This is a genomic window from Neobacillus cucumis (assembly GCF_023715505.1).
This window is the reverse complement of record NZ_JAMBOH010000003.1, coordinates 173,015-288,357: the sequence shown is the minus strand read 5'-3', so window position 1 is coordinate 288,357 and position 115,343 is coordinate 173,015. Positions and strand designations below refer to the sequence as shown.

The following is a 115,343-nucleotide window of genomic DNA, read 5'->3' as shown; positions in this document are numbered from 1 at the left end:
AATGGTGTCCCCGCTAAATAGGAAGAAGTCTGGATTTAAAGCAGACATTGCCTTGAAAGATTTATATGGCGGAATCTCTCCCTGGCCGCCAGTATCTCCACCCCAAACCATTGTCATTGGCTTTAAGCTGTTTTCCTCCGGTGCAGTCTTAAAGGATCCGGTTACCATATACTTACTGGAAAGTGCATGAGCACGATAATAATATTTTGTATCGGCTTTTAATCCCTTGACCTCTACATTTACTGTGAAATCGTCCTCTTCAGCAGCATGACTTGTTTTTACAATTGTATGATTTTTAAAATTGCTGTCAGTTGAAATTTCAAATTGAACTCCTGCTTCTCCATTTGTACGAGCCCATAAAATGGCTGAAGAATTGGTTACATCACCACTTGCCACTCCATGTGAAATAAATGGCTTTTTCAGTAAATCGTCCAACAGGTCAGGATTATTTGTGAATTCTCCATCGACACCAAGAGAGAGCATGGATACCAAATCGTCCTCAGAATTGACAGTCCAAGGATGAACGAGTAGTTTATTTTGATGTGCTGCCTCCATGAGTTTCGGAACTACTAGCTCCTTACTAGGACCTACGCCGGAAGCGTAATCGGAGATTCGCTTCATCTCCTGGTATACATCTTTTCCTGCCAACATTTTTCCATCATAAAGCTGAATTAGCTTAACATTAGGGGCGAGCGCTTTTAACTTTCGAAGGCTATCCTCGCTAAATGATTCAAGAAAAAGCTTTTCATCATCCAAGGCATTGGTTTTTTTTAAGATTTCGATTACTTGCTCTTCCATACCGGGGTATACGTTTGGTGCTTTTGTTTCCATGTAAAGACCGACTTTTCCATTTCCGTGTTTTTTTACATATTCAATTGCTTCCTTAAGGGTTGGAACCTTTTGCCCTATGTATTCTTGTTTAGCTTTGTCTGGATAAGCTTTATTAAACCATGACCCTGCATCGAGGCGTTTGATTTCATCAAGTGTAAAATCCTTTACCCGCCATGGTGCCCGGTCTGGATAAAGTTCCTTTGCATTGGTTGTTCTCGCCAATGTTTCATCATGCATAGCGATTAACTGGCCATCTTTTGTCATTTGTAAATCAAATTCCACATAATCCGCCTTCATCGTCATTGCTTGCTTATAGGCTGTAAGTGTATGTTCTGGACCGTAAGCAGATGCCCCGCGATGAGCAATAACGGCAACATCAGAATTAATCGGGCGTAATGTAGATTGTCCATTGTCAGTAGCTGTACTTTCAATTGGGTGAGCAAATACTGCTAAAGGAGCTGCAGAAGTTACCGAAAGTGACAAACAAGCAAGGCTGGCGATCAAACCTTTTTTCATTTCATATTCATCTCCTATAAGTTTATGTATTTCAAACATAAAACTATAGGAGAATTGTAAAGTGGGAATTACTAGAATATTAATCTTCTGTAAAAGGAGCATAAACAGTACCTTTTACCCATCAAACCGGCTTGTCAACAGCTTTACGTAGAAGATTGTTTATTTATTACAAGTTGATATTCATGAATGATCAATAGTGTTTGAAAAGGCTATAACAGCATCTTTAGAAAAAAACTATTGAATAATTTTTTGTTTCTTGCTACAATAAATTTCGTTGTCAAAGAAAAATAGTTTGTTTGACAAGTAATCTTAGCTATGATATAGTTACTAAGGTAAATTGAATACTTATTTTTGGGAAAAGAAGAAGCACCCGCTTCTCACCTGATTGACGCTAGTTAAGCAGTTGGCAGGTTTTACGTGAACTTTTTGTTTATTACTTATGTTCTGTAAAGTGTGGGTGTATTCATCCGCACTTTTTTGTTTGTTTACTTAAGAAATAGCACTTTTAAAGTAATTCATGCCTGTCAATCAAATTAGGGTGTCAAACAATAAGGTGATCTTATTCTTGTACCCAGACGTTGTATTCTTGATAAAACCTTGGAGGTGGCTAATTATTAGCAAAGACATGTTGTTAAATGAGGGCATCCGTGCTCGTGAAGTTCGTTTAATTGACCAGAATGGCGAACAATTGGGGATTAAAACCAAGTTCGAAGCATTGGAAATTGCCGGAAGAGTAAATCTTGATTTGGTACTTGTTGCACCAAATGCAAAGCCTCCGGTAGCCCGGATTATGGACTATGGCAAATTCAAATTCGAGAATCAAAAGAAAGAAAAAGAAGCTCGTAAGAATCAAAAGATTATTACTACTAAAGAAGTTCGTCTAAGCCCAACCATTGATGAACATGACTTTAATACAAAGCTTCGTAATGCCATTAAGTTTTTGGAAAAAGGCGACAAAGTAAAAGCGTCAATCCGTTTCAAAGGCCGGGCGATTACCCATAAAGAAATCGGTCAACGTGTGTTAGACCGTTTTTCCGAAGCGTGCAAGGAAGTTGCAACGATCGAATCACATCCTAAAATGGATGGACGAAGCATGTTCCTAGTTTTAGCACCTAAAAACGATAAGTAATATAGGGAGGACTATTACAATGCCAAAAATGAAAACTCACCGCGGCGCTGCAAAGCGTTTCAAGAAAACTGGTTCTGGTCAACTTAAGCGTGACCATGCTTATACAAGCCATTTATTCGCTAACAAATCAACAAAAGCTAAGCGTAAGCTTCGCAAAGCAGGTCTTGTTTCAAAAGGCGATTTCAAACGCATTCGTCATTTACTAACTTACGTAAAATAATTATAAGTGATCGATTTATTATAGGAGGGAAATTCCATGCCACGTGTAAAAGGCGGTACTGTTACCCGCAAACGTCGTAAAAGAGTTCTTAAATTAGCCAAAGGTTATTACGGTTCAAAACATACATTATATAAAGTTGCTAACCAACAGGTTATGAAATCATTACAATATGCTTTCCGTGACCGTCGTCAGGTTAAGCGTGATTTCCGCAAACTTTGGATTACTCGTATCAATGCAGCAGCTCGTATCAACGGTCTTTCTTACAGCCGTTTAATGCATGGCTTAAAGCTTGCTGGTATCGAAGTTAACCGCAAAATGCTTTCTGAACTTGCAATTAGCGATGCAAACGCATTTGCTGAATTAGCAAACGTTGCTAAGCAACAAAATAACAAATAAAGCGGAAGCGACCGTTAAGTGACGTATGGACTGGTGCCAAGCCGACTGAGATAAAGGAAACACGAAGAGCGTAAGCTTTTTCGTGTTGACTTATCGCAAGGAGGAGAGGTCCAGTATACTAGTCGCTGGGAGCTGGAGCTAGAAAGTGATCAAAGTTCAAAGAACTTATACTTTCTTATAACTTAAAGCCATTCTCATCATGAGGATGGCTTTTTCTATAAAAGGGGAAAATGGAATGAAACTATTCTTTATTGCTGTGATTATCATGAACTTAGTCGGGCTTCTGATTATGGGGGAGGATAAAAAGCGAGCCAAAAACCATCAATACAGAATTAGCGAGAGGACGCTCTGGTTTGTGGCGATCTTTGGCGGGGCGATTGGGGCAACAGCAGGAATGCAAGCTTTCCGCCATAAAACAAAACATACATCTTTTAAACTTGGCTTTCCAATTCTTGCAATCCTAGAGTTTATTATCTTCTTAAAAATACTCATCTAGAAACGGCATCATACACGACTAGTCTGTAGAAATTCATTCACAGGACTTTTCCAATGTATTTTTGCATTTGGATATTTTTCGAGTACTTTTTCAGTTAAATAAACGAAGTCATCTTTGCTAAGTCCTTTTAATGCTGCGGTATGATCGGGCCAAATCAAGATTGATATAACATCAAAGCTATCATCCTTTACACCCATATATTTTTCGCCAACAAACACTACGCCTTGATAGGTTACAAAAAAGTTTTTTCTGATATCTTCATCATCAAGAAATAAAAAACGTTTATGTTTACGTGCTGAATCAAGTTTTCGGGACGAATTGAATAATGATTTAATACTCAAGTAAAAGATGTATAAAAGTAAGAACAACAATATGAAACGCAGCAACCAGATCATGGCAATGCCCCCTGTAACGAACCTATTTTTACTTGTAATACGATTTGAGTAGAAAGAAGTTTCACCTATTTATCGTTTTAATATAATTTTCTAAAGAAGGAGTGCTGGTCATGGAATTAAAGAAACTTTTTCAAATGCAAAGAGCATTGGATTCCCATATTGAAGAAAAGCACGAGCTTGAAAATGAGGATTTGTTTGATAAGAAGGTACTTGCATTATTAGTCGAGATTGGTGAATTAGCGAATGAAACACGATGCTTTAAGTTTTGGAGTGTGAAACCCTCGTCACCCAAAGACGTGGTATTAGAAGAGTTTGTTGATGGGGTTCACTTTATCTTGTCACTGGGCCTTGAGTGCGGTTTTGATCAAAAATCAATCGCTATAAATGATCAGGATTCAGCAAGAAGTGTGACTGAGCAGTTTCTCCATGTCTATGAATCCATTAATCATTTTCAAAAAAATAAGGCTTTTGATGATTATGTAGAATTAGTGGAGTCATATCTAAAGTTGTCGTCACTATTAGGATTTACGAATGAGGATATAGAAAAGGCATATTTTGCGAAAAACGAAGTAAATTATCAAAGACAACAAAATAATTACTAGCGGAAAATTTGTAGCGGATCGAATTCGTTTTGTATAATTAAGGTTGTACATACCTATTAAGGGGGTTTAAGCATGGCGAAACTAGACGAAACATTAACAATGTTAAAGGACTTAACAGATGCCAAAGGTATTCCCGGCAATGAGCGTGAAGTGCGCGAAGTAATGAAAAAATACATAGCTCCATATGCCGATGAAATCTCTTCTGATGGACTTGGCAGTTTAATCGCCAAAAAGGTTGGGAAAGAGGGCGGCCCAAAAATAATGGTAGCCGGCCATTTGGATGAAGTAGGCTTTATGATCACACAAATCGACGACAAAGGCTTCCTTCGTTTTCAAACAGTAGGCGGCTGGTGGGGACAGGTTATGCTGGCTCAACGTGTCACAATTGTGACGAGAAAAGGTGATGTGACAGGTATTATTGGTTCTAAGCCGCCGCATGTTTTATCTGCTGAAGCTCGTAAAAAAACAATTGAAATTAAAGATATGTTTATTGATATCGGTGCCTCAAGCCGGGAAGAAGCTTCAGAATGGGGCGTCCGTCCGGGAGATATGGTTGTGCCATACTTCGAATTTACCGTCATGAATAACGAAAAAATGTTATTAGCAAAAGCATGGGATAACCGAATTGGCTGTGCGATTGCCATTGATGTATTAAGGCAATTACAAGGGGTAGATCATCCAAACGTTGTCTATGGTGTCGGGAATGTCCAAGAAGAGGTCGGATTACGCGGTGCGAAGACTGCAACTTATAAAATTCAACCGGATATCGGTTTTGCTGTTGACGTAGGTATTGCTGGTGATACTCCTGGAATCTCTGAACGAGAAGCGATGAGCAAAATGGGTAAAGGACCGCAAGTCGTGGTTTATGATGCTTCTATGGTGGCACATAAAGGCCTGCGTGACTTTGTCACGGATACAGCGGATGAGTTGAATATTCCGTATCAGTTCGAATCCATTCCTGGCGGCGGTACGGATGCTGGTTCGATTCACTTGACGCATAATGGTGTACCAGCGCTTGCGATCACGATTGCGACTCGTTATATCCACTCACATGCAGCAATGCTTCATCGTGATGATTACGAAAATGCGGTTAAATTGATTGTTGAGGTCATTAAACGTCTAGACCGTGAGACGGTTGATAAGATTACCTTTGAATAAATACAATATTAGTAGTCCCTCGGTTAGTCTTAGCCGAGGGATTTTTAAAACAAAAAAAGGCCGCCAAATTGGCAGCCTGTAAATTACTTTACGCCTTTTTCAAGGGTTTCAAGCATTTCTTTCTTCTCATCTTCTGATGAATTTTGCCAAATCACTTCAAATAATACCCCAAGTCCTGGAAGCATCTTTTCTTCGCCACTTTGAATCGCATCAACAATGGTATCTTCTAATTGATCTTGAGTATTACCAGAAACGTTGTGAAGAATCGCATTTCTTAGGTTTAAGTTCATTTTAATACCCTCCTTTTGTTAACCTTCATTCAATATTATGATTTCTAGGTTTTGGTTTTATTATGTAATGTATTTAGGATATAATGAGAAAATCATATGAGCATTTAAAAGGAGACCTGTTTTGAAATATATAGAATCTGTCAATAATCCTAAGGTAAAACAATGGAAAAAACTACTGACAAAAAAAGAACGCGATAAGAGTGGTACTTTTATAGTGGAAGGCTTTCATTTGGTTGAGGAAGCATTAAAGCAAGGCGAACAAGTTTTAGAAATCATTGTTTCGGATAATGTAGGACTGCCGCCGCGCTGGGATGTTGGATCTACACCAGTTACATCGGTTACGGAAGAAATCTCTAACTCATTATCTGAAACGGAAGCACCTCAAGGGATTTATGCTGTTTGCCGCCAATCCAATCAAGAGGTTCAGGATGCCAAAACGCTGTTGCTAATTGATGCGGTTCAGGACCCAGGCAATCTGGGTACAATGATCCGTACCGCCGATGCGGCCGGGATTGATGCGGTTGTGGTGGGACGCGGCAGTGTTGATATCTATAACTCGAAGGTCTTAAGGTCGGCACAGGGAAGCCATTTTCATCTGCCAATCATTCGAGGAGACCTTCATGAATGGATTGACAAGCTACATGATAAAAATATACCGGTATATGGTACAGCGCTTGAAGGGGCATCAGCCTATACGGATATTACTAGCGGTGCTTCGTTTGCCCTTATCGTTGGAAACGAGGGTAATGGTGTCGCCAAAGATCTACTTTCAAGTACAACCGCCAACCTATATATCCCGATCTTCGGAAAAAGTGAATCATTAAATGTTGCGGTTGCGACAGGAATTTTGCTCTATTATTTAAAAAAATAGGCGGAATACGTTTGACCTTTAGCTGAAAAACGTTATATAATAATGAACAATTGAAAAAAGTTAAAAACGATGACGGAGAAAAGTACCTAGTTATCGACCATTTAGGGAGAAAGTGCCGTGACTGCAAGCACTTTTATGGTTCTAGATTAGAGAAGTTCACCTCCTGAGTTGGCATCGGGACCATTTTTTAAAAATGTAAAGATGCATCGGCACAGGCCGTTATTCGAATGAAGCGAACACAATGTTTTTTTACATAACGTGTGTTTACAAGGGTGGTACCGCGAATTAACAAACCTCGTCCCTTTCCAGGGATGGGGTTTTTTTGTTTTTTTATGACTACCTAAAGTGACCAATTACCATTAAGGAGGAATAGATGATATGCAAGAACGATTAAAGGAATTGCAGGAAGAGGCTCTTCAAAAAGTCGAGCAGTCTGCCAGCCTAAAAGAATTAAATGACATCCGCGTTGCTTACCTAGGTAAAAAGGGACCTATTACAGAAGTACTGCGCGGAATGGGGAAGCTTTCAGCTGAAGAACGTCCAGTCATGGGGGCACTTGTAAATGAAGTGCGTGAAATCATTGCCGCTAAAATCGAAGCCAAACAAAAAGGGTTAGAAGAAGCTGCCGTTTTAGAAAAATTAGCATCTGAAAGCATTGATGTGACACTTCCAGGAAGTCCAGTCAGGGTTGGAAACCACCATCCGTTGACAAGAATTATTGAAGAAATTGAAGACCTATTTATCGGCATGGGCTATCAAGTAGCCGAAGGTCCTGAAGTAGAGCAAGATTATTATAATTTCGAAGCTCTTAATTTACCTAAAGGCCACCCGGCCCGTGATATGCAGGACTCCTTTTATATTACAGAAGAAATCCTTCTTCGCACCCATACATCACCAGTCCAAGCACGGACTATGGAAAAGCATGAAGGCAAAGGACCCATTAAAATTATCTGCCCTGGTAAGGTATATCGCCGCGATAATGATGATGCGACACACTCCCATCAATTCATGCAAATTGAAGGCCTAGTGGTCGGCGAGAACATCCGCATGAGTGACTTAAAAGGAACATTAGAGGTTTTTGCGAAGAAAATGTTTGGTGAAGATCGTGAAATTCGACTCAGACCAAGTTTCTTCCCCTTCACAGAGCCTTCTGTTGAGATGGATATTTCTTGTAAAATTTGTGGCGGCCATGGCTGTAATGTATGTAAGAAAACAGGCTGGATTGAGATTTTAGGTGCAGGGATGGTTCATCCGAACGTTCTTGAAATGGCCGGTTACGATTCTAAAAAGTACACTGGATTCGCATTTGGTATGGGACCTGAGCGAATTGCGATGTTGAAATACGGGGTCGATGATATCCGTCATTTCTATACCAACGATGTACGATTCTTAAAACAGTTTTCAAAACATGAGTAAATTCTAAATGCTGAAGTGCTTTGAACAGGGGCGATATAGGGAATATTGTCGATTGAAAATCGACTTAGTCTCCCTTAATGCGTACAGAAAGTGTAAGCTTTCTGTAGCCAAGCATAAGACGAGCCGACAGGAAGGTTGTTTTTTAACCGTCCTGTCCAATTGACTTAGACCAATGAGCCCATAGGCGCTGAAGCTGGATAATAAGGAGGAGTCGGAGACATGTTCGTATCATATAAATGGCTGCAGGATTATATTGATTTAACAGGTGTAACAGCAGCTGAACTAGCAGAAAAAATTACAAAAAGCGGTATTGAAGTAGAAGGTGTAGAGGTCCTTAATGAAGGCATTAAAGGTGTGGTTATCGGCCATGTCCTAGAACGTGAACAGCATCCAAATGCTGATAAATTAAGCAAATGTCTGGTAGATATCGGAGCAGAACAGCCCGTCCAGATTATTTGCGGTGCACCGAATGTGGCACAAGGCCAAAAGGTGGCAGTTGCTACAGTGGGTGCCGTACTTCCTGGTAATTTTAAAATAAAAAAAGCGAAGCTTCGCGGCGAAGAGTCAAATGGAATGATTTGCTCTCTTACAGAGCTTGGTATGGAAGGGAAAATTGTTCCGAAAGAATATTCAGAGGGCATCTTTGTTTTTCCGGCAGAGACGGAAGTTGGCGTTGATGCGTTAGCGCAGCTTAATCGTGACGATGAAGTGTTAGAGTTAAGTTTAACCCCTAACCGTGCGGACTGCCTAAGCATGCTAGGTGTTGCCTATGAAGTGGCGGCTATCTTAGGAAGAGAAGTTAAGTTTCCTGAAACAGATCTTGAGGCAATGAATGAAAAAGCAGCAGATTATGTAAAAATCAATGTTGAGGCAAAAGAGGATAACCCACTTTACGTGGCTAAAATTATTAAAAATGTAAAAATTGGACCTTCTCCACTGTGGATGCAAACACGTTTAATGAATGCTGGAATTCGACCGCACAATAATGTAGTTGATATTACAAACTATATTTTATTAGAATATGGCCAGCCATTACATGCATTTGATTATGACCGTTTAGGATCAAAGGAAATCCTTGTCCGCCGTGCAGTAGATGGTGAAAAGTTTATAACCCTGGATGATGTGGAACGCACGTTAACTGCTGACCACCTTGTTATTACAAATGGAACCGAGCCAGTCGCTTTAGCCGGGGTAATGGGCGGCGCTAATTCAGAGGTTACTTCAGATACCTCTACTGTTCTTTTAGAAGCAGCTTATTTCAATGGTCAGACGGTCCGTAAAGCATCAAAAGATCATGGTTTAAGAAGCGAAGCTAGTGCTCGTTTCGAAAAAGGTGTGGATCCAAACCGTGTTCGTGCTGCTGGTGAGCGTGCTGCCTACTTAATGGCGAAATATGCTGGCGGTGAAGTGCTGGAAGGTACATCAGAGGTCGATACACTAACGGTGGAACCTGCAGTTGTTTCCATTACACTAGAAAAAATTAATCGTGTCCTAGGCACAGATCTTCAAATGAACGAAGTAAAAGAAATCTTTGATCGTTTGCAATTCCCTGTTAGTATCGAGCAAGATACGATTACCGTTACGGCGCCGACACGCCGCGGGGATATTAAAATTGAAGAGGATTTATTGGAAGAGGTTGCCCGTCTTTACGGCTATGACGATATTCCAAAAACATTGCCAATTGGTTCGACAACTCCAGGCAAATTGTCCACTTACCAGAAGAAACGCCGTGTAGTTCGTCAGTATCTTGAGGGAGCAGGGCTGTATCAAGCTGTAACCTATTCCTTAACGAGTGAGGAAAAAGCTGCTCAATATGCTCTGGAAAAACGCAACCCAATTCGTTTAGCGATGCCAATGAGTGAAGAACGCAGCGTGCTTCGTTTAAGTATCATGCCACAATTACTCGAAGTATTAAAATACAATAGTGCCCGTCAAAACGACAGCCTAGCAGTGTATGAAACAGGTGCTGTATTCTTATCAAATGGGGAAGAAACACTTCCGGTTGAAAACGAGCATTTAGCAGGGGCTGTGACAGGTCTGTGGCACAGTCATTCATGGCAGGGTGAGAAGAAGGCAGTTGACTTCTATGTGGTGAAAGGTATTTTAGAAGGAATGTTTGCAAAGCTTGGCCTTGAAGATCGAATTGAATATGTTCAGGCTCAAGTAGAAGGCATGCACCCTGGCCGTACTGCAGAAATCAAGTTGGACGGTGTAAGCATTGGTTTCGTTGGCCAAGTACATCCAACCGTTCAAAAAGAATTGGATTTAAAAGATACCTATGTATTCGAACTTTCATTACAATCAGTTCTTCAAGAAGAAACAGCACCATTACAATACAACAGCATCCCACGCTTCCCAACGATCACAAGAGACATTGCCCTTGTGGTAAACAGAGAAACGGTGTCAGGCACCTTAAAAGAGATTATTTTATCTACAGGTGCACCGCTCCTACAGGAAGCTATGGTGTTTGATTTGTATGAGGGTGAAAGAATGGAAGAAGGCAAGAAGTCGATTGCTTTCTCATTAAAGTATTTAGATCCTGAACGTACATTAACGGACGAAGAGGTTACAAAGGTCCATGAACGTGTGCTGGAAGCCTTAAAAGAAAAGGCTGGAGCTGTGCTTAGAGGATAAATCAAAAGGGCTAGTTCGAAGGGTTAACTCTAACCGATTCGAGCTAGCTTTTTTATTTGCAAGGGAACTTTGGTTTTCACCGATAAAAATGGTAAAACCGCTGATATAAAAAAGTTTTACAAATTTTGCTAAGATTCTACAGGATTTTTGGTGCTTCGGTTAGAATTTATTATAAAAACGAAAGGAGTGAACATTTTTGCTTATAAAAGAGAGGAAAATTCCCCTTATTATTCTTATTTTAGAGGCACTTTGTCGACGTCTTCCCCTGAATTATCCTGATTATCAGGAGATAAAAGAGGAGCTTGGAAGGAGGCGTGCTGGTTACCAAGGTGAAGTAGCGTTTGACTATTATCTTAGATACTTACCAAATGATCAATATATGATCCTACACGATTTAAACCTTCCTGATGGGGAATACAACTGTCAAAACGATACCATCTTAATAACTCAAGAATATGCCTTAATTATTGAAGTGAAAAATATGGCTGGTAAGCTAATATTTGATACCGAAAACGAACAATTTATTCAGATTAATAATGAAAAAGAAAAAGGCTACACATATCCAATTTCCCAAGCTGAAAGACACCAAGAATATTTAAGGAAACTTTTAGCAGCCCATAAATTCCCCCCAATTCCTATTGAATACATAGTAGTAATCAGCAATAAGAATGCTACAAATGTCGTCACAGGAAAAAATGCTCACAAAGTAAAGCCTCGTGTATGTAAAGCAGACGTGTTTCTAAATAAAATCCGATTCTTTGAAAATCAATTTTCTAAACCTGTCCTCGATACTAAGGATCTTCGTAAGTTATGCCGCCTTCTTATGAAAATAAATACAGTTCCTACAAACTATGTTTTACGAAAATATAAAATAAATAAATCTGATTTATTTACCGGTGTATTCTGTCCTTATTGCAATAAATTCCATCTCGAACGAAAAAATTCAAAATGGTTCTGTCCAACCTGTAATACTTATTCAAAAGACGCTCACATAAATGCTCTAATCGACTATTTTTTATTAATAGATTCAAAAATAACTAATGAACAATTTCGGGATTTTTGTCATATAACATCACCTTATACCGTAAAAAGATTCTTACAATCGGCAAACATTATTTCGTCCGGTGCTAATAAGGGAAGGTCATATACTCCAAAGACCATCCCTTGGTAAAATTGCTCTTTCGCTGATAAACATGCGAAAACCGCCGATATATAAACAAAAACCGCTGATATATTATCGAAAACCGCCGATAAAAATATTTAACCACAAATTTTTCTAACAAATCATAAAAAAGAAGGTTGTCTAAGCCCAGTGATGGCTTAAACAACCCTTTTTATTAGATCTTTTCATAAATTTCATCATAAACCTCAGCCAACGCCACATCCAAATCCGTTAATCCCCCAGCATTCCAAGAAGTAAGCCTGAGAGTCACTAATTTATAATCAATGGCAATAAAAGGATGATGATTTTTTTCTTCTGACAGCTCAGCTATTTTAGTAACAAATGCAACCCCACTCATAAACTCACGAAAACGATATTTTTTTACAATGAATTTACCGTCTAATTTCCATCCTGGTAATGCAGCTAAAGCTTGATCAATTTCCGATAAACTTAGTCTTTTCGCCACGCATACCCCTCCCATTGCCATTTACTATTACTCTATTCTACGACCCTGACCATAACGACTTAGTTCCGTTTTTTATTTACAATGGCGATTGCCTTATCGGTGTTGGCAAAATGAAGTTTTACGAAGGAAGGAAGGCACTCTCGCCCTTTACTCATTATCAGCTTGGCCGCCGCTACATCCACCTGTGCCCCGGCACCTTTTGGAATTTTAAAACCCGCCGCCTCACTAAGCTTATCAATATATTGAATAAACGCATACCGTGCCAAAATACTAGCTGCAGCAACCGCTAAATGAATTCCTTCTGCTTTTGTACTAAAATAAACATCCTGTTTAGCAATCGCCTTCTGCCCTTTTAAATGCTGAAAATAAGTACTAGGCTGGACAAATTGGTCAATTAAAATCGCCTCCGGTTTTGCAGGTGATATCTTCTCCAACACTTTTAAAATGGCCTGATTATGAAGCAATGCCTTCATTTTACCTTGGGACATCCCCGAACCTTGCACCTGATTATATTTTTCATTCTTCAGAGTCATCAAGCTAAAGGGAACTACATCCTTAATAACCTTAGCAATTGATATGATTTTTTCATCATTCAAATCCTTTGAATCGCGTACACCTAATCCTTTTAATAACGGAATATCTTCTTTTCTGACATAGGCTGCTACCACTGTAATCGGACCGAAAAAGTCACCCGTGCCCACTTCGTCTGAACCGATGGCCGACATCCCGCCAATACCTGCAGGAAGGTCGCCTTTTGCCACAGACTTTACCTTAGCAGCAGAAGTTTTTTTATTTGAAGCACCCGCAGCACTGCTTCCCCATTTCCTGGCCTCTGATTCACTATCATTGCCTTGAAACAAGACTTTCCCGGACTTATAGGCCGTAATCATGCAGGAGGGGGTTTTTGCAGCAAACACACTTCCAGGAATATTTTTATCCAAAAGCTGCTTTGCGTAATAGTTTTTCAATTCATTAATCTTCGACATCTCTAAATTAAGAACAACATTTCCCACTAAGACACCACATTTCAATAAATTTTCTTGCTATGTTTAAAAAAAACAGGCTGAATCCAAGACCTATTTCATTTTCGATTTGTTTGACTTTTCGACTTATGTACGTTCGTGTTATAGTATAGAGTAGGATTCTGGAATGGAGGCTTTACGTTGTCAAATTTACAAAAACATAAAACAACCGTTGCTATATACGGCCAGCAATACGTCATAATGGGTACGGAAAGTCCAAGTCATGTACGACTTGTGGCATCGTTAGTTGACGACAAAATGCGCGAAATTAGTTATAAGAATCCAACCTTAGACGTAAATAAACTAGCTGTTCTGACTGCGGTAAATGCAGTCAATGATTATATTAAATTAAAAGATCAGTTAGAGCGGCTGCAAGCAGAACTACAAAAAGAAAAGGACTAAAAAAATATGTTAGGTTTAGCCATTATCATTTTTCTCATTATCGGATTCTTTGTTGGACTTAAAAGGGGGTTTATCCTTCAGCTTGTTCACCTAATAGGTTTTATTATTGCATATGTGGCCGCCACTTCCTACTATGAAGAACTTTCAACAAAACTCATTTTATGGATTCCCTATCCAAACTTTGGTGATGCCACAGGTTTGAAAATATTAACAGATTCAAATGATATGCAGAGTGCTTTTTATCGGGCGATTGCCTTTGTAATAATCTTTTTTGCTGTAAAAATATTGTTTCAAATCATCGGCTCTATGCTCGATTTCATTGCCCATTTGCCGGTCTTAAAACAGCTGAATGTATTCGCTGGGGGCATATTAGGCTTTTGTGAAGTCTATCTACTTATCTTTATTTTATTATATATTGGAGCCTTAATTCCAATCGGATTTATTCAGGATGCACTCGATCACTCCTCATTGGCGAAAGCAATTGTGAATCACACCCCTATCCTTTCACAGCAAATTAAAAGCTTGTGGATTGAATATACAACTGCTTGAACTTCTCTGTAGCAGAGGAGTTTTTCTATTCATGCCATAAACTAAGATAAAATGAAAATGCTAAACAGAGGGCAGGTGTTTATGATGGAAGTTAATAAAAAAGAAGTAATTCGGTTATTAGAAACCATTGCGATTTATATGGAATTAAAAGGTGAAAACCCATTTAAAGTTTCCGCCTTTCGGAAAGCGGCAAATGCGCTAGAAACAGATGAACGTGTTTTAACGGAAATTGAAGACTTTACCAGCATTGCTGGGATTGGCAAAGGGACTGCCGCTGTAATAGATGAATACATAAAAGAAGGAACATCTACAGTCTTAAAGGAGTTAAAGGAAGAAGTTCCAGCTGGTTTAATCCCTTTGCTGCAACTCCCAGGTCTTGGCGGAAAGAAGATAGCCAAGCTCAATAAGGAGCTGGGAATTGTGGATGTTGTGAGTTTAAAAGAAGCTTGTCAAACTGGCCAGGTGCAGGCCCTTGCCGGATTTGGCAAGAAAACAGAAGAGAAGATTTTAAGTGCGATTGCCAATGTGGGAACAAGGCCTGAGCGGCTTTCGCTGGCGTACATGCTTCCAATTGCCGATCAAATTGAAGCTAAACTTGCAGAAATGCCGGATATCATTCGTTTTTCTAGAGCGGGAAGCTTAAGAAGAATGAGAGAAACGATAAAAGATCTTGATTTCATCATTTCGACAAACCAACCAGAAATGGTCCGCGAGCACCTGTTGGATCTGCCGCGAATAAAGGAAGTCATTGGTGCAGGGGATACAAAGGTATCCATTGTCTTGGATCTGGATTATGATGTCTCGGTTGATTTCCGCCTCGTCAAGCCAGAGGAATTCATTACAACGCTGCATCATTTTACAGGTTCAAAGGATCATAATGTCCGGATGCGTCAGCTTGCCAAAGAACGCGGTGAAAAAATAAGTGAATACGGGGTTGAAAATGTAGAAACAGGGGAGATTCTTACTTTTTCATCAGAAGAAGAATTTTTCAAACATTTTGATCTGCCATTTATTCCGCCGGAAATTCGCGAGGACGGAAAAGAAGTAGAGCAATTCTCGGCGTCTCAAGAATTGATTGAGCTTGCAGATATTAAAGGTGATTTGCATATGCATACCACCTGGAGTGACGGAGCTCACTCGATTGAGGAAATGGTAGAAGCCTGCCGGGCTAGAGGCTACCAATACTTAGCCATTACAGACCACTCGCAGTACCTAAAAGTAGCAAACGGTCTGACACGTGAAAGATTGCTAAGGCAGAAAGAAGAAATTAAGAAATTAAATCAAAAATACGATGATATTCTGATCCTATCGGGTGTAGAGATGGATATTTTACCCGATGGGACATTAGACTATGATGATGAGTTATTAGCAGAAATGGATTTTGTGATTGCCTCCATTCATTCGGCATTTTCCCAGCCAAGGGAAAAAATTATGGAACGGTTAAAGACGGCATTGGAAAATGCTCACGTCAATTTAATTGCCCATCCGACTGGCAGAAAAATTGGCCGCCGGGAAGGCTATGATGTCGATGTTGATTTATTAATCCAATTGGCTAAAGAGACCAATACTGCATTAGAATTAAATGCAAACCCTAACAGGCTTGATTTAGCAGCAGAATATTTACGAAAAGCCCAAGAGAACGGCGTAAAAATTCTCATTAATACCGATGCCCATCAATTGGATACATTAAAGCATATGGAAATTGGCGTTTCAGCCGCCAAAAAAGGCTGGATTAAAAAGTCTACAGTGATTAATGCATTAGATAAATATGACCTACTTGAATTTATACATCAACGATAAGAAAAGCGGAAGCGCCTGTTCAGCGGCGTATGGCCTGGAGTGCTCCAACTGAGATAAAGGAAAACCGAAAAGCGGAAGCGCCTTGACCAGGGGCGAAAGGCATAAGATGAGCCGGCGACAAGGCTGATTTTTAGCCTTTTTGACGGATTGGCTTATGACCCCGAGCCCCTAGGCGCTGGAGCTAGACAACACGAAGAGCGCTAGCGATTCGATGTTGACTTATCGTAAGGCGGAGCGCGAAGGACACTAGCCGCTAGGCGCTGGAGCTGGACAAACTTAAGAAGGGGGGAAACTCCGTGCACGAGAGAGCCTTAAAGGTTTTGGAATTTACAAAAGTAAGAGAACAGCTAGTTGAACATGCCTCTTCCTCACTTGGGAGAGATAAAATAAAAAATTTAGTCCCATCGACGGATTTTGATGAAGTGGTAAGGCTTCAAGCAGAGACGGATGAAGCAGCAACCGTCATTCGTATTAAAGGAAATGTACCGTTAGCAGGAATTCATGATATTCGTGCCCATATTAAACGTTCTGTAATCGGCGGCGTTTTGAGCCCGCATGAACTAATTCAAATTGCCAGCACCATTCATGCGAGCCGCCAAATGAAGCGATTTATCGAGGAGTTAGCTGCAGACAGAACAGAACTGCCAATCTTAGTAGAACAAGTCGCAAATATCACTCCGCTCACGAACTTGGAGCAGGATATTAAAATTGCGATCGATGAGAGTGGAGAAGTCCTGGATGGTGCTAGTGATTTGCTGCGATCGTTAAGGCATCAGCTTCGGTCAAATGAATCGAGAATTCGTGAACGGTTAGAGAGTATGATCCGTTCCTCAAACGCAGCTAAAATGTTATCCGATGCGATTGTGACCATTCGAAATGACCGTTTTGTTATCCCGGTAAAGCAAGAGTATCGCGGCCATTATGGCGGGATTATTCATGATCAAAGTTCATCAGGACAAACGCTATTTATTGAACCGCAGGTTATTGTCCAATTAAATAATCAACTCCAAGATATTCGTGTCAAGGAACAGCTTGAAATTGAAAGAATCTTAACAGAGCTGTCCGCAAAAACAGCCGAATACGAAGGTGAACTCAAGGTAATTGTCGATATTTTAGCTAATTTAGATTTTGTGTTTGCAAAAGCGAAATATGGTAAAAAAATAAAGGCTTCCATGCCAATTATGAATGATGAAGGAAGAATTGCTTTATATAAAGCCCGTCACCCGCTCATTCCGATTGATGAAGTGGTAGCCAATGATATTATGCTCGGAAAAGAGTACACAACCATTGTGATAACGGGTCCCAATACCGGGGGTAAAACGGTCACCTTAAAGACGCTTGGCCTATGCTCGTTAATGGCACAGGCAGGCCTTCAGGTACCGGCCTTGGACGGCTCGGAACTAGCCGTTTTTGATTCAGTCTATGCCGATATTGGTGATGAGCAGTCGATTGAACAAAGCTTAAGTACCTTTTCGTCCCACATGGTTAATATTGTCGATATTTTAAACCGGGTCGATTTTAACAGCCTAGTCTTATTTGATGAGCTAGGGGCGGGAACCGATCCACAGGAAGGTGCTGCCTTGGCGATCTCGATTTTAGACGAGGTCCACAAGCGCGGGGCAAGGGTGATTGCAACGACCCACTATCCGGAATTAAAGGCGTATGGTTATAATCGCGAGGGTGTATTAAATGCAAGTGTAGAATTTGATGTTGAGACATTGAGCCCGACCTATAAACTATTATTGGGAGTACCCGGCCGGAGTAACGCCTTTGAAATTTCGAAACGGCTTGGTTTAAATGAAAGGGTCATTGAAACAGCCCGCTCACATGTAAGTGAAGACACGAATCAAATTGATAAAATGATCGCCTCTCTTGAGGAAAGCAAACGCCAAGCTGAGCGTGAACAAGAAGAAGCACGCGACTTTTTAAAACAAGCGGAAAAGCTTCATCAAGATTTACAATCGCAAATGATCGAGTTTTATGATAAAAAAGATACAATGCTGGAAAAAGCAGCGGAAAAGGCCGCTGATATTGTGGATGAGGCGAAACAAGAGGCAGAGAAGGTTATCCGTGATTTACGAAAAATGAGAACAGAGAAACATGCGGAAATAAAAGAACATGAACTTATTGATGCTAAAAAGCGGCTTGAACAGGCAGCACCGGAAATCAAGAAATCCGCGAAATTAACAAACACCAAATCTAAAAAACACACCTTCATGCCTGGGGATGAGGTGAAGGTCTTGACCTTTGACCAAAAAGGAACCCTGCTGGACCGTGTATCAAACAATGAATGGCAGGTTCAAATTGGTATTTTGAAGATGAAGGTTAAAGAAAAGGATATGGAGTACTTAAGTACACCAAAACAAGTGGAAACCAGACCAATGGCGTTCGTAAAAGGCCGAGATACTCTAGTTAAACTGGAATTAGATCTCCGCGGGGAAAGGTATGAGGATGCCCTTCTAAAAGTAGAAAAATATATTGATGATGCCCTTCTGGCAAGTTATCCGCGTGTATCAATCATCCATGGAAAAGGTACGGGGGCCTTAAGACAAGGTGTACAAGAATATTTACGAAACCACCGTTCCGTTAAGAAAATCCGCTTTGGAGAAGCCGGAGAAGGCGGTTCAGGGGTAACCATCGTCGAATTTAAATAATATACCCGGGGAGAAACGTAATGGACCAGTTTTGGGAGAATAGATATATTCAGATAGCTGCATATTACAGTGTTGTGATTTTATGTATGGTTGTCTTTTTAGCTGTGTTTGAAGTGGTAACCAGGTATAAAAATTGGGAAGAAATCAAAAAAGGAAACCTGGCAGTGGCAATGGCAACCGGTGGAAAAATACTGGGGCTGGCCAACATTTTTCGGGCATCTATTAATGATAATAATTCGTTACTGGAGATGGTTGGCTGGGGCGTTTTCGGGTTTGTCCTGCTGCTTGCCGGCTATTTTATCTTTGAATTTTTAACGCCTAAATTTAAAATTGATGAGGAAATTCAAAATGATAATAGAGCGGTTGGTTTGTTGTCGCTAATTATCTCAATAGGGTTGTCTTTTGTGATTGGTGCAGGAATTTCGTAAGGGGAGAAAATATTAGTGGAGACATTAGCTAAAGTACTGCTGGGATTGTGCGGTTTGTTTTTACTTATAGGCGTTATCTATATGGTGTTTTTTGTATAAGATCAATCATCGCTGAAGTATTTTGGCGATGATTTTTTTGTTAAAATGGATTAAGCCCAGAGCCCCATAATGGCAATGTCTCATTGTCTATAACTAAATGCTGTACTATAATAGAAGAGAGTTTATAATTTTATGAATTATTTCACCAAGGAGGTTATTTATGTTGGAGTCAAAACCCTGGTTGGACCTTTATCCAAAGGAAATTCCCGCCACACTTGAATACTCCAGAGAACCCGTACAAGAATACCTAATAAACGCAGCCATAGAGTTTCCAGAGAAAATAGCGATTCATTTTATGGGAAAAGAAATGACGTATAAACAACTTTATAAAGAGTCTCTCAGTGTTGCCAGTTATCTACAGCAATCCATAGGCATTCAAAAGGATGAGCGGGTTGCCATTATGCTTCCTAATTGTCCGCAAGCTGTAATCAGTTATTTTGGGATCTTAATGGCAGGCGGAATCGTCGTTCAAACCAATCCGTTATATACGGAACGAGAGCTGGAGTACCAAATGAAAGACTCCGGTTCAAAAGCTATTATCACCATGGACATTCTTTATCCACGAGTCACAAAAGTTATGCCGCAGACTAATTTACAAGACGTTATTGTAACCGCTATCAAAGACTACTTACCATTTCCTAAAAATCTTATTTATCCCTTCATCCAGAAAAAGCAATATGGGATTGTCGTAAAGGTAAAACATGAAGGAAACTCCCATTTGCTCACCGAAATTGTTAAAGAAAATTCAACAGAATTGATTCAGCATGATTTTGATCCCGAGGAAGATATTGCCTTATTACAATATACTGGGGGGACAACCGGTTTTCCAAAAGGAGTCATGCTGACACATAAAAATCTAATTGCCAATACTTGTATGAGTAAGGCCTGGTTATATAAATGTAAACCAGGTGAAGAATCGGTTTTGGGAATATTGCCGTTCTTCCATGTTTATGGAATGACTACGGTCATGATTTTATCGGTTAAGATGGCCTATAAAATGATTTTATTACCAAAATTTGATGCCCTAACGACATTGAAGACCATTCACAAACAGCGGCCAACTCTTTTTCCAGGTGCACCAACCATCTATATCGGCCTATTGAATCATCCAGATTTGAAGAAATATGACCTTTCTTCGATTGACTCCTGTATCAGCGGGTCGGCACCACTCCCAATTGAAATACAACAAAAATTCGAGCAAGTCACAGGTGGAAAGCTCGTGGAAGGCTATGGACTATCTGAAGCATCACCTGTCACTCATTCTAATTTTTTATGGGATGTCCCAAGGGTAAAAGGCAGTATCGGTGTTCCCTATCCTGACACAGACGCTGTCATTTTGTCTGTTGAAACTGGTGAACCGATGCCAGTCGGCGAAATTGGTGAGATTGTGATTAAAGGACCGCAAATTATGAAGGGCTATTGGAATCGTCCAAAGGAAACAGAGGAAGTACTGAAGGATGGCTGGCTTTATACCGGAGACCTTGGTTACATGGATGAGAAGGGATATTTTTATGTAGTAGATCGTAAAAAGGATATGATTATCGCAGGAGGCTTTAATATCTATCCTCGGGAGATCGAAGAAGTATTATATGAACATCCAGATGTAGTCGAGGCAGTAGCTGCCGGTGTTCCTGATCCATATCGTGGAGAAACCGTGAAGGCATATCTAGTCTTAAAAGAAGGTTCCACTGTTACAGTTGAAGAAATGAATCAATTTGCAAGAAAATACTTGGCTGCTTATAAAGTACCTAGGGTTTATGAATTTAGAAAAGAGTTACCGAAAACGGCAATAGGTAAAATATTAAGAAGAACACTTGTAGAAGAAGAAAAACAAAAAATAGAGCATGAAAGCCAAAAACACGCCTAGCTTTTTTTTTTTTGAGCAGGAAGGCTTGTCACACCAAGCTATTATATATTAGGATGAAGTGGTCAGTTTTTCTTGACAGTAAACAAATTAAATTCTATTATAAAAATATGAATGATGATTCATTCATAATTTCTTTTTATTTGGAAAGATTACAAGAAAGATTTCTTCAAGAGGGTGGATTATGTGAAAAAGAACAAACCGAAATATATGCAAATTATAGATGCAGCGGTAATCGTTATCGCTGAAAATGGGTACCATCAAGCCCAAGTTTCCAAAATCGCGAAGCAGGCAGGGGTGGCAGATGGCACCATCTATCTATATTTTAAAAACAAAGAAGACATCCTTATCTCTCTCTTTGAAGAAAAAATGGGCGAATTCGTTGAAAAAATAGAAAAAAAAATAGCAGGAAAAGTGACGGCAGAAGAGAAGTTATTAATGATGATTGAAACCCATTTCCAACTTCTATCAGATGATCACCATATGGCAATTGTTACCCAGCTGGAGTTACGTCAATCCAATAAAGAATTGCGGCTAAGAATTAATGCGGTTCTTAAAGGATATTTACAGGTCATCGAAAAAATCATTTTAGAAGGAAAAGAAACAGGGGAGTTCTCAAGTGATCTTGATGTTCGCCTAGCCCGGCAAATGATCTTCGGGACAATTGATGAAACAGTTACATCGTGGGTGATGAACGAGGAGAAATATGATTTAATGGCCTTGGCATCTCCAGTCCATCGACTGTTGATCGATGGCTGTAGAAAAAGGTAAGCGAAGAAAAGGGGGAGTTGCATTGGAATACTTAAAATGGTCGTACCAGGATCGGATTGCCACGATTACCATCGAGCGTCCGCCAGCAAATGCACTTTCATCGGGTCTGTTAAGAGAATTGTCTGCAGTTCTTGATGAAATCGAGCCAAACCGTGAGATTGGGGTTATTGTCATTCACGGAGAAGGAAGATTTTTTTCAGCAGGAGCCGATATTAAGGAATTTACAACAGTGACATCATCAGAAGGATTTGCGAACCTTGGCAAGTTTGGGCAAGATTTATTTGATCGTATGGAAAAATTCTCAAAACCAATTATTGCAGCCATCCATGGTGCAGCTCTAGGTGGTGGACTTGAATTGGCAATGGCCTGTCATATCCGTTATGTAAGTGAAAATGCCAAACTTGGTCTGCCCGAGCTTCAGCTTGGGTTAATCCCTGGTTTTGCGGGTACACAGCGTTTGCCTAAATACATCGGTGTTGCAAGGGCTGCGGAAATGCTGTTTACTTCTGAACCTATTTCCGGTCTTGAGGCAGTAGAATATGGTTTAGCAAACCGTGCCTTCCCTGAAAGTCAGCTGTTAGATGAAGCTTATAAATTGGCAGGTAAGATTGCTAAGAAAAGTCATGGTTCCATTCAAGCAACCATAGAATTATTAAATTATGCTAAAACAGAGGAATTTTACGAAGGTACAAAAAGGGAAGCTGAATTATTTGGTGAAGTGTTTGTTTCAGAGGATGCAAAAGAAGGTATCCAGGCATTTCTTGAAAAAAGAGAGCCTAGTTTTAAAGGGGCATAACTTCTTACGGCAGGCATCTGTCCAGAAGTTCCAATAAATTTTTTTGCGGCGAATTTTCTCAATCTTTCGAACTAAATTAATGTTTGAAATTTACTAGGAGGGAAACCATGAACATTTATGTATTAATGAAAAGAACCTTTGATACGGAAGAAAAGATTACCATTTCCGGCGGCAAGATTAACGAGGATGGTGCAGAATTCATTATCAATCCATATGATGAATATGCCATTGAAGAAGCGATTCAAGTCCGCGATGCCCATGGCGGTGAAGTGACCGTTATTTCAGTTGGGAATGAGGAAGCTGAAAAGCAATTACGCACTGCTCTTGCGATGGGTGCAGACAAGGCCGTTTTAATTAATATCGAAGATGATGTAGAAAATGGGGACCAATTTACCACTGCGAAAATTCTAGCAGAATACTTAAAGGATAAAAAAGCCGATTTAATATTAGGCGGCAATGTCGCGATTGATGGCGGTTCAGGCCAAGTGGGTCCGCGTGTGGCCGAACTTCTTAACATTCCTTACGTTACAACCATTACAAAGTTAGAAATCAATGGAACAAAGATAACGGTAACTCGTGATGTTGAGGGAGATGCAGAGGTGATTGAAACGAGCCTGCCGCTTTTGGTTACAGCACAGCAAGGCCTTAATGAGCCACGCTACCCTTCGCTTCCAGGTATCATGAAGGCAAAGAAAAAGCCGCTTGAAGAATTAGAGTTAGATGATCTCGATCTTGAGGAAGACGATGTCGAAGCCAAAACCAAAACAATTGAAATTTACTTGCCGCCTAAAAAAGAAGCTGGCAAGGTTTTAGCAGGCGATTTAAATGACCAAGTGAAAGAGCTGGTTCATCTTCTTCATACAGAAGCGAAAGTAATCTAATCCATTCACATAAAAATTGTTTTTCAGGAGGGTAATCGAATGTCGAGAAAAGTATTGGTACTAGGAGAAGTTCGTGACGGATCATTACGTAATGTTTCTTTCGAAGCAATTGCTGCAGCGAAAACAGTCGCAGAGGGCGGAGAAGTTGTTGGAGTTTTAGTCGGCGAATCTGTAAGCGCTTTAGGTGCTGAGCTGATTCATGGTGGAGCAGACCGCGTGGTGGTTGTAGAGAACGAGAAATTAAAGCAATATACATCTGACGGTTTTGCCCAAGCCTTATTAGCAGTGATTGACCAAGAAAAACCGGAAGGATTAGTGTTAGGGCATACGTCCTTAGGAAAGGATTTAGCGCCGCGTATAGCCGGTAAACTTTCTTCCGGGCTTATTTCTGACGCTACGGCTGTTGATGCGGCGGGTGGAAATATTGTGTTTACTAGACCAATTTACTCCGGTAAAGCATTTGAAAAGAAAATTGTGACTGATGGGTTGATTTTTGCGACTGTCCGTCCGAATAATATCACACCATCCGTAAAGGATGAAAGTAAAACAGGTGAGGTCACTTCACTGTCTGTTGATATCAAGGACCTTCGAGCCATTATCAAAGACGTGGTAAGAAAAGCAAGTGAGGGTGTAGATTTAAGTGAAGCAAAGGTCGTAATCTCTGGCGGACGCGGTGTAAAAAGTGCGGAAGGATTTGCGCCATTAAAGGAATTAGCAAATGTATTAGGAGGAGCGGTTGGGGCTTCTCGTGGCGCCTGTGATGCTGACTATTGTGATTACTCCTTGCAAATAGGCCAGACCGGTAAGGTAGTTACACCAGATTTATATATTGCCTGCGGTATTTCAGGTGCGATTCAGCACTTAGCGGGAATGTCCAATTCCAAGGTCATTGTAGCGATTAACAAAGACCCAGAAGCTAACATTTTTAAAGTAGCTGATTACGGTATTGTTGGTGATTTATTCGAAGTCGTGCCACTGTTAACAGAAGAATTTAAAAAACTAAAAGTTCATTCTTAATAAACTAAAGCTTGGCTAGTTTACTAACGGAAATACAGGTCAATACTAAAAAGCGGGCGGTGTATGGCTCGCTTTTTTACATGGTTATGAATAGAATACTTACAGTAAAAAAGGGAAAATTATTTGCGAGACATATTATTAGCGTGATATGACAAACAAATGATATACTTTCCGTAGTATTCCAGTATTTTAAGGAGGTCAATATAAATGGCTATTTCACACGTAACAGATCAAAATTTTTCTGCTGAAACAGGTTCAGGTCTTGTGCTCGTAGATTTTTGGGCACCATGGTGCGGACCTTGTAAAATGATTGCACCAGTTCTTGAAGAACTTGACGCAGAAATGGGCGGAAAAGTAAAAATCACTAAGCTTGATGTAGATGAAAACCCACAAACTGCTGCTAACTTTGGTGTTATGAGCATTCCAACATTGTTGGTATTAAAAAACGGTGAAGTGGTTGATAAAGTAGTCGGCTTCCAACCTAAAGATGCTTTAGCAAGTGTATTAGAAAAGCACGTATAAGTTAAACAAGTAAGAACCTCAAGCTCTTAGGCCTGAGGTTCTTTTCTTTTAAAAAATGACATATAACTTTGAGAATTGTCCAGCGACAGCGCCTAGGGGCTCGGGGTCATAAGTCAATCCGTCAAGTAGGCTAAAGAACAGCCGCTCGCCGGCTCGTCTTATCCCTGTCGCCCCTGAAAAAGGCGCTTCCGCTTTTTTTTTACAATAGTCTCCTACTTCCCTTTATTCTAACTTTGCATTAGAATTTATAAGATATGATATAGAAGACGGAGGAGTGGCAGGAATGAATGAAATTATTAAGCAAAAATTGACCCTGCTGCCTGATCAGCCTGGCTGCTACTTAATGAAAGACCGTCAGGGAACGATAATATATGTGGGGAAAGCGAAAGTGTTAAAGAACCGTGTTCGCTCTTATTTTAACGGTTCTCATGATGGGAAGACATTAAGACTAGTCAATGAAATCGAGGACTTTGAGTATATTGTTACCTCTTCAAATATAGAAGCGCTTCTTCTTGAATTAAACCTGATCAAGAAATACGACCCAAAATATAACATCATGCTAAAGGATGACAAAACCTATCCGTTTATTAAATTAACAGCGGAAAGACATCCGAAATTAATTATTACGAGAAAAGTAAAAAAGGATAAGGGGAAATACTTTGGGCCCTATCCAAATGTCGGGGCGGCAAACGAAACAAAAAAGCTGCTCGACCGAATTTATCCGCTGCGTAAGTGCTCTACCCTTCCTGACAGGGTATGCTTGTACTACCATTTAGGACAGTGCCTGGCGCCTTGTGTAAATGAAGTAAATGAAGACCAATATAAACAAATGACGGATGAGATTACCCGTTTTTTAAATGGCGGCTATAAAGAAATTAAAAATGAGCTAACGGAAAGAATGACCGCGGCGGCTGAAGAACTTGATTTTGAACGAGCTAAGGAGTTCCGAGATAAAATTGTCCACATTGAGACTATTATGGAAAAGCAAAAAATCACGATGACCGATTTTACAGACCGTGATGTGTTTGGCTATGCAGTCGACAAGGGCTGGATGTGTGTTCAAGTCTTTTTTGTCCGCCAAGGTAAGTTGATTGAGCGGGACGTCTCGATGTTCCCAATCTATAATGAACCTGAGGAAGAAATCTTAACATTCCTTGGTCAATTCTATACGAAGGCAAATCATTTTAAGCCAAAGGAGATCCTTATCCAAGATGAGGTCGATCTACATTTGGCAGAGCAGTTGCTGGAAGTAAAAGTCCTGCAGCCACAAAGAGGGGCCAAAAAGGACCTGGTTAAAATGGCCATTAAAAATGCTAATATCGCCTTAATGGAAAAATTTTCACTCATTGAAAAAGATGAGGAAAGAACAATTAAGGCCGTTGAAAATTTGGGAGAGCTCCTCGGGATTTATACCCCGCACCGAATTGAGTCATTTGATAACTCCAATATCCAAGGGACGGACCCTGTATCAGCGATGGTTGTTTTTACAGATGGAAAAGCGAACAAACGCGAATATCGAAAATATAAAATAAAATCGGTAAAAGGTCCGGATGATTATGAATCCATGCGGGAAGTCACTAGGAGACGATATTCGAGAGCCCTAAAAGATAATCTTCCGCTGCCGGACTTAATTATTATTGATGGCGGTAAAGGACATGTTGAGGCTGTACGGGATGTTCTAGAAAATGAACTTGGTTTAGATATTCCGCTTTCAGGTCTTGTGAAGGATGAGAAGCACCGCACTTCACAGCTTCTCTATGGAAATCCGCTCCAAATTGTCCCATTAGCACGGAATAGCCAAGAATTTTATTTACTGCAGCGAATTCAGGATGAAGTCCACCGTTTCGCAATTACTTTCCACCGGCAAATCCGCGGGAAAAGTGCGTTTCAATCATTACTCGACGATATCCCGGGAATTGGTGAAAAGCGCAAAAAATTATTATTAAAGCAGTTTGGTTCAGTGAAAAAAATGAAGGAAGCTACGCTGGAGGAATTTACTGCACTTGGTATTCCTACAAATGTGGCAGAAGAATTAATCGAAAAACTTCGTTCATAATTATTGTCATAAAATAATGAACATGCTATAATGGTAAAAATTTAATCAGTCACTTTATCGTACTAAAGTGAAGGTAGAGGTGCGAAATTCAATAGTAATGATTCTGAGAAGGATGAGCTTCAATGAAGAATCATGAAAGGGAAGGTTCGCCGAAGTGAAGAAGGACTCATATCCTTTTTTTGCTGGTTCTGTATTGAAGAAATCCAGAATTGTCAAGACGGTGTCTTGGAGAGCTATCTTACGTTGTTTGTACAGGAATTTATTTCTTCGTGTTCAAAAAGCAATGAGATGCCCTTCTCATTGCTTTTTTTTATTTTACTAGCATACTAGTTACAGCAAAATGGAAAGTAGGGGAAAAAGGATGGGTTTAGTTGTTCAAAAATTTGGCGGTACTTCTGTTGGAAGTGTTGAAAGAATTTTAAATGTTGCGGCATGTGTAAGTGAGGAGAAAGAGAAGGGCAATGATGTCGTTGTTGTTGTTTCTGCGATGGGAAAGTCAACCGACCAGCTTGTAAGCCTGGCCAAGGATATAACGAAGGAGCCTAGCAAACGAGAAATGGATATGCTCTTGTCTACAGGCGAGCAGGTTACCATTGCATTACTTTCCATGGCTTTACAACAACGAGGGCTTGAGGCAGTTTCCTTCACAGGCTGGCAGGCAGGAATCGTTACTGAACCTGTTCATGGTAATGCCCGGATTGCGAAAATCAATCCTGAGGCAATTCAAGCTCAAGTTTCTACTGGAAAGGTTGTCATCGTCGCGGGTTTCCAAGGTGTTACCGAGGATGGCGAAATTACGACATTAGGCCGCGGCGGTTCAGATACAACCGCAGTTGCTTTAGCAGCAGCACTAAACGCTGATAAATGTGATATTTATACGGATGTAACAGGCGTGTTTACGACAGACCCAAGATATGTAAAAGATGCTAGGAAACTATTATCCGTTTCTTATGATGAAATGCTTGAGTTAGCCAATTTAGGCGCAGGTGTGCTCCATCCAAGAGCAGTTGAGTTTGCGAAAAACTATAAAGTACAGCTTGTTGTCAGATCTAGCATGGAAAAAGAAGAAGGAACAGTTATTGAGGAGGAAGCAACAATGGAACAAAATCTAGTGGTACGCGGTGTGGCATTTGAGGACGAAATTACAAGAGTTACCGTATTAGGTTTGACAAACTCGCTTACAAGTCTATCAACAATTTTCACCACTTTAGCCCAGAATCATCTTAATGTAGATATTATTATTCAAAGTACAACCGAAGCTGGAAGTGCTAATCTGTCATTCTCAATCCATACGAATGATCTATTAGAAACAGTGAAGGTACTTGAAGAGAATAAAACAGAACTTGGCTATGAACAGCTCGATGCAGAAAATAAATTAGCTAAGGTTTCGATTGTCGGCTCAGGAATGATTTCCAATCCAGGTGTCGCAGCCAAGATGTTTAAGGTTCTCGCTGAAAACGATGTCCAAATTAAAATGGTCAGCACCTCCGAAATCAAAGTATCAGCCGTAGTGGAAGAAAAAAATATGCTAAAAGCAGTTGAAGCCCTGCATGCAGCATTCGAACTAGGCCAACAACAATAAGATCGTATAATATAGTAAAAATAATAAAAGTAATAAAAATAATAAAAATGGTGTCAGGCACCGAAAGGTAAGCTGACACCATTTTTATCACCGTTATAGAATAATTTGATAGGGTTCTGGGTTACTCGATGTAGTCTTTAATGTCCCATTTGACGGTGAATTGTACTTTGTTTCCTTTTTTGACGGGATGTTCGAAGGCTTCAGCGATGGCTTCCTTTTGAAGCTCCATTTGCTGGGCGAGAAAGCCTGCTTCAAGCTGGAAGAAATGCTCGGCCTTTGATTTTACCCTTGAAACAAGTAATGGGCTCAACAGTTCAATCTCAATCTCGTTTTTTGTTTCTTTTTTTATTTCCAGCTGGCCCCATGAGGCATTGTGGAAAAAGGTAACAACCTCATCAAAATTAGCTAATGGGTATTTCCGCGCCAGCCGTTTGCCTGCCCAATATAATATTTCTGGTGTATCCTTGCCAAGAATCTCGGGCAGAAGGATTTCCCTAATTAATTCATATCCGAATATCGATATGGTGCGTGGTTCAGATGTCTGTTCAGCTATATTTTCAGCTGTGTTCAAACACACATCGACAACAGTACTTTCTTTCAATATGCTTCCCCTCTTTCTATCATTCTATTATATACAATTTGAGGCGGATTTCAGTACCGTTTTATTTGTAATAAACAAATTATCCTGCAATATTTAATCCTATTTTTCATCATAATTATTATTTCCGAATACATATAATTTCTAACAGTTAGATGTTGGAAATTGATTGAAGGATATTGTTGTATTACATAACAAAACGCATAAAACTCAGCTGTTATAGAGGTCTATTATAATATCAATATATTTTAAAAATTTTCTATTTTTGCTAAAGAATCTGTATCCGTTTTCTTGACGCTCTTAAATGATGGGAGTAAAATGAACATGTCACATAATTGTCACAGTGGTGACAATTAAGGATTTGTAAGGAAATATAAAAAAGGTTACAGTAAAAAAACATTTTTTAAAACTAAAAGGGGGGTAAAAATAATGGCGGGTAATCGTGAGTTTGTTAATCGCAGATTGCACTCATTACTTGGAGTTATTCCGATCGGAGTATTCCTGACGCAGCACTTAATCGTCAACCATTTTGTAACAGGGGGACCTGAATCTTTTAATAAGGCTTCAAACTTTATGGGAAGTCTTCCTTTCAAGATTGTCCTCGAAACAGTAATTATTTATTTACCTTTGTTATACCATGCCATCTATGGACTTTATATTGCTTTTACAGCAAATAGTAATGTTAATAGATTTGGTACTTTCAGAAACTGGATGTACTTACTTCAGCGTATCACAGGCGTCATTACATTGATCTTTATTGCGTGGCATGTATGGCAAACACGTGTGGCGGCTGCATTGGGGACTGAAGTCAACTATGACATGATGCATGATATTCTATCATCACCATTTATGTTTGGTTTCTATTTAGTAGGAATTCTTTCAGCAATTTTTCACTTTGCCAATGGTTTATGGTCATTCTTAGTTAGCTGGGGTATTACGGTATCACCACGTTCACAACGGATTACTACTTACGTGACGATCGGTGTGTTTGTCATTCTTTCATTAATTAGTATTCAAACATTAATAGCATTCGTATCTTAATAGATTATAAGTCGTAAAAAATTGTATTTTGGATTAAGGGAGTGAGTCACGAATGGGTAAAGGTAAAGTGATTGTAGTCGGCGGCGGCCTTGCAGGCTTAATGGCTACTATCAAAGTGGCAGAATCAGGAACACCGGTAGAGCTTTTTTCGCTAGTACCGGTTAAACGTTCTCACTCTGTTTGTGCCCAAGGTGGTATTAATGGAGCAGTAAATACAAAAGGTGAAGGAGATTCACCGTGGATTCACTTTGACGATACTATTTATGGCGGAGATTTCTTAGCGAATCAGCCGCCAGTTAAAGCGATGTGTGATGCAGCACCTGGAATTATTAATCTCTTTGACCGGATGGGTGTTATGTTTAACCGTACGCCTGAAGGTTTACTAGATTTTCGTCGCTTTGGTGGAACACAGCATCACCGGACAGCATTTGCCGGAGCAACAACTGGGCAGCAGCTTCTTTATGCACTTGATGAGCAGGTTCGCCGCCATGAAGTGGATGGCTTGGTTACTAAATATGAAGGCTGGGAATTCCTTGGTGCGGTTCTCGATGATGAGGAAGTGTGCCGCGGGGTTGTCTGCCAAAACTTAAAAACAATGGAAATCAAATCATTTGCTGCTGATGCTGTCATAATGGCAACCGGAGGCCCTGGGATTATTTTTGGAAAATCAACTAACTCCGTAATTAACACAGGATCAGCTGCATCGATCGTTTATCAGCAAGGCGCCTACTATGCAAATGGTGAAATGATTCAAATCCATCCAACTGCTATTCCTGGTGATGATAAGCTTCGTTTAATGAGCGAATCTGCACGTGGTGAAGGCGGTCGTATTTGGACATATAAAGATGGAAAACCTTGGTACTTCTTGGAGGAAAAATATCCTGCCTACGGAAACCTTGTACCACGTGATATTGCAACACGTGAAATTTTTGATGTATGTGTACGTCAAAAACTTGGAATTAATGGTGAAAACATGGTATTCCTTGATCTATCTCACAAGGATCCGCATGAATTAGACGTAAAACTTGGTGGGATTATCGAGATTTATGAAAAATTTATGGGTGATAACCCACGTAAAGTACCAATGAAGATTTTCCCTGCGGTTCACTACTCAATGGGTGGACTATGGGTGGATTATGATCAGATGACAAGCATTAAAGGTTTATTTGCTGCTGGTGAGTGTGACTATTCACAGCACGGTGCAAACCGTCTTGGTGCAAACTCCTTGTTATCAGCTGTTTACGGCGGAATGGTGGCAGGACCTAATGTTGTTAAATATATTGAAGGACTTGAAAAGAGTTCAGATGCCATTTCTTCTACTGTATTTGATCGTCATGTGAAAGAACAGGAAGAAAAATGGAATAATGTTATGTCTTTAGATGGTACGGAAAATGCTTATGTACTTCATAAAGAGCTTGGCGAATGGATGACTGATAACGTAACGGTTGTCCGTTATAATGACAAGCTATTAAAAACCGATGAAAAGATTCAAGAACTATTGGAGCGTTATCAAAACATCAATATCAATGATACATCGAAATGGAGCAACCAAGGGGCAGCTTTCACAAGACAATTACAGAACATGCTGCAATTGGCCCGTGTTATTACCATCGGTGCTTATAATCGAAATGAGAGCCGCGGTGCTCATTATAAGCCTGATTTCCCTGAGCGGAATGATGAGGAATTTATGAAAACGACAATGGCTAAATTCGTTGATGCTAAAACTGCTCCAGCTTTCCATTACGAAGAGATCGACGTTTCGTTAATTAAGCCAAGGAAGCGCGATTACACAACAAAACATTAATAGAAAGGGGAGTAGGGAAACATGTCTGAAAATAAAAAGGTAACTTTTATCATTACTCGTCAAGATAGCCCAGATGCTGCTCCTTATGAGGAGACATTCGAAATTCCATACCGTCCGAATATGAACGTTATTTCGGCATTGATGGAAATACGTAAAAATCCAGTAAATGCCCAGGGGAAAACGACCACTCCAGTCACTTGGGAAATGAACTGCCTTGAAGAGGTTTGCGGTGCATGTTCAATGGTTATTAACGGGAAGCCTCGTCAATCTTGTTCGGCATTAGTTGATCAATTAGAGCAGCCAATCCGCTTAGCGCCAATGAAAACCTTCCCTGTTGTCCGTGACCTTTCAGTTGACCGGAGCAGAATGTTTGATTCGTTGAAAAAGGTAAAAGCATGGATTCCAATTGATGGAACTTATGATTTGGGACCTGGCCCTCGGATGCCTGAAAGAAAACGTCAGTGGGCATATGAACTTTCTAAGTGTATGACCTGCGGTGTTTGTTTAGAAGCTTGTCCAAATGTGAATAGTAAAACAAACTTCATGGGACCAGCTGTATTTAACCAAGTTCGTTTATTCAACGCTCATCCAACCGGCGAAATGAACGCGGCAGAACGTTTAAATGCTTTTATGGAGGATGGCGGTATGCAGGGCTGCGGTAACTCTCAAAACTGCGTACAAGCTTGTCCGAAAGGAATTCCAATTACAACTTCTATTGCAGCAGTTAACCGAGCTGCAACCATGCAAGCATTTAGAAACTTCTTCGGAAGCGACAGCGGTAACTAACATTATATTGAATCTTAGAGACCTTCTTTTCTGTTTAGGAAAGAAGGTTTTTCTTTTGGATCGGCAATAGTTCATTAGTCCAATCGTCTTAATTTTGATATACTTGAACAAATGACCTTATTAAAGGAAGGTATTGAAAGTGAAAAGAAAATTTCCCTTTTTTCTAATTATCATCGGACTCATTTTTGTATGTGCCGGTGTTTGGCAATATGCTCATACACAAGTAAAATCCACTACGGCTCTCCAGCAAGCGAAGAAAATCATCAGCCAGAAACAGCCGGTTGCTGCGGATAAGAAGAAATTAGACAACCGTACACCTCCCACAACAGGAGATACCATTGGAATTTTAAGCATTCCAAAAATTAAAGCGGAATTGGCCATTGTGGAAGGGACAGACCCGGATGATCTTGAAAAGGGCGTAGGCCATTATAAAGGTTCTTACTTTCCGGGTGATAAGGGGCAAATCGTACTGTCGGGTCATCGGGATACGGTTTTTCGAAAATTAGGCGAGTTAAAAATAGGTAATCATTTAAAGATGCAGATGCCGTACGGGAATTACACATACGAGATCACTCGTACTAAAATTGTTAAATCAAACGATAAATCCATTATTACCTTACAGAAACAGCAAGAAGAATTAATCCTGACAACGTGTTATCCGTTTCATTATGTTGGAAATGCACCAAAACGATATATCATTTTTGCAAAAATAATTAACTCCTAAACAAAGGATAATAAAAAGTTGGAATAATTTTGTGATTTTTTCATAAAAACCCACTCCTTTAGGTTAAATATAGTCACTCCATTTGTATCGTTTACATAAGATATCGTGACTAAATATATACCCATCCCACGATACATTACTGGCGAAGGCAAGGAGGGTTACATTACTTGAAGGAGAATGATTATAATCACAAGCCATTACTCACCAAACGGGAAAGAGAAGTATTCGAATTATTAGTACAAGACAAAACAACGAAAGAAATCGCTGGTGAATTATTTATAAGCGAAAAAACAGTTAGGAATCACATTTCAAATGCCATGCAAAAGCTTGGTGTTAAGGGGCGTTCACAAGCTGTTGTAGAGCTCCTTCGAATGGGAGAGCTAGAACTTTAATAATGTGACCGGCTTCCATTTGGAGGCCGGTTCATTTTTAGGAAAAAGTTTTTTTAGAAAAATAAAATCTGCTTTATCCATGGGCCATTCTCTGTAAAAGTCCTGTGAATTCTTTCTTGTTGGGCTGGTTTAGAAGATAACATAAGTTAATGGAAAATAGTAGAAATCTATTGAAAGTTTTATCAGTAAAACTTACAATGAAGGTTAGAATGGTAATATAGGCATTATCATGGGAGAAAGGAACGGAAAGAGAAAGATGAACAGTCCTGTTGAAGCGATTAAAAGTGAAAAAAGAATGCTTTTATTAAAATATTTGGAAGAAAACCACAGCAGATATGAGACACTATTTTCCTGCAATGAAGATGGCATTTTTGTATTGGATATAGAAGGGCATGTTGTTCAATCAAATCCGGCATTTCAACAATTAACAGGTTATTCACATGCGGAAACGGACAAGTTAAGACTTCAATTTCTTTTTCCAATCGACCATATCAATAAGGTGTTCCATCATTTTAGTAATGCGGTAGTAGGCCGTTTTTCAAACTTTGATACGAAAATCATTACGAACATCGGCCAAATCCTTGATTTAAATATAACGTTTATCCCAATCAGTGAAGATGACCAAATCGTCGGGGTTAGAGCAGTCGGGAAAGACATAACCGAATTAAAAAGAAAAAAAGAAGAAATAAGAAAAATTGAAGAGATGCAGCGTGTATTAACAGATAATATTTTAGATGTCATAGTGAGTACGAATTTGCAAGGGGAAATTGTTTACGTATCTCCTTCCTGTGAATATATTCTAGGGTTTGAGCAAAATGAAGTAATAAAAGAAAATTTATTATCATTTGTCCATCCAGATGATGTTGAAAAAGCTTATCAGAGCCGGAAAATGGTGCTCGACAGCCAAGAAAGTGGACGAGACTGCTACCGTATCCGGAAAAAAAGCGGTGAATATTTGTGGGTGGAATCACTTTGTAAACCGATCATCGCCCATGATACCCTTCATGTTTTAGAGATTGTCAGTGTCATAAGAGATGTAACAGAACGGAAAAAGGGTGAAGAAGAAGCAAAAAAACGGGAAGAGACCTATCGCGATTTAGTAGAGCATTCACCTGATGCCGTTATTATTGCGAAAGATTCTGAGATTCTTTTTATAAATGATACAGGTGCTAGGTTATTTGGGGCAAAGGATAAAAAGGATATTCTAAACAAGTCAATCGGTGCAATTATACATCCTGATTTTCACCAGATTGCTAGAGAGCGGGAAATCATGGTAATGGAAGGAAATATCACCGAATTTATCGAGTATAAATTGCTGCGTTTGGACGGTACAGCCTTTGTTGCCGAAGTGAAAGGAATTCCGACCTTTTACCAAAATAATCCTGCAAGACATATTATCATACGGGACGTAACGGAACGGAAAAAAACGCACGAACTCTTGCTTAACTCCGAAAAATTGAATGTGGCAGGACAATTGGCTGCTGGAATTGCTCATGAAGTGCGAAACCCGCTTACTGCAATCAAAGGGTTTCTTCAGTTAATGGAGTCTGAAAGTGAAGGAAATAAATCTTATTTCGATATTATTGAATCAGAAATGGACAGAATTGAATTAATCCTAAGCGAGCTTTTAGTCCTAGCCAAACCACATGAATTAAAATTTGGACCGATTGACCTCATCACCCTGCTAGAGAATGTCAAGACGCTAATTGATACTCAGGCTGTTATAAATGGAATTCGAATTGAGACGAAATATAATTATCAAAATTTTACGATTAATAGCGATAAGAATCAGCTAAAACAGGTGTTTATTAATATTTTAAAAAATGCAGTTGAAGCCATGCCTAAAGGTGGATTTATCACGATTGAAGTAAAACAGTACGGTTGTAATATGGTGAAAATTTTCTTTAAGGACACTGGATTTGGGATGTCACCTGAAATCCTAAAACGTGTTGGAGAGCCATTTTTTACAACCAAAGAGGAAGGCACCGGACTTGGCATCATGATTTCTAAACAAATTATCGAAAACCATGGCGGAACGATCAACATTTGGAGTGATGAGCAGGGAACCATCATAGAAGTGATCTTACCGATTGCGAGTGAAAGGCTTCATTAACAACACGTAGAAATAAAAACCGGCATCATGTTAAGATGCCGGTTTTCAATAGGATTTTAAGGTAATATAGAATGACTTTGAAAATTGTCCAGCCTCAGCGTCTTAGCGGCAAGACGCCTTCGCGCTCCGCCCTACGATAAGTCAACAGGAAAAAGCTAAAGCTCTTCGTGTTGTCTAGCTCCAGCGCCTAGGGGCCCCTGGTCAAGGCGCTTATGCTTTTCGGTTTTCCTTTATCTCAGTTGGAGCGCTTCATAAGGGAAGGCTTCGGCAGCTTAAGCATCGCACGAAGGAAAAGCGATAGCTTTTTCGAGGAGGCCATACGCCGCTGACCAGGGCGCTTCCGCATTTCTTATTCCCCTGGTAAGGTATAGCTAAATTCTAATTCATCCACTTGTTTATTGTAATCCACAAATAGATCATGTCCATTAAAAAACCATAAATCGGAGCTTTCAATAAAGAAGGTCAGACCTTCTTTTTCAGTCTTAACGCCCATGTCTATTGGCTCGTTATCGACAGTAAATGCAAGTGAAAACCCTTCTTGAACGGGGCTGCTTCCGTAAATTTTAACATAGAATCTTACGTTATCGCCTTTTTTCAATTCTACTTCTTCCTTAAACCATTGTATGGCTGCAGTACTCAAACCTATTTCCATTTTTGTCTCACCTTTGTTTTAAATTTCAGATATGAACATATTATGAACTAATCTGTTAAAATTAATTTATTATAGCATTTGATTCAATTTATAGCTTTCCAAGAGTGTTGAAAAAAAGAGTTTCAGCTTGAAATTTTAGCAGAAAAAGTAGAAAATAAGTACAAGCTTTAAGACTATCAGCTTGGTTCCGCGGTTATTATCTAGATTCGTCTTGAGGAGAAGCAAAATATGGGAGTGTATACAAAATGGAACTCGAAAACCCACAAAAAGTTACAGTGGATATGATCGCTAATATTGAAAAGGACTTACGTTATATTTCTGGTATCATTAAGCAAAAGGGCAGGGAAATGTTAAGTCAATATAAAATTACTCCTCCACAATTCGTAGCCTTGCAATGGCTATTTGAAGACGGTGACATGACCATCGGCGAGCTTTCAAATAAAATGTATTTGGCTTGCAGCACCACGACAGATTTAGTGGACAGGATGGAAAAAAATGTACTCGTTGAGCGGGTAAAAGATCCAAACGACCGGCGTGTGGTCAGGATTCACTTACTGGAAGAAGGAAAAAGAATCATTGATGAAGTAATCAAGAAGCGTCAAGCGTACTTGGATGAGATGTTAAAAAATTATACGATGGATCAAATCTTACTTCTACAATCCAGCTTGAGCAAACTTCATCAAGAAATGCGTTAAAAAGAGGCGAGAATTTTTGAAACAACCAATCGGTGTTATTGATTCTGGTGTCGGTGGACTAACCGTTGCCAAAGAGATGATGCGGCAGCTTCCCAATGAGAAAATTATTTATTTGGGTGACACGGCGCGCTGCCCGTATGGTCCTAGATCAAGGAAGGAAGTAAAAAGGTTTACTTGGGAATTGACCAATTTCCTATTAGAAAAAAATATTAAGATGCTTGTCATTGCCTGTAATACAGCAACCGCTGCTGCACTGGATGAAATTCGCAAGGAATTACGGATTCCGGTTATTGGAGTTATTAATCCTGGGGCAAGAGCTGCCATTAAGCGGACAAAAAACTATCGGGTCGGGATCATTGGTACCATCGGAACAGTCAAAAGCGGGGCCTATGAAAAAGCTCTAAAATCACTCAACAGCAGGCTGTTTGTCACTAGTCATGCATGTCCGAAATTTGTTCCTCTTGTTGAAAGTGGTGAATACTCGGGAGCGATTGCTGAGAGAATCGTAGATGAATCTTTACAACCGCTTTTGGATCAAAATTTAGATACTTTAATATTGGGCTGCACCCATTATCCATTGCTCGAACCCCTTATTAAAAAGGTAATGGGTGAAAAGGTACATGTCATTAGCTCAGGGGACGAAACCGCACGAGAAGTAAGCGCCATTCTCCAATATAATGATTTACTCGACACCTGTGAAGAAGAACCAGAGCACGAATATTATACAACAGGCTCTAAATGGATTTTCTCAAAAATTGCTTCACAGTGGCTCGGCACCCATGTTGACAATGTTAATAAAATAAAACTTTAAAAGGAGCTCCCGGTTAGGGGCTCCTTTTATAATGGGAAAAATTTTTATTTGTTAAGCGGGTCTATTTTTACTTAGGGCTCGTATACATGATAGTACAAACTGTCTTAGGGGGGAATTATGTGTCTAAAAATAAAGCAAAAATAATTGGTATGACTGTGTTAACTTCAACGGTTTTACTATCAGGCTGCGGGTTGTTTAGCACCGAAACGCAAAAGAAAATTGATCCGCCAAAAACGGTTACCGTAAAGGAAGGAACAGTTCCGGTTAGTCAGGAAACCACAGTGAAAGAAAAAGAGGCAGCAAAGAACACGGTAAAAACGGAACTTTATTTGATTGATAAGGATGGCTATGTAGTACCTCAAACTCTAGCACTTCCAAAAACTACTTCAGTAGCGAAGCAAGCCCTTGAGTATTTAGTGGCAAATGGTCCTGTGACAGACATGCTTCCAAATGATTTTAGAGCGGTCCTTCCTGAAGATACAGATATATCGGTCAACATTAATAAGGATAATGGGGTCGCAACCGTTAACTTCTCAAAGGAATTCAAGAATTATCAGCCAGAGGATGAGCAGAAAATCCTTCAATCTGTCACCTGGACGTTAACACAATTTGATAATGTCAAATCGGTCAAGCTTCAAATGAACGGCCATGACCTAAATGAAATGCCTGTCAGCGGAACACCTATTAGTGAAAATCTATCAAGGGCTACCGGAATCAATATTGATACAACAGATGTCGCTGATATTACCAATACAAAGCCGGTAACTGTCTATTATATTGGTGGGGAAGAGGGCTCCTATTATTATGTACCGGTCACCCGCAGGATTAGCAATACGGAAAAAGACAATTATGCCGCTGTCGTTAAACAATTAATTCAAGGGCCAAGTGAGAAATCAACGCTTGTATCTGAATTTATGTCAGATGTGAAACTTCTTGACGCCCCTAAATATGAAAACGGTACGTTAACGTTAAACTTTAACAAGAATATTTATGACAGCTTCAAGGAAAAAGAAATCTCTCAATCTTTACTAGATACGCTGGTACTGTCTCTAACGGAGCAGAAAGGTGTTGAAAAGGTTGCAGTCGAAGTTGAGGGGAAAGTGGACATTAAGAATGATAAAGGTAAAAAGGTGTCTGAACCAGTAACTCGTCCAGAAAAAGTAAATACGGGTAGTTATTAAAAAAACAAATTTGTTATACTATATAGTGACAATGAAAGAGGTTGGCTTCTTATGCCGCCTCTTCTTTATTTGAAAAATAAAGTGATCAGCTTAAGGAGGAAATGTTGTGCGTGTTGATGGAAGAGAGCCATTGCAGCTTCGGCCAATACATATCGAAACCAATTATTTAATGCATCCAGAAGGTTCTGTCCTTATTTCAATCGGAAATACAAAGGTCATTTGTACAGCTAGCATTGAAGACCGGGTTCCTCACTTTATGAGAGGGGAAGGTAAAGGCTGGATCACGGCGGAATACTCCATGCTTCCAAGGGCAACGGAAACAAGAAACATTCGCGAATCCTCGAAAGGAAAGGTCACCGGCAGGACGATGGAGATTCAGCGCCTGATAGGCCGTGCACTTCGCGCGATTGTCGATCTTAGTGCAATGGGTGAGAGAACGGTCTGGATTGACTGTGATGTCATCCAGGCGGACGGAGGGACACGGACAGCCTCAATAACTGGTGCGTTTGTGGCGCTTACTCTGGCTCTAAATTCATTAGCGGAGAAAAGGTCATTTTCCAAGTTTCCAATTACTGATTATTTAGCTGCAACTAGTGTAGGGATCCTATCGGGTGGGAAGGTCGTGTTAGACTTAAACTATGCGGAAGATTCCAAGGCTGAAGTGGATATGAATGTAGTCATGACAGGGAATGGAGAATTTGTTGAGCTGCAAGGTACTGGTGAAGAGTCCACTTTCTCTTATGACCAATTACAAGGATTGCTTCATGCCGCACAAGAGGGGCTCATGGAGTTATTTGAACAACAGAAGGCAGCGTTGGGTGAGGAAATTATTAAAAAAATCGAGAGTAGAAGGAAGAAATAAGTCGGTGTAGTTAGTTTTCGCTTGGATAGATGGGTTAACTTGCTGATAGATAGGGTTAACTGGCGATAAGCGAAGATTACTGGCGGATAAGCAAGTAAACGGGCGGATAACTTAATTTTACTGACGCATAAGCTTAATTTACTGTTAAATTCTAAAAAACACTGTAATAAAATAGAGGCGATAAATATGAAAGAAGTCATTATAGCGACTAAAAACAAAGGCAAGGCAAGAGAATTTGAGGAAATATTTTCTTCGAGAGGGATCACTGTTCGAACATTACTAGATTTCCCGGAAATACCAGAGGTAGAGGAAACGGGAACAACCTTTGAAGAAAACGCCACCCTCAAAGCTGAGGCCGTCTCCCGCGCACTCAATAAAATGGTGATTGGCGATGATTCAGGGCTAATGGTTGATGCACTCGATGGCAGACCAGGAATCTTCTCCGCCCGCTATGCCGGTGAGCCCAAGAACGACGAGAATAACACAGACAAAGTGTTATTAGAACTAAAAGATGTTCCTGATGAGAAGAGAACGGCTAGATTCTATTGTGCGCTGGCAATCGCAGTTCCGGGTCAAGACACCAAAACGGTGTCAGGCACCTGCGAAGGCCGAATTCTCGAAGAGCGCCGCGGAACGAATGGGTTTGGTTATGACCCGGTTTTTTACGTACCAGAAAAAGGCCGATCAATGGCAGAACTATCTTCTGATGAAAAAAATAAACTAAGCCACCGGGCGAACGCGCTAAAAAAACTGGATGTCATGTTAGACTCCGTTCTAGAAAGAGCTGATAAATTATGAGCAAGGTATTAATTATCAGCGACAGTCACGGCTTAACGAAGGAGCTTGAAATCATTAGGGAACGTCACTTAAGTGAAGTCGATTTAATGATTCACTGCGGTGATTCAGAATTGATGCCAACTGATAAATCAATCTCAGGATATTTAACGGTCATGGGGAATTGTGATTTTGGCGCCGAGTACCCATTGGAGACAACAACTGAAATAGCAGGTAGGAAGTTCTTTATCACTCATGGCCATCGCTATTCAGTAAAGTCGACATTAATGAATCTAAAATACAAAGCAGAGGAAGTTCAGGGCAATATTGTCTGCTTCGGACACTCGCATGTCTTAGGAGCAGAAGTGGTTGGCGGCACGCTTTTTATCAATCCAGGCAGCATCCGCCTCCCACGAGAGCGTCCTGAAAAGACATACGTGATTCTTGATTTACAATCTGATAAAATCAATATGTCAGTGTTTGAACTTTCAGGGCGTGAACTTACAAAATTAGCACAAGAATTTACTTTTTAAACTTAGAAGGGGGGCTTCCCCCTTTTTTATAAAGGAAAATAGCTGTTGACTTTTAGATGTTAGGATAATATAATTAAACTTGTCTTTGATATTAAAAAATGTCCCAGTAGCTCAGCCGGATAGAGCATACGCCTTCTAAGCGTACGGTCGGGAGTTCGAATCTCTCCTGGGACGCCATCTTCTTGTACCATATTTAAACTACATACCATACACTCAACTCACCAGCGCGGTGAGTTTTTTTTGTATCCTAAATATGCTACACTATTTCTCAATACACATTGAAGGACGGATAATATGAAAAAGCGGGAACAAGTAAAACGGAAAGACAATATAATCTACTTTCCCGGACTCGAAAAAAGATTAACAGACAAAGGTCTGGAAAGCCTGGAAAAGAAAAAATTTCATGAGGCCATTCCGCTATTAGAAGAGGCACGGGAGCTCGATCCAGATAATGAAAACATCATAATCGGGCTTGTCCTTGCCTATTTTGAAGCAGGGGCATTTAAAAAAGCAAAGGTACTCGCAAATGAGATGCTGTTAAAAGGAATCGGCGACTATTTTCAAATGGTCGACTTGTATCTGACAGTCCTTATCCAGCTGCACGAATATCGGGAAATTGTGACAACCATTGAAGCACTCTTTGATGAAAAGGAAATCCCACCTGAGAAACATGACCATTTTTTAACAATCCTGCAATTCAGCCGGCGGATGGCAGAAGGTCGTCAACAGCAAGATAAGGAACAGGAACAAGAAGACTCTGAGGTTTCGGCCTTAAATCTACTCGAAATCGATGATATTAACGAACAAATGATGATCGTAGCGAATCTGGCCGACAAAAACATTCGTCCCTATCTAGATGAAATCACTAACTACTTAAAATTCGAGGCGGGACATCCATTTATAAAAACGCTTGTTTTAAATCTATTAAAGGAACAAGAAATAGATCGAGAGCTAATAGTAGAGAAATTTGCGATCGAAAAAAAGGTCATTCCTATAAAGCTCCCTGAAGTTAGAGAGCAGCCCAAAATGCTAGCAGTAAAGGCATTACTAGCAGAACATTTGGAAAGTAACAATCCTGGTCTATATGAAAATGCCCTTAGTATCGTAGAGAGAACATTTTTAATTAGTTATCCATTTGAACTCGAGCCGAATTCTGCAGAAGCATGGGCCGCAGCTTTTGATGTGCTCGTTCAAGAATATTTAGGAATGAACGCGGAAATTAGCAAAATAGCACGAAATTACGGAGCTGAACCCGTTGAAATTGAAAATGCTAGAGTGCAAATAGAGACAATTGAGAAAAATTCTTATCCTAATATTTAACGACTAGCTGTTGAAAGAAGATGAACCTATGTTATAATGTAGGGGTTGCATTGTGTAAAAAACTATATTTTACATTTAAAAATAGGAGAATGACTTGATAGACAAGACATTTTTCGACTCGACTCAAATTCGTTATCGAATGAAAAGAGAATAGATTTGCTGGAGGGAAAAAAAGGTATGACAACAAAATGGGAAAAATTAGAAGGAAACCGCGGTGTCCTTACTGTAGAAGTAAGCGCTGAAGAGGTAAACAAAGGCCTAGACGCGGCATTCCAAAAAGTGGTTAAGCAAGTAAACGTTCCAGGCTTCCGTAAAGGAAAAATGCCTCGTGGCATGTTCGAAAAACGTTTCGGTGTAGAAGCTCTTTATCAAGATGCATTAGATATCCTTCTTCCAGAAGCATACGGCAATGCGATTGACGAAACAGGAATCGAGCCAATCGACCGTCCTGATATCGACATTGAGCAAATGGAAAAAGGTAAAGAACTTATTTTCAAAGCAACTGTACAAGTGAAGCCAGAAGTTAAATTAGGCGAGTACAAAGGCTTAGAAGTAGAAGAAATCGATACTACCGTAACTGATGAAGATGTTGCGAACGAATTAAAAACAATGCAAGAGCGTCAAGCTGAGCTTGTTGTTAAAGAAGACAGTGCTGCAGTAAATGGTGATACAGTTGTTCTTGACTTTGAAGGATTCGTTGATGGCGAAGCATTCGAAGGCGGAAAAGCTGAAAACCATTCCTTAGAACTTGGTTCAGGTTCTTTCATCCCAGGCTTTGAAGAGCAATTAGTAGGTGTGAAAGCTGGCGAATCTAAAGACGTGGAAGTAACATTCCCTGAAGAATACCATGCTGCTGAGCTTGCTGGTAAACCTGCAGTTTTCAAAGTAACTGTTCACGAAATCAAAGGAAAAGAACTTCCTGAATTAGATGACGAGTTTGCTAAAGATGTAGACGATGAAGTTGAAACTTTAGATGCATTAAAAGAAAAAATCAAAACTCGTTTAGAAGACAGCAAAAAGCATGAAGCAGAACACAATCTGCGTGATACTCTAGTGGAAAAAGCTGCTGAAAATGCTGAAGTTGAAATTCCTGAAGTAATGGTTACGACTGAAGTAAACCGCATGCTTCAAGAGTTTGAACAACGCCTGCAAATGCAAGGTATGAACCTTGAACTTTACTTCCAGTTCTCTGGTCAAGACGAAAATGCCCTACGTGAACAAATGAAGGAAGATGCTGGAAAGCGTGTAAAAATGAACTTAACGCTTGAAGCAATCGCTAAAGCTGAAAACCTTGAAGTAACAGAAGAAGATGTGAACGCAGAACTTGAAAGAATGGCTGGCATGTACAATATGCCTGTTGATACTATTAAACAAGCTCTTGGCGGTGTTGATGGTATTAAAGCAGACCTTCAACTTCAAAAAGCAGTCAACTTCTTAGTTGAAAATAAGAAGAAATAATGAATTATTTAGCAAGGCGCGATATTTATCGTGCCTTGTTTTATACATTTTTTCAATTACATATTATAATAAAGACAGGGAAACCTTTTTAATGTTCCCGGTCCTAATAATTTTAAGTTTTTACAATGGGCAGGAAAAAACGCAATCCATAGCGAATAAATATTTCCATAGCGTTTTAAGATTTATTTTTTTAATTTATGGTTATGATTAATGAGTACATAGTTTTTTAAAACGAATTCCACAAACAAAAACGAGAAAAAGAAAACATAATTGTTAAAGCGTTTTATTTCCAGTCCAATAGTCAAATGTGTTACAATGCAAAATACATACCATTAAAAGAGAGAAAAAACTCGGACTTGTTTGTGTAATTCACGAGCTTCAATAGGGTTTTAACACGTGTTAAGGGGTGAAAGAATTGTTTAAATTTAATGATGAAAAAGGACAGTTAAAGTGTTCCTTCTGTGGCAAAACACAGGATCAAGTTCGTAAATTAGTTGCCGGGCCGGGAGTATATATATGTGATGAATGCATCGAGCTTTGCACGGAAATTGTTGAAGAAGAACTTGGAACAGAAGAAGAAGTAGAATTCAAAGACGTACCAAAACCAAAAGAAATCTGTGAAATTTTAAATGAGTACGTTATTGGTCAGGATCAGGCCAAAAAATCGCTGTCAGTGGCGGTTTACAACCACTACAAGCGTATCAATTCTAATAGCAAAATTGATGATGTTGAGCTTTCAAAAAGTAACATCTGTATGATTGGGCCGACTGGTTCGGGTAAGACATTATTAGCGCAAACATTAGCGCGTATCCTAAATGTACCGTTTGCAATTGCTGATGCAACCTCGCTTACTGAGGCTGGTTACGTTGGTGAAGACGTTGAAAATATTCTTTTAAAATTAATCCAAGCAGCAGATTACGATGTAGAGAAGGCTGAAAAAGGCATCATTTACATCGATGAGATCGATAAAATTGCCCGTAAATCGGAGAATCCATCGATTACTAGAGATGTTTCCGGTGAAGGCGTTCAGCAAGCTCTATTAAAAATTCTTGAAGGTACTGTTGCAAGCGTTCCGCCTCAAGGTGGAAGAAAGCATCCGCATCAAGAATTTATTCAAATCGATACAACAAACATCTTATTTATTTGCGGTGGTGCATTTGACGGAATTGAGCCAATTATCAAACGCCGTTTAGGCCAAAAGGTTATCGGCTTCGGTTCAGATGTCAAGCAAGTGGATATTGGTCAAAAAGAACTTCTTTCCAAAGTATTACCTGAAGACTTGCTTCGCTTTGGATTAATTCCAGAATTTATTGGCCGTCTTCCTGTAATTGCGAGCCTTGAGCAGTTAGACGAGGCTGCATTAATTGAAATTTTAACAAAACCAAAAAATGCACTTGTGAAGCAATATCAAAAAATGCTTGAAATCGATGATGTGGAGCTTGAATTTGAAGAAGGCGCTCTAACTGAAATCGCGAAAAAAGCAATTGAGCGGAAGACGGGTGCCCGTGGTTTACGTTCGATTATTGAAGGTATTATGTTGGATGTCATGTTCGACCTTCCTTCACGCGAGGATATTACGAAGTGTATTATTACAAAAGAAACTGTTGTTGATAATAGTGTTCCGAAGCTAGTATTAGAGGATGGAACTGTTGTGGTTGAAGAAAAATCTGCATAAATGATTGTGGCCTGGCTTTTAAAGCTGGGTCTTTTTTTGTGTAATTATCCCAATAAATGGAAAATAAGCCAATCATGGCTTAAAATGGGCCAAAGATCATTTATTATGAGCCAATCCACTAGAAAAATCGGCCAATCCCCAAGAAAAATCAGCCAATAGTCTCAAATAATCAGCCAAAGGAATCAAAAATAAACATAGAACCCTTCCCCAGAAACGATTTGTTTTTACATTGTTGGTTTATTCCGCCAGTCTAAAGGAAATACTTCTTACTATAGATGAGTATTAGTAGTAGGAGGGAAAAAAATGAGTTGGACGGGGATTGCCTTATTTATACAGCTATTTTTCGGTATTATTATAGGGCTGTATTTTTGGAATTTACTGAGGAGCCAGCGTACCCAAAAAGTCTCCATTGATCGGGAATCCCGTAAAGAGATGGAACAGCTTCGCAAAATGAGATCGATATCCTTAACAGAACCGTTATCTGAAAAAGTTCGTCCTACCAGTTTTAATGATATTGTAGGCCAGGAAGATGGAATAAAATCATTAAAAGCAGCATTATGCGGACCAAACCCGCAGCATGTGATTATTTATGGACCGCCCGGGGTCGGAAAAACAGCAGCTGCCCGCCTCGTCCTCGAGGAAGCTAAAAGGAATAAAAAATCACCATTTAAACAACAATCCGTTTTTATCGAGTTAGATGCGACAACCGCTCGATTTGATGAAAGAGGAATTGCGGATCCGCTAATCGGTTCGGTTCATGACCCGATTTATCAGGGGGCCGGGGCAATGGGACAAGCAGGAATACCCCAGCCAAAGCAGGGGGCGGTCACCAATGCCCATGGTGGAGTGCTGTTTATTGATGAAATTGGTGAATTACATCCGATTCAAATGAATAAACTGTTAAAAGTTCTAGAGGATCGTAAAGTTTTTCTTGAAAGTGCTTATTATCATGAAGAAAATACGCAGATTCCAACCCACATCCATGATATTTTTAAAAATGGCCTTCCAGCCGACTTTCGTTTAATCGGGGCCACAACGAGAACGCCAAGTGAAATTCCACCCGCGATTCGCTCTCGATGTATGGAAGTATTCTTCCGTGATTTAAATCAGGAAGAGATTGTCACTGTTGCGAAAAAAGCAGCTGATAAAGTGAATATGGAAATAAGCGAGAAGGGTGTCGACACGCTTTCTACATATGCAAGAAACGGCCGGGAAACAGTCAATATGATCCAAATTGCGGCGGGACTTGCGATTACAGAAGATCGGAGTTTTATTAAGGACGAAGATATCGAGTGGGTCATTCATTCTAGCCAAATGACGCCAAGGATGGAAAGAAAAATAAACGATATGTCCCATATTGGACTGGTTAATGGCTTAGCAGTTTATGGGCCCAATTCCGGTGCACTGCTAGAAATTGAAGTAACTGTCATTCCTGCAAAGGAAAAGGGTTCAATAAATATTACTGGTATTGTGGAAGAAGAAAGTATCGGCGGGCAGGGTAAATCGATTCGCCGTAAGAGTATGGCGCGCGGCTCCATCGAAAACGTGATTACCGTCTTACGTTCAATGGGTGTACCGGCAAATGATTATGATATTCATGTGAATTTCCCAGGCGGGGTACCAATCGATGGTCCTTCGGCGGGGATTGCGATGGCGACGGGAATTTATTCCGCTATTTATAAGATTCCGATTGACAACACAGTGGCCATGACAGGAGAAATTAGCATTCATGGTAATGTAAAGCCGATCGGCGGTGTGTATCCTAAGGTGAAGGCAGCCTTAAAAGCCGGAGCTAAAACGGTTATTATACCAGAAGAAAATATGCAAATGATTTTAAATGAAATTCAAGGAATCAACATTGTCCCAGTTACCCACCTTCAACAGGTGTTTGATCTTGCCTTGGTTAACTCATATCCAATAAATGAAGCCATACCAGCATCGATCGAATTGTCAAAAAAAGAATCCATTTAAAATAAAAGCTTCGGTTTGGAAGTAAAATCAAACCGAAGTTTTTTTATGAGAAAGAAAACGGATATGTTTGGGGAAAATAATTATAGTGAAAAACAAACAAGGTATACTCTCTAAAAATAGACACGAAATACCAAATGAGATAGAATTGTACAACAAAGACTATTCTGTAGTAGTAGAAAAATAAGGATTTTGCATATGGAGGTGCAGTATGATGGCGGAACAGAATGAAATGATCGTCCCCCTCCTGCCGCTTCGAGGATTGCTCGTTTATCCGACAATGGTTCTTCATTTGGATGTAGGCCGTGAGAGATCTGTGCAGGCACTCGAAAAAGCAATGGTAGATGATCATCTAATTTTTTTAACAACTCAAAAGGATGTCTCAATAGATGAACCTGCCGAAGAGGATTTATACAAATTGGGCACCTTAACAAAGGTTAAACAAATGTTAAAGCTTCCTAATGGTACGATTCGGGTATTAGTGGAAGGCTTAAATAGAGCAGAAGTTGTTTCTTTTTATGATGAAGATGACTATTACTCCGTTAGTATCGTTACCTATGAGGACCCTGATACAAAGGATGTAGAAGATCAAGCCCTGATGAGAACGATGCTTGATTATTTCGAGCAATACATAAAATTATCAAAAAAGATTTCTGCTGAAACATTTGCAACCGTTGCCGACATTGAGGAACCAGGGCGAATGGCTGATCTGATTGCCTCACATTTGCCAATCAAGTTAAAAGAAAAACAAGAAATTCTCGAGATGACCGATATCAAACAGCGGGTGAACCGCGTAATTGATACCATTCATAATGAGAAAGAAGTCCTTAATCTCGAGAAAAAGATTGGCCAGCGTGTAAAACGTTCAATGGAAAGGACACAAAAAGAATACTATCTTCGTGAACAAATGAAGGCGATTCAAAAGGAATTAGGCGATAAAGAAGGAAAAACCGGCGAAATTGCCGACCTCACCAAGAAAATTGAAGAGGCAGGAATGCCTGAGCACGCCAAAAAAGCAGCCTTGAAAGAACTGGACCGTTATGAAAAGGTACCTGCAAGTTCTGCTGAAAGTGCAGTTATTCGTAACTATATTGACTGGCTAATTGCCCTGCCATGGTCAAAAAAGACGGATGATGATATCGATATTCTTCGTGCTGAAAAGATTTTAAATGAAGACCATTATGGACTTGAAAAGGTAAAAGAGCGTGTGCTTGAATATTTAGCGGTGCAAAAATTGACCAATTCTATTAAAGGGCCCATCCTTTGTCTTGCAGGACCTCCTGGGGTTGGTAAAACCAGTTTGGCCCGTTCGATTGCCACCTCGCTCAATCGGCATTTTGTCCGTGTTTCGCTTGGCGGTGTTCGGGATGAATCCGAAATCCGCGGTCATCGCAGAACCTATGTAGGAGCGATGCCAGGTAGAATCATTCAAGGAATGAAAAAAGCAGGTACAATCAATCCTGTCTTTTTACTCGATGAAATTGATAAAATGTCGAGCGATTTTAGGGGTGACCCATCAAGTGCGATGCTTGAGGTATTAGATCCTGAACAAAATCACAATTTTAGCGATCACTATATAGAAGAAACCTATGATTTATCAAAGGTTATGTTTATTGCTACAGCCAATAATCTTTCCACTGTACCGGGCCCATTGTTAGACCGGATGGAGATTATTACAATTGAAGGTTATACGGAAATTGAAAAAGTCCACATCTGCCGTGATCATTTGCTGCCAAAGCAAATTAAAGAAAATGGTCTTTCCAAAGGGATACTCCAAATTCGAGATGATGCAATCTTGAAAGTTGTTCGCTACTATACTAGAGAAGCTGGTGTTCGCAGCCTCGAACGTCAAATGGCAACAATTTGCAGAAAAACAGCAAAGATCATCGTGGCTGGCGAGAAAAAGCGGGTTATCATTACAGAGAAGAATGTAGAAGAGTTCCTAGGCAAACCAAGATTCCACTACGGCATGGCAGAAGCTGAAGACCAAGTGGGAGTAGCAACTGGATTGGCTTATACGACAGTTGGTGGTGATACCTTGCAAATTGAGGTTTCATTATCACCAGGTAAAGGCAAACTGGTATTAACCGGTAAGCTTGGGGATGTCATGAAGGAATCGGCACAAGCCGCTTTTAGTTATATTCGTTCAAAGGCAAGTGAACTGGGGATTGCCGAAGACTTCCATGAAAAATACGATGTTCATATCCATGTTCCAGAAGGAGCGGTTCCTAAAGATGGCCCGTCTGCAGGGATTACGATGGCAACAGCCCTTGTGTCCGCATTAACTGGTAAACCGATCCGCCGTGAAGTGGGGATGACGGGTGAAATTACCTTAAGAGGCCGAGTTCTTCCGATCGGCGGCCTGAAGGAAAAATCGCTTAGCGCCCATCGTGCCGGACTAAAGACGGTCATCATTCCTAAAGATAATGTCAAAGATATTGATGATATTCCTGAAAGTGTTCGGGCCGAATTGGAATTTTTCCCTGTTTCCCATGTGGATGAAGTCTTGAAGCGTGCCCTTTTAGAAGGTGGCACTCGATGAAAGTTGTTAGTTCTGATATCGTCATTAGTGCTGTTAAACCGGAACAATATCCGGAAACAGAGCTGCCGGAGTTTGCGCTTGCAGGCCGCTCTAATGTGGGAAAGTCCTCGTTTATTAATAAGATGCTGAATCGAAAAGGTTTGGCGCGGATTTCTTCTAAACCGGGTAAAACACAGACATTAAATTTTTACCTCATTAATGAAATTTTACATTTTGTGGATGTGCCGGGTTATGGGTATGCGAAGGTTTCAAAGTCCGAGCGGGCCGCGTGGGGAAAGATGATTGAAACCTACTTTACCACACGGGAACAGCTTCGGGCTGCTGTTTTAATCGTTGATTTGCGCCATCCGCCAACAACAGATGATGTGATGATGTATGATTTTCTTAAACATTACGAGATCCCCTGCATCATCATCGCGACGAAAGCGGATAAAATCCCTAAAGGGAAATGGCAGAAACATTTAAAAGTAACACGCGAGACATTAGAAGTAGATCAAAACGACCATATTATTGTTTTTTCCTCGGAAACAGGCGAGGGCAAGGATCGAGCCTGGTCGATTTTGCAAAGTTATATGTAAAAAGAAATAACCGCCTAAGCAGTTAATCTGCACCTGGCGGTTATTTTTTCTTTTTTAGTAAAAAATAAATACCAACAACAATTAAAAGGGCGGGCCAAAATTTCCAAACTAAATTCATCCCGTTTTGCAGCAGGCCAAAATAGCTGGCAATTTTATCATAAAACAGTAATAGAACCGCTATGATGAGAAATAGGAAGGCTTGAAACAGACCCGTGTTTGTTTTTTGAAAACGAAGAAAGAAGCCTACAGAAATAATTAAAATTAACATGCCAATCGTGTTCGTCGGCCAAAAGGCTAGATGTCCTGAAAGATGAAAATGCAGGCCAAATCCAGTCATAATTACTCCAGGGAGAATCGCATCATATTCGTGTGCAGAGTACCCCTGACCTAAAAAAGCGGCACCGACAATAATGAGTAGTGTCGGCCATGTATAAAATTGTTGAAAAAGAGTAAAGCCTGTCTGCTGTAGCAGAAAATACGCTCCAAATCCGATTAGGATAATCCCAGGGAAAATTCGTTGGTTTTTCATTAAAAACACCACCAGTTCCAGTAAGGTTCACTTGAATCTATTCTATTTTTTTGGTACTGTACATAGGGAAGTATATTAGTAATCCAATTTAATTCATACTTAAGAATATGTAAAGGAATCTATGCTAAAGTCTTATTATAAGGCTCGTAAATCAGGCGAGTTTATTTTATATTAGCATATTGTTTCATTTAATGTTCACATTTTCGAGCAAAATTCGAAATTGCTCGTGATATAATTTTTACTAGACAATACTGTAAACTTTTTGGGGGTGTAATAAAAAATGCATATAGTCGTCGTCGGTCTTAACTATAAAACTGCCCCTGTTGAAATCCGTGAGCGGTTGACCTTTAATGAAACCGATCTTGTGGATGCGATTAAACAATTAAATTCAAAAAAGAGCATCCTAGAAAATATCATCTTGTCAACATGTAATCGTACAGAAATTTATGCGGTTGTGGATCAGCTTCATACAGGCCGTTATTATATAAAAGAATTTCTGTCTGAATGGTTCGGTATCGAGCAAGCAGAATTTTCCCCGTTCCTCTTTGTTTATGAGGATGAGGGGGCAGTAGATCACTTATTCAATGTAACATGTGGACTAAATTCCATGGTTCTCGGAGAAACTCAAATTCTTGGACAGGTGCGAACAAGCTTTTTGTTAGCACAACAAGAGGATACGATTGGCTCCGTGTTTAAACACCTCTTTAAACAAGCTGTTACACTTGCAAAAAGAGCACATTCTGAAACAGATATTGGTGCCAATGCTGTTTCTGTCAGCTATGCAGCGGTTGAACTGGCGAAGAAGATTTTTGGTTCGCTTGAGAATAAGCATGTCTTAATCTTTGGCGCTGGAAAAATGGGTGAACTGGCTGCTCAGAATTTACACGGCAATGGTGTGAAACAAGTAACCGTGATTAATCGTACCTATGAAAAAGCACAAGCACTTGCAATCCGTTTTGACGGTGAGGCAAGAAATGTGACCGAATTAGAGAAATCATTAATAGAGGCTGATATCTTAATCAGTTCAACAGGTGCTAAGGATTTGGTTATTTCCAAAGAGTTAATCGCAAAAGTCGAGAAAAAGCGCAAAGGGAAACCGCTGTTTATGGTCGATATTGCAGTACCTCGTGATTTAGATCCAAGAATTGCTGAACTTGATAATGTCTTTTTATACGATATTGATGATTTAGAAGGCATTGTCGAAGCAAACTTGCAGGAGCGTCAAAAAGCTGCATCGAAAATCAGGCTCATGATCGAAAAGGAAATTGTCGACTTTAAACAGTGGCTAGGCACGCTTGGAGTTGTCCCTGTTATCTCCGCACTTCGTGAAAAAGCACTCGGGATTCAAGCAGAAACGATGGTTAGTCTTGAACGGAAACTGCCAAACCTAAGCGAACATGATATTAAAGTCCTAAATAAACATACAAAGAGCATCATAAATCAGCTCTTAAAGGATCCTATTTTACAAGCGAAAGAATTGGCGGCAAGACCAGATGCAGATCAGACTATGGAATTGTTTATGAAGATCTTTAATATTGAAGGGCTTGTTCAGGAACAACATTCGAAAGCAGCTAAAACGAATAAAATGCCGGTTGGAGAAGTTCAGGCTTCTTTTCAGTCATAAGGAGTTGTTGCTATGTTTGACACTCTTTTGACAAGGCTTCACGAATTTACAGTTGTTCTATATGCCTTCAGTGTGTTGTTATATTTTTTCGACTTCATTCACCATAACCGGAAGGCAAATCGTATTGCTTTCTGGTTACTTGCATTTGTATGGATATTGCAAACCGTCTTTCTCTCTTTATATATGATAAATACAGGCAGGTTCCCTGTACTGACTATTTTTGAGGGACTCTATTTTTATGCCTGGATATTAGTAACATTGTCTATTATTATCAATCACTTATTACGGGTCGATTTTATCGTTTTTTTTACGAATATACTTGGATTCACCGTCATGGCCATCCATACTTTTGTGCCAATGCAATACCATTCACATACGCTGGCAACCAAGCTTGTATCTGAACTACTGTTAATTCACATTACGATGGCAATTCTTTCTTACGGAGCCTTTTCTCTATCATTTGTATTTTCATCTTTATATTTACTTCAATACGATTTATTGAAACGGAAAAAATGGGGAACACGCCTAATCCGGCTTGCCGACTTGGAGAAACTTGAAAAATTATCATACATATTCGCTGTTATAGGCGTTCCAATGCTGCTTCTCAGTCTAATTTTAGGTCTCCAGTGGGCATTTCTTAAGGTTCCGGGAATGCCGTGGTACGATATGAAAATTATTGGTTCATTCCTGTTACTTTCAGCCTATAGTATTTTTTTATACCTGCGGATTGTCAAAAATCTCTCCGGCAGACAATTAGCTATTTGGAATACAGCGTCCTTTTTAATTGTATTAATAAACTTTTTCTTATTTGGTCGATTATCATCGTTTCATTTATGGTATGCATAACTTAGGAGGCAATCATGAGAAAAATTATTGTGGGTTCTAGACGAAGCAAATTGGCGTTAACACAAACAAATTGGGTGATTGACCAGCTTAAAAAGCTAAATCCCAATTTTGATTTTGAGGTCAAAGAAATTGTGACCAAAGGTGATAAAATCCAAGATGTAACGCTCTCAAAGGTTGGCGGAAAAGGATTATTTGTTAAAGAAATCGAACAGGCTATGCTTGATAAAGAGATTGATATGGCTGTCCATAGTATGAAAGATATGCCGGCCGTCCTTCCTGAAGGATTGACGATCGGCTGCATTCCATTCCGTGAAGATCACCGTGACGTTTTGATTTCGAAGGGCCATGTGAAATTGAATGACTTAAAGCCAGGTGCCATCATCGGTACAAGCAGTCTTCGCCGCAGCTCCCAGCTTTTAGCCCAGCGTCCTGATTTAGAGATCAAATGGATCCGCGGAAATGTCGATACTAGATTAGAAAAATTAGAATCCGGTGAATACGACGCCATTATTCTAGCTGCTGCAGGTCTATCCCGTCTTGGATGGGCGAAGGAAGTCGTTACGGAATTTATTGATGCCGATATTTGTGTTCCTGCAGTAGGGCAAGGGGCATTATCCATTGAATGCCGTGCCGACGATAAGGAACTGCTAGAGCTGTTTGAAAAATTCACATGCAAAAAGACAGAAAAAGCCGTTCGTGCTGAACGGGCATTCCTTCAAAAAATGGAGGGCGGCTGCCAGGTGCCGATTGCCGGCTTTGCACAAGTAGATGAAAAGGATGAAGTAGTTTTAAATGTTTTAGTTGGCTCACCAGAAGGCCAAGAGATTTTCAGAGAAGAACTTCGCGGACAAAATCCGGAAGAGCTTGGAAAACAGGCTGCTGATTTATTAATTAAAAAAGGAGCCAAGGACCTGATTGATCGAGTTAAGCGGGAGCTTGAAGGTCGTGAGTAAAACCGGCGCTTTGCTTGATAAAAAAGTTCTTGTTCCTAGAGGACGAGGTCAAGCAAAATCATTCTCACAGCTAGTCGAGAGGTATGGAGGGATTCCTGTTGAAATCCCTCTAATTGCCTTTCGTCCGATTGAAAAAAATCAACGTCTTCAAGTATGCTTGGAGGCTATTGATACATACGACTGGATTATTTTTACCAGCAATGTCACCGTCGAAACCTTTTTTTCGTTTTACGACGGTGAAGCAGCTGGATTGCCTAAAATTGCGGTAATCGGGAAGAAAACGGCCGAGGTCTTGCAGGAGAGGGGGATTCACCCGGCATTTGTCCCTTCGGCCTATGTTGCCGAGGTGTTTGTCGAGGAGTTTATCCCTCTTGTTGATGTCCATGCCAAGATTTTGCTCCCAAAAGGCAACTTGGCTCGGGAGTATATTGCCACTTCGTTAACGGCGGCAGGGGCACAGGTCGATGCAGTGGTAATTTATGAAACCTATCTGCCTGAGGCAAGCCGTTTGAAGCTGGCCCGGTTGCTTTCAGATAATGCCCTGGATATCCTCACCTTTACAAGTCCTTCGACTGTTGATCATCTCATGGAGGTCGTGAAGGAGTATGGTTTGGAGGAGCAGTTGAAAAAATGTATAATCGGCTGTATCGGACCCGTTACGGAAAAAAAACTGCTTGAGTATGGTCTGGCGGTGCATGCGTCGCCGGAGCAGTATACCGTGAAGGATATGATGGAGAGCATGATTGCTTATCTTGAGAATGAAGGTTGATGATGGGTATCCGCCAGAAAAAGGTAGACGTGCGCCAGATATCGTGGTTTATCCGCCAGTAATATAGTTGATCGCCAGTAATTGTCAGCTATCCGCCAGTAAATAGACGCCATGCGCCAGATAACTGAGCGCATCCGCCACTAAACGAAAGTTATCCGCCAGTAACAAATTTAAATCAAATCATTTGGAGGTAAAAATAGAATGGAACTTCAATTTCAACGTCACCGCCGACTACGGACGAGTGCTAATATGCGTGCACTTGTAAGAGAAAATTACATAAGACCAGAAGACTTCATTTATCCGTTATTTATTTATGAAGGCGAAAACATCCGTAAAGAAGTGTCATCTATGCCGGGAGTATTCCAAGTATCAATGGACAATCTCCAAGCCGAAATGGAAGACATCGTTGCACATGGTATCAAGTCAGTATTACTATTCGGAATCCCCAAAACAAAAGATGCCTGCGGAACGCAAGCCTTTCATGACCACGGGATCGTCCAAATCGCAACCCGTTACATAAAAGAACACTTTCCAGAAATCATCATCGTCGCAGATACCTGTCTTTGCGAATATACCGACCATGGACATTGCGGAATGGTGGAAGGAGACAAAATTCTAAACGACCAATCCCTTGATTTACTCGTAAAAACAGCGGTCGCTCAAGCAAAAGCAGGTGCTGACATAATTGCCCCTTCAAACATGATGGACGGGTTTGTTGCGGCAATTCGTGCTGGATTAGATGAGGCAGGATTTACTGAGATTCCAATCATGTCTTATGCGGTTAAATATGCATCCGCATTCTACGGACCGTTTCGTGAAGCAGCAGAGGGTGCACCACAGTTCGGTGACCGGAAAACTTACCAAATGGACCCGGCAAACCGCCTAGAAGCTTTCAGGGAAGCAGAATCGGATGTGGCAGAAGGCGCAGACTTCTTAATTGTGAAGCCTGGTATGCCATACCTTGACATCGTTCGTGATGTAAAAAACAACTTCAATCTGCCTGTTGTTATCTATAACGTAAGCGGTGAGTATGCCATGATTAAGGCCGCCGCGCAAAATGGCTGGATTGACGAGAAAAATACAGTAATGGAAATGCTGGTTGGAATGAAGCGTGCTGGTGCTGACCTAATCATCACATATCATGCAAAGGATGCATGCCGCTGGTTAAAAGAAGCGGAATAAACAACACTTGAAATGAGGGAAAAGAATGCGTTCGTATACCAAATCGATTGAAGCATTTAAAGAAGCCCAAAACCTAATGCCTGGCGGTGTGAACAGCCCGGTTCGTGCCTTTAAATCCGTTAATATGAGCCCTATTTTTATGGAAAGAGGCAAAGGGTCAAAAATATATGATATAGACGGCAATGAATATATTGATTATGTACTGTCATGGGGTCCGCTCATTTTGGGTCACTCTAATGATCGTGTAGTCGAGGCCTTGAAAAAAACAGCTGAATTGGGGACAAGCTTTGGTGCCCCAACAGAGTTAGAAACGAAATTAGCACAACTTGTCATTGAGCGTGTCCCATCCATCGAAGTAGTCAGAATGGTCAACTCCGGAACGGAAGCGACAATGAGTGCACTTCGATTAGCACGAGGCTATACAGGCCGCAACAAAATTTTAAAATTCGAAGGCTGTTACCATGGACACGGGGATTCATTGTTAATTAAAGCAGGTTCAGGTGTTGCTACATTAGGGCTGCCTGACAGCCCTGGTGTTCCTGAAGGGATTGCCAAAAATACAATTACAGTTCCGTATAATGATCTTGAAAGTGTTAAATATGCGTTTGAACAGTTTGGCGATGATATTGCGTGTATTATCGTGGAGCCAGTTGCTGGAAACATGGGACTTGTTCCACCGCTTCCAGGCTTCTTAGAAGGTCTCCGTGAGCTGACAACAGCCAATGGCTCGCTACTCATCTTTGATGAAGTGATGACCGGTTTCCGTGTCGGCTACAACTGTGCACAAGGCTATTTTAATATAACGCCTGACATTACCTGTCTTGGAAAAGTCATCGGCGGTGGACTTCCTGTTGGTGCTTACGGCGGAAGAGCTGAAATCATGCAGCAAATTGCGCCAAGCGGCCCAATTTATCAAGCTGGTACCTTATCTGGTAACCCATTGGCAATGACAGCGGGTCTTGAAACATTAAGCCAGTTAACACCAGAGCACTATCAAGAGTTTATCCGTAAAGGTGATTTGCTGCAAAAAGGATTTGAGGCGGCGGCGGAAAAATATGATATTCCAATCAGTTTTAACCGTGCCGGTTCGATGATTGGTTTCTTCTTCACGAATGAAGCTGTCATTAACTATGAAAAAGCAAAGACATCTAATTTAGACTTCTTTGCGGCCTATTATCGCGAAATGGCTAATCAAGGGGTATTCTTACCGCCATCTCAGTTTGAAGGCTTATTCCTATCAACAGAGCACTCTGATGAGGATATTGAAAAAACAATTCAGGCAGCAGAGATTGCTTTTTCGAAACTTAAATAATAGCTTTTTTGCACCCACTTTGTTAAGAGTGGGTGTATTTTTTTTATTCAGAATTGGTCGTAAATGGAAAATCATCCAATAATCATGGAAAATGAGCCAATCATGCTCAAAAATGAGCCAAACCCTCCGAAAAATGGGCCAATGATCACCGAAAATGAGCCAATCTAACTGAAAAATCAGCCAAACAGATTAATTAGCCCCTCCAAAACAATTCTTTTTGCAAGGCAGAATACCATTTTTATCATAAAAAATAGTCCTCCCACATAGAGTTTAAGTGACATAGTGATTTTGCGTGGAGGATACGAAAGGAGGAGTCGCTTTGTCCCAAGAGAATCAATCGTGCCTGCGATTTTCCTTGGAGGAGTCATTGTGGTTTAGAAAAGGACAGGAAGTCGAGGAACTCATTTCGATTTCCCTAGACCCGGACATCACCATCCAGGAAAACGATCAGTACGTAACCATACGTGGTTCGCTCCAATTAACTGGCGAATATAAAAGTTACGAAGCAAGCGAAGTAAGTGAAGAGGAAGGGGTTACCTCTCAGAAATTTGTCGAGAGAGTAGCTGAACTGGAAGAGGCGGGATCCTGTGAATTTTCTCACCGATTCCCAGTCGATATTACGATTCCGAATAACCGGATTCAAAGTATCTATGATATCGACGTCCTTGTAGAATCATTTGATTATTCCATCCCAGAGCGAAGCTGCATCAAGCTTTCTGCCGAATTAACGATTAGTGGCTTATATGGAAATGAACAAGTTGAACAGCAGCAGCAAGAGGAAGAACAAGAGTTAGAAGTACTTCACCGTTATGAAGAGGAAGAAGTGGAAGTAGAACAACCTGCCGTCCAGAGCAGCTTTGAAAACAACTTCTTGTTTGAAGCCGAAGCAAGGAAACCGCAGGAAGAAGAAGAACCAGTTGAAATCTTACCGAAATTCCCTACCTTCAATTATCATCCTCAGGTCGAGGAAGAAGAAGAGGAGGAAGAGACAGAAGAGTATTCTCCTGCATGGAATCTCCAGGAGGCCAGGAGTGAAGATAGCCATCCTGAAGCAGTTGAAACAACCGCAGAAGTTATTGTGGTGGAAGAACACGCCCCGCAGCACCATGAAGAGGTAATTGTTGCAGAAGTTTCTGAGGAAAGTTCATCTTCTTCTTCTGAAGAGCCGCCAAAAGCAATGAAAAAGAAGAAGGCTGCTAAGAAGAAAAGTATGACATTGACCGAGTTCTTTGCCCGTAAGGATGAAAGAACAGGCCAAACGAAATTAAAGGTTTGCATTGTTCAAAAAGGGGATACGGTCGCTAGCTTAGCAGACCGCTATGATGTATCCGTTCCGAACCTGCTCCGTGTCAATAATCTTGATTTAAATCAAGATGTATCTGTTGGTCAGGTTCTTTACATTCCAGGGACACTTGCAAAAAATTAACGGATGAACAAAAAGATGAGCGGGTTTTTTTTAACCTGCTCAGCTTATTTTCTAAAGTTTTACTAATCTTCGCCTTTCCTTTGAAAGAGAGATGACATCTCATGAGCGATATGAATCGGTTAGGATCCATAGCCCCAATTTTACAAAATTATCTTGTCGAGCCTTATTTTGTGGAAGACTACGGGATTGTTCAAAAGGTTTATTCCAATAAAGGCACCTTTGCGCTGAAAAAAATTCCACCTACAACAGGGACAGATTTCATCCGTCATGTTCACCTGCTATATCAAAAAGGCTTCAACCGCATCGTCCCCATCTATCCAACCATGGACGGCAGGTATGCCGTTTTACATGAGAATAATCTTTATTATTTAATGCCGTGGATGCCCAATGATCAAAAAGAAAACCGTGATCAGCAAAATTTTGAGCTATTTAGAGAGTTAGCTAGACTTCATACCCTGTCTGCGAAGGAAGTAACGGTCAACAAAGAAGAACGTACTGAGCACTACGAAACGACCATTCAGCAGCTTGAAAAGCATCAGGAATTCCTTGATGGCTTTATGGATGAATGTGAAAAGAAGACCTATATGTCCCCATTTCAGTTATTGTATTGCTTATACTACAACGAAATCAGCCAGGCGCTCCGGTTTTCGAAGGCCAAATTCGAGGAATGGTACGAGACGACCAAAGACGAAGAGAAGGCACGAATGGTGATTACCCATGGGAAATTATCTCCCGAACATTTTCTCTACGATGACCGGGGGTACGGTTTTTTTATTAATTTTGAAAATGCCCGATACGGGTCCCCCATCCATGATCTGCTCCCTTATTTATCAAGGGCCTTAAACACTAGACCAAAGCGGAGTGATACCGCGATTGATTGGGTGTATCATTACTTTAAGTATTTCCCTTATAAAGAGGATGAGAAGTTATTATTCTACAGCTATTTAGCCTTACCCGTTCCGATTATGCAAGTGGTCGATAGCTATTATAAGAAACAAGGAAGAAAGAATGAAATGAAGTTTGTTCGGCAACTGCAGGAGAAGTATTGGCACCTGAAAAATTCGGAGTATGTTGTGATGCGGATGACCGAAATTGAGAATCAACAAAAGCAGGCAAAAGAAGGAGCCCAGCAGCAGTCATAACCTGCATGATGGGCTCCTTAAATTATGTCAAAATAGAGGGAAACAGCAATCACAAGAAAAATGGTTAACAGCAATACATCAAGGACGGTGGGTAAAAACAGTGTGCGGATAAATTGAAAGATGCTGAAGGGAACAATCAATTGTGCGGCAATCCTGCGTGAAGTGATAAACCAGGGACGGTATTTATATTTGTGGAAATTATTTCGTTTCACGTTCCAAACCTCCCCAAAAAGATAAAACTTTTATTTATATATATTCCAATGGCCTATAGAAGTTCTCTTGATCTTTACATAAGGTATAAAAAATAAAAAAATTGGTCATCCTGATTGACGTCACTCCCCTTTTTTGGGTAGTATAACAATATAATTTAAAATGAGAGCTACGACAGGGAAGAGTACAATGCACTCCTGCTTTAAGAGAGGGAAATCATTAGCTGAAAGATTTCCTATGCAGAACATTGGAAAGTCGCCCATGAGCTTCTTCTGCGAACGGAGAGATCCAAGTAGTGGAAGACGGATAAAATCCGTTATCTAAGTTAAGAGCCAATCATGTTTTTTTGATTGGAAAAAAGGTGGTACCGCGAAGCAAACTCCATTCGTCCTTTTATGACGACTGGGGTTTTTTGTATTGGAGGAGGAAATAAAATGGAAACAAAGGAATTAACAATGCCGACCAAGTACGATCCGCAAACAATTGAAAAAGGTCGATATGAATGGTGGCTGAATGGGAAGTTTTTTGAAGCAAAGGATGACGAAAGCAAACAGCCGTACACAATCGTTATCCCGCCGCCAAACGTTACTGGAAAGCTTCACTTAGGCCATGCATGGGATACAACTCTACAAGATATCCTGACACGCATGAAACGGATGCAGGGTTATGATGTACTATGGCTGCCTGGTATGGATCATGCGGGTATTGCGACCCAGGCAAAGGTAGAGGAAAAGCTTCGTAACGAAGGCAAAAGCCGCTATGATTTAGGCCGTGAAAAATTCGTTGAAGAAACATGGAAGTGGAAAGATGAGTATGCTTCCCATATCCGTCAGCAATGGTCGAAATTAGGCTTAGGCCTTGATTATAGCCGCGAGCGGTTCACCCTTGATGAGGGCTTATCTGATGCAGTTAAAGAAGTATTTGTCACCCTTTATAAAAAAGGTCTAATCTATCGCGGTGAATACATTATTAACTGGGACCCATCCACAAAAACAGCATTATCGGACATCGAAGTAATCTACAAAGATGTTCAGGGTGCGTTTTATCATATGAATTATCCATTAGCAGATGGCTCTGGTCAGATTGAAGTAGCCACAACCCGTCCAGAAACCATGCTTGGTGATACCGCTGTTGCGGTTCACCCAGAAGATGAACGTTATAAGCATTTAATCGGAAAAACCGTTATCCTGCCAATCGTTGGCCGTGAAATCCCAATTGTTGGTGATGATTATGTGGATATGGAATTTGGTTCAGGGGCTGTAAAAATAACACCTGCCCACGATCCAAATGACTTTGAAGTGGGTAACCGTCACAACCTAGAGCGTGTCCTTGTCATGAACGAAGATGGTTCTATGAATGAAAAAGCTGGCAAATACCAAGGCTTAGACCGTTTCGAATGCCGCAAGCAAATTGTAAAGGACTTACAAGAGCAGGGTGTTCTTTTCAAAATTGAGGAGCATATGCATTCAGTTGGTCACTCTGAGCGCAGCGGCGCCGTTGTTGAACCATATCTTTCAACTCAATGGTTCGTTAAAATGCAGCCACTAGCAGACGAAGCGATTGCCTTGCAAAATAAAGAAAACAAAGTAAATTTCGTTCCAGACCGTTTTGAAAAAACATACCTGCGCTGGATGGAAAATATCCGTGACTGGTGTATCTCCAGGCAGCTTTGGTGGGGCCATCGTATTCCAGCTTGGTACCATAAACAAACAGGTGAAGTTTACGTAGGAACGGAAGCACCAGCAGATGCTGAAAACTGGGAACAGGATAAAGACGTATTGGATACATGGTTCAGCTCTGCTTTATGGCCGTTCTCTACAATGGGCTGGCCAAACACAGAAGCCGCTGATTATAAGCGTTACTTCCCAACGGATGCACTGGTAACTGGTTACGACATCATTTTCTTCTGGGTATCCCGGATGATTTTTCAAAGCATCGAGTTCACAGGGGATCGTCCATTCAAAGATGTTCTCATTCATGGTCTCGTTCGTGACGAGCAGGGCCGTAAGATGAGTAAGTCACTTGGAAACGGTGTAGATCCAATGGATGTTATCGAGAAATATGGCGCCGATGCCTTACGGTACTTCCTATCCACTGGCAGTTCACCAGGACAGGATTTACGTTTCAGCTTTGAAAAGGTAGAGTCTACTTGGAACTTTGCCAATAAGATTTGGAATGCTTCCCGTTTTGCCTTAATGAACATGGATGGCTTAAGATATGAAGAAATTGATTTCAGCGGTGAAAAATCAGTCGCAGATAAGTGGATTTTAACACGCTTAAATGAAACGATTGAGCATGTAACAAGACTGTCTGAACGCTATGAGTTCGGTGAAGTTGGTCGTACGCTATATAACTTTATCTGGGATGACTTCTGTGATTGGTATATTGAAATGGCGAAGCTTCCATTATATGGAGAAGATGAAGCCGCTAAGAAAACAACGCGATCGATCCTGGCTTATGTATTAGACAACACGATGCGTTTGTTACATCCATTCATGCCTTTTATCACTGAGGAAATTTGGCAAAACCTTCCGCATACTGGTGAATCCATCACAACCGCAGCATGGCCAGTTGTAAAACCAGAACTAACGGACGAGCAGGCTGCTCAAGAAATGAAGCTGCTGGTAGAGATGATTCGCTCTGTACGTAATATTCGTGCTGAAGTAAACACACCATTAAGCAAGAAGATTAAAATGCTTGTAAAAGCAAAAGATGAATCGGTTCTAAAGGCAGTGGAAAGCAACCGCAGCTATATCGAACGTTTCTGTAATCCAGAAGAATTGCAAATCGGAATAGATATCGAAGTACCTGAAAAAGCGATGACTGCCGTTGTTACAGGATTAGAAATTATCCTTCCGCTTGAAGGCTTGATTAATATTGACGAAGAAATTGCTCGTCTAAATAAAGAATTAGACCGCTTAAATAAAGAAGTGGACCGCGTTCAGAAGAAACTAGGCAACGAAGGCTTTATGAAAAAAGCCCCTGAAAGTGTTGTGGCTGAGGAACGTGCGAAAGAGAAGGATTATCTAGAAAAGAGAGATACGGTCGAAGCTCGTATTAAAGAGTTAAGAGGATAACAAGTGTGCGAGACGAATTCACTACTGGGTTCGTCTCGCTTACATAGAAGGGGTGTACCAAAATTGTTTACAACTTATCAAGAAGCCCTCGACTGGATTCATGGGAGACTAAGATTAGGGATTAAACCAGGCTTAATACGGATGGAATGGATGATGGACAAGCTTGGGTCACCGGAAAAGAAAATGAAAGCTGTCCATGTTGGCGGGACAAATGGAAAGGGCTCCACTGTCACTTTTTTACGTTCGATCCTACAAGCGGGAGGATATACGGTTGGTACCTTTACCTCACCATATATTGAACAATTTAATGAACGAATTAGTGTGAATGGAAAACCAATTAGTGATGAGGAAATATTAGAGTTAACCAATATCATTAAGCCACTTGCTGATGAATTGGAAGGAACGGAGCTTGGTGGTCCAACGGAGTTTGAAGTCATAACTGCAATGGCCTTTTATTATTTTGCTAAAGCCAATAATATCGATATCGTTGTTTTTGAGGTTGGTCTTGGCGGGCGGTTTGATTCCACCAATATTATTCAACCGTTAGCTTCAATTATTACGAATATTGGTTTGGATCATACCAATATCCTTGGTGATACTTATGAGGAGATTGCTTTTGAAAAAGCTGGGATTATTAAAAATAACACACCAATCTTTACGGCTGTAAAACATCCAGGTGCCTTGAAGGTGATTGAGGAGGCGGCAGAGAATAAGTCAGCTCCTATCTCTAGATTAAATGAGGAATTCCAGGTATCTGGACATGAATCGATTGCTAAGGGGGAAGTTTTTTCCCTAAAATCGAAATCTCTATCTTTTGAGGAGCTTGAAATTAGTATGATTGGACAGCACCAGACAGAAAATGCCGCACTTGCTGTTCTTGCTGCTGATTTTCTAAATCAAGCTGGTTATAAGGTCACAGAAGATTCTATTCGAACGGGATTAAAAGAAGCATATTGGCCAGGCAGGTTTGAAATTCTGTCTGAAAAGCCGCTTGTGATTATTGACGGAGCGCATAATGAGGAAGGGATTACAGCACTAGTCAGTGAATTAACTAGTAGATACAAAGGTCGGAAAAATATTCAGATCGTCTTTGCGGCCTTAAGCGATAAAAAACTGGATGCAATGATCGCAATGCTAGATGGAATTGCCAATCAGATTACCTTTGTCAGCTTTGATTTTCATCGCGCTGCCAAAGCGGAGCAATTATATCAAATTAGTCATTCAGAAAAAAAACTGGCAGTAGATGATTGGAATTCATATTTGATTGAGAAGATAAATAGCCTAGGATCAGACGAAATGATAGTTGTTACGGGTTCTCTTTATTTTATTTCAGAAGCGAAACCATTTATTTGCGAAACGATTGGAAAATATCGACACAATTGAAAAATAGCAAAAGGGTGACCAATTTTTTGGTCACCTATTTTTATACAATATACAATCTATTGAAAAGCATATATCATACTGTTAAACTAAAAATGAAATTATCTATCAAAATCATACAAAAAACTACAAAAAATTCAAACTTGATAGCTTGTAATATACTAGAAATTAAAGGACGACGTATATGAATGAAAAGGGAATGACTTTAATAGAAATACTCGCCTCAATTGTTATCCTCTCTATTATTATTGTGTCATTGTTAACTATGATAGTTCAATCCTCCCGTTCTAATGCTATTTCAAAAAATATGATGAGTGCAACATATGTGGCGGAATCTACTATGGAAGAGTTAAACCGAACTGTTGCACTATCCACCGACTTAGTGAATTTTCCTAGTGAATTAAATAAGTTAACCAAATCTGATGGAACTCCAAAATACAAGGTGTTAAGTAACATAAATGGCCAAGCTTTCTTTGAAACAACTGTCCCGGGTTATTATGTTTATATTGAAGCAAATTCTTCTTCAGGGAGCACGTTAGTAAAAGTGAAAGTAAAGGTTTATAAGGATAAGACCAAAGCTAAAATTGAAGCTCAAATGGAGATGCTGCAATCATGGAAAAAACTGTAGATTTACCAAAACGAAACAATGAAAAAGGTGTTACGTTAATTGAACTTTTAGCTGCTCTTTCTCTTCTATCAATCATTTTGCTCTTAGCAAGTTCTGTTCATCTACTTGGACTAAAACAGTCAAGCAGTCAAACTTCAGAGATTCAAAATCAATCAAACGTCCGGCTTGCAATGAATAGTATCACTAGAGAAATTCGCAAGGCTTCAACTGTAAGTTTTATTAATATAGATGATACGGATAGTTCCAATGATCAGTTAAAGATCAACGGAGTCGACATATATAAGTTGGAGAATAAAAACATTACGAAAAACGCTGATCCATTAATTGCAAATATTCAAACGTTTACCCTTAAAAAGGTTAAAGATGACATGTATTCCATTACTATTGCTAATATACCTTCAAATAATCTTCCACAAATAACACTTTCGAGCACGGTCTATTTAAGAAAATAGGTGAAAAGATGAAAGGATTTTTTCTTCATATTAAAACATTAAATAATGAAAAAGGTGTGGCCTTAATTGTTGTTCTTTTAGTCCTAGTTGTCATTTCCATTTTGGGAATTAGCTTAATCGGTCTTGCTTCAACGAACCTTAAAATGAGCAGCGGTGACCGAGATACTCAATCTGCCTATTATATTGCTGAATCGGGTGTTACTTATCGAATGAATATGATTGAGCCAAAGCTTAAGGAAGCTTATGGCCAGGCAATGACTGGGTCTGATTTTTTTACAAGGGTAAATAGTGCAATGGAAGTCGGAGCGGTAAAAGAATATAAGGATTTTGAACAAACTTCAGGGGGACAGCCTGTTGCCACAACTACGATTGAACAAGTCCCTAGCAGTACGCCAATTTCATATAGTTATGACTACAAGGTAACTTCTATAGGTAAGATTAACAATCGGACAAGAAAAGTGGTTAAGGTATTTCACGTGTCCTGGAAACCACGGACAAGCGTAACGATACCGGCCGATACTGTTTTGTTTGTGAAAGATAGTCTAATCTTAAAAAACGTTCCGGTTGACGGATCGATTGGTACATCTGGAACAATGAGTGAGGTAACGCTAAATGGTAGCAAAGCAATTGTCTCGGGGAATATTTATACAAATGTAAGTACACCATTAAACATCCCTGATTTTCCGGTCTTTACGATAACAAATACAAATAATTATTCAATGACAACAACAAACCAAACATTAACCCTTAACAGTGATATGGCATTTAATTCCTTAACAGTTAACAGTGATCAAACTTTAACGATTGATGTTGGAAATTATAATAAAAATTTAGTGTTAAACAACTTAAATGTTTACGGGAAAATTAAAGTTGTTGGTACAGGTAAACTTTCATTTTATATAAAAAACATCACGATGGGTCCAGGTAGTATTATCGGAACAGAAGGTAATATCTTGGGTACTGATACAAATATCGAAAAAATATATGTATTTTTAGAAGGTACGGCAGCAAATATTGGAGGAAAAATCTATGGATCCATGTACGCGAAAAACTCGGATATCGTGATTGATCCGGCAAAAGGGAAAGGCGTGCTTGGGCATATTATTACCGGTGGATTTAATATAAGTTATCTGAGTAATGATAATACTGTTCCTAAAATGATCTTCGCACCTAATGCAAGTGTTTCTTTAAATACTTCCTTTTCAGGTTCGATTATAGCTAGAACATTGACCTCTAGTGGGAATGATGACAACTTTATATTTAAATTTGTCCAAATTAATTATGATAATTCCCCCCTTTTTGTTGATAATGGTACCGGACTTTCACCTGTAAAGGAAATGATAACAACAGAACCAACCAGAGAAAGTAATTAAAAATTGAAATAGTAAATTGAGTACTCAATTATTGCTAATAGGTATTTTGAATTAGTTCCCTTAGCAATGATTGGGTTTTTTTCTTGTAAAAAAATATTACCAACCGTCTTTCTTACTATGAAATAATATACTACAATATGTAAAAGGTGTTTTTTTTGTCAAAATCATGCATATATAGTCGAAAAATCTTTGGAATATAGAAATTAATGGGTTGTTTTAATAGATAAATAGTCTAATAAAGAAAGGAATTCCATTTATGCTGCCATTTTTATGGGCCATTGGTGCTACTTTAACTTTACTTTTAATTCTTACAGTATTACGGATTGGTTTCTCCTTTATAGGAAAGCTGAGTGTTACTCTAACTGGTTTTGTGCTGGCACTTGGAGGACTAACAACTGTTAATTCTCTCCCATTATGGCAGACAGGGTTAATAATAATTTTATTGGCTTTAATTGCTGCTTATGTAATGGATACTCGATTTGGGACTTTTATATATAGTAAAGAAATAAAGGCGTTTGATTTAGAAGATGATGAACAATTCGAATATGTTGAATCCAACCCAATGGTAGTAGAAAAAACAGTTGAATTAGAGTTATTAGACTTAAATATTGAAACAGAAGAATTACCTTCATTAACGGATATTGAAGAAAAACAGGTGCATATAGTACAAGAACAGGCAAAGCAAGAATTAGAAAAAATTAACCTTGAATTAGAGGCAGATGACCTCTTTGTGCTTAATGAATTAGAAAAAACTGAAAAAACAGAAATCACTGAAGATAATTTACTTGAAGAAGGCTATTTAGCAGATATAGAAAACTTACTGCAAGATAAATCAGCTGAAATGAACAACACTGAGGATGAAGGCAGGCTTGAGGAAATAAGTGATTTAGAAGTTTTAAGAGAAGACAAAGACATTATTGTTGAAGAAGAAAAAGATGAATATTTCCTAGAAGATTTATTTCTTGCGGCTGAGGAAGCTGCGGCCGGGAGTGAAGAACCCAAAAAGGACAAAGATATCGAGAGGGAAGTCAAATTACAAAAGTAGTTTGATAGATTGGGGGCAAAGATATGAAAAGTTACACTCAGTTTATAAAATTATTGTTCGTACTTTTTTTTAGTACTGCCTTTATCTTTAGTACCTCTCACTTTGGAGCAAAGGCATATGAACAATTGGCTAATCTTGATGGGAAATATTCAGAAGGAACTAAGATTGGAAACATAGATGTATCGGGGAAAGCCGCTGCAGAAGCAGCCAGTTTATTAGAGAAACAGTACCTGGATTGGATGAAAAATACAAAATTTACTTTTCAATTTAGTGATAAGACCGTTCCGTTGGATTTGAACCTTTTTTACTTAGATAAAGAAAAAACCATCAATTCAATTAAAGATGGGCAGTCCAACCCTGTCTTTCTTTCAATTGATCTTATGCAGCTTGAGGAGCAAATAAGTATTCTTTTCCCAGAGCTTAATAGTAACGAAGTTGATTTTACAAAACTGAAAACAAATTTAGAATCGTCAGCATCCGCTCTTCAGAATGGTGAACAAACTTTCAACCTGTCCAAGGACTACATGCTGGCAAACGCAGTGGATAAGGATGTTGTTATAAGTAAAGCTGTTCTTAACTTAAATGAGGTCTCTGATGGACTTCAAGTTATAGTTAAACAAAATCCAGAGGTTAAAATTGCTGAAGGAGCAACGTTTTCTGTTCTAGACTTTGCCAAGAATCAAAAGATAAATGATCCTTCTCTATTAAGTATACTTGGAACGGGAATTTATCAAGCACTACTTCCAACTAATTTTACAATTGTAGACCGAAATTTAAGCAGTACACTTCCTGATTATGCAGTTTTGGGATTTGAAGCACGCGTCTGTCCTGATAAAAACATGGATTTAATCTTCGCTAATTCTAATAAAACAAGCTATACACTAGTAATGACAATAAAAGACAATCAATTAAGTGTCAGCTTAAAAGGTGAAAAATTACTTTACAACTATAAAATCACTAAAAAGGATGAACATTCATTAAAACCAAAAACGATTGTTCAATATAGCCCACTTTTAAAATCAGGTAATACAGTGGTTAAAGCTGCGGGTGCCGATGGCAAATACGTAAAAGTTTACCGGGCAGTGTACCAAGGAGAACAACTGCTAAAGACTGAGTTCATTTCAGAGGATTATTATTCTCCGGCATATCGAGTTGAAATACATTCCTTAACTGGTACAACGCAGGGAACAACAGCAACTGGAAGTCAAACTACAACAACATTAACTCCTTCAACTGAAACTAGTCCTGATGGAAGTCAAACTACTTCAACATCTGGTACTACAATTCAAGATTCAAATGTTGATGACCTTTGGGGGAAGCCGAATGAACAACCAAAATAAGACTGATTACAATAGAAAACAAACAAGAAAACCATTAGGTGAATTGCTAATTGAACAAGGGCTTATTACAAGGGAGCAGCTTTCAGCTACTTTAGGGGAAAAAGGGTCCAGTCAAAAGCTTGGAGAAGCCTTACTGCAAAAAGGATATATAACTGACAATCAATTAGCAGAGGTATTAGAAAATCAACTAGGGATTCCACATGTAAATCTTGTTCAATATCCTTTTGATACAAGTCTTTTTACCTTGATTTCAAAGGATATGGCGAAAAGAAATCTGATTGTTCCTCTAAAAAAGGAAGGGAATAAGCTGTTTGTTGCTATGGTAAATCCAATGGACTTTATTGTTATGGATGATTTGCGTTTATCAACCGGATTTCAAATTGAAGCAGGGATAGCAACAAAAGAGGACATCCTCAGAACAATAAACAAGTATTATGAAGATGATGATGGGTTTCAAGAACTTTTTGATGATCTGACCCCAAATGACCGAGGTCGGGATGAAGATGTCACAAATCAGGATTCGCCAATCGTTCGATTGGTTAATCAGCTTCTGACTAATGCCGTTATCCAAAAAGCAAGTGATATTCATATCGACCCACAGGAAACAAAAATTGTTATTCGCTATCGGGTTGATGGAGTGCTAAGAGTAGAACGTGTTTTACCGCGTCAAATGCATAGTGTATTAACAGCAAGAATTAAAATCATGTCCAACTTGGATATTACGGAACATCGTATACCACAAGACGGCCGTATAAAACTGCATTTAGATTTTTATCCAATTGATCTACGTGTATCAACCCTCCCAACTGTTTACGGAGAAAAAATCGTTATGCGTCTGTTGGACATGGGGGCAGCCTTAAATGATTTAAATAAAATTGGCTTTAATGCTCTCAATCTCAAACGGTTTAGCCAGTTAATTGAGCAGCCGACAGGAATTGTTATTATTACCGGACCAACGGGGTCAGGGAAGTCTTCTACACTTTATGCGGCGCTCAATAAATTAAATAGCGAAGAGGTCAATATCATCACAATTGAGGATCCGGTCGAGTATCAGCTAGAAGGAATTAATCAAATCCAAGTAAATACAAATGTCGGGATGACATTTGCTGCGGGTTTGCGCTCCATCCTCCGTCAGGATCCAAATATTATCATGGTCGGAGAGATTCGTGATAAAGAAACCGCAGAGATTGCCATACGTGCATCATTAACGGGGCATTTAGTTTTAAGTACACTGCATACGAATGATTCACTTGGAACTATTACACGCCTAAATGATATGGGCGTTGAACCGTTTATGATTGCATCATCCGTTTCCGGCATTGTCGCGCAGCGTCTTGTCCGCAGAGTGTGCCGTGATTGTGGAGAGTCTCAAGAACCTTCATTAAGAGAAAAGGAGATTTTTGCTAGACGTGGTTTGAAAATTGACAAGATAACAAGAGGGAAAGGCTGTCCTTCCTGCAATATGACAGGCTATAAAGGAAGGATTGCCCTTCATGAGGTACTGGTCATAAATGATAACATGCGTAGAATCATTATGAATGATAACTCAGTTCAAAAGTTAAAGGAACATGCGATTAAAAATAAAACTATCTTCCTAATTGATGATGGTCTATTAAAAGTGAAACAAGGTTTGACAACAACGGAAGAAGTCTTACGTGTTGCCATTTTAGAGTAGGGGGTTGAGACGATGAATGAAAGAATTGATCATATTCTACGGGCCGCAATGGAATTTAAAGCATCTGATATCCACTTAACGGTTGGGGTTCCCCCTATTTTTCGGATTAATGGAGATATTAAACGATACGGAAAAGAGATGCTTCTGCCAGCAGACACCGAGGCAATAGCCAAACAAATTATTCCTGACAACCTTTGGGGTCAATTTAAAGATAAAGGGGAACTTGATTTCTCATATGGGATTCCAGGAGTGTCTCGCTTCCGTGTGAATGCCTATCATCAACGCAAAAGTGTCTCACTAGCATTAAGGGTTGTTGCATCCAAAACGCCAACCCTCGAAGATTTAGATCTGCCGGAAATCATTCCTAAGCTTGTTGAAAAGCCACAAGGGCTTATTCTAGTAACTGGACCTACAGGAAGCGGTAAGTCGACAACACTAGCATCCATGATTGATTATATGAATCGGACAATGAGGAAACATATTATAACCCTAGAAGACCCGATAGAATACCTTCATAAACATGGGAATTCCATTATTGATCAGCGTGAGGTCGGCTTCGATACTCAGAATTATGCAAGTGGTCTAAAAGCGGCTCTCCGTCAGGATCCAGACGTTATCCTTGTAGGGGAGATGCGTGACTTGGAAACAATTGGTATCGCTATTACAGCAGCGGAAACAGGCCACCTTGTTTTTGGTACACTCCATACCTCTAGTGCGCCAGCGACGATCAACCGTATCATTGACGTTTTTCCGCCTGCACAGCAGCCGCAAATTCGCGTCCAGCTTGCATCTGTCTTGGTAGGGGTAATCTCGCAAAGACTTTTCCCTACAGTTGATAACAAAGGCCGTAGAGCTGCTACAGAGATATTAGTCAATAATCCCGCAATTGCAAACTTAATTCGAAATGAAAAGATTCATCAAATTCAAAGTACAATGCAAACTTCGCGTGCACAAGGTATGCACACTTTAGAAATGAGTATTAGAGATTTGCTTGACCGTAATATCATTCAGAAAGAGCTGCAACCAAATATCTACAAGAAAAGATGATGATGGATGCCTAGATTTAAATATTCCGGACGAGACAAGCGCGGGAAAAAGCAGGGTGTTATTACTGCAGCCTCCCGCCGCGAGGCCATGGTGAAGCTGAAAGATAATGGTGTTAGGGTAATTGAAATGACTGAAGTTCCAGAGACATTAATGACAATGGAACTAACGATAGGAAATCCCATTAAGATGCAGGATTTTGTTATTTATCTGCGGCAATTTGCCACATTGTTGAAGGCCGGGGTTACCATTGTAGAGGCGACAGCGGTTCTGGCTGCTCAAACAGAGAGCAAAGGGCTAAAACGCGCATTATTAGATGTAGAGCAGGAACTAAGGGAAGGGAACCCTTTTTCTGAAGCGGTTTCTAAACATCCCAAAATATTTAATTCCATGTTTGTCAATATGGTAAAGGCGGGAGAGGTCAGCGGTAATATGGATGGAACTCTTGAACGGCTTGCTGAGGATTTTGAAAAGCAGCATCATACAAGGGAGAAGGTCAAATCAGCGCTTACGTATCCGGCCGTTATAGGGGTCATTGCGATTTTGGCTGTTATATTCTTGCTGATTGGAGTTGTTCCCAAGTTTGTAACGATGTTTTCTGATATGGATTTAAAACTTCCTGCTATTACAAAATTTGTTTTATCCGTTAGTGAATTTATGCAATCGTTTTGGTGGTCATTAGCCATTTTTTTTGTTGCTGTATACCTATCCTTTATGTTCATCAAAAAAAATAAACAGGCTAAATACTATTTAGATTTAGTATCCTTAAGGATACCAATATTCGGAAGAATGATTCAAAAAGCCCAGTTAGCACGAATGATGCGGACGCTTAGCACGTTGTTTTCCAGCTCTGTGCCGATTTTGCAGGCAATGTCGATTGTTGAAAAGGTTGTTGAAAATGAGGTGATCTCCAAAGTTATTCGTGATTCCCGTGACTCGCTTGAGAAGGGTAGATCGATGACAGAGCCAATGATTGCCCATTGGGCGTTTCCTCCCTTAGTCACGCAAATGATTACGATCGGGGAGGGAACCGGGGCTTTAGATGCGATGTTATCGAAAATTGCGGAGTTCTATGAAAAAGAGGTTGATGCTGGGACAGACCGACTAAAGTCCTTGATCGAACCGCTTATGATAGTCTTTTTGGCAGGTGTTGTTGGGGTGATTGTCATGTCGATTATGATGCCAATGTTCTCGATGTATGATCAAATGAGTTAATAATCACAAATTTTCGACATTTAGCTACAAATATCCATAATTTGAGACACGAAATGATAAAAAACATCTTTTACAATGATGTCATTTATTGTATACTCATAGATAAATATTACTAGGTTCATAGAACCAGAGGGAGCGGGAAAATGGTACCAGCTTTAAAAGCAAAAATGAGAGAACAAAAAGGTTTTACATTGATTGAATTACTTGCAGTTATTATTATTTTAGGGATTATCGCAGCAATAGCCATCCCAGCAATTGGAAATGTAATTACAAAGTCAGAGAATAAAGCAAAAGTACAAGATGCACTATTAATAATTGATGCAGCCCATCTTTATGTAGCTGAAAAACACCCTGATGCCGTCACATATTTAACTATTGATGGTGCTAGTAGTACTACAAGTTTAGGAACTTACTTAGATCGTGTTAAGGATGAAGGATTTAAAGTTACTGTAACACCAACCTCACAAGCTGATGGATCAGTAAAATATTCCTATGAAATTGAAAATCATGATGCATGTAAGATTGTAAGTAAAGAAACTACTCCTGCCAAAACAGATAAAGTTTCAGAAAAAGCACTTTCAGCATATAAACAGTAGAAATGGTTAAAATTCTTATATTTTTCTATGGTCTAATATTTGGCTCTTTTTTCAACGTAGTTGGCCTAAGAGTCCCATTAAAACAATCAATCGTCACACCAAAATCTGCATGTCCAACTTGCGGACATCAGTTAACACCATTTGAACTAATTCCGGTTTTATCATATATACTTCAAAAAGGGAAATGCCGCGGCTGTCAGTCGCGGATTTCTCCTATCTATCCGACTTTTGAACTATTAACTGGAATCCTTTTTGCAACTGCACCATACGTTATTGGATGGTCTGGAGAACTAATTGTTGCTTTAACGTTCATCTCAATGTTCATGATTATCACCGTGTCCGATATTCATTATATGATCATCCCTGATAAAATTTTGCTTTGGTTTGCAGGGATTTTTTTATTGGAACGAATTGTCTGGCCCTTAACACCATGGTGGGACAGCCTTCTAGGGGCGGTTACAGGCTTTCTCCTCCTCCTAATTATCGCTGTTGTCAGCAAGGGGGGGATGGGTTTTGGCGATGTTAAACTATATGCCCTAATCGGTTTTGTAATAGGATTTAAATTAGTGTTATTGTCATTTTTTCTCGCAACATTATATGGAGCAATTATTGGCGGCTTAGCTCTCCTATTTAGAATCGTAAAAAAGCGCCAGCCTATCCCATTTGGTCCGTTCATTGCAGCCGGAACACTGACAGCCTATTTCTGGGGTTGGGATATTATTGACTTGTACTTCAAATTCATTTATTAAGGATATTTTATTAAGGGGTTCATCATATGGCATTTTCCCTCTTTTCACCTAAAAACAGAATAATCAATCTGGTAATAAATGACCATTCAGTTCGCTTTTTGGAACTAAAACAAGAGAATCCGCCGACACCGCAAAGATGGTTTGAGCGTTTTTTACCTCCTGGGATCATAGTAGACGGGAAGATTGTGGATATGGATTCTCTATCGAGCATTCTCGAAGAATGTATTGACGAATGGAAAATCAAGAGACGTTCTATTCGTTTTATTGTTCCAAATCCGCTTGTCATTATCCGACAGGTCACGATACCAGCCGATGTTCAAGATGATGAAATAAAGGGGTATCTATATTTAGAACTCGGTTCCAGTATCCATTTGCCTTTTGAAGAGCCGGTGTTTGACTACTACTCACTGATGGATAATGGCAAGACAAAGGATTTACTTTTATTTGCTGCACCAGAGCAAAATGTGATGGAATACGTCGATCTGCTTAGCCGGTTAAAAATGAATCCTGTTGCGGCCGACATTTCCCCGTTATCCTTGTACCGTTTGTATCATAAACTAGACCGGGTCGAAGCAGATGAGGTTTTGTTCACTGTTCAGTTTGATTTAACTAGTGTGAACTTATGTATTTTTGATGAATCGGTCCCGTTGGTGATGCGGCAGTTCTCCTTGCCGTTTGATATGGATCAGTGGGAAATTTCACGAAATACACTAGGATTAATGGTTTGTAAGTTTAAAGGGGCACCTGAGGAACTGGTGATCCAATTTGAAGATATCTTTAAAGAGATGAATAAGTTATTAGATTTTTACCGTTATTCACATAATAATAATGATAAGCCGGATATTTCAAAGTTTCTCTTAAATGGTGACCATCCCATGCTAATGGCCATATATGATGAAATGAAAGAAAGATACGATATTCCTGTAGATTTCGTGGAGATTGATAGTGAAGCGAAAAATAAATATCCGAGCATCCCGACCAATCTTTTATTACCTTTAGGTCTTGCTTTAAAAGAGGTGCAATAATGTTAGTAGAAATAAACCTGCTTCCTCAAAAAGAACCTAAGAAATTTAATATTGTCTACCTATCTGCTATTGCTGCTGTCTTAATATTGATTGGCAGCGTTTATTTTTGGCAGATTAAATCTGTTAAGAGCGATGCCGAATCGCTAAATCAGCAAATTACAATGACTAAAAAAATTACCGAAAAAGAACAACAAAGTGCGCAAACGAATGAAGCCTCTACATCCGTTGATTTATTAAAATCAGCTGTAGATTGGGCAGATGCCTATCCGATTCAAACCATCCCGGTAATGAGATACCTTAATTCACTCCTGCCTGAACGTGGATTCATTCAATCTTTCGCATATTCAGAGAGTGGAACGGTAACAATTAGTGTGCAATTTGACACCACTCGTGAAGCGGCTTACTTTTTAGAAAGCCTAAAAAAATCAGACTGGATTGAGGATGCAAGTCTTAATTCTCTAACTGCAAATGAATCTGAGGAAACTACCGATAGTGCAACCCAGTCAACCAGCCAGAATGCTGTAACTGGTACAACTGGACAAACCACTGCTAGTACGACTAACACGGCTGCAACTGTACAGAGTACTACTACTGCAACCACAAATAGTCAAAGTACAACTACGAGTGGACAGACTAATCAGACTAATACAGCGGGCACGACAACGAATCAAAGCAACTCAAACTCGACAAATACAGGTGTTGCTGCAAATGGAACGTCTACAAGCACAACAAAGCCTGATAATAATATTCTTCCTCGATACGTTGGACAATTTGAAATTACGTTTAATAAAGAGGCAATAAAAGAATCAACGGATAAAAGCAAGGAGAATGAGGAAGGGGTGACTGCTCCATGAAGTTCCGCCTCTCAAAAATAGACAAAATCATCTTAGGCGCAGGTATACTTTTAATTGTCATGTTGATTGTTTATTTTCAGTTCTTCTCGCTCAATCCATTGAGGTCTGATTTAAGCGTCAAACAACAGACACTTAAGACTGAACAAAAGTTACTAGATGTAGTTACTCAGAAAAAAACAGAAACGACTGATTCTAAACCGGAGGATACAGTCGAACTACAGAAAAAGGTACCTGTTCAGCCGCTTCAAGAACAGTTCATCCTCGATTTAGAAAAAGCTGAAACGGTTTCGAATAGTGAGATCAAAACAATGAGCTTTTCTAAAGATGCGGATGCAACCGTGGCAACAGATCAAGCAAATTCACAATCTACTGCAACAGGTCAAACTAGCACTGCAACGCAAACAACTCAGGATACGGCCAATCAAGCTGCAACAAACCAAACTGGAACTACTCAAGCTGGAACTCAGCAGCAGTCTACAACGTCGACAAACGGTTTAAAAAAGCTAACCGTACAGTTACAGGTAGAATCACCAGCCTATAAGGATCTGGAGAAATTCATTGAAACATTAGAGTCGCTTACAAGAATTGTTGCGGTTGAAGCGATCAATTATACAGGCGGACAAGAGGTTACAAGTCTCGAAACAGAAACGCAGCCTCTAACATATTCACTTACTGTATCAGCTTTTTATATGCCAAGTCTTACTGATTTACAAGCAGATCTTCCAAAAATGGATGCTCCAGCCCCAGCTGGCAAGGACAACCCGTTAAGCGAGTTCCCTGAAACAGCAGCCACACAGCCATAGTTATCAATGTGACGAACCAACAAACAATTTGACGAAAGACTACCCTAACAAGACGACAAAAGTCTTGTTATTTTTTTTTGCCTATATGTTAGGATGAACCCAATGACCCTTCGGAAGAGAGAGGAGTACAAGCAGTGGACAAGCCTAACAAAGGCAATACAATCAAGATTAAATTAAATGGAGAACCCAAAACCTTTGAGGAAGAACCAAAGGAAATCGACCGCAAGCCAAACATCGGACCTATTCGAAAAGTGATAGAAATAGATTCGAATAAACTAGAAAATGATGGATTCTTAGAAATAGCCGCCACCCAGGAATCTGTCGATGAAAGCTTTGACTGGATCATTCCGGAATCCTCCGATCAAGATATAGAGGAATTTACAATTGCAGGCGATAAAAAAACAAAAAAGCCGAGCCTCCCCAAAATATCATCCTATTCAACCAATCCAAAAAAGAAAAAGGACCGTAACATTGTCACAATTGTTACTTCCGCTGCCTTTGCCATCCTAATAGGTACCACAATTGGATTTGTAATGTTGAAATTAGTGATCACAGGGCCTACAGATAAGGCGGGAACTGCAACAGTACCAACAGTGGCCGAAAAAACTGGAAATACGACAGTCGACAATACCGGAGAAAAGTCATCAAATGCTATTACCTTAGACCAAATGACAACCTATGTAATTCAAGGCGGTGTATTCTTATCAAAGGATGGTGCGAAGGAAACATCAACCGAGGTAACCTCAAAAGGGGTTCCATCACAACTAGTTGAAATGAGTGGGAAGCAATATCTATTCCTTGGAGTAGCCGATTCCATTGAAACAGCCAAATCACTGGGCAATCAATATAAAGCAGATGGAGTCGAAGATATCTTTGCGAAGCCACTGTTACTTGATGAAAAACAAGTATCCGGTCTAAATGACCAAGAGAAAAGCTTCCTAAAGAATGTACCTACTGTCTATGAAACGTTATCATTAGCAACATCAACTGCTCTAATAAGCGGTGAACTGTCTAAGGAATCGACTAAGGCGGTAACAGGCCTTGAGGAACAATTAAAGACGAGCGGGCTAAAGAATGCAAAGGTAACGAAGATAAAAACAGAATTAACGACCGCGGCCGATAAGCTAAATACTTATGAAAAATCCAAAAGTAAAAAGAGTCTCAGTCAGGCTCAGCAGCACCTATTAAACTTTTTAAGTGCCTATTATTCATTGTAGTCGACAAAGGTTGATATTTTCCGGGAAATAAGTCCTGCCATTATGGTGGGGCTTATTTGTTTATAAAATTAAACTTTGAGCGTTGTCTAGCAGCTGCCTATGGGCTTGGATTCATAACCTTATCCACGTTGCGGCTCCTTGGGACTCGAGCCATAAGCCACCCCCTGAAGAAGGTAAAAAGCGCCCTCTTGCAGTGTGCGTCTTATGTATGCGTCTCAGAACAGTCGCTTCCACATTTAGGCCAATCCGTAAAGAAGGCTAAAAAGCAGCCCTCTCGCCGGCTCGTCTGTATCCTTGAGCCCTGGTAAAGGCGCTTAGCTTTTCTTTTTGCATAATTTGACAATAATCTTCAAAATTTAATCATATTAAAATTGTTTGCTTCTAGAATTTCTGATAGGATTAACATGTATCTCCCTATACAAAATGACATAAGGTAAGGTGATTGAATGCAAAACCTCATTTTAGCCTCTTCTTCTCCACGGCGAAAGGAACTTCTAGAAAATCTCCACTTATCATTCGCGATCTCAAGCAGTGAAGTTGATGAAAGCTTTGATCCTGCACTCTCCCCAGCGGAAGTAGTCATGGAGTTAGCCGAGCGTAAAGCACAGGTCGTTTTTCGGAAGAACCAAGAAGCCTTTGTGATTGGCTCGGACACAGTTGTAGTTGTAGATAATCAAATTTTAGGAAAGCCAGCAAACGAACCAGAAGCTATTAGTATGTTAAAAAGGCTGTCAGGGCGTCAGCATGAAGTTTTCACAGGTGTTGCCATTGTAACTCCAACGGGTTCAACAAAATTTTATGAAAGAACAGAAGTATGGTTTTGGGAGTTAACAGACGAAGAAATCAACGCCTATGTGCAAAGTGGTGAACCGTTTGATAAAGCAGGGGCCTACGGGATTCAGCAGCTTGGAAGCATGCTTGTCAAAAAAATCAATGGAGACTATTTTGCCGTTGTCGGCCTGCCTGTCGCAAGGACCATAAGGGAATTGAAAAAGGCGGGATACACTTTGCCCTATTAGAAAAAGACTCCCACTAAAAGGGGAGGTAATTAAATGTCCACAAATACATTAATGATTCGTGATTTTCCGCAGGATGAGAGGCCAAGGGAGCGTTTTATTAACCATGGACCGCAAAGCCTGTCCAATCATGAACTGATAGCGATCCTGCTTCGCACCGGAACAAAAGATGAATCGGTCCTGCAATTATCCAATCGCCTTTTAACGCACTTTGAAGGTCTGCGCATGTTAAAAAGTGCGACATTAGAAGAGATGACGGAAATCAAAGGGATTGGTGCAGCTAAGGCGATTCAGATTCTTGCTGCGGTTGAAATTGGCAGAAGAATTGCCAATCTTAATTACACAGATCGCTATGTGATACGCTCGCCGGAAGACGGGGCGAAGTATGTCATGAACGATATGCGCTTCTTGACCCAAGAGCATTTCGTCTGTTTGTTTTTAAACACGAAAAATCAAGTCATCCATAAACAAACCGTCTTTATCGGCAGCTTAAATGCCTCGATCGTGCACCCACGAGAGGTGTTCCGCGAGGCATTAAAGCGTTCGGCTGCCTCAATTATTGCCCTGCATAATCATCCTTCAGGAGATCCGACTCCGAGCAGAGAGGACATAGAGGTGACGAAGCGCCTTGTCGAGTGCGGAAAGATCATTGGCATCGATTTGCTCGATCATTTGATTATCGGTGAAAACAAGTTTGTGAGTTTAAAGGAAAAAGGATATTTATAACACTAGGATAATATTTGACGTTAGGATATAATATTGGGTATGATTTTTTAGGATTGTTTTTTAAAGTAATCATTTAAATCGTACGATAAAAGACAAGATAATTAAGGTGATTACCTGCCTATAGAATTTGTGCATTTCGTAACAGAAAGGGAGATACAACAGTATGTTTGGAATTAGACCTAGAGATCTTGGAATTGACTTGGGAACCGCCAATACCCTCGTCTATGTAAAAGGAAAAGGCATTGTATTACGTGAGCCATCAGTTGTAGCCATGCAGACGGATACAAAAAGTATCGTAGCAGTTGGGAACGACGCAAAAAATATGATTGGACGGACACCGGGGAACGTTGTTGCCATGAGGCCGATGAAGGATGGCGTGATCGCGGATTTCGAAACGACCGCTGTGATGATGAAATACCATATTCGTCAAGCACAAAAAAGTAATAATCTTTTTTCAGGTAAGCCATATGTAATGGTCTGTGTACCATCAGGCATTACTGCCGTAGAAGAAAGAGCCGTTATTGATGCAACAAGACAAGCGGGGGCAAAGGACGCCTATACGATTGAAGAGCCATTTGCTGCGGCCATTGGTGCAAACCTGCCTGTTTGGGAACCAACCGGAAGCATGGTCGTTGATATTGGCGGAGGGACGACGGAAGTCGCGATTATCTCTTTAGGAGGAATCGTAACGAGCCAATCGATCCGTGTAGCTGGCGATGAGATGGACGAATCGATTATTTCATATATCCGCAAAAATTATAATTTGATGATTGGGGAACGCACCTCTGAACAAATTAAAATGGAAATCGGCTCTGCAGGTACTCCGGAAGGAATCGATAATATGGAGATTCGCGGTCGTGACCTCTTAACAGGTCTGCCAAAAACAATTGAAATTACAGCGAAAGAAATAGCGTCTGCTCTTAATGATACCGTTTATGCGATCGTAGAAGCAGTAAAAAGTACGTTAGAAAAAACGCCGCCTGAACTTGCTGCCGATATTATGGACAGGGGCATTGTTCTAACAGGCGGGGGCGCGCTTCTTCGCAATTTGGACAGTGTCATTAGTGAAGAAACAAAAATGCCTGTTTTAATTGCCGAAAACCCGCTTGATTGCGTAGCCATCGGAACAGGGAAGGCTCTTGACCATATCCATCTGTTTAAAAACAGAACAAGGGAAACTCGTTAAGCAAGAGCTTTTTAAAGACTAATACTTTCTTATCTATATAGAAAAAATGAGGTGTATAATCATGCCACAGTTCTTTATGAATAAACGACTGATTATTTTGCTTGTCAGCATTATTGTTCTCGTGGCATTGATTGGGTTTTCTTTAAGGGAGAGAAGCAAACTATCCTGGCCGGAGCAATTTGTCAAAGATACAACCGGCTGGGTTCAATCCTTGGTTTCTAAGCCTACAAACTATGTTGCAGGCTTTTTTGAAAATCTCCAGGACCTTACCAATACATACGAAGAGAATAAAGAATTAAAATCACGAGTTGAAAATCTTGCCAGCCTTGAAGCACAGGTTCAAGAGCTGAAGAATGACAATAAAGAATTACGTGATGTTCTCGGTGAAAAGAAGACCCTGAGAGATTATGAACCACTTCCAGCTACTGTGATTGGAAGAAACCCTGATCGTTGGCATGAAATGATTATAATCGACAAAGGTAAATTAAGCGGTGTTAAAAAAAATATGGCAGTTGTCACAGCTAACGGCCTGATTGGAAAAGTAAAGAGTGTGACTCAATTTAGCTCGACCGTTCAGCTGTTGAGTTCCATGGACCCGAAGAACCGAATTTCGGCGATTGTTCAAGGAAAAACCAATGTATATGGACTTGTGGAAGGCTATGACAGCGAGAAAAAATTACTTCAGGTCAAGGCCATCCCTTCTGGTGCCGACATTCAAAAAGGGCAAACCGTTATCACCTCTGGATTAGGGGACGTTTTTCCAAAAGGGTTAATGATCGGGAAAGTGGTCGAAGTAAAACAGGATCAATATGGATTAAACCTAACGGCTTTGGTAAAACCAGGGGCTGATTTTTATGATATTAAAACGGTCATCGTGACGAAAAGAGTTATGGCTCAAGCTGCTGATACAACGACCGGGACGGGGGAGTAATCGTGAAAAGATTCCTTCTCCCTCTTTTGTTTCTGCTATTATTTATTTTGGAAAGCTTATATGTTCAATATGTCCCAGAAGATCTTTTTGGTCAAAGCAAAATAATTGCTCCTCACTTTCTGTTTGCTGCTTTATTGTTTTTGACTATTTTTGTAAGCAAGAAACAAGGAATTATTTATGCAGCCATCTTTGGGCTTTTGTATGATATTGTTTACATTGAAATTATTGGAATTTACCTTTTCCTTTTTCCGTTTGTTGCCTATCTTACGTCCAAAATCTTGAATATCCTGCAAAATAATTTTATTGTTGCCCTTCTCATAACGATCGTAGGGATTGCTTTATTAGAAGTGGGCGTATATGAAATGGACCATCTGATCGATGTGACGGACATTGATTTTAAGAGTTTTATTAATTTGCGCTTTTACCCAACGCTTATCTTAAATGCGCTATTCGTGCTCATTACGGGATATCCATTAAAAAGGTTGTTCGAAAAACATATGGATGCAATGCGGGCTGATTAGTCTTAAACTTGATTTCTTTTTAAAAGAGGAGAATGGACCCCTCATGTCGAATTTCTATTAAATGTCTGTATATTTTGAATTGGAATAGGACCATAGGACTCCTATTCCTAAATTGTTTTCTTATTATGAGGTGAAAAAATCTCCATGAAAAAGCGGCAAAATGTTACAATAAAGGGTACGAAGGAAGGCCTTGTCCTTCATCTTGACGATACATGTTCCTATGAGGAACTAAAAAAGGAACTGGATCAAAAGCTATCAGCAAACTCCCGGACACAGGACGAGCGCAATTTAATTTCTGTAAAAGTAAACGTCGGCAACCGCTATTTATCCTTAGAGCAGCATGAAGAGTTAAAAGAGTTAATTCTCCAAAAAAGAAACTTGGTTGTCGATGATATTGTTTCGAATGTTATGACGCTCGAAGAAGCAAAACAACAAATGACTGAAAATGAGGTCATGACTGTTTCTAAAATTATTCGATCAGGGCAAGTCCTAGAAGCCCCTGGTGATTTATTATTGATCGGCGATGTTAACCCTGGAGGAACGATTATTGCTGGTGGAAATATTTTTGTAATGGGAACATTAAAAGGTGTTGCACATGCCGGCTGCTTTGGAAATGAGGAAGCTGTAATTGCTGCGTCTAGTATGAAACCATCTCAGCTCAGGATTAGTGATCAAATTAATCGCGCACCCGATCATGCCGAAAACAATGAACCGCGGGAAATGGAATGTGCTTACATAAATGAGGACCGGAAAATCATTGTTGATAGATTACAAGTTTTAGTTCAATTAAGGCCTAATTTAAACAGATTCGAAGGGGGACATTAAGGTGGGAGAGGCAATCGTAATTACATCCGGTAAGGGCGGAGTGGGAAAAACCACGACTTCTGCTAATATTGGGACTTCTTTGGCCCTTCAAGGAAAAAAGGTATGCTTAGTAGATACAGACATCGGTCTTCGAAATTTGGATGTAGTAATGGGTTTAGAGAACAGGATTATTTATGACCTGGTGGATGTTGTAGAAAAAAGATGTAAAATCCATCAGGCCTTGGTCAAAGATAAACGGTTTGACGGCTTATTATATTTACTTCCAGCTGCACAAACGGTTGATAAATCAGCAGTAACACCGGAACAAATGAAAGAATTAATGATCGAATTAAAGCAAGACTATGATTATATTATTATTGATTGCCCAGCCGGGATTGAGCAGGGCTTTCAAAATGCAGTGGCCGGTGCCGATAAAGCGATTGTCGTGACAACGCCTGAGGTATCTGCTGTTCGTGATGCCGACCGAATTATTGGTCTCTTAGAAAAACAGAATAATATGGAAGCGCCTAAATTAGTGGTCAACCGGATTCGCAATCATATGATGAAGACTGGGGATATGCTTGATATTGATGAAATCACCCAGCATTTATCCATTGAGTTGATTGGCATTGTTGCCGATGATGAAGAGGTTATTAAAGCCTCTAATCACGGCGAACCGATTGCGTTAAATCCAAATAGCAAGGCATCAATTGCCTACCGGAATATTGCCAGGAGAATTCTTGGTGAATCCATTCCGCTTCAGTCGCTTGAGGATGCAAACAAAGGTGTTTTTACTAAACTTAAAAAGTTTTTTGGTGTCAGATAAAGCGGAAGCGCCTTGACCAGGGGCGACAGGCATAAGACGAGCCGGCGAGAAGGCTGTTCTTTAGCCTTCTTGACGGGTTGGCTTATGACCCCGAGCCCCTAGGCGCTGTAGCTAGGCAGTAATCAAAGTATAACAAGAGCCTGTCCGCATTTAATTGCGGACAGGCTTTTTAATGTTGTCATACTCATCCTTCCTCGCACATAAACTTGTACAAAAAAGTAGGAAAAGGGTTGATGGGGTATGGCGCGGTCTACACCGGAAGAAATACGGCGGCGAATCGCCAAAAGAAAAAAAGAACAGGGTAACAATTCAAATTCAAATTCAAAAAGTCCTGGACGCCAAATAACTTGGCCGGGTGATGATGAGCATTATGATTTTAAGTACACGAGTCCTTCCGTGGATGGAGGTGATGATGCGGGGCATCCACTCTTTAAAAAAGAAGTGTTCTTTTTCAAAATCCTGGCCTCAGCGCTTCTTTTCTTAGCCGTTGCTATTTTATTCCGTAATCATACAGTAAAACTGGAGCCGGCTAGAGACTTTGTTACAAGCCAAATGGACAAGGACTTTAAGTTTGCCGTGGTATCCAATTGGTATGAGGAGAAGTTCGGTAAACCATTAGCGCTGCTGCCTTTTGCTGAAGATAAATCCTCTGATCAAAAATCAGTGGCAGAGAATCAGAATTTATCAGTCCCGGCAATGGGAAAAATTCTTGAAAACTTTCAAAAAAATGGTCAGGGAATCATGATTGAAACCACCAAGGACGCCGCGGTCCAGGCGATTAATGATGGGCTGGTTACTTTTGCAGGTGTAAAAGAAGGGATCGGAAAAACCGTCATTATCCAGCACTCGGATAAATCTGAAACATGGTACGGGAATTTGGACGACGTTAAGGTGAAATTGTATGAGTACGTTGATAAGAGAACCGTAGTTGGAACAGTTTCTGCCTCTGCGGGGGAAGATAAGACAAAAGGCCAATACTATTTTGCCATTAAAAAGAACGACAATTTTATTGATCCGATTCAGGTGATCCGCTTTGAATAGGACTATTACACTTCTAAGACTGGTTTCAATCCATCCGTTGTTGTGGATTGTGATTGCATTATCGATTGCTACAGCCCATTTCCTTGAAGTCTTGTTGCTGCTAGGAATTATTTTCATCCACGAGATGGGGCATGCTGCTGCGGCTTCTTTTTTTTCCTGGAGGATTAAAAAAATTTCCCTGCTTCCATTTGGAGGGGTAGCTGAAATGGATGAGCACGGTAACCGTCCGTTAAAGGAAGAGATGATTGTGGTGCTTGCCGGGCCGCTGCAGCATGTCTGGATGGTCGGGCTCGCTTATGTCTTATTTTCATTTCAGCTGCTCTCAGAAGATTTATTACACCTTTTTATCAATTATAATGCAATGATCTTCGTTTTTAACTTATTCCCAGTTTGGCCGCTTGATGGGGGGAAGCTGGTATTTTTACTGCTATCATTAAAGGATTCTTTTCCAAGGGCACATCAGCTGACATTACTGATTTCACTTTGCTGTTTGAGCTTGTTTTCCGTGAGTATTTTAGTAACAGCCCCTTTGCATTTGAATGTTTGGGTTGTGATCATCTTCTTGTTTTTCTCGCTTTACCATGAATGGAAGCAGCGCCGCTATATCTTTATGAGGTTTTTACTTGAGCGCTATTACGGGAAAAAGGCTACCCTTGATAACCTGAAGCCCATCCAGGCGAATGAAGAGGATTTGTTGATTCATGTGCTCGAAAAATTTCAGCGTGGCTGCAAGCATCCGATTATTGTGGAAGCAGATGGACGGGAAACCGGGAAACTGGATGAAAACGAGCTCCTGCATGCCTATTTTTCCGAAAAACGGCTGACCGATAAAATCAGCGACCTACTTTTTTCATACTATTAGGGTATAATAAGAAAAATGAGAGAAGCGCTTCGGTAACGAGCGCTTCTTCTGTGATTTTAAGAAAGCTTGTAAAGTGAGGACGCCTCAAGTGGAAACATTAATTGTCAACTATCATTCACGGGAAAAGCGATTTGCTTATCTGAGAAATAACCGTGTTGAAAATATTGTCATTGACCGACCTGAACATCGCTCGCTGGTCGGCAATATTTATTGGGGGACCGTTACAAAGGTACTGCCCGGTATGAACGCAGCCTTCATTGATATCGGCGAGGAGAAAAACGCTTATTTAAACCGAAATGTGCTCCCATCATATGTTCAATCAACAGAAAAACAAAAAAACGTCACCTCCTTTGTTCATCAAGGTGAAAAAATGCTCGTACAGGTCGAGAAGGATGCAACAGGCACCAAAGGCCCAAAAGTTAACGGAATCATTGAGATCGAGGGAAATCACCTCGTTTATATGCCACAGGGACGATATGTGGCGGTATCTAAGAAAATTGCTAATGAATCGAAGAAAACGGCATTGCGTCAAATCGGAAGCAAATTAAAAACGGAAGAAGAAGGGCTGATCTTCCGGACCTCAGCGATTTATAGTACAGAAGAGGAGATCGCCGCTGAACTACATACCCTAAGAGAACAGTATCAAGAACTATTACAAAAAGCGTCAGCCTTAAAAAAGCCCGGGTTACTTTTTCAAAAAGACACCTTTATTGAAATGATCAGCGCGCAAGCGGCAAGGATGAAAACGGGGGAAATTATCGTTGACGATATTTCCCTAAAAAAATTACTCGAATCAGTAAACGACAACGTCATCCTTACTTATTACAATGGTAAGGAAAATATTTTTTCTAGCAGCAAAGTGGAACATGAAATTGACAAAGCTCTGAAGAGGATTGTCTGGCTTGATCATGGGGCCTACCTTATTTTTGATGAGACCGAAGCATTAACGATTATCGATGTCAACACAGGGAAATTTTCTGGTAAGGTGGATTATCAGGAAACGGTCCTCAAAACCAATCAACTCGCGGCAAAAGAAATCGTCAGACAGCTTCGTCTCCGTGATATTGGCGGAATTGTTTTGATCGATTTTATTGATATGATCCGGGAAGAGGACAAGCAAACCATTCTCGGTACAGTCGAATTAGCATTAAGCAGGGATGAGAAAAGAACAAAAATCATTGGGTTTACAGAACTTGGCATTCTCCAGCTGACAAGGAAAAAGACAAAGGTTGCCTTATCAGAAGCCCTTAAGGTTAAATGCCCGGTCTGTGAAGGCACAGGCCGTATACTTAGTCCAGAAACGGTTGCCTTCCGGCTTGAGAGAGAGCTGTTAGAGCACCGCAACGCCGATTTTGAGGCCATCCTTGTAGAGACAACTCCAGAGGTAAAGGAGGCACTTCTCGGGGAAAATGAGGCCCATAGAGAGGTATTAGAAGAAGAACTTCTCCATCTTAAACTATATTTTACGCTACAGCATACTTTACCCCATTTTTATCAGCTGAAGCAGTTTGGAGATGTGAAGGAACTCTCTCAAAAAGAACTTCACTGACCTATGAAGTAACCAAATTGGTATTGACATATTCAATTAAACTATGTTAGTATCTTAATGTTATGTTTGTAGCGCACCCGTGCTACAACCGCACAGTGCAGGTAGTAAGCCTTTTGCTTTACGCATAAGCGCCTGTATTTGGCGAGTCTGAGTTTATAAGGAGGTGCAGTTCATGTACGCAATTATCGAAACTGGCGGTAAGCAATTGAAAGTTGAAGAAGGCCAAGCTATCTACATTGAAAAACTAGATGTTGAAGCTGGTGAAACAGTTACTTTTGACAAGGTTCTTTTCGTTGGCGGTGAAACTGTGAAAGTTGGCAGCCCTGTTGTTGCTGGCGCTACAGTTACAGCTAAAGTTGAAAAGCAAGGCCGTCAAAAGAAAATCATCGTTTTCAAGTATAAAGCGAAGAAAAACAACCGTAAGAAACAAGGTCATCGTCAACCTTACACTAAAGTAGTCATCGAAAAAATCAACGCATAAGGTGTTGGGAAAATAGATGATTAACATTACGATTTATCGTACTGAGTCCGGCACGATTCAATCGTTTAAAATAAGCGGTCATGCTTTTTTTGCCAATCGGGGACAAGACATTGTCTGTGCAGGTGCATCTGCAGTTTCCGTTGGTGCAATTAATGCAGTGCATGCTATAGCAGGTATCACTCCAGAGATTGAACAAGGAGATGGCTTTCTCCGCTGTGTAATTCCGGAAAACATTCCGGAAGTCATAAATGAGAAAGTTCAACTTCTTCTTGAGGGGATGGCTGTTTCATTACGAACGATAGAAGAAGAGTACGGAGAGCACATTAAAATAACCTTCAAAAAGCAGGAGGTGGAATGAAATGTTATTAAAATTAGATCTTCAATTGTTTGCATCTAAAAAGGGAGTAGGTTCTACAAAGAACGGACGTGACTCCATCGCGAAGCGCCTTGGTGCGAAGCGTGCAGACGGTCAATTTGTAACTGGTGGTTCTATCCTTTACCGTCAACGCGGTACAAAGATTTACCCAGGTGAAAACGTTGGCCGCGGCGGTGATGACACTCTTTTTGCGAAAGTCGACGGCGTTGTTAAATTCGAACGTTTAGGTCGTGACCGCAAACAAGTAAGTGTATATCCAGCAGCTGCTCAAGAAGCGTAAGAAAAAACATCAGAAAACTCTAACCTGATTGGTTAGAGTTTTCTTTTTGTATCAGCTGTGTTAAAGGTTATTGTTGACTAATAGCATGTTGATTGGAGCGGAAGGCGCGAAGACTCCTGCGGGAGTAAGGGGCTGGGGAGACCCCACAGGCGCTTCAGCCCCGAGGAGGCTCCCCGGACCGCCCGCGAACCGCTCGCACCTGGAGCGGAAATCAACGTCAAGTTAACAAGTCTTTATATAAAAGATCCTCATCCATAATCTTCTTTGAAAGCTCTTTTTGCCTCTAAAAAACTTTTCTTATACAAAAAAGTCTACTCATGTATGTTTTTTTGATATACTAACAGGAAACAGTGTCAACACTTAAATGTGGGAGTGTACATATGGGGAAAGAATGGGATATCGTGAAGGTGCTAAGGCACTCACGACATGATTGGTTAAATAAGCTGCAGCTGATAAAGGGAAATCTTGACCTTAATCGGATTGACCGGGCCAAACAAGTCATTGACGAAATCGTGATCGAGGCCCAGCATGAAACAAAATTATCAAATTTACATATGCCGTTATTTGCTGCGCTGCTCTTAAAATCTAACTGGGAAAATCCTTCCTTTAGATTGGAATATGAGGTGCTGTTTGATTCAGATGCCTCAAAAATCAATGATCTCGCTGTGACAAATTGGACAACTACCTTTTTTGAAAGTTTGAATCAAGCGATCGAGCCATTTCAAGAAAATAATTTATCGATTACAATTGAACCGCAAGCAGACGGAGTTCGTTTCTTTTTTGATTTTAGCGGGATAATAAGTAACAGAGAACTGATGGAGATCTTCCTATCGGATAAAACGGTTGATTTGTCCGTTAAGGAATTTACAGAAACCGAACTCTCCCTCGAGTTATTTATGCCAATGGTGAAAAATAACTCGGTGTGATATCAGTTAATTTATTGTGCAAGACTGGAGGAATTAGATGTTTGTCGATCAAGTTAAAATATATGTAAAAGGCGGAGACGGCGGAAATGGGATGGTGGCCTTTCGCCGTGAAAAATATGTACCAAATGGGGGTCCTGCCGGCGGAGATGGCGGTAAAGGAGCAAATGTTATCTTTGAGGTCAATGAAGGCTTACGTACCTTAATGGATTTCCGTTATAAGCGTCATTTCAAAGCAGAGCGCGGAGAACATGGCATGTCCAAGGGAATGCATGGCAGAGGCGCTCACGATATGATTGTCAAGGTTCCGCCTGGAACGGTGGTAATCGATGCTGCCACAAAAGAGGTCATCGCTGATTTAGTAGAACATGGTCAACAGGCCATCATTGCTAAGGGCGGCCGTGGCGGGCGAGGAAATACTCGGTTTGCTACCCCGCAAAATCCTGCTCCGGAGATTGCTGAGAATGGCGAGCCTGGGCAAGAGCGTGATGTCATTCTTGAATTAAAACTGCTTGCTGATGTTGGTCTTGTTGGATTTCCAAGTGTAGGGAAGTCGACATTATTATCTGTCGTGTCATCGGCAAAACCAAAGATTGCCGAATATCACTTCACAACAATCGTACCTAATCTTGGCATGGTAGAAACAGAAGATGGCCGAAGCTTTGTTATGGCCGACCTGCCGGGATTAATTGAAGGTGCAAGTGAAGGCGTTGGACTTGGTCATCAGTTTTTACGGCATATTGAGCGGACAAGGGTGATTGTCCACGTCATTGATATGGCCGCAACGGAAGGCAGAGATCCATTTGATGATTTTGTGACCATTAACAAAGAGTTAAAAGAATATAACCTTAGATTGACCGAGCGCCCACAAATCATTGTGGCGAATAAAATGGATATGCCGGATGCAGAGGAACACTTGGAAATGTTTAAAGAGCAGTTAGAAGAGGATTATCCAATTTTCCCTATTTCAGCCCTAACACGAAAAGGCCTGCGTGACCTATTATTTGCGATAGCCGATAAAATCGAGCAAACACCAGAATTCCCTCTTGATCACGAAGAGGAAGATGTAACTGGCGTACATCGTGTATTATATAAACATGAGGCCGATCCAGATGCCTTTACGATTACAAGAGATCCGGATGGTGCATTTGTGCTCTCTGGTGATAAGCTCGAACGATTATTTAAGATGACCGACTTTTCAAGAGAAGAATCGGTTCGCCGTTTTGCGCGTCAGCTGCGCGGTTTTGGGGTTGATGATGCCTTAAGACAAAGAGGAGCAAAAGATGGGGATATTGTTAGGCTGTTAGAATTTGAATTTGAGTTTATTGAGTAGTTTTCCGTAAAAGAACGAGGTAGAGTTTAGATGGATAATTTTGATAAAAAGTTTTACTTGGTTCGTGAGGATGTTTTGCCGGAAGCGATGAAGAAAACGATTGAAGTGAAAGAAATGCTTGATAGAGGCAAAGCAGATTCGATTGCGGATGCCGTTCTAAAAGTGGACCTAAGCAGAAGCGCCTTTTATAAATATAGGGACACTGTTTTTCCTTTTTCTACAATTCAGAAGGAAAAGATCATTTCCCTTTTCTTTCATTTGGAAGATCGCTCAGGCACGTTGTCCAACTTGTTAAGCGTTGTTGCCTTATCAGGATGTAATGTGCTGACGATACACCAAACGATTCCGCTTCAGGGCAGGGCCAATGTGACATTGTCATTAAATACTTCGAATATCATAACAACGCTTGACGATTTGCTAACGGAACTAAGAAAACTTGAATTTGTAGAAAAAGTGGAAGTGCTGGGAACAGGTGCGTAGTGGACAAGGTCCACTATGGGCCTGGTCTTTAGCCTTCCTTTTTAAAAATTAGGCTTGTTATAAAGGTTATTGTTGATTTTTAGCATGTTGATTGGAGCGGAAGGCGCGCAGACTCCTCGAAAATGCTATCGCATTTCCTTCGTGCGTGGGTGGATTCGAGGATGAAAAATTCAATGTCCTGCGGGAGTACGGGGCTGGGGAGGCTCCCCGGACCGCTCGTGCCTGGAGCGGAAATCAACACTCAATTGAACACACGTAAAAATACAGAGGAGTGGGGAAAGTCATGAAGGTTGGTTATTTGGGGCCAAAGGCAACATTTACAGAATTAGCTGTGAGTAAAGTTTTTCAAGGATTCGAGCTGGAACCGTATAATACGATTCCGGAAAGTATCGATGCAATCGTAGATCATAAAGTAGATTTAGCAGTTGTTCCGGTTGAAAACGCCCTTGAAGGTTCAGTAAACATTACACTAGATTATCTAACGCATGTAGTCGATATTCCAATTGTCGGAGAAATCACACTGCCGATTAAACAGCACTTAATGGTTCATCCTGACAATAAGGACCATTGGCAGGATGTTTCAAAAGTATTTAGCCATTCCCATGCCATCGCCCAGTGTCATAAGTTTTTACATACCCATTTTAAAGGTGTACCAATTGAAAGTATCTCATCAACAGCAGCAGCGGCGAAGATGGTCATGGAGCAGCCAGAAATGAATGCGGCGGCCATTGCCAATGAACTCGCGGCCAAAGAATATGGACTAACCATCGTCCAAAAAGATATCCATGATTTTCATTTTAACCATACCAGCTTTTTTGTTTTATCTGAACATGGCTTGGATTTTGCGGAAATAAGCGGCTCATCTCATTATAAGACAACCCTTATGGTTACACTGCCTTCTGACCAGGCTGGAGCTCTTCATCAGGTATTGTCGGCGTTTGCTTGGAGAAAATTGAATCTTTCCAAAATTGAATCAAGACCTATGAAAACAGGAATTGGCAACTATTTCTTTATCATTGATCTTGAAATGAAACTTGATGAAGTATTAATTCCAGGAGCCATTGCAGAGCTAGAAGCACTTGGCTGTGGCGTCAAAGTGTTAGGAAGCTATCCATCCGTAATCGTAAATCTTGATTAATAAACGAAGAGACCCGTGCCATCTGCAGCGGGTCTCTTATTACTAAGAAATGAATATTGTCTTCGAGAATTGTCCAGCTCCAGCTCCCAGCCACTAGTAGACTTCGCCCATCTCCCTTCGATAAGTCAACATCGAATCGCTTCCGCTCTTCGTGTTGTCTAGCTCCAGCGCCTGGTCAAGGCGCTTCCGCTTTTCTATTTTCCTTTATCTCAGTGGAAGTGCTCCAGTCTTGTCGTGCGCTAAACGGTCGCTTCCGCTTTTCTTTTTTTATTCAATTATATATCCCTCTGCTTTTAGGGCTTGCTCTGCTTGATCTAAGACTTGCGTACTTGAAGCTGAAATGGTATGAAGGTGGAAGCCTTCGGTTAATTCCGATAATAATGCAGCCTTCGAGTTTTTAATATTTTCCATAAATTGCTTCACCTCATGACGGTTAGAAACCATAATAGAGGCGGTTAAATCGCCGTATACGGAGTGCTCGATTTTTACATCTTTTACAAGCACACCATGGTCAACAAGCAAATTTAATTCATTCTCTGTGTCTTCCGGTGCATGTTTGCAGGCAATGGTTCTTTCAAATCTAGGGGTACCCGAGCTGGTCTTTAAATAGATATAACCTTGGCTCGTGGCAATAATTGGTTCATTCTTTGCTTTAAGAAGGGTAATATCTCCAACAATAACTTGTCTGCTAACATTTGTTCTAGCCGCTAGTTCACTGCCGGTAAGCGGTTCAGAGCTGTCTTTCAGCTGCTGGAGGATGAACGACCTTCTTTCCTCTCCCAAAATTTTCTTTTGCTCAGCCATAAAAGCTCTCCTTTAAATATAATCTATCTACTTATTCTAGCACAGTTCGTTTCTTTCTATCACGGAAGCCGTTTGAACGATTTCACAACGCTGACCATCGTTTCCCCAAGCTTAATAACATCTTCCATTGTCGTGGTCGAACCTAAAGAGATCCGAATAAATTCCTTTGCTTGGTCTTTCTCTAATCCTAATGCCTCCGTTACTTTTGCGGGGGTTTGCATTCCGATTTGACAGGCGCTTCCCGTGGAAATTGCAAATCCAAGACGGTTGCATTCGAGCATCATCCATTGTCCCTCAATACCAGAAATCCGCATTCCAATAATATTGGCAAGCTGTCGATTGTCATCAGCTTGATAAATGTCTACCCATTCTTTTACCGGCTTCAGCGCTTCTATAAATGCTTTTCGGAGAGACTGAAATTTAGTTTGGTCCTCTTCAAGTCGTCCGATAATTTTCTGAGCCGCGGCCGTCATGGCAGCGACCGCCGGTACATTGACAGTTCCAGGCCGAAAGCCGCTTTCATGTGAACCCCCCGGGAAAAATGGCTCCCAAGAAAGGTTTGGGTTAATATAGACTCCGCCAATCCCTTTAGGTCCATAGATCTTGTGACCGGAAAACGAAAAACTGGCGACCAAGGGAGCGATGTTTTTTACATTTATTTTTCCAAAGGACTGGACAAAGTCGCTGTGGAAATGAATTTTATTTGCCCTGGCTATTTTCGCCATTTCCTCGATTGGCTGGATGGTCCCAATTTCCGAGTTAACATGCTGCAATGTAATTAAAATCGTTTCAGGTTTAATTGAACTGAGGACGAGGTCCAAGTCAATCAAGCCCTTTGAATTAAACGGAATAAGGGTGACTTCGTAGCCATCCTGTGTGAGCCGCTTTAAAACACCATGGACAGAGGAATGTTCTGCCATGCCCGCGATAATATGTTTTCCGCCCTTTAATGGAGCAGACAAAAGGGCCTCGATCGCTAAGAAGTTTCCTTCCGAGCCGCCGCTTGTAAAATATAAGCCTTTTTTATCAATGCCAAAAATATTTGCCAATTCTTCCCGGCAATTTTCCAGTAAAAATTGAGACTGACTGCCGATATCATGCAAACTCTGAGTGTTTCCAAAGTATTCGGTTGCCACTTTTACATATACCTCAGCAGCATCCTGATCTAATGGAGTTGTCGCAGCAAAATCAAAATATATCATCCTAATTCTCCAATAATCTATTTTTTTAGTACTTGTTTTTAGTTTAATTCTGTGTAAATATATATGTCAAGACACCTGTTAATGCCAGGAGGGTTATCCATGATAAATGATGATGTAGTAATAATTGGAAGTGGGATAGCCGCGTTACAGCTGGCTGTTCAATTAAATAATCATTTGAATGTGAGAATACTCACAAAGAGGAAATTAAGAACGGCAAACTCTTATCTTGCACAAGGGGGCATTGCTGCCGCTTTAGGAGCAAATGACCACCCATCCAAACATATCGGGGATACACTTGAGGCGGGAAGATTTCATAATAACCTGGATACTGTCAGGGAAATAATTGCAGCTGCCCCATCCCTAATCCGAAACCTGTCCCAGCAGGGAGATGTTTTTGATAAGGATTCTAACGGTGAATTATTTTTAGGGATGGAAGGAGCCCATAGCGAAAAGAGAATTGTCCATGGCGGTGGTGATGCCACTGGTAAAAACGTCATGGAACATTTAATCAGCAGGCTCCCCAATAATGTAACGATTGAAGAAGATGTATTTGCTTACGAATTACTTTTAAACGCTGAAAAAACTCGCTGTGTGGGCGTTAAAGCAAAACAATCGGATGGGACGATACGAAAGTTCTATGGAAGCCACATCATTATGGCCTCCGGCGGCTGCGGCCAATTGTTCACTTACACCTCAAACGCTGGTACTGTATGTGGTGATGGCATCGCGATGGCCTACTTAGCAGGTGCAGAAATTGTCGATATGGAATTTATTCAATTTCATCCGACCCTTTTGTATATCAACGGTGAAACAAAAGGATTAATTTCTGAAGCCGTTCGAGGTGATGGGGCGATCCTTGTGACCGAAGAGGGAATTCCTATTATGGAAGGGATTCATCCCATGAAGGACCTGGGTCCAAGGCATGTGGTCTCACAAAGAATCTATGAATTTCTTAAAAAAGGGAAACAAGTATTTTTAGATATTAGCAGTATTAAAGAATTTAGCAAAAGATTTCCTACGATTACGGCTATATGTGAAGAAAATGGAATTTGTTTAGCGGACGGAAAAATTCCGGTCGCACCTGGAAGCCACTTTTTAATGGGCGGAATTAAAACGGATTTAATGGGCCGTTCTTCCATTAATGGGTTATATGCAATCGGAGAAGCTTCCTGTACAGGACTGCATGGCGCCAACCGCTTGGCGAGCAATTCATTATTAGAGGGGCTTTATCAAGGTGATCGATTATCAAAATGGATCAATAGCACCGGAACAAAGTACCAAGAATTTGATTCTAGAGATTTCGTACCACCAGCTATTACTAAGATATTGAATTTACCGGATATTCAGCGGATCAAGGATTTAATGATGGAGCGGGTAGGGATTGTTAGAAATGAAGCCAATTTGAAAAAGCAGCAAACCTGGCTGGCCCAATTTAATGCCGATCAAATCCAGTTAGATACATGTTCCAGAACGGATCTATCCAAAATCTTTATGGTGATTACAGCGAGTCTGATTACCGAATCTGCCTTACAAAGGACAGAAAGCCGCGGCGGTCACTATCGAAGTGATTATCCGTTAGAAGACAATCAAAATTGGTTGCGTCAATCAATTACTCATAAAAAGAATCTGGGATTGGAGAAAAATAATGAACTCATTAAAACTGCGCTCGCAACTTGAGGAATTTTTTATTGAAGATATTGGCGAACAGGATATAACAACCGATTACATTTTTTCGGATGATACTACGGGGAAGATTGTATTTCTGTCAAAGGACGAGGGTGTCTTTTGCGGGGAGGAAGTGATCAAAGCTGGTTTTTATCTTTTAAATCATGACCTTTCCGTTGAGCTGTTTGTGAAGGACGGCCAAGCAATCGAGAAGGGGCAAGAGCTTGCAAATGTCTCAGGAAAAATCGCTGACTTACTAAAAGGAGAGCGGGTGGTCCTAAATTTAATCCAAAGGATGAGTGGGATTGCTACTTTAACGCAAAAGGCGGTTCATACCCTTGATAGTGGTCATACAAAGGTTTGTGACACACGAAAAACAACCCCTGGTTTAAGAATGCTTGAAAAATACGCGGTTCGCTGCGGCGGAGGTTTTAACCATCGCTTTGGTTTATACGATGCCGTCATGATTAAGGATAACCATATTTCGTTTGCAGGCTCGATTTCAAAGGCAGTAGAAGCGGTCCGAAAAAAGGCTGGTCATATGGTAAAGGTTGAGGTAGAGGTAGAAACGGAAGAACAAGTACGGGAAGCAGTTCAAGCTGGTGCGGATGTGATTATGTTTGATAACCGAACACCTGATGAAATTAAGGAGTTTATCAAACTGGTCCCTGCTGGTATCATTACCGAGGCCTCCGGCGGCATCCAATTAGCGAACATCGCTGACTATCGTGATACTGGTGTAGATTATATTTCTCTTGGGCTTCTGACCCATTCCTATAAAGCCCTTGATATAAGTGTAAAAGTAATATGGAATAAAGGAGATGAGTAGAATGAGCTTCTTAGAAACTTTACAAAAGAATGTGATGATTCCTGAAAAATACAAGCAAATGACGAGGGAAGAACTTGAAAACCGCGTCATCGAGGTAAAACAACAGCTTGGTTCCCGGCTTTTTATTCCAGGTCACCATTATCAAAAAGACGAAGTGATTCAGTTCGCCGACGCAACCGGTGATTCTTTAAAACTAGCGCAATTATCAGCTAAAAACACGGAAGCCGAGTTCATCGTATTTTGTGGTGTACATTTTATGGCAGAGACGGCCGATATTTTAACAAGTGACAATCAAAAGGTATTTCTGCCTGATATGCGGGCCGGCTGTTCCATGGCCGATATGGCCGATATCCAGCAAACCGAGAGAGCATGGGAAAAGCTTCAAGAACTGTTTGGAGACACGATTCTTCCCTTAACGTATATCAATTCAACCGCGGCCATTAAGGCGTTCGTTGGTGAAAATGGCGGAGCAACTGTCACCTCCTCCAATGCAGAAACAATGGTTAAATGGGCATTAGGAATCAAAGAACGGATTTTATTTTTACCTGATCAGCATTTAGGACGGAATACTGCAGCGGATTTAGGGATTGGATTAGATGAGATGGCGATTTGGAATCCAATCTCGAATGCCCTTGAATTTGAGGGAGATGTTTCAAAAATAAGAGTGATTCTTTGGAAAGGGCATTGCTCTGTCCATGAAAACTTTACTGTTCAAAACGTCGCCGATACACGTGTTCAATATCCCGATATGAAAATTATCGTTCATCCGGAATGCCGCCGGGAAGTTGTTGAATTAGCCGATATGGCGGGCTCCACAAGTTTTATTATCAATACAATCGAAAAGGCAGAGCCAGGTTCAGCTTGGGCGATTGGAACCGAGATGAATCTAGTAAACAGGATTATCAAAGATCATCCGGATAAACAGATTATCTCATTAAATCCACAAATGTGCCCTTGTTTGACAATGAATCGTATTGACTTGCCGCATTTAGTTTGGAGTTTGGAAACCTTAGAAGATACTAACAATATCATTAAAGTGGGATCAGAGATCACAGAAAATGCAAAATTAGCCTTAGACAGGATGTTAAAAAATTCATAAATAGTGAAAAAAAGATGTAATTGATCGAATTGCATCTTTTTTTCTTATTTTTAAAAGGGTCATTTTTATCCTTTGATGATATATCGGCGGTTTTTTCTAACATATCGGCGGAAATCTTCAATATATCGGCCGTTTTTTCTAATATATCGGCGAAACCAGAGCTTTTATCAGCGAAACGAATCTCGCTATATCTTTGGGGACTTATTCATAATTTGATAAAAGGAAGCATAAGTTTTTTTGAAGTATATTAGCACTTTGCCCATTTTCACATACACTATATGGACTTATGCCATAGGAGGGAAATCAGAGTGAAGATCCATATCGTACAGAAAGGGGATACTCTTTGGAAAATCGCCAAGAAGTACGGCGTGAATTTTGAAGAGCTGAAAAAATTAAATTCACAGCTCAGCAACCCTGATATGATTATGCCCGGAATGAAAATAAAAGTTCCTACTACAGGTGGATCAATAAAGAAAGAAGCACCGATTGGAACGAAACCGGAAACGTCGATCAACTTAGGAGCTAAAAAGGAAATGCCCATTGCTGAGCATCCGTTTGCCAAAGAAAAACCTATTCCACTGCCAATCAAGGAAGCACCAATTGTGAAAGAACAACCAATCTTGAAGGAAAAACCGATCGCAAAAGAACAACCAATTGTAAAAGAACAACCGATCGTGAAAGAACAGCCAATTATAAAAGAAGCACCAAAAGCACCATATACTCCCAAAATGCCACTGCAAATCATCCCAGAAATAGATATAAACAATTATTATACGACTAACATGACAAACATGACCGTCCAGCCACAGCTTCCTCCTAAACCTGCCAATATACTTCCCGAGGTCAAAGAAGAACCAAAGAAAGAAATTCCAGTTCCTCCACCAGCACCAGTACAAGAGATGCCGGTTCAGACACCGCCGCCGCAAGAAAATTGTGTACCGATGACACCTGTCATGCCAGGCCCTGGCTTCTGCCCTCCATTTGATGGAATGCCGATGACGCCAATTATGCCATATCCTGCGGTCCAAGGAGCAGGTTATGTGCCACACCCTGGAATGGTTCATGGAACACCTGGGTTTAATCCAGCTGTTGCCGGTACTTCGGTTATGCCGGGGCAATTTTTCCATGACGAGTCATCATCGTTCATGCCGCAAATGCCTGGTGTAAACCCGGCTTATAATCCTGGAGCCGCAATGGGAGCCCAAATGCCAATGATGGACCCTGCCGCTTATGGTCAAACACCAATGGGCTATGGAGGCATGCCAGGCGGACCAAACCAAATGCCAATGGGGTATGGAGAAATGCCAGGCGGACCAGGCCAAATGCCAATGGAGTATGGAGGAGTGCCAGGCGGACCAGGCCAAATGCCAATGGGCTATGGAGGAGCACCAGCGGGACCAAGCCAAATGCCAATAGGGTATGGAGGAGCACCAGCCAACCCAGCGCAAATGCCTTCGGGCTACGGAGAGTATCCTGCAGGATACGGTCAAATGCCAACCGGTTATGGCGAAATGCCGGCTGGATATGGTCAAAACCCAATGGGGTATGGAGAAATGCCAGCTGGATATGGTCAAAACCCAATGGGGTATGGAGAAATGCCAGCTGGATATGGTCAAAACCCAATGAGCTATGGAGGAGTGCCTGCTGGGCACGGTCAGATGCCAATGGGGTATAGTGGAGTGCCAGGAGGATATCCTGCAGAACCAATGGCAGGGGCACAAGGTTATCCCACTTCATATCAAGGCGGAATGACACAAGCCCCTCCAGGAATGCCTGGTACCATGTATGGCAACCCTGGAATGGTTAATCCTTACGGAACGGGAACCGCACCATACGGATATCCACAAGTGGGCGGACCTGGACCACAAGTAATGGGTGTACATGATTTTGAATCTTCCGATCTTCTTCCACCTACTGCAGGGGCACAAATGCCTTATATGCCGACAGCTCCAACACAAGGGCCGCCAGTAGGATCAGGAGGTGACTGCGGCTGTGGTGGAGGTATGCAGCCTGCTGGAATGGTTCCACCAAGCGCACCGGCAAGCTTTGTACCGCCAACACCGCCAATTTACAGTGCACCATATTCAGGACCCATGAATGTTGCTCATCCGCCATATATGAATCCTTACGGTGTGGGACCAGCTGGAACAAATCCTTACGGTATGCCAGGTTACCGTGATGAAAGCAATTAAAACACCCCGCAGCCAAAAAGGAGACGATGATTACTTGAATCGTCTCCTCTCTTATTTTAAATCACAGTTTTATGAAAAAATTATTCAGCTGGTGCCGATCCGAAAGTCTGTTTATTTATTAAAAACCGAAAAAAATACTTATATTATAAAAGGGTATCGGTCCAATAACAGACTAAAGCTTCAAGAGGCTTTTACCGCAACATTAAGAAAAGAAGGATTTTTGAAATCCTATATATTCTTAACTAATCCGATGAAAGAACAGCTCTTTTTTGAGGGAACCTATTTTGGCTGTATCGAATATATTCCTCCACATAAAACAGCCTTTTCCTATCATTCCCATCATAATCGTCAAGAAGGGCTTGATTTGTTGAAACAATTTCACCAAACGACCACTTCATTTGAAAATCGGTATCGTACTTTACTGCCGAAGGGTCAGTTAATTGAAAAATGGACGGAAAGACTCAAAGTCTTTTCGGGCAATCTTCCTTTTATAAAGCATTATCTAGATGATTACATGATTTCTGAATTGATATCATGGGCCAATTGGTCACTAGCGGGTATGATAAAAAATCGACGCTTTTTTCAAAAGGAACAAGATGTTATTCTTCATGGCGATGTCGCCTATCATAATTTTCTTCGTGACCAAAATGGACAGCTGAATTTAATTGATTTTGATTTAATTAGTATCGGCCCTCCCTCATTTGATTATTTACAGTATGCCAATCGAATTCTTCCCTCTATCGATTGGTCATTGGATAAATTGGGAAGTTTAAAGCAAATAGGAAAATATTTAGATGAAGAAGCTTTTTTGTATGCCTTACCTTTCCCTAGCGATATTTTTCGAGAATGGAATCGAATGATTCGGGAAAAAGCCTATACCGACCAATCAAAAATAGGGCAGGTCATGGATTTAACGGTCAATCAATTTCATCTGCGCAAAAAATTTATCAGCCAATTACAGGAAAAAGTGAAATGATTTTATCAGAATGAATTACAACCGAAGATAACACCCTATAAATGAGCAGATATTATGCTCAGATTGTACTCTAGGGGGTTTATCGCTTGAACAAAAGACAGTGGATGATTCCTCTTTCCTTCTCTTTATTATTAGGTGTAACTGGATGTGCAAATGATAATAATCGTGCTGGAAATCATGGGAATAACCTAACTCGGCCGATTGGTTATTATTCAAATGAAAATCACGCCAATAACGATTATGACATACTAAGGGATAATGATGGTACCATAACGGAAATCATGGATCATAATTTAGGCGTGGAAGATCAAGCTGTTGATGAAAAAACCAGAAGGCAGATGCAAATAAGAGATGAAAATGGGAATCCCCAAAATCCAACGGTCCCTAGAGCTAAAACGGATCGCAACTTTTTCCAGCGTGACAACCGTTTTAGCACAAGTGATCTGAACTATCACGGTCACTTGAGTGCCAAAAATGGGAACAACGGAGTAGTGACAGATCCGGAGTTCCAGGATCGGTTTACAGCTAAAATTAGAAACAAAGTGGAAAATATCGATAATGTCAGGAATGTAAGGTCTGTTGCTTATGGCAATACTGTGATTGTTTCGGTTTCATTGCATGACCATGATCGGTCAGCTGAAACAAAACAAGCTATTAAGAACGCGGTTCAGCCTTACGCAAAAGGAAAAGACGTTCAGGTTATAACAGACGATGGAACAATGGGCCGTATGAGGAACATTCATAATGATGCTCAGAGGGAAAAGGGTGGTAACTAATCCACTCCCCATCGGGAGGCAGCTTTCGGGCTTGCCTCTTTTTTTTATCATTTTCTAAAGGATAATAAGGCAAATAAAGGCTAAACTAGTACTGTAAGGTATGTTCAATAATTAACATTAAGAGGTGAGTAACATGAGGGTCATTTGGATAGCAATGTACAGGTACACATTAGCCGTATTTGCTGTTATTCTCTTCATGTTTATCGTAAGGGTTCCAGGGCTAATACCAATAAGCTCGGCTGCACAGCAAGATTACCAAACACCGAGGACAGAGCCGCTCAACTTGACGGTTATCCTAGAAAGAGTCTATCTTGATGGGGAAGTAAGTCAGGAATTAGTGCACGAGACATGTTGGAAAATGGATAATTTTTGGGCTAAATATGACCAATGGCAGCTTACCAACATTCACGATTCAACCTATGTATTCCGAAAGCAGGTTGACGATATCTCCCCATTATTAAAAGTAAATGGTTTTTTTGGTGTTACAGAGGATGGTGTTTTAACGATCTTTAATGGCCGGCCGGGACAATCACGGATTATTCAGTCATTCTTTCAAATAGATATCAAGAAACTTGAGGGTAAAAAACAAGAAGAATTAATACAGGGTATCCCCATTAAATCCAGAGACCATTACGTTGAGGTTTTAGAGACGTTTGAACCTTATTCTTTAAAAGAAGAGTAGACCTGTCAAATTCAGACTGATTGAGTCAAATCAGCCTGTTTTTTTATGTAACTAGCTTTTTACCTCCATCCCAACTTTAGTCATACTGAATTATTAGACTTTTTAGGAAGAAACGAATTTCTTCAATAACCTTCTAAACTTATGTTAAAATGAAAGATAGCTGATTTTTCAAGAGAAAAACCTTTGAGGTTTAATTGGGGAGAGAATACGATTGTATGAATTTATAAAAGGGATGGTAGAGTTTGTCGGTCCAGAATACATCGTCGTCGAAAATAATGGGATTGGCTACCAAATCTCCACACCCAATCCGTTTATTTTCGCCGGTAAGATGGAAACAATGGTAACTGTTTATACCTACCATTATGTCCGCGAAGATGTGATCGCCCTATACGGATTTGAAACAAGAGAGGAAAAGAGACTTTTTACCAAACTATTAAATGTCTCGGGGATTGGCCCTAAGGGTGCGCTGGCCATTCTAGCTTCAGGTGAAGTCAAGCAAGTGGTTAATGCCATTGAAAATGAAGATGAAAGCTTTCTTGTCAAATTTCCCGGCGTCGGCAAAAAAACAGCGCGGCAAATGATTCTTGACCTGAAAGGGAAATTACAGGATATCGTGCCCGATTACTTCCCTAATCTTTTCAATGCTAACGAATTTCCACTGCCTGAGCAGTTAATCAATTCGTCCTTCGAAGAAGCCATCCTTGCCTTAAAAGCCCTTGGCTATTCTGAGAAAGAAATTAAAAAGATTTCTCCTGAATTACAAAAAGAGCAGCTTTCAACCGATCAATATATTAAAAAAGCCCTCCAACGGCTTTTGAAATAGGTGATAATTCATGGACGAGCGGATTATATCGAGTGAAGTGAATGAAAGCGAGATTACGATTGAACAAAGCCTGAGGCCGCAAACATTAAAGCAATACATCGGGCAAACTCAGGTAAAAGAGAATCTCGAGATATTTATTAAGGCCGCAAAGCTGCGAAAGGAGACACTTGATCATGTTCTCCTTTATGGTCCTCCGGGATTAGGAAAGACAACACTTGCGGTGATTATTGCCAATGAAATGGGAGTGAATATCCGGACAACCTCAGGCCCAGCTATCGAACGGCCTGGTGATCTAGCTGCCATCCTAACCTCTCTTGAACCTGGGGACGTGTTATTTATCGATGAAATTCACAGGCTCCCACGGACAATAGAAGAAGTACTTTATCCGGCGATGGAAGACTTTTGTCTGGATATTGTCATCGGAAAAGGGCCAAGTGCGAGGTCCGTCCGGCTTGACCTTCCTCCGTTTACATTAGTCGGTGCTACTACCCGGGCAGGCTCTTTATCCGCTCCGTTACGCGACCGATTTGGAGTTTTGTGCAGGCTCGAGTATTATAAGGAAGACCAACTAAAAAATATTGTATTGCGAACAGCTGATTTGTTTGAAACTGAAATGGATGAACCTTCTGCAGCTGAAATTGCCAGAAGGGCAAGGGGAACCCCAAGAATCGCTAACCGTCTTCTTCGTCGGGTAAGGGATTTTGCACAAGTGAAGGGGAATGGTACAATTGACCTGTCCCAAGCAAGACAAGCATTGGAATTACTGCAGGTCGACCGTTTAGGACTTGATCATATTGATCACAAGCTATTAAAAGGTATTATTGAAAAATTCCGCGGCGGTCCAGTTGGGCTTGATACGATTGCTGCATCGATTGGGGAAGAGGCAGAAACGATAGAAGACGTGTATGAGCCATATCTCCTCCAAATTGGGTTTTTACAGCGAACCCCCCGTGGCAGGGTCGTAACTGGTGCAGTATATCACCATTTTGGCATGGAGGTGCCGATGGAATGACCTCTTTATCCAAAATATTAATGGTCATTGGCGCCCTTTTGTTTATTATTGGATTTTTGATTCAATTTTTACATTTAGGAAGGCTTCCGGGAGATGTCGTAATCAAGAAAGGGAATGCGACCTTTTATTTCCCTCTTGTGACATCGATCATAGTAAGTATTGTATTATCCCTGTTTTTTTATTTTTTAGGGAGATTTCGATAAGTAAGGTGTGATAGATTATGAAAGTAGATATTTTTGATTTTCATTTGCCTGAGGAACTCATTGCTCAGGTGCCGCTAAAAACAAGGACAGACAGCCGATTAATGGTATTAAATAAACAAACAGGCGAAATAAAGCATGAAGTGTTTAAAAATATTACAGAATATTTGCGTGAAGGGGACTGCCTTGTCTTAAATGACACCAAGGTACTGCCTGCACGCCTTTTTGGTGTAAAAAACGATACGGGTGCCAAGATTGAAGTCCTGCTATTAAAACAACTGGAGGACGATCAGTGGGAAACACTTGTCAAGCCGGCAAAGCGAGTAAAGGTAGGGACTGAACTTGTCTTTGGAGATGGGCTGCTTACAGCTGTTTGCACCGGCGAGTCAGACCATGGCGGTAGAGTATTACAGTTTAAATACACTGGAATATTCTACGAGGTACTTGACCAGTTAGGTGAAATGCCGCTGCCTCCCTATATAAAAGAACAGCTAGAAGACCGTGATCGTTATCAGACAGTATATGCCCGCGAACCGGGATCAGCTGCCGCACCAACAGCAGGTCTTCACTTTACGGAGTCCCTTTTAGAGGAAATTAAAGCAAAAGGAGTACATATTGCGTTTATCACGCTTCATGTAGGTCTTGGTACTTTTCGTCCCGTGAGTGTGGAGGATGTATTGGAGCACGATATGCACTCCGAATTTTATATGGTAACAGAGGGCACCGCTCAGCTGCTGAACGAGGTAAGGCAGAGCGGGGGAAGAATTATAACGGTTGGAACCACATCAACTCGGACATTAGAGACGATTGCATCAGCTAATAATGGACAATTTACCGCCGGAAGCGGCTGGACAAGTATTTTTATCTATCCTGGTTATGAATTTAAGGCGATTGACGGTATGATTACTAATTTCCATTTGCCTAAGTCCACCCTGATTATGCTGGTCAGTGCCTTAGCCGGCAGAGAGAATATTTTGCATGCCTACAATACAGCCGTCGCTGAACGGTATCGCTTTTTCAGCTTTGGTGATGCAATGTTCATCATCTAATGGTAAAGGGGCGGAGCGCCGCAAATATAAATGATTCTAAACAATCTTTTCTGTAAAATATTTATTCTGCACTTTGCATTGATTTAGCTTAGCTCTGCTCACAACCGCCTTTTATAGGAAGGAGACAACAATTTGACCGCGATTCGTTATGAATTAATCAAAACATGTAAACAAACGGGGGCGAGGCTCGGCAGGGTCCATACACCACACGGATCTTTTGACACACCTGCCTTTATGCCGGTCGGGACACTGGCAACCGTAAAAACCATGTCACCTGAAGATTTAAAAGAAATGGGTGCTGGGATCATTTTAAGTAATACCTACCACTTATGGCTCAGACCAGGTCATGAAATCATTAAAGAGGCTGGCGGTCTTCATAAATTTATGAATTGGGACCGGGCCATCTTAACAGACTCAGGTGGTTTTCAGGTTTTTAGTTTAAGTGAATTCCGTAAAATTGAAGAAGAAGGAGTTCATTTCCGCAATCATATGAGTGGGGAGAAACTATTTTTATCACCGGAAAAAGCAATGGAAATTCAAAATGCCCTTGGTTCCGATATTATGATGGCATTTGACGAATGCCCGCCATTTCCTGCCACTTTTGAATATATGAAAAAGTCCGTTGAGAGGACGTCAAGATGGGCTGAGCGCTGTTTAAATGCTCATCAGCATCCACAAGACCAAGGATTATTTGGGATCGTCCAAGGGGGCGAATATGAAGAACTCCGCAGACAAAGTGCAAATGACCTTGTCTCACTTGACTTCCCAGGTTACGCAGTAGGCGGGTTATCAGTCGGAGAGCCAAAGGATGTCATGAACCGTGTCCTTGAATTTACCACACCAATGTTGCCAACGAATAAACCTCGTTATCTAATGGGGGTTGGCTCACCGGATTCTCTAATTGACGGAGCGATTCGCGGGATTGATATGTTTGATTGTGTATTGCCAACACGGATTGCCCGAAATGGTACATTAATGACAAGTACCGGACGGCTTGTGGTGAAAAATGCGCAATATGCCCGTGATTTTGGCCCGCTTGATCCTGAGTGTGACTGCTATACATGCCGAAATTACTCGAGAGCTTATATCCGTCACTTAATTAAATGTGATGAAACTTTCGGAATTCGTTTAACGTCTTACCATAATCTCTATTTTCTGTTAAGATTAATGGAGAAGGTCAGACAAGCCATTATGGAAGACAGGCTTGGAGATTTCCGCGAAGAGTTTTTTGAACGTTATGGTTTTAACAAGCCTAACGCGAAAAATTTCTAATAGATGTTTTTGAAAGGAGGGAAACAGAGTGCAAGGTATTGGTACAATCATTCCATTAATATTAATGTTTGTGTTATTTTATTTCCTATTAATCCGTCCGCAGCAAAAGCGCCAAAAAAAGGTTGCGAACATGCAAAACGAATTGAAAAAAGGGGATAAAATCGTCACGATTGGTGGTCTTCATGGCTTTATTGACTCAATTGACGATAATAAAGTTGTGATTAAATGTGGTGACGGCAGCCGTCTTACATATGACCGCAACGCCATCCGTGAGGTAACTGAATCCGCAGCTGGTACAAGTGAAGGAAGCGTAAGCCTAAACAAATAAGGAATCATAAAAAGGAAGCCACACATGTATGGCTTCCTTTTCTATTAGATAAGAAAGCATTAAATGTTTGAAAATGATTTAGCTGCAGCGCCTAGGGGCTCGGGGTCATAAGCCCCTGTTCTAGGCGCTTCCGCTTGACTTATGCAGACCTCCGAGAATTGTTGGCAGCAATATTTACTCCCAATATTCCGCCCATCATTGCAATCAATGTATAGCAGGTGTGATAAATTACTTGTTCCGCATCAAACAAGCGGTCATAGCCAAGATATTGAAACAAAAAGACAGCAAATGAATAAAAAATCCCTGTTAGTCCGCCAATAAGCCAGCCTTTTTCTTTTCGTTTTCCGCCCGAAAGAAAACCGCCGCCAAACAGCCCGATGAATGATAAGGCTGTAATCACATATTGAAGTGATCCCTCTTGAGCGGACGTAAATCGAAGGATAAACGCAAAAATAAGACTGCAAACTAGGGCAAAGGCAAAAATGAAAATTAATCCATACAGTATGGATACCCCAAAGCTTTTCGATTCGATTTTAACTCTCCCCCTTCGTTCCAAGACCAACCCTTCCTCTTTTTAGCTGGCCAAGTCCTAGACAGTTATTCTTCCTAGTACAAGCGTATTCAGGCAAAGCACAAAGTAGAATAAATACTTCCGCTCTATAAGAATTTTTTTGGAACTAACTTCCTTTCATAAATGACAATAAAATATCCGATACTATTCAGTGATTTAAAAAAAGGGGCGGACCAATAGTGGAATATGTATCGATCGTGTTTCGGACCATTGTGTTTTATCTCCTCATCCTCCTCATTTTTCGAGTGATGGGCAAACGTGAAATTGGTGAACTAAGTATTCTGGATCTTGTCGTATTCATTATGATTGGTGAGATGGCGGTTGTTTCCATTGAAAATCATCATTCACCGTTATTCCAAACGATGGTTCCCATGTTAGTTTTAATGACCATTCAGATCACCATGGCGATTTTATCATTAAAGAGTAAAAGGTTACGTGATTTGATTGATGGTAAGCCAATTATTATTATTAACAGGGGGAAAATTGATGAGAAGGCCATGCGTAAGCAGCGCTATAATTTTGATGATTTAATGGTGCAATTAAGAGAAAAGGACATCCGCAGCATAGCGGACGTTGAATTTGCTATTCTCGAACCCTCCGGAAGTTTATCAGTGATAGAAAAATTAAAAAACCCTGAAGACCCGACAAAGCAGGGCGACATCACGATCCCCTTAATAATGGATGGACAAATTGACGAAGAAAATCTAAAGCGGATCAATAAAACAAATCTCTGGCTGCGGCAGGAATTGAAAAAGAAGGGATACCGCGAAGTTAAGGACATTTCTTTTTGCAGTTTTGAAAATGGAAACTTTTATATCGATTTAAAGGATTACGATTAAGAAGACACGCCCATAAGGCATGTCTTCTTTTGGTTTAGTAAGATTGGTCACGAAGGGATTAGGTTTCCAAACCATGGGATCCGCTTTAGTTCCTCTTTTTTAATAAGGCGGAATAAAACGAGCATGGCAAAATAAGAAACTACCATTGCGAATGCCGCTGCGATGACACGGACAATTAAATGTTCCTGTAAAAGGAAATGGTCAAAAAGATAATAGCCCAGCCAGCCTGAGAGCCCCATTACAAGGAACCCCTTTAAGTAATCTCTTGTATAAAAGGAAAAGGAAACCTTCTTTAATACGGTTGCAAAATGTAGTCCGGTTACAAGGACAAAACCAACCACAATTCCTAGGGCAGCCCCATTAATACCGAATGAGGCTTGGGAGGCAAGTAAGAAAATTACAGCTGTTTTAACAACTGAACCAATTAGACTATTAATCATTGCTGCTCGAGCGAGATTTAAGGCCTGTAACACTGCCTGTAATGGACCTTGATAGTAGTAAACCAACATAAATGGAGCCATAAGGCGGATAAAAAAGGATCCTTTTGTAGAGCCGTACATCAGCTGCATGAGCGGGTCTGCTAATACATAGAGGATAATCACGGCAAGCCCGCCTGTTAAAAACACAAACCGCAATGCTTGTTGTAATCGATATTCAATAATATTATGTTGATTTTTAGAATTTGCCTCACTAATAGCAGGTACAAGGGAGGTTGCCAGCGAAAAGGTAACAAAGGAAGGCAGCATTAACAACGGCATGGCATAACCGGTTAAGGCACCATATTGCTTTGTAGCATCACCTGCAAGGACACCTGCTAGGGCTAGACTGTGGGCCACAACAATCGGCTCAAAAAACCAAGAGATTGAACCAATCATTCTGCTTCCCATCGTAGGCAGAGCGATTTCCATTAAATTTTTAAAAGTTCGTTTTCCTTTTTGAACAAATTGGAAAAAGTTTTTTCTCAGCTTAAACCGTTTTTTTAATTTAAAGGTAGTCAGTAAATAAACGAGAGAAAGCAATTCGCCTAAAACGGAGGCCGCCATAGCCGCTGCCGCCGCATATTCCACTCCATAAGGGAGGAATGTTTTAGTTGCTGTTGCGATTAACGTAATCCGCACAAATTGTTCAAGTATTTGTGAAATGGCTGATGGCCGCATATTTTGCCGGCCTTGAAAGTATCCTCTCAACACAGATGCCACTGCGATAATGGGAAGTGCTGGGGCAATTGCCATCAGAGGATAGTAGGTTCTTGGGTCTGTAAACAGTGTGGTTGATAGAATAGGTGCCAGTAAAATCAATGCTGGTGTAAAGACAATCGATAAACCCACCGTGATCGCCAGGGAAACGACTAGGATTTTTTTGATTTCGGCATGATCACCTTTGGCCTCCGCCTCTGCAATGTTTTTCGAGATAGCAACCGGAAGACCTAACTGAATAATCGTTACGACAAGAATGAACGTAGGATATGCCATCATATATAAACCGACGCCTTCTTCGCCTATACTTCTTGCCAGAACAATCCGATAAATAAAGCCTAGGACTCTTGTGATAAAACCTGCAACTAAAAGGATAAAAGTCCCTTTTAAAAACTTCGACATTTTGGTTCCCACCTTCTCAAATAAGAAGAATTCATATACAATTAACTATATGCCTAGTGGTGGACAAAGCATGACAAGTTGTACTGGCTTTTTGAATGGTTTTCATAAACGGTGAATTTTTAAACGAGATTTTGGGGAGGCAGAGAGAATGGATAATAGTCACGTAAACGAAGAGTTTCGTACCCAAGTACAGCCTGCATTAAAGAGCAAATTAGAGGAGTTTCGCCTGCTGGGAATTGACTCTGTATCAGAACAAGGTTTTTGGAAATTCCTAGTAAAGAAAAAGTGGAAAAAGGTAAAACATGAGATGAGGCTTTATGAAATGATCCAGGATATTCTCTCTGTTAGGGTAAGTGACTATCTAAATTATGTAACCATCGAATCCTATAAAACTTCCGAATTCTCGATTGATAATGAAGAAGAGCTTAAGGAGCTTTTAAAATAGGCTGTGTTAAAGGTTATTGTTGATTTTAAGCATGTTGATTGGAGCGGAAGGCGCGCAGACTCCTGCGGGAGTACGGGGCAGGGGAGACCCCACAGGCGCTTAAGCGCCGAGGAGGCTCCCCGGACCGCCCGCGGAAAGCGAAGCGCCAGGAGTGGAAATCAACCTCAAGCTTAACACAGCCCTAAAATAAGAAAAAATGTTAAATTGACAGTCTGTAGAAGTTATTTCATAATGAAAGAAGTGACTTTTTCATTATTCTTAAATAGGGGTAAACGTAACAGTGCTTTTGCACATGCAATAAGGAGGAACATTACATAATGGTAAAGCGTAGTAGAATTATTGCTTTCTTTCTTTTGATTCTCATTTTTGGAAGCACAATTGGAGCAACAACAAAGAACATCTTAAATAATATGAAGCTTGGACTTGACCTTCAAGGGGGATTTGAGGTCTTATACGAGGTTCAGCCAGCGAAAAAAGGGCAAAAAATTACAAAGGACGTCTTGGCTAGTACTGCGGAAGCCCTCGATAAACGGATTAACGTCCTAGGAGTAAGTGAACCTAGTATTCAAATTGAGGGTACAAACCGAATTCGTGTTCAGCTTGCCGGCGTAAAAGACCAAAACAAAGCAAGGGAAATCTTGTCCACTCAAGCAAATCTTTCTTTCCGAGATGCCAATGACAAACTAATGATGGACGGGTCCGATTTGAAGCAAGGGGGAGCTAAGCAAACCTTTGATCAAAATGGGGCACCAAGCGTTACTTTATCATTAAAAAGTGCTGATAAATTCCGTAAAGTCTCTGAAGAGATTATGAATATGGCGCCAAACAATTACCTAGTTATTTGGCTGGATTTTGAAGAAGGAAAAGATTCCTTTAAAAAAGAAGTAACTAAAGCAAATCCCAAATTTTTATCGGCTCCGACTGTAAAGGAAATCTTTAATCAGGATTCAGTTTCGATTGTCGGCAGCTTTACTGCAAAAGAAGCGCAAACTTTGGCTTCACTATTAAATGCTGGTTCCTTACCTGTAAAACTGAAAGAAGTATACTCCACTTCTGTTGGAGCTAAGTTTGGGGAACAGGCCTTACATGAAACAGTTTTTGCGGGAATCGTCGGTATCGTAATCATCTATTTATTTATGATTTTCTATTATCGTTTTCCAGGTTTTATTGCTACCATTACGTTAACCATTTTTACATATCTAGTGCTATTAATTTTTGATTGGATGAATGGGGTCCTGACCCTGCCGGGGATTGCTGCAATCATCCTCGGGGTAGGTATGGCAGTCGATGCCAACATCATCACCTATGAACGAATTCGTGAAGAATTAAAGGTAGGCCGAAGCCTAAAGTCGGCGTTCGAAGCTGGTGAGAAACATGCCTTTACAGCTATATTTGACGCAAACTTAACAACCATTCTTACAGCGTGTGTATTATTTTTCTATGGGACAAGTTCTGTAAAAGGGTTTGCGACCATGTTAATTGTGAGTGTTCTAATGAGCTTTTTGACAAATGTTTATGGGTCAAGGCTGCTATTAGGACTATGGGTGAAGAGTGGTATTGTTAATAAAAAACCCGGTTGGTTTGCCGTACATCCTTCACAAATTAACAATATTAACGATAACGTTGATACTGTCGACTTGCCAACCAGATTTGATAAAATTGATTTTGTTGGTTTAAGGAAGAAAGTATTTGTTTTATCGGGCACTCTCATTCTCGCAGGTATTATCGTTCTTGCTATTTTCCGCTTGAACTTAGGTATTGATTTTTCGAGTGGTACTCGGATAGAGGTACAATCGAAGACGCCATTAACTACAGAAGAGGTTAGAAGCGCTTTTACTGATCGCGGTTTAAAGCCGGATGATGTAGTAATCTCAGGTAACAACAATCAAATTGGTGCTGTTCGAATGATTGGGGTATTGTCTAAGAATGAGATTGCTTCTTTAAAAGCAGATTTAAAAAAGGAATATGGCTATGAGCCGAATGTCAGCACAGTTTCTCCGACTGTAGGTAAAGAACTGGCGAAAAATGCCTTTATTTCTGTGCTGCTGGCATCAATAGGCATCATTCTCTATGTTTCAATCCGATTTGAGGCCTATATGGCCATCGCAGCTATTGCTGCTATACTTCACGATGCATTCTTTATGATTGCCATTTTCAGCATCACAAGACTTGAAGTAGATTTAAACTACATCGCGGCGATTTTGACTATTGTTGGTTATTCAAACCATGATACAATTGTCACGTTTGACCGGGTTCGTGAAAATATGCATAAGAAAAAACGTCTTAAAACGGTCCAGGATATTGCTGATGTGGTAAACGTAAGTATTCGTCAAACGTTAACTCGTTCCATTAATACGGTTCTTACTGTCCTAGTTACTACAGCATGCATAATGATCTTTGGAAGTCCTTCGATTCGTAATTTCTCAATTGCGTTGTTTGTCGGATTAATTGTCGGTGTTTATTCATCCGTCTTTGTCGCAGGTTCTTTATGGTATGTTATGAAGTGCAAG

The 115,343-nt window shown here is 40.5% G+C and carries 112 protein-coding genes, 1 tRNA gene, 1 riboswitch and 4 other annotated features (2 of these 118 running past the window's edge); of the genes, 100 read left to right on the top strand and 13 right to left on the bottom strand.

What is annotated here, in order from left to right; genetic code table 11:
* Nucleotides 1-1,347 carry the 5' portion of a glycerophosphodiester phosphodiesterase family protein gene (locus tag M3226_RS06570; RefSeq protein WP_251563709.1) on the bottom strand. It extends 870 nt beyond the left edge of the window, so 1,347 of the gene's 2,217 nt are visible here — the first part of the coding sequence; it begins with the start codon at nucleotides 1,345-1,347; its stop codon lies beyond the left edge, outside the window.
* A 352-nt stretch (nucleotides 1,348-1,699) separates the two neighbouring features.
* Nucleotides 1,700-1,832: a sequence feature (ribosomal protein L20 leader region), on the top strand.
* 140 nt (nucleotides 1,833-1,972) lie between these two features.
* Here M3226_RS06570 and infC point away from each other — a divergent pair.
* The 4 genes from infC (at nucleotide 1,973) to M3226_RS06550 (ending at nucleotide 3,588) form a co-directional block, all read left to right on the top strand.
* Nucleotides 1,973-2,476 carry a translation initiation factor IF-3 gene (gene infC, locus M3226_RS06565; protein ID WP_141561135.1) on the top strand — a complete coding sequence of 168 codons (504 nt, stop codon included), beginning with the start codon at nucleotides 1,973-1,975 and terminating at the stop codon, nucleotides 2,474-2,476.
* 19 nt (nucleotides 2,477-2,495) lie between these two features.
* Nucleotides 2,496-2,696 (top strand): 50S ribosomal protein L35, encoded by a 201-nt coding sequence (gene rpmI, locus M3226_RS06560; protein ID WP_098532742.1) that lies wholly within the window; start codon nucleotides 2,496-2,498, stop codon nucleotides 2,694-2,696.
* Between the two features lie 36 nt (nucleotides 2,697-2,732).
* A complete protein-coding gene (rplT, locus tag M3226_RS06555) occupies nucleotides 2,733-3,092 on the top strand; it encodes a 50S ribosomal protein L20 (protein WP_251563707.1) in 360 nt (119 codons plus the stop codon).
* Between the two features lie 235 nt (nucleotides 3,093-3,327).
* A complete protein-coding gene (locus M3226_RS06550; RefSeq protein ID WP_251563705.1) occupies nucleotides 3,328-3,588 on the top strand; it encodes a DUF1294 domain-containing protein in 261 nt (86 codons plus the stop codon).
* Nucleotides 3,589-3,596: 8 nt separating this feature from the next.
* Here M3226_RS06550 and M3226_RS06545 read toward each other — a convergent pair whose 3' ends face one another.
* On the bottom strand, nucleotides 3,597-3,983 hold the full coding sequence (locus M3226_RS06545) for a sigma-w pathway protein ysdB (protein WP_251563704.1): 387 nt from the start codon (nucleotides 3,981-3,983) through the stop codon (nucleotides 3,597-3,599).
* Between the two features lie 110 nt (nucleotides 3,984-4,093).
* Here M3226_RS06545 and M3226_RS06540 point away from each other — a divergent pair, with 110 nt between their 5' ends.
* Together M3226_RS06540 and M3226_RS06535 are read left to right on the top strand one after the other, a co-directional pair.
* Entirely contained in the window at nucleotides 4,094-4,585 is a 492-nt protein-coding gene (locus tag M3226_RS06540) for a dUTP diphosphatase (protein ID WP_251563702.1), read from the top strand.
* A gap of 72 nt (nucleotides 4,586-4,657) precedes the next feature.
* A complete protein-coding gene (locus M3226_RS06535) occupies nucleotides 4,658-5,743 on the top strand; it encodes a M42 family metallopeptidase (RefSeq protein WP_251563700.1) in 1,086 nt (361 codons plus the stop codon).
* Nucleotides 5,744-5,826: 83 nt separating this feature from the next.
* On the opposite strand, the gene sspI is transcribed toward M3226_RS06535, so the two are convergent.
* The gene (sspI, locus tag M3226_RS06530; RefSeq protein WP_098526887.1) at nucleotides 5,827-6,033 is read right to left on the bottom strand and encodes a small acid-soluble spore protein SspI; all 207 of its coding nucleotides are present in this window, start codon (nucleotides 6,031-6,033) and stop codon (nucleotides 5,827-5,829) included.
* Between the two features lie 121 nt (nucleotides 6,034-6,154).
* Here sspI and M3226_RS06525 point away from each other — a divergent pair, with 121 nt between their 5' ends.
* The 4 genes from M3226_RS06525 (at nucleotide 6,155) to M3226_RS06510 (ending at nucleotide 12,125) form a co-directional block, all read left to right on the top strand.
* Nucleotides 6,155-6,904 (top strand): TrmH family RNA methyltransferase, encoded by a 750-nt coding sequence (locus M3226_RS06525; RefSeq protein ID WP_251563698.1) that lies wholly within the window; start codon nucleotides 6,155-6,157, stop codon nucleotides 6,902-6,904.
* A gap of 60 nt (nucleotides 6,905-6,964) precedes the next feature.
* Nucleotides 6,965-7,210 (top strand) — a binding site (T-box leader).
* Nucleotides 7,211-7,282: 72 nt separating this feature from the next.
* Nucleotides 7,283-8,320, top strand: a complete 1,038-nt coding sequence (pheS, locus tag M3226_RS06520) for a phenylalanine--tRNA ligase subunit alpha (RefSeq protein ID WP_251563696.1) — start codon at nucleotides 7,283-7,285, stop codon at nucleotides 8,318-8,320.
* Between the two features lie 219 nt (nucleotides 8,321-8,539).
* Nucleotides 8,540-10,954: a phenylalanine--tRNA ligase subunit beta gene (pheT, locus tag M3226_RS06515; RefSeq protein WP_251563694.1), complete on the top strand. Its 2,415-nt coding sequence runs from the start codon at nucleotides 8,540-8,542 to the stop codon at nucleotides 10,952-10,954.
* A gap of 196 nt (nucleotides 10,955-11,150) precedes the next feature.
* Complete coding sequence (locus tag M3226_RS06510) at nucleotides 11,151-12,125, top strand: nuclease-related domain-containing protein (RefSeq protein ID WP_251563692.1); 975 nt, start codon at nucleotides 11,151-11,153, stop codon at nucleotides 12,123-12,125.
* Between the two features lie 166 nt (nucleotides 12,126-12,291).
* Here M3226_RS06510 and M3226_RS06505 read toward each other — a convergent pair whose 3' ends face one another.
* Both M3226_RS06505 and rnhC read right to left on the bottom strand, forming a co-directional pair.
* The gene (locus M3226_RS06505) at nucleotides 12,292-12,582 is read right to left on the bottom strand and encodes a 4a-hydroxytetrahydrobiopterin dehydratase (protein ID WP_251563690.1); all 291 of its coding nucleotides are present in this window, start codon (nucleotides 12,580-12,582) and stop codon (nucleotides 12,292-12,294) included.
* A gap of 59 nt (nucleotides 12,583-12,641) precedes the next feature.
* Entirely contained in the window at nucleotides 12,642-13,595 is a 954-nt protein-coding gene (gene rnhC, locus M3226_RS06500; protein ID WP_251563687.1) for a ribonuclease HIII, read from the bottom strand.
* 150 nt (nucleotides 13,596-13,745) lie between these two features.
* Between rnhC and zapA the strand changes: the two genes are divergently transcribed.
* The 13 genes from zapA to M3226_RS06435 all read left to right on the top strand — a co-directional run bounded on the left by zapA (nucleotide 13,746) and on the right by M3226_RS06435 (nucleotide 29,025).
* Nucleotides 13,746-14,006 (top strand): cell division protein ZapA, encoded by a 261-nt coding sequence (zapA, locus tag M3226_RS06495; RefSeq protein ID WP_098526893.1) that lies wholly within the window; start codon nucleotides 13,746-13,748, stop codon nucleotides 14,004-14,006.
* Nucleotides 14,007-14,012: 6 nt separating this feature from the next.
* Nucleotides 14,013-14,555 (top strand): CvpA family protein, encoded by a 543-nt coding sequence (locus tag M3226_RS06490; RefSeq protein WP_251563685.1) that lies wholly within the window; start codon nucleotides 14,013-14,015, stop codon nucleotides 14,553-14,555.
* Between the two features lie 84 nt (nucleotides 14,556-14,639).
* Nucleotides 14,640-16,355, top strand: coding sequence for a DNA polymerase/3'-5' exonuclease PolX (gene polX / locus M3226_RS06485; protein ID WP_251563962.1), 1,716 nt, complete (start codon nucleotides 14,640-14,642; stop codon nucleotides 16,353-16,355).
* A gap of 296 nt (nucleotides 16,356-16,651) precedes the next feature.
* Nucleotides 16,652-19,009, top strand: a complete 2,358-nt coding sequence (locus M3226_RS06480; RefSeq protein WP_251563684.1) for an endonuclease MutS2 — start codon at nucleotides 16,652-16,654, stop codon at nucleotides 19,007-19,009.
* Nucleotides 19,010-19,029: 20 nt separating this feature from the next.
* Nucleotides 19,030-19,437: a DUF350 domain-containing protein gene (locus M3226_RS06475; protein ID WP_251563682.1), complete on the top strand. Its 408-nt coding sequence runs from the start codon at nucleotides 19,030-19,032 to the stop codon at nucleotides 19,435-19,437.
* 259 nt (nucleotides 19,438-19,696) lie between these two features.
* Nucleotides 19,697-21,403, top strand: coding sequence for an AMP-binding protein (locus M3226_RS06470; RefSeq protein ID WP_251563680.1), 1,707 nt, complete (start codon nucleotides 19,697-19,699; stop codon nucleotides 21,401-21,403).
* Between the two features lie 183 nt (nucleotides 21,404-21,586).
* Nucleotides 21,587-22,171: a TetR/AcrR family transcriptional regulator gene (locus M3226_RS06465; protein ID WP_251563679.1), complete on the top strand. Its 585-nt coding sequence runs from the start codon at nucleotides 21,587-21,589 to the stop codon at nucleotides 22,169-22,171.
* A 22-nt stretch (nucleotides 22,172-22,193) separates the two neighbouring features.
* Nucleotides 22,194-22,967: an enoyl-CoA hydratase gene (locus tag M3226_RS06460; RefSeq protein ID WP_251563677.1), complete on the top strand. Its 774-nt coding sequence runs from the start codon at nucleotides 22,194-22,196 to the stop codon at nucleotides 22,965-22,967.
* Nucleotides 22,968-23,074: 107 nt separating this feature from the next.
* On the top strand, nucleotides 23,075-23,848 hold the full coding sequence (locus M3226_RS06455; protein ID WP_251563675.1) for an electron transfer flavoprotein subunit beta/FixA family protein: 774 nt from the start codon (nucleotides 23,075-23,077) through the stop codon (nucleotides 23,846-23,848).
* Between the two features lie 39 nt (nucleotides 23,849-23,887).
* Complete coding sequence (locus M3226_RS06450) at nucleotides 23,888-24,865, top strand: electron transfer flavoprotein subunit alpha/FixB family protein (RefSeq protein WP_251563673.1); 978 nt, start codon at nucleotides 23,888-23,890, stop codon at nucleotides 24,863-24,865.
* 207 nt (nucleotides 24,866-25,072) lie between these two features.
* Nucleotides 25,073-25,387, top strand: a complete 315-nt coding sequence (gene trxA, locus M3226_RS06445) for a thioredoxin (protein WP_251563671.1) — start codon at nucleotides 25,073-25,075, stop codon at nucleotides 25,385-25,387.
* Nucleotides 25,388-25,670: 283 nt separating this feature from the next.
* Nucleotides 25,671-27,443 carry an excinuclease ABC subunit UvrC gene (uvrC, locus tag M3226_RS06440; RefSeq protein WP_251563669.1) on the top strand — a complete coding sequence of 591 codons (1,773 nt, stop codon included), beginning with the start codon at nucleotides 25,671-25,673 and terminating at the stop codon, nucleotides 27,441-27,443.
* 66 nt (nucleotides 27,444-27,509) lie between these two features.
* Nucleotides 27,510-27,687, top strand: a riboswitch (Lysine riboswitch).
* 117 nt (nucleotides 27,688-27,804) lie between these two features.
* On the top strand, nucleotides 27,805-29,025 hold the full coding sequence (locus M3226_RS06435) for an aspartate kinase (RefSeq protein ID WP_251563667.1): 1,221 nt from the start codon (nucleotides 27,805-27,807) through the stop codon (nucleotides 29,023-29,025).
* A 121-nt stretch (nucleotides 29,026-29,146) separates the two neighbouring features.
* On the opposite strand, the gene M3226_RS06430 is transcribed toward M3226_RS06435, so the two are convergent.
* Complete coding sequence (locus tag M3226_RS06430; RefSeq protein WP_251563665.1) at nucleotides 29,147-29,626, bottom strand: YslB family protein; 480 nt, start codon at nucleotides 29,624-29,626, stop codon at nucleotides 29,147-29,149.
* A gap of 426 nt (nucleotides 29,627-30,052) precedes the next feature.
* On the opposite strand from M3226_RS06430, the gene M3226_RS06425 reads away from it, so the two are divergent.
* From M3226_RS06425 to M3226_RS06400, 6 genes are all read left to right on the top strand, one after another.
* Entirely contained in the window at nucleotides 30,053-30,664 is a 612-nt protein-coding gene (locus tag M3226_RS06425; protein WP_098526906.1) for a succinate dehydrogenase cytochrome b558 subunit, read from the top strand.
* A 52-nt stretch (nucleotides 30,665-30,716) separates the two neighbouring features.
* Nucleotides 30,717-32,468 carry a succinate dehydrogenase flavoprotein subunit gene (gene sdhA, locus M3226_RS06420; protein ID WP_251563663.1) on the top strand — a complete coding sequence of 584 codons (1,752 nt, stop codon included), beginning with the start codon at nucleotides 30,717-30,719 and terminating at the stop codon, nucleotides 32,466-32,468.
* Nucleotides 32,469-32,489: 21 nt separating this feature from the next.
* On the top strand, nucleotides 32,490-33,254 hold the full coding sequence (gene sdhB, locus M3226_RS06415; protein WP_144564368.1) for a succinate dehydrogenase iron-sulfur subunit: 765 nt from the start codon (nucleotides 32,490-32,492) through the stop codon (nucleotides 33,252-33,254).
* Nucleotides 33,255-33,393: 139 nt separating this feature from the next.
* A complete protein-coding gene (locus tag M3226_RS06410) occupies nucleotides 33,394-33,978 on the top strand; it encodes a class D sortase (protein ID WP_251563661.1) in 585 nt (194 codons plus the stop codon).
* A 167-nt stretch (nucleotides 33,979-34,145) separates the two neighbouring features.
* Nucleotides 34,146-34,370 carry a spore germination transcription factor GerE gene (gene gerE, locus M3226_RS06405; RefSeq protein WP_007087335.1) on the top strand — a complete coding sequence of 75 codons (225 nt, stop codon included), beginning with the start codon at nucleotides 34,146-34,148 and terminating at the stop codon, nucleotides 34,368-34,370.
* Between the two features lie 256 nt (nucleotides 34,371-34,626).
* The gene (locus tag M3226_RS06400) at nucleotides 34,627-36,483 is read left to right on the top strand and encodes a PAS domain S-box protein (protein ID WP_251563659.1); all 1,857 of its coding nucleotides are present in this window, start codon (nucleotides 34,627-34,629) and stop codon (nucleotides 36,481-36,483) included.
* Nucleotides 36,484-36,832: 349 nt separating this feature from the next.
* On the opposite strand, the gene M3226_RS06395 is transcribed toward M3226_RS06400, so the two are convergent.
* Nucleotides 36,833-37,135 (bottom strand): HesB/YadR/YfhF family protein, encoded by a 303-nt coding sequence (locus tag M3226_RS06395; protein ID WP_251563657.1) that lies wholly within the window; start codon nucleotides 37,133-37,135, stop codon nucleotides 36,833-36,835.
* Nucleotides 37,136-37,380: 245 nt separating this feature from the next.
* Between M3226_RS06395 and M3226_RS06390 the strand changes: the two genes are divergently transcribed.
* From M3226_RS06390 to yihA, 13 genes are all read left to right on the top strand, one after another.
* Nucleotides 37,381-37,830, top strand: a complete 450-nt coding sequence (locus tag M3226_RS06390; RefSeq protein WP_251563655.1) for a MarR family winged helix-turn-helix transcriptional regulator — start codon at nucleotides 37,381-37,383, stop codon at nucleotides 37,828-37,830.
* A 16-nt stretch (nucleotides 37,831-37,846) separates the two neighbouring features.
* Nucleotides 37,847-38,641, top strand: coding sequence for a glutamate racemase (gene racE / locus M3226_RS06385; RefSeq protein ID WP_285857746.1), 795 nt, complete (start codon nucleotides 37,847-37,849; stop codon nucleotides 38,639-38,641).
* Between the two features lie 119 nt (nucleotides 38,642-38,760).
* Nucleotides 38,761-39,822 carry a GerMN domain-containing protein gene (locus tag M3226_RS06380; RefSeq protein WP_374110558.1) on the top strand — a complete coding sequence of 354 codons (1,062 nt, stop codon included), beginning with the start codon at nucleotides 38,761-38,763 and terminating at the stop codon, nucleotides 39,820-39,822.
* A 106-nt stretch (nucleotides 39,823-39,928) separates the two neighbouring features.
* The gene (gene rph, locus M3226_RS06375) at nucleotides 39,929-40,684 is read left to right on the top strand and encodes a ribonuclease PH (protein ID WP_251563654.1); all 756 of its coding nucleotides are present in this window, start codon (nucleotides 39,929-39,931) and stop codon (nucleotides 40,682-40,684) included.
* A gap of 186 nt (nucleotides 40,685-40,870) precedes the next feature.
* A complete protein-coding gene (locus M3226_RS06370) occupies nucleotides 40,871-41,482 on the top strand; it encodes an XTP/dITP diphosphatase (protein WP_251563652.1) in 612 nt (203 codons plus the stop codon).
* Nucleotides 41,479-41,991, top strand: coding sequence for a metallophosphoesterase family protein (locus M3226_RS06365; RefSeq protein ID WP_251563650.1), 513 nt, complete (start codon nucleotides 41,479-41,481; stop codon nucleotides 41,989-41,991). Before M3226_RS06370 ends, M3226_RS06365 begins: the two co-directional genes overlap by 4 nt.
* A 100-nt stretch (nucleotides 41,992-42,091) precedes the next feature.
* Nucleotides 42,092-42,168: transfer RNA gene (locus M3226_RS06360), tRNA-Arg, on the top strand.
* A gap of 117 nt (nucleotides 42,169-42,285) precedes the next feature.
* Nucleotides 42,286-43,311, top strand: coding sequence for a tetratricopeptide repeat protein (locus tag M3226_RS06355; protein ID WP_251563648.1), 1,026 nt, complete (start codon nucleotides 42,286-42,288; stop codon nucleotides 43,309-43,311).
* Nucleotides 43,312-43,488: 177 nt separating this feature from the next.
* Nucleotides 43,489-44,769, top strand: coding sequence for a trigger factor (tig, locus tag M3226_RS06350; RefSeq protein ID WP_251563646.1), 1,281 nt, complete (start codon nucleotides 43,489-43,491; stop codon nucleotides 44,767-44,769).
* 415 nt (nucleotides 44,770-45,184) lie between these two features.
* Nucleotides 45,185-46,444 (top strand): ATP-dependent protease ATP-binding subunit ClpX, encoded by a 1,260-nt coding sequence (gene clpX, locus M3226_RS06345; protein ID WP_251563644.1) that lies wholly within the window; start codon nucleotides 45,185-45,187, stop codon nucleotides 46,442-46,444.
* A 303-nt stretch (nucleotides 46,445-46,747) separates the two neighbouring features.
* Nucleotides 46,748-48,415, top strand: a complete 1,668-nt coding sequence (gene lonB, locus M3226_RS06340) for an ATP-dependent protease LonB (protein WP_098529812.1) — start codon at nucleotides 46,748-46,750, stop codon at nucleotides 48,413-48,415.
* Nucleotides 48,416-48,626: 211 nt separating this feature from the next.
* Nucleotides 48,627-50,954: an endopeptidase La gene (gene lon / locus M3226_RS06335; protein WP_251563956.1), complete on the top strand. Its 2,328-nt coding sequence runs from the start codon at nucleotides 48,627-48,629 to the stop codon at nucleotides 50,952-50,954.
* Nucleotides 50,951-51,532 carry a ribosome biogenesis GTP-binding protein YihA/YsxC gene (gene yihA / locus M3226_RS06330; protein ID WP_251563642.1) on the top strand — a complete coding sequence of 194 codons (582 nt, stop codon included), beginning with the start codon at nucleotides 50,951-50,953 and terminating at the stop codon, nucleotides 51,530-51,532. The genes lon and yihA overlap by 4 nt, the downstream gene beginning before the upstream one ends.
* Before the next feature lie 40 nt (nucleotides 51,533-51,572).
* Here the strand turns inward: yihA and M3226_RS06325 are convergent, their stop codons facing one another.
* Nucleotides 51,573-52,061, bottom strand: a complete 489-nt coding sequence (locus M3226_RS06325; protein ID WP_251563640.1) for a LiaI-LiaF-like domain-containing protein — start codon at nucleotides 52,059-52,061, stop codon at nucleotides 51,573-51,575.
* Nucleotides 52,062-52,341: 280 nt separating this feature from the next.
* Here M3226_RS06325 and hemA point away from each other — a divergent pair, with 280 nt between their 5' ends.
* The 8 genes from hemA (at nucleotide 52,342) to ysxE (ending at nucleotide 61,315) form a co-directional block, all read left to right on the top strand.
* Nucleotides 52,342-53,685 (top strand): glutamyl-tRNA reductase, encoded by a 1,344-nt coding sequence (hemA, locus tag M3226_RS06320; protein WP_251563639.1) that lies wholly within the window; start codon nucleotides 52,342-52,344, stop codon nucleotides 53,683-53,685.
* Between the two features lie 12 nt (nucleotides 53,686-53,697).
* Nucleotides 53,698-54,531 carry a cytochrome c biogenesis protein gene (gene ccsA / locus M3226_RS06315; RefSeq protein ID WP_251563638.1) on the top strand — a complete coding sequence of 278 codons (834 nt, stop codon included), beginning with the start codon at nucleotides 53,698-53,700 and terminating at the stop codon, nucleotides 54,529-54,531.
* A gap of 14 nt (nucleotides 54,532-54,545) precedes the next feature.
* Nucleotides 54,546-55,484, top strand: coding sequence for a hydroxymethylbilane synthase (hemC, locus tag M3226_RS06310; protein WP_251563637.1), 939 nt, complete (start codon nucleotides 54,546-54,548; stop codon nucleotides 55,482-55,484).
* The gene (locus M3226_RS06305) at nucleotides 55,477-56,253 is read left to right on the top strand and encodes a uroporphyrinogen-III synthase (RefSeq protein ID WP_251563636.1); all 777 of its coding nucleotides are present in this window, start codon (nucleotides 55,477-55,479) and stop codon (nucleotides 56,251-56,253) included. Before hemC ends, M3226_RS06305 begins: the two co-directional genes overlap by 8 nt.
* A gap of 201 nt (nucleotides 56,254-56,454) precedes the next feature.
* Nucleotides 56,455-57,435, top strand: a complete 981-nt coding sequence (gene hemB, locus M3226_RS06300) for a porphobilinogen synthase (protein WP_251563635.1) — start codon at nucleotides 56,455-56,457, stop codon at nucleotides 57,433-57,435.
* Nucleotides 57,436-57,460: 25 nt separating this feature from the next.
* Nucleotides 57,461-58,747 carry a glutamate-1-semialdehyde 2,1-aminomutase gene (hemL, locus tag M3226_RS06295; RefSeq protein WP_251563633.1) on the top strand — a complete coding sequence of 429 codons (1,287 nt, stop codon included), beginning with the start codon at nucleotides 57,461-57,463 and terminating at the stop codon, nucleotides 58,745-58,747.
* A gap of 319 nt (nucleotides 58,748-59,066) precedes the next feature.
* Nucleotides 59,067-60,173 carry a stage VI sporulation protein D gene (gene spoVID / locus M3226_RS06290; protein WP_251563631.1) on the top strand — a complete coding sequence of 369 codons (1,107 nt, stop codon included), beginning with the start codon at nucleotides 59,067-59,069 and terminating at the stop codon, nucleotides 60,171-60,173.
* A gap of 101 nt (nucleotides 60,174-60,274) precedes the next feature.
* Nucleotides 60,275-61,315, top strand: coding sequence for a spore coat protein YsxE (ysxE, locus tag M3226_RS06285; protein WP_251563628.1), 1,041 nt, complete (start codon nucleotides 60,275-60,277; stop codon nucleotides 61,313-61,315).
* A gap of 17 nt (nucleotides 61,316-61,332) precedes the next feature.
* Here ysxE and M3226_RS06280 read toward each other — a convergent pair whose 3' ends face one another.
* Nucleotides 61,333-61,527 (bottom strand): hypothetical protein, encoded by a 195-nt coding sequence (locus tag M3226_RS06280; protein WP_251563981.1) that lies wholly within the window; start codon nucleotides 61,525-61,527, stop codon nucleotides 61,333-61,335.
* Between the two features lie 160 nt (nucleotides 61,528-61,687).
* Nucleotides 61,688-61,921: a binding site (T-box leader), on the top strand.
* Between the two features lie 38 nt (nucleotides 61,922-61,959).
* Here M3226_RS06280 and M3226_RS06275 point away from each other — a divergent pair.
* The 34 genes from M3226_RS06275 (at nucleotide 61,960) to pheA (ending at nucleotide 94,471) form a co-directional block, all read left to right on the top strand.
* Complete coding sequence (locus M3226_RS06275) at nucleotides 61,960-64,602, top strand: valine--tRNA ligase (protein ID WP_251563626.1); 2,643 nt, start codon at nucleotides 61,960-61,962, stop codon at nucleotides 64,600-64,602.
* A 63-nt stretch (nucleotides 64,603-64,665) separates the two neighbouring features.
* Nucleotides 64,666-65,985, top strand: coding sequence for a bifunctional folylpolyglutamate synthase/dihydrofolate synthase (locus M3226_RS06270; protein ID WP_251563624.1), 1,320 nt, complete (start codon nucleotides 64,666-64,668; stop codon nucleotides 65,983-65,985).
* Nucleotides 65,986-66,166: 181 nt separating this feature from the next.
* Complete coding sequence (locus M3226_RS06265) at nucleotides 66,167-66,610, top strand: prepilin-type N-terminal cleavage/methylation domain-containing protein (protein ID WP_251563622.1); 444 nt, start codon at nucleotides 66,167-66,169, stop codon at nucleotides 66,608-66,610.
* The gene (locus M3226_RS06260) at nucleotides 66,595-67,062 is read left to right on the top strand and encodes a prepilin-type N-terminal cleavage/methylation domain-containing protein (RefSeq protein ID WP_251563620.1); all 468 of its coding nucleotides are present in this window, start codon (nucleotides 66,595-66,597) and stop codon (nucleotides 67,060-67,062) included. The genes M3226_RS06265 and M3226_RS06260 overlap by 16 nt, the downstream gene beginning before the upstream one ends.
* Nucleotides 67,063-67,070: 8 nt before the next feature.
* Nucleotides 67,071-68,435, top strand: a complete 1,365-nt coding sequence (locus tag M3226_RS06255) for a PilX N-terminal domain-containing pilus assembly protein (protein ID WP_251563618.1) — start codon at nucleotides 67,071-67,073, stop codon at nucleotides 68,433-68,435.
* Nucleotides 68,436-68,691: 256 nt separating this feature from the next.
* Nucleotides 68,692-69,480: a hypothetical protein gene (locus M3226_RS06250; protein ID WP_251563616.1), complete on the top strand. Its 789-nt coding sequence runs from the start codon at nucleotides 68,692-68,694 to the stop codon at nucleotides 69,478-69,480.
* A 23-nt stretch (nucleotides 69,481-69,503) separates the two neighbouring features.
* Nucleotides 69,504-70,820, top strand: a complete 1,317-nt coding sequence (locus tag M3226_RS06245) for a G5 domain-containing protein (RefSeq protein ID WP_251563615.1) — start codon at nucleotides 69,504-69,506, stop codon at nucleotides 70,818-70,820.
* Complete coding sequence (locus tag M3226_RS06240; protein WP_251563613.1) at nucleotides 70,804-72,495, top strand: GspE/PulE family protein; 1,692 nt, start codon at nucleotides 70,804-70,806, stop codon at nucleotides 72,493-72,495. The genes M3226_RS06245 and M3226_RS06240 overlap by 17 nt, the downstream gene beginning before the upstream one ends.
* A 12-nt stretch (nucleotides 72,496-72,507) precedes the next feature.
* Nucleotides 72,508-73,542 carry a type IV pilus twitching motility protein PilT gene (locus M3226_RS06235; protein ID WP_251563611.1) on the top strand — a complete coding sequence of 345 codons (1,035 nt, stop codon included), beginning with the start codon at nucleotides 72,508-72,510 and terminating at the stop codon, nucleotides 73,540-73,542.
* 6 nt (nucleotides 73,543-73,548) lie between these two features.
* Nucleotides 73,549-74,754 carry a type II secretion system F family protein gene (locus M3226_RS06230; protein ID WP_251563609.1) on the top strand — a complete coding sequence of 402 codons (1,206 nt, stop codon included), beginning with the start codon at nucleotides 73,549-73,551 and terminating at the stop codon, nucleotides 74,752-74,754.
* Nucleotides 74,755-74,897: 143 nt separating this feature from the next.
* A complete protein-coding gene (locus M3226_RS32200) occupies nucleotides 74,898-75,350 on the top strand; it encodes a prepilin-type N-terminal cleavage/methylation domain-containing protein (RefSeq protein ID WP_285857745.1) in 453 nt (150 codons plus the stop codon).
* A 2-nt stretch (nucleotides 75,351-75,352) separates the two neighbouring features.
* Nucleotides 75,353-76,099, top strand: coding sequence for a prepilin peptidase (locus tag M3226_RS06220; protein ID WP_251563607.1), 747 nt, complete (start codon nucleotides 75,353-75,355; stop codon nucleotides 76,097-76,099).
* Between the two features lie 26 nt (nucleotides 76,100-76,125).
* Entirely contained in the window at nucleotides 76,126-77,124 is a 999-nt protein-coding gene (gene pilM / locus M3226_RS06215) for a type IV pilus biogenesis protein PilM (protein ID WP_251563605.1), read from the top strand.
* Nucleotides 77,124-77,978, top strand: a complete 855-nt coding sequence (locus M3226_RS06210) for a PilN domain-containing protein (protein WP_251563603.1) — start codon at nucleotides 77,124-77,126, stop codon at nucleotides 77,976-77,978. Before pilM ends, M3226_RS06210 begins: the two co-directional genes overlap by 1 nt.
* Nucleotides 77,975-78,781 (top strand): pilus assembly protein PilO, encoded by an 807-nt coding sequence (locus M3226_RS06205; protein ID WP_251563601.1) that lies wholly within the window; start codon nucleotides 77,975-77,977, stop codon nucleotides 78,779-78,781. Before M3226_RS06210 ends, M3226_RS06205 begins: the two co-directional genes overlap by 4 nt.
* Before the next feature lie 134 nt (nucleotides 78,782-78,915).
* Nucleotides 78,916-79,998 (top strand): hypothetical protein, encoded by a 1,083-nt coding sequence (locus M3226_RS06200; RefSeq protein WP_251563599.1) that lies wholly within the window; start codon nucleotides 78,916-78,918, stop codon nucleotides 79,996-79,998.
* A gap of 446 nt (nucleotides 79,999-80,444) precedes the next feature.
* Nucleotides 80,445-81,017, top strand: coding sequence for a Maf family protein (locus M3226_RS06195; RefSeq protein ID WP_251563597.1), 573 nt, complete (start codon nucleotides 80,445-80,447; stop codon nucleotides 81,015-81,017).
* 33 nt (nucleotides 81,018-81,050) lie between these two features.
* Nucleotides 81,051-81,740, top strand: coding sequence for a RadC family protein (radC, locus tag M3226_RS06190; RefSeq protein WP_251563595.1), 690 nt, complete (start codon nucleotides 81,051-81,053; stop codon nucleotides 81,738-81,740).
* Nucleotides 81,741-81,903: 163 nt separating this feature from the next.
* Nucleotides 81,904-82,926 carry a rod shape-determining protein gene (locus tag M3226_RS06185; RefSeq protein WP_251563593.1) on the top strand — a complete coding sequence of 341 codons (1,023 nt, stop codon included), beginning with the start codon at nucleotides 81,904-81,906 and terminating at the stop codon, nucleotides 82,924-82,926.
* A 61-nt stretch (nucleotides 82,927-82,987) separates the two neighbouring features.
* Nucleotides 82,988-83,857: a rod shape-determining protein MreC gene (gene mreC, locus M3226_RS06180; protein ID WP_098529841.1), complete on the top strand. Its 870-nt coding sequence runs from the start codon at nucleotides 82,988-82,990 to the stop codon at nucleotides 83,855-83,857.
* A 2-nt stretch (nucleotides 83,858-83,859) separates the two neighbouring features.
* The gene (mreD, locus tag M3226_RS06175) at nucleotides 83,860-84,378 is read left to right on the top strand and encodes a rod shape-determining protein MreD (protein WP_251563591.1); all 519 of its coding nucleotides are present in this window, start codon (nucleotides 83,860-83,862) and stop codon (nucleotides 84,376-84,378) included.
* Nucleotides 84,379-84,522: 144 nt separating this feature from the next.
* On the top strand, nucleotides 84,523-85,203 hold the full coding sequence (gene minC, locus M3226_RS06170) for a septum site-determining protein MinC (RefSeq protein ID WP_285857744.1): 681 nt from the start codon (nucleotides 84,523-84,525) through the stop codon (nucleotides 85,201-85,203).
* Between the two features lies 1 nt (nucleotide 85,204).
* On the top strand, nucleotides 85,205-86,008 hold the full coding sequence (gene minD / locus M3226_RS06165; protein ID WP_251563589.1) for a septum site-determining protein MinD: 804 nt from the start codon (nucleotides 85,205-85,207) through the stop codon (nucleotides 86,006-86,008).
* Nucleotides 86,009-86,248: 240 nt separating this feature from the next.
* Entirely contained in the window at nucleotides 86,249-87,049 is an 801-nt protein-coding gene (locus M3226_RS06160; protein ID WP_251563587.1) for a M23 family metallopeptidase, read from the top strand.
* Nucleotides 87,042-87,911, top strand: coding sequence for a M50 family metallopeptidase (locus M3226_RS06155; RefSeq protein ID WP_251563586.1), 870 nt, complete (start codon nucleotides 87,042-87,044; stop codon nucleotides 87,909-87,911). The genes M3226_RS06160 and M3226_RS06155 overlap by 8 nt, the downstream gene beginning before the upstream one ends.
* A gap of 88 nt (nucleotides 87,912-87,999) precedes the next feature.
* Nucleotides 88,000-89,460: an Rne/Rng family ribonuclease gene (locus M3226_RS06150; protein WP_251563584.1), complete on the top strand. Its 1,461-nt coding sequence runs from the start codon at nucleotides 88,000-88,002 to the stop codon at nucleotides 89,458-89,460.
* 76 nt (nucleotides 89,461-89,536) lie between these two features.
* Nucleotides 89,537-89,619 (top strand) — a sequence feature (ribosomal protein L21 leader region).
* 13 nt (nucleotides 89,620-89,632) lie between these two features.
* Nucleotides 89,633-89,941, top strand: coding sequence for a 50S ribosomal protein L21 (gene rplU / locus M3226_RS06145; protein WP_098529848.1), 309 nt, complete (start codon nucleotides 89,633-89,635; stop codon nucleotides 89,939-89,941).
* A 16-nt stretch (nucleotides 89,942-89,957) separates the two neighbouring features.
* Nucleotides 89,958-90,299, top strand: a complete 342-nt coding sequence (locus M3226_RS06140; RefSeq protein ID WP_251563582.1) for a ribosomal-processing cysteine protease Prp — start codon at nucleotides 89,958-89,960, stop codon at nucleotides 90,297-90,299.
* A gap of 1 nt (nucleotide 90,300) precedes the next feature.
* Nucleotides 90,301-90,597: a 50S ribosomal protein L27 gene (rpmA, locus tag M3226_RS06135; RefSeq protein ID WP_251563580.1), complete on the top strand. Its 297-nt coding sequence runs from the start codon at nucleotides 90,301-90,303 to the stop codon at nucleotides 90,595-90,597.
* A 380-nt stretch (nucleotides 90,598-90,977) separates the two neighbouring features.
* Nucleotides 90,978-91,523, top strand: a complete 546-nt coding sequence (locus M3226_RS06130) for a Spo0B C-terminal domain-containing protein (protein ID WP_251563578.1) — start codon at nucleotides 90,978-90,980, stop codon at nucleotides 91,521-91,523.
* Between the two features lie 37 nt (nucleotides 91,524-91,560).
* Nucleotides 91,561-92,853, top strand: coding sequence for a GTPase ObgE (obgE, locus tag M3226_RS06125; RefSeq protein WP_251563576.1), 1,293 nt, complete (start codon nucleotides 91,561-91,563; stop codon nucleotides 92,851-92,853).
* Nucleotides 92,854-92,883: 30 nt separating this feature from the next.
* Complete coding sequence (locus M3226_RS06120) at nucleotides 92,884-93,333, top strand: ACT domain-containing protein (protein WP_251563574.1); 450 nt, start codon at nucleotides 92,884-92,886, stop codon at nucleotides 93,331-93,333.
* Between the two features lie 161 nt (nucleotides 93,334-93,494).
* A complete protein-coding gene (locus M3226_RS32195) occupies nucleotides 93,495-93,620 on the top strand; it encodes a hypothetical protein (protein WP_285857743.1) in 126 nt (41 codons plus the stop codon).
* Nucleotides 93,617-94,471, top strand: a complete 855-nt coding sequence (gene pheA / locus M3226_RS06115; RefSeq protein WP_251563572.1) for a prephenate dehydratase — start codon at nucleotides 93,617-93,619, stop codon at nucleotides 94,469-94,471. The genes M3226_RS32195 and pheA overlap by 4 nt, the downstream gene beginning before the upstream one ends.
* Before the next feature lie 267 nt (nucleotides 94,472-94,738).
* Here the strand turns inward: pheA and M3226_RS06110 are convergent, their stop codons facing one another.
* Both M3226_RS06110 and M3226_RS06105 read right to left on the bottom strand, forming a co-directional pair.
* Complete coding sequence (locus M3226_RS06110; RefSeq protein ID WP_251563569.1) at nucleotides 94,739-95,275, bottom strand: transcription repressor NadR; 537 nt, start codon at nucleotides 95,273-95,275, stop codon at nucleotides 94,739-94,741.
* Between the two features lie 59 nt (nucleotides 95,276-95,334).
* On the bottom strand, nucleotides 95,335-96,477 hold the full coding sequence (locus tag M3226_RS06105; RefSeq protein ID WP_251563567.1) for an IscS subfamily cysteine desulfurase: 1,143 nt from the start codon (nucleotides 96,475-96,477) through the stop codon (nucleotides 95,335-95,337).
* Nucleotides 96,478-96,576: 99 nt separating this feature from the next.
* Between M3226_RS06105 and nadB the strand changes: the two genes are divergently transcribed.
* The 13 genes from nadB to yajC all read left to right on the top strand — a co-directional run bounded on the left by nadB (nucleotide 96,577) and on the right by yajC (nucleotide 109,380).
* Nucleotides 96,577-98,154, top strand: a complete 1,578-nt coding sequence (gene nadB, locus M3226_RS06100) for an L-aspartate oxidase (protein ID WP_251563565.1) — start codon at nucleotides 96,577-96,579, stop codon at nucleotides 98,152-98,154.
* Nucleotides 98,123-98,971 carry a carboxylating nicotinate-nucleotide diphosphorylase gene (gene nadC / locus M3226_RS06095; protein WP_251563563.1) on the top strand — a complete coding sequence of 283 codons (849 nt, stop codon included), beginning with the start codon at nucleotides 98,123-98,125 and terminating at the stop codon, nucleotides 98,969-98,971. The genes nadB and nadC overlap by 32 nt, the downstream gene beginning before the upstream one ends.
* 1 nt (nucleotide 98,972) lies before the next feature.
* Nucleotides 98,973-100,070, top strand: coding sequence for a quinolinate synthase NadA (gene nadA / locus M3226_RS06090; protein ID WP_251563561.1), 1,098 nt, complete (start codon nucleotides 98,973-98,975; stop codon nucleotides 100,068-100,070).
* A 308-nt stretch (nucleotides 100,071-100,378) separates the two neighbouring features.
* Nucleotides 100,379-102,262, top strand: coding sequence for a SafA/ExsA family spore coat assembly protein (gene safA, locus M3226_RS32190; RefSeq protein WP_308211931.1), 1,884 nt, complete (start codon nucleotides 100,379-100,381; stop codon nucleotides 102,260-102,262).
* Entirely contained in the window at nucleotides 102,249-103,238 is a 990-nt protein-coding gene (locus M3226_RS06080) for a phosphotransferase (RefSeq protein ID WP_251563559.1), read from the top strand. Before safA ends, M3226_RS06080 begins: the two co-directional genes overlap by 14 nt.
* 86 nt (nucleotides 103,239-103,324) lie before the next feature.
* On the top strand, nucleotides 103,325-104,014 hold the full coding sequence (locus M3226_RS06075; protein ID WP_251563557.1) for a YhcN/YlaJ family sporulation lipoprotein: 690 nt from the start codon (nucleotides 103,325-103,327) through the stop codon (nucleotides 104,012-104,014).
* A 133-nt stretch (nucleotides 104,015-104,147) separates the two neighbouring features.
* Nucleotides 104,148-104,696, top strand: a complete 549-nt coding sequence (locus M3226_RS06070; RefSeq protein WP_251563555.1) for an intercompartmental signaling factor BofC — start codon at nucleotides 104,148-104,150, stop codon at nucleotides 104,694-104,696.
* Nucleotides 104,697-104,907: 211 nt separating this feature from the next.
* Nucleotides 104,908-105,519 (top strand): Holliday junction branch migration protein RuvA, encoded by a 612-nt coding sequence (gene ruvA / locus M3226_RS06065; RefSeq protein WP_251563553.1) that lies wholly within the window; start codon nucleotides 104,908-104,910, stop codon nucleotides 105,517-105,519.
* A gap of 10 nt (nucleotides 105,520-105,529) precedes the next feature.
* Nucleotides 105,530-106,531, top strand: a complete 1,002-nt coding sequence (ruvB, locus tag M3226_RS06060; RefSeq protein ID WP_251563551.1) for a Holliday junction branch migration DNA helicase RuvB — start codon at nucleotides 105,530-105,532, stop codon at nucleotides 106,529-106,531.
* Nucleotides 106,528-106,734: a DUF2905 domain-containing protein gene (locus M3226_RS06055; protein ID WP_251563549.1), complete on the top strand. Its 207-nt coding sequence runs from the start codon at nucleotides 106,528-106,530 to the stop codon at nucleotides 106,732-106,734. The genes ruvB and M3226_RS06055 overlap by 4 nt, the downstream gene beginning before the upstream one ends.
* 17 nt (nucleotides 106,735-106,751) lie before the next feature.
* On the top strand, nucleotides 106,752-107,780 hold the full coding sequence (gene queA / locus M3226_RS06050) for a tRNA preQ1(34) S-adenosylmethionine ribosyltransferase-isomerase QueA (RefSeq protein WP_251563547.1): 1,029 nt from the start codon (nucleotides 106,752-106,754) through the stop codon (nucleotides 107,778-107,780).
* Between the two features lie 132 nt (nucleotides 107,781-107,912).
* Nucleotides 107,913-109,052 (top strand): tRNA guanosine(34) transglycosylase Tgt, encoded by a 1,140-nt coding sequence (gene tgt, locus M3226_RS06045; protein WP_251563545.1) that lies wholly within the window; start codon nucleotides 107,913-107,915, stop codon nucleotides 109,050-109,052.
* A 28-nt stretch (nucleotides 109,053-109,080) separates the two neighbouring features.
* The gene (gene yajC / locus M3226_RS06040; RefSeq protein WP_251563543.1) at nucleotides 109,081-109,380 is read left to right on the top strand and encodes a preprotein translocase subunit YajC; all 300 of its coding nucleotides are present in this window, start codon (nucleotides 109,081-109,083) and stop codon (nucleotides 109,378-109,380) included.
* Nucleotides 109,381-109,519: 139 nt separating this feature from the next.
* Here yajC and M3226_RS06035 read toward each other — a convergent pair whose 3' ends face one another.
* On the bottom strand, nucleotides 109,520-109,936 hold the full coding sequence (locus M3226_RS06035) for a TIGR04086 family membrane protein (protein WP_251563541.1): 417 nt from the start codon (nucleotides 109,934-109,936) through the stop codon (nucleotides 109,520-109,522).
* Nucleotides 109,937-110,127: 191 nt separating this feature from the next.
* On the opposite strand from M3226_RS06035, the gene M3226_RS06030 reads away from it, so the two are divergent.
* Nucleotides 110,128-110,790: a DUF421 domain-containing protein gene (locus M3226_RS06030; protein ID WP_251563953.1), complete on the top strand. Its 663-nt coding sequence runs from the start codon at nucleotides 110,128-110,130 to the stop codon at nucleotides 110,788-110,790.
* 47 nt (nucleotides 110,791-110,837) lie between these two features.
* On the opposite strand, the gene spoVB is transcribed toward M3226_RS06030, so the two are convergent.
* A complete protein-coding gene (gene spoVB / locus M3226_RS06025) occupies nucleotides 110,838-112,388 on the bottom strand; it encodes a stage V sporulation protein B (protein ID WP_251563539.1) in 1,551 nt (516 codons plus the stop codon).
* A 148-nt stretch (nucleotides 112,389-112,536) separates the two neighbouring features.
* Here spoVB and M3226_RS06020 point away from each other — a divergent pair, with 148 nt between their 5' ends.
* Together M3226_RS06020 and secDF are read left to right on the top strand one after the other, a co-directional pair.
* Complete coding sequence (locus tag M3226_RS06020; protein ID WP_251563537.1) at nucleotides 112,537-112,833, top strand: post-transcriptional regulator; 297 nt, start codon at nucleotides 112,537-112,539, stop codon at nucleotides 112,831-112,833.
* A gap of 317 nt (nucleotides 112,834-113,150) precedes the next feature.
* Nucleotides 113,151-115,343: the 5' portion of a protein translocase subunit SecDF gene (gene secDF, locus M3226_RS06015; protein ID WP_251563535.1), read on the top strand. 72 nt of this gene lie beyond the right edge of the window; only the first 2,193 of its 2,265 coding nucleotides appear in the window; the start codon lies at nucleotides 113,151-113,153; the stop codon falls past the right edge of the window.

What these genes read in the sequence shown, in the direction of transcription:
- infC (WP_141561135.1), top strand. Translation starts at nt 1,973, where the DNA reads ATGTTGTTAAATGAGGGCATCCGTGCTCGTGAAGTTCGTTTAATTGAC.
- rpmI (WP_098532742.1), top strand. Translation starts at nt 2,496, where the DNA reads ATGCCAAAAATGAAAACTCACCGCGGCGCTGCAAAGCGTTTCAAGAAA.
- rplT (WP_251563707.1), top strand. Translation starts at nt 2,733, where the DNA reads ATGCCACGTGTAAAAGGCGGTACTGTTACCCGCAAACGTCGTAAAAGA.
- M3226_RS06550 (WP_251563705.1), top strand. Translation starts at nt 3,328, where the DNA reads ATGAAACTATTCTTTATTGCTGTGATTATCATGAACTTAGTCGGGCTT.
- M3226_RS06545 (WP_251563704.1), bottom strand. Translation starts at nt 3,983, where the DNA reads ATGATCTGGTTGCTGCGTTTCATATTGTTGTTCTTACTTTTATACATC.
- M3226_RS06540 (WP_251563702.1), top strand. Translation starts at nt 4,094, where the DNA reads ATGGAATTAAAGAAACTTTTTCAAATGCAAAGAGCATTGGATTCCCAT.
- M3226_RS06535 (WP_251563700.1), top strand. Translation starts at nt 4,658, where the DNA reads ATGGCGAAACTAGACGAAACATTAACAATGTTAAAGGACTTAACAGAT.
- sspI (WP_098526887.1), bottom strand. Translation starts at nt 6,033, where the DNA reads ATGAACTTAAACCTAAGAAATGCGATTCTTCACAACGTTTCTGGTAAT.
- pheS (WP_251563696.1), top strand. Translation starts at nt 7,283, where the DNA reads ATGCAAGAACGATTAAAGGAATTGCAGGAAGAGGCTCTTCAAAAAGTC.
- pheT (WP_251563694.1), top strand. Translation starts at nt 8,540, where the DNA reads ATGTTCGTATCATATAAATGGCTGCAGGATTATATTGATTTAACAGGT.
- M3226_RS06490 (WP_251563685.1), top strand. Translation starts at nt 14,013, where the DNA reads ATGTTAGGTTTAGCCATTATCATTTTTCTCATTATCGGATTCTTTGTT.
- polX (WP_251563962.1), top strand. Translation starts at nt 14,640, where the DNA reads ATGGAAGTTAATAAAAAAGAAGTAATTCGGTTATTAGAAACCATTGCG.
- M3226_RS06475 (WP_251563682.1), top strand. Translation starts at nt 19,030, where the DNA reads ATGGACCAGTTTTGGGAGAATAGATATATTCAGATAGCTGCATATTAC.
- M3226_RS06470 (WP_251563680.1), top strand. Translation starts at nt 19,697, where the DNA reads ATGTTGGAGTCAAAACCCTGGTTGGACCTTTATCCAAAGGAAATTCCC.
- M3226_RS06455 (WP_251563675.1), top strand. Translation starts at nt 23,075, where the DNA reads ATGAACATTTATGTATTAATGAAAAGAACCTTTGATACGGAAGAAAAG.
- M3226_RS06450 (WP_251563673.1), top strand. Translation starts at nt 23,888, where the DNA reads ATGTCGAGAAAAGTATTGGTACTAGGAGAAGTTCGTGACGGATCATTA.
- trxA (WP_251563671.1), top strand. Translation starts at nt 25,073, where the DNA reads ATGGCTATTTCACACGTAACAGATCAAAATTTTTCTGCTGAAACAGGT.
- uvrC (WP_251563669.1), top strand. Translation starts at nt 25,671, where the DNA reads ATGAATGAAATTATTAAGCAAAAATTGACCCTGCTGCCTGATCAGCCT.
- M3226_RS06435 (WP_251563667.1), top strand. Translation starts at nt 27,805, where the DNA reads ATGGGTTTAGTTGTTCAAAAATTTGGCGGTACTTCTGTTGGAAGTGTT.
- M3226_RS06425 (WP_098526906.1), top strand. Translation starts at nt 30,053, where the DNA reads ATGGCGGGTAATCGTGAGTTTGTTAATCGCAGATTGCACTCATTACTT.
- sdhA (WP_251563663.1), top strand. Translation starts at nt 30,717, where the DNA reads ATGGGTAAAGGTAAAGTGATTGTAGTCGGCGGCGGCCTTGCAGGCTTA.
- sdhB (WP_144564368.1), top strand. Translation starts at nt 32,490, where the DNA reads ATGTCTGAAAATAAAAAGGTAACTTTTATCATTACTCGTCAAGATAGC.
- M3226_RS06400 (WP_251563659.1), top strand. Translation starts at nt 34,627, where the DNA reads ATGAACAGTCCTGTTGAAGCGATTAAAAGTGAAAAAAGAATGCTTTTA.
- M3226_RS06395 (WP_251563657.1), bottom strand. Translation starts at nt 37,135, where the DNA reads ATGGAAATAGGTTTGAGTACTGCAGCCATACAATGGTTTAAGGAAGAA.
- M3226_RS06390 (WP_251563655.1), top strand. Translation starts at nt 37,381, where the DNA reads ATGGAACTCGAAAACCCACAAAAAGTTACAGTGGATATGATCGCTAAT.
- M3226_RS06370 (WP_251563652.1), top strand. Translation starts at nt 40,871, where the DNA reads ATGAAAGAAGTCATTATAGCGACTAAAAACAAAGGCAAGGCAAGAGAA.
- M3226_RS06365 (WP_251563650.1), top strand. Translation starts at nt 41,479, where the DNA reads ATGAGCAAGGTATTAATTATCAGCGACAGTCACGGCTTAACGAAGGAG.
- M3226_RS06355 (WP_251563648.1), top strand. Translation starts at nt 42,286, where the DNA reads ATGAAAAAGCGGGAACAAGTAAAACGGAAAGACAATATAATCTACTTT.
- tig (WP_251563646.1), top strand. Translation starts at nt 43,489, where the DNA reads ATGACAACAAAATGGGAAAAATTAGAAGGAAACCGCGGTGTCCTTACT.
- lonB (WP_098529812.1), top strand. Translation starts at nt 46,748, where the DNA reads ATGAGTTGGACGGGGATTGCCTTATTTATACAGCTATTTTTCGGTATT.
- lon (WP_251563956.1), top strand. Translation starts at nt 48,627, where the DNA reads ATGGCGGAACAGAATGAAATGATCGTCCCCCTCCTGCCGCTTCGAGGA.
- yihA (WP_251563642.1), top strand. Translation starts at nt 50,951, where the DNA reads ATGAAAGTTGTTAGTTCTGATATCGTCATTAGTGCTGTTAAACCGGAA.
- M3226_RS06325 (WP_251563640.1), bottom strand. Translation starts at nt 52,061, where the DNA reads ATGAAAAACCAACGAATTTTCCCTGGGATTATCCTAATCGGATTTGGA.
- hemA (WP_251563639.1), top strand. Translation starts at nt 52,342, where the DNA reads ATGCATATAGTCGTCGTCGGTCTTAACTATAAAACTGCCCCTGTTGAA.
- ccsA (WP_251563638.1), top strand. Translation starts at nt 53,698, where the DNA reads ATGTTTGACACTCTTTTGACAAGGCTTCACGAATTTACAGTTGTTCTA.
- hemC (WP_251563637.1), top strand. Translation starts at nt 54,546, where the DNA reads ATGAGAAAAATTATTGTGGGTTCTAGACGAAGCAAATTGGCGTTAACA.
- hemB (WP_251563635.1), top strand. Translation starts at nt 56,455, where the DNA reads ATGGAACTTCAATTTCAACGTCACCGCCGACTACGGACGAGTGCTAAT.
- hemL (WP_251563633.1), top strand. Translation starts at nt 57,461, where the DNA reads ATGCGTTCGTATACCAAATCGATTGAAGCATTTAAAGAAGCCCAAAAC.
- ysxE (WP_251563628.1), top strand. Translation starts at nt 60,275, where the DNA reads ATGAGCGATATGAATCGGTTAGGATCCATAGCCCCAATTTTACAAAAT.
- M3226_RS06275 (WP_251563626.1), top strand. Translation starts at nt 61,960, where the DNA reads ATGGAAACAAAGGAATTAACAATGCCGACCAAGTACGATCCGCAAACA.
- M3226_RS06265 (WP_251563622.1), top strand. Translation starts at nt 66,167, where the DNA reads ATGAATGAAAAGGGAATGACTTTAATAGAAATACTCGCCTCAATTGTT.
- M3226_RS06260 (WP_251563620.1), top strand. Translation starts at nt 66,595, where the DNA reads ATGGAAAAAACTGTAGATTTACCAAAACGAAACAATGAAAAAGGTGTT.
- M3226_RS06255 (WP_251563618.1), top strand. Translation starts at nt 67,071, where the DNA reads ATGAAAGGATTTTTTCTTCATATTAAAACATTAAATAATGAAAAAGGT.
- M3226_RS06250 (WP_251563616.1), top strand. Translation starts at nt 68,692, where the DNA reads ATGCTGCCATTTTTATGGGCCATTGGTGCTACTTTAACTTTACTTTTA.
- M3226_RS06245 (WP_251563615.1), top strand. Translation starts at nt 69,504, where the DNA reads ATGAAAAGTTACACTCAGTTTATAAAATTATTGTTCGTACTTTTTTTT.
- M3226_RS06240 (WP_251563613.1), top strand. Translation starts at nt 70,804, where the DNA reads ATGAACAACCAAAATAAGACTGATTACAATAGAAAACAAACAAGAAAA.
- M3226_RS06235 (WP_251563611.1), top strand. Translation starts at nt 72,508, where the DNA reads ATGAATGAAAGAATTGATCATATTCTACGGGCCGCAATGGAATTTAAA.
- M3226_RS06230 (WP_251563609.1), top strand. Translation starts at nt 73,549, where the DNA reads ATGCCTAGATTTAAATATTCCGGACGAGACAAGCGCGGGAAAAAGCAG.
- M3226_RS32200 (WP_285857745.1), top strand. Translation starts at nt 74,898, where the DNA reads ATGGTACCAGCTTTAAAAGCAAAAATGAGAGAACAAAAAGGTTTTACA.
- M3226_RS06220 (WP_251563607.1), top strand. Translation starts at nt 75,353, where the DNA reads ATGGTTAAAATTCTTATATTTTTCTATGGTCTAATATTTGGCTCTTTT.
- pilM (WP_251563605.1), top strand. Translation starts at nt 76,126, where the DNA reads ATGGCATTTTCCCTCTTTTCACCTAAAAACAGAATAATCAATCTGGTA.
- M3226_RS06210 (WP_251563603.1), top strand. Translation starts at nt 77,124, where the DNA reads ATGTTAGTAGAAATAAACCTGCTTCCTCAAAAAGAACCTAAGAAATTT.
- M3226_RS06205 (WP_251563601.1), top strand. Translation starts at nt 77,975, where the DNA reads ATGAAGTTCCGCCTCTCAAAAATAGACAAAATCATCTTAGGCGCAGGT.
- M3226_RS06195 (WP_251563597.1), top strand. Translation starts at nt 80,445, where the DNA reads ATGCAAAACCTCATTTTAGCCTCTTCTTCTCCACGGCGAAAGGAACTT.
- radC (WP_251563595.1), top strand. Translation starts at nt 81,051, where the DNA reads ATGTCCACAAATACATTAATGATTCGTGATTTTCCGCAGGATGAGAGG.
- M3226_RS06185 (WP_251563593.1), top strand. Translation starts at nt 81,904, where the DNA reads ATGTTTGGAATTAGACCTAGAGATCTTGGAATTGACTTGGGAACCGCC.
- mreC (WP_098529841.1), top strand. Translation starts at nt 82,988, where the DNA reads ATGCCACAGTTCTTTATGAATAAACGACTGATTATTTTGCTTGTCAGC.
- minC (WP_285857744.1), top strand. Translation starts at nt 84,523, where the DNA reads ATGAAAAAGCGGCAAAATGTTACAATAAAGGGTACGAAGGAAGGCCTT.
- M3226_RS06160 (WP_251563587.1), top strand. Translation starts at nt 86,249, where the DNA reads ATGGCGCGGTCTACACCGGAAGAAATACGGCGGCGAATCGCCAAAAGA.
- rplU (WP_098529848.1), top strand. Translation starts at nt 89,633, where the DNA reads ATGTACGCAATTATCGAAACTGGCGGTAAGCAATTGAAAGTTGAAGAA.
- M3226_RS06140 (WP_251563582.1), top strand. Translation starts at nt 89,958, where the DNA reads ATGATTAACATTACGATTTATCGTACTGAGTCCGGCACGATTCAATCG.
- rpmA (WP_251563580.1), top strand. Translation starts at nt 90,301, where the DNA reads ATGTTATTAAAATTAGATCTTCAATTGTTTGCATCTAAAAAGGGAGTA.
- M3226_RS06130 (WP_251563578.1), top strand. Translation starts at nt 90,978, where the DNA reads ATGGGGAAAGAATGGGATATCGTGAAGGTGCTAAGGCACTCACGACAT.
- obgE (WP_251563576.1), top strand. Translation starts at nt 91,561, where the DNA reads ATGTTTGTCGATCAAGTTAAAATATATGTAAAAGGCGGAGACGGCGGA.
- M3226_RS06120 (WP_251563574.1), top strand. Translation starts at nt 92,884, where the DNA reads ATGGATAATTTTGATAAAAAGTTTTACTTGGTTCGTGAGGATGTTTTG.
- M3226_RS32195 (WP_285857743.1), top strand. Translation starts at nt 93,495, where the DNA reads ATGAAAAATTCAATGTCCTGCGGGAGTACGGGGCTGGGGAGGCTCCCC.
- pheA (WP_251563572.1), top strand. Translation starts at nt 93,617, where the DNA reads ATGAAGGTTGGTTATTTGGGGCCAAAGGCAACATTTACAGAATTAGCT.
- M3226_RS06110 (WP_251563569.1), bottom strand. Translation starts at nt 95,275, where the DNA reads ATGGCTGAGCAAAAGAAAATTTTGGGAGAGGAAAGAAGGTCGTTCATC.
- M3226_RS06105 (WP_251563567.1), bottom strand. Translation starts at nt 96,477, where the DNA reads ATGATATATTTTGATTTTGCTGCGACAACTCCATTAGATCAGGATGCT.
- nadB (WP_251563565.1), top strand. Translation starts at nt 96,577, where the DNA reads ATGATAAATGATGATGTAGTAATAATTGGAAGTGGGATAGCCGCGTTA.
- nadC (WP_251563563.1), top strand. Translation starts at nt 98,123, where the DNA reads ATGAACTCATTAAAACTGCGCTCGCAACTTGAGGAATTTTTTATTGAA.
- nadA (WP_251563561.1), top strand. Translation starts at nt 98,973, where the DNA reads ATGAGCTTCTTAGAAACTTTACAAAAGAATGTGATGATTCCTGAAAAA.
- M3226_RS06080 (WP_251563559.1), top strand. Translation starts at nt 102,249, where the DNA reads ATGAAAGCAATTAAAACACCCCGCAGCCAAAAAGGAGACGATGATTAC.
- M3226_RS06070 (WP_251563555.1), top strand. Translation starts at nt 104,148, where the DNA reads ATGAGGGTCATTTGGATAGCAATGTACAGGTACACATTAGCCGTATTT.
- ruvB (WP_251563551.1), top strand. Translation starts at nt 105,530, where the DNA reads ATGGACGAGCGGATTATATCGAGTGAAGTGAATGAAAGCGAGATTACG.
- M3226_RS06055 (WP_251563549.1), top strand. Translation starts at nt 106,528, where the DNA reads ATGACCTCTTTATCCAAAATATTAATGGTCATTGGCGCCCTTTTGTTT.
- queA (WP_251563547.1), top strand. Translation starts at nt 106,752, where the DNA reads ATGAAAGTAGATATTTTTGATTTTCATTTGCCTGAGGAACTCATTGCT.
- spoVB (WP_251563539.1), bottom strand. Translation starts at nt 112,388, where the DNA reads ATGTCGAAGTTTTTAAAAGGGACTTTTATCCTTTTAGTTGCAGGTTTT.
- M3226_RS06020 (WP_251563537.1), top strand. Translation starts at nt 112,537, where the DNA reads ATGGATAATAGTCACGTAAACGAAGAGTTTCGTACCCAAGTACAGCCT.